General features: G+C 56.7%; 87 protein-coding genes and 1 pseudogene (1 of these 88 running past the window's edge). 34 read left to right on the forward strand and 54 right to left on the reverse strand.

From position 1 onward, the window contains the following. A partial coding sequence (locus ACW9KT_RS19905; protein ID WP_457083674.1) for a hypothetical protein occupies positions 1-485 on the forward strand: 485 nt, incomplete at its 5' end. A 13-nt stretch (positions 486-498) separates the two neighbouring features. On the opposite strand, the gene ACW9KT_RS19910 is transcribed toward ACW9KT_RS19905, so the two are convergent. From ACW9KT_RS19910 to ACW9KT_RS19930, 5 genes and pseudogenes are all read right to left on the reverse strand, one after another. Next, a complete protein-coding gene (locus tag ACW9KT_RS19910) occupies positions 499-1,260 on the reverse strand; it encodes a LytR/AlgR family response regulator transcription factor (RefSeq protein WP_457083676.1) in 762 nt (253 codons plus the stop codon). Continuing rightward, complete coding sequence (locus ACW9KT_RS19915; RefSeq protein WP_457083678.1) at positions 1,257-1,955, reverse strand: sensor histidine kinase; 699 nt, start codon at positions 1,953-1,955, stop codon at positions 1,257-1,259. The genes ACW9KT_RS19910 and ACW9KT_RS19915 overlap by 4 nt, the downstream gene beginning before the upstream one ends. Then, positions 1,934-2,281: a hypothetical protein gene (locus tag ACW9KT_RS19920; RefSeq protein WP_457083679.1), complete on the reverse strand. Its 348-nt coding sequence runs from the start codon at positions 2,279-2,281 to the stop codon at positions 1,934-1,936. Before ACW9KT_RS19920 ends, ACW9KT_RS19915 begins: the two co-directional genes overlap by 22 nt. Positions 2,282-2,346: 65 nt before the next feature. Further along, positions 2,347-4,767: pseudogene (locus ACW9KT_RS19925) on the reverse strand (outer membrane beta-barrel protein). An 888-nt stretch (positions 4,768-5,655) separates the two neighbouring features. After that, a complete protein-coding gene (locus ACW9KT_RS19930; protein WP_457083681.1) occupies positions 5,656-6,153 on the reverse strand; it encodes a hypothetical protein in 498 nt (165 codons plus the stop codon). A 438-nt stretch (positions 6,154-6,591) separates the two neighbouring features. On the opposite strand from ACW9KT_RS19930, the gene ACW9KT_RS19935 reads away from it, so the two are divergent. The 13 genes from ACW9KT_RS19935 (at position 6,592) to ACW9KT_RS19995 (ending at position 20,149) form a co-directional block, all read left to right on the forward strand. Beyond that, positions 6,592-7,233 carry an AAA family ATPase gene (locus tag ACW9KT_RS19935; RefSeq protein ID WP_457083683.1) on the forward strand — a complete coding sequence of 214 codons (642 nt, stop codon included), beginning with the start codon at positions 6,592-6,594 and terminating at the stop codon, positions 7,231-7,233. 4 nt (positions 7,234-7,237) lie between these two features. Beyond that, entirely contained in the window at positions 7,238-7,555 is a 318-nt protein-coding gene (locus ACW9KT_RS19940) for a hypothetical protein (RefSeq protein ID WP_457083685.1), read from the forward strand. Positions 7,556-8,070: 515 nt separating this feature from the next. After that, complete coding sequence (locus ACW9KT_RS19945) at positions 8,071-8,784, forward strand: PKD domain-containing protein (RefSeq protein WP_457083687.1); 714 nt, start codon at positions 8,071-8,073, stop codon at positions 8,782-8,784. A 386-nt stretch (positions 8,785-9,170) separates the two neighbouring features. After that, positions 9,171-9,389, forward strand: a complete 219-nt coding sequence (locus ACW9KT_RS19950; protein ID WP_457083689.1) for a hypothetical protein — start codon at positions 9,171-9,173, stop codon at positions 9,387-9,389. 209 nt (positions 9,390-9,598) lie between these two features. Next, the gene (locus tag ACW9KT_RS19955; protein ID WP_457083691.1) at positions 9,599-10,336 is read left to right on the forward strand and encodes a DUF4184 family protein; all 738 of its coding nucleotides are present in this window, start codon (positions 9,599-9,601) and stop codon (positions 10,334-10,336) included. Positions 10,337-10,676: 340 nt separating this feature from the next. After that, positions 10,677-11,450: a polysaccharide biosynthesis/export family protein gene (locus ACW9KT_RS19960; protein WP_457083692.1), complete on the forward strand. Its 774-nt coding sequence runs from the start codon at positions 10,677-10,679 to the stop codon at positions 11,448-11,450. An 8-nt stretch (positions 11,451-11,458) separates the two neighbouring features. Then, positions 11,459-13,807 carry a GumC family protein gene (locus ACW9KT_RS19965; RefSeq protein WP_457083695.1) on the forward strand — a complete coding sequence of 783 codons (2,349 nt, stop codon included), beginning with the start codon at positions 11,459-11,461 and terminating at the stop codon, positions 13,805-13,807. A 61-nt stretch (positions 13,808-13,868) separates the two neighbouring features. Beyond that, positions 13,869-14,936 carry a glycosyltransferase family 4 protein gene (locus ACW9KT_RS19970; RefSeq protein ID WP_457083697.1) on the forward strand — a complete coding sequence of 356 codons (1,068 nt, stop codon included), beginning with the start codon at positions 13,869-13,871 and terminating at the stop codon, positions 14,934-14,936. 132 nt (positions 14,937-15,068) lie between these two features. Beyond that, entirely contained in the window at positions 15,069-16,421 is a 1,353-nt protein-coding gene (locus ACW9KT_RS19975) for a flippase (protein WP_457083699.1), read from the forward strand. Positions 16,422-16,441: 20 nt separating this feature from the next. Then, the gene (locus ACW9KT_RS19980) at positions 16,442-17,695 is read left to right on the forward strand and encodes a VpsF family polysaccharide biosynthesis protein (RefSeq protein ID WP_457083701.1); all 1,254 of its coding nucleotides are present in this window, start codon (positions 16,442-16,444) and stop codon (positions 17,693-17,695) included. Beyond that, positions 17,661-18,536, forward strand: coding sequence for a glycosyltransferase family 2 protein (locus ACW9KT_RS19985; protein WP_457083703.1), 876 nt, complete (start codon positions 17,661-17,663; stop codon positions 18,534-18,536). Before ACW9KT_RS19980 ends, ACW9KT_RS19985 begins: the two co-directional genes overlap by 35 nt. Positions 18,537-18,556: 20 nt before the next feature. Next, positions 18,557-19,612, forward strand: coding sequence for a glycosyltransferase (locus ACW9KT_RS19990; RefSeq protein WP_457083705.1), 1,056 nt, complete (start codon positions 18,557-18,559; stop codon positions 19,610-19,612). Positions 19,613-19,636: 24 nt separating this feature from the next. After that, a complete protein-coding gene (locus ACW9KT_RS19995) occupies positions 19,637-20,149 on the forward strand; it encodes a serine acetyltransferase (protein WP_457083707.1) in 513 nt (170 codons plus the stop codon). 89 nt (positions 20,150-20,238) lie between these two features. Here ACW9KT_RS19995 and ACW9KT_RS20000 read toward each other — a convergent pair whose 3' ends face one another. The 10 genes from ACW9KT_RS20000 to ACW9KT_RS20045 all read right to left on the reverse strand — a co-directional run bounded on the left by ACW9KT_RS20000 (position 20,239) and on the right by ACW9KT_RS20045 (position 29,820). Next, positions 20,239-20,934, reverse strand: a complete 696-nt coding sequence (locus ACW9KT_RS20000) for a GAF domain-containing protein (protein WP_457083709.1) — start codon at positions 20,932-20,934, stop codon at positions 20,239-20,241. A 26-nt stretch (positions 20,935-20,960) separates the two neighbouring features. After that, positions 20,961-22,355, reverse strand: a complete 1,395-nt coding sequence (locus ACW9KT_RS20005; RefSeq protein WP_457083711.1) for an undecaprenyl-phosphate glucose phosphotransferase — start codon at positions 22,353-22,355, stop codon at positions 20,961-20,963. A 231-nt stretch (positions 22,356-22,586) separates the two neighbouring features. Next, entirely contained in the window at positions 22,587-23,852 is a 1,266-nt protein-coding gene (locus tag ACW9KT_RS20010) for a WecB/TagA/CpsF family glycosyltransferase (protein WP_457083713.1), read from the reverse strand. A gap of 388 nt (positions 23,853-24,240) precedes the next feature. Then, positions 24,241-25,458 carry a glycoside hydrolase family 26 protein gene (locus ACW9KT_RS20015; protein WP_457083715.1) on the reverse strand — a complete coding sequence of 406 codons (1,218 nt, stop codon included), beginning with the start codon at positions 25,456-25,458 and terminating at the stop codon, positions 24,241-24,243. A gap of 465 nt (positions 25,459-25,923) precedes the next feature. Continuing rightward, entirely contained in the window at positions 25,924-26,172 is a 249-nt protein-coding gene (locus ACW9KT_RS20020) for a hypothetical protein (RefSeq protein ID WP_457083717.1), read from the reverse strand. Between the two features lie 117 nt (positions 26,173-26,289). Next, a complete protein-coding gene (locus ACW9KT_RS20025; protein ID WP_457083719.1) occupies positions 26,290-26,589 on the reverse strand; it encodes a hypothetical protein in 300 nt (99 codons plus the stop codon). Between the two features lie 47 nt (positions 26,590-26,636). After that, positions 26,637-26,945, reverse strand: coding sequence for a hypothetical protein (locus tag ACW9KT_RS20030; RefSeq protein ID WP_457083721.1), 309 nt, complete (start codon positions 26,943-26,945; stop codon positions 26,637-26,639). 67 nt (positions 26,946-27,012) lie between these two features. After that, positions 27,013-27,477, reverse strand: coding sequence for a hypothetical protein (locus ACW9KT_RS20035; RefSeq protein WP_457083723.1), 465 nt, complete (start codon positions 27,475-27,477; stop codon positions 27,013-27,015). An 88-nt stretch (positions 27,478-27,565) separates the two neighbouring features. Beyond that, a complete protein-coding gene (locus ACW9KT_RS20040) occupies positions 27,566-28,807 on the reverse strand; it encodes a hypothetical protein (RefSeq protein WP_457083725.1) in 1,242 nt (413 codons plus the stop codon). A gap of 338 nt (positions 28,808-29,145) precedes the next feature. Beyond that, a complete protein-coding gene (locus tag ACW9KT_RS20045; protein WP_457083727.1) occupies positions 29,146-29,820 on the reverse strand; it encodes an MCP four helix bundle domain-containing protein in 675 nt (224 codons plus the stop codon). 1,414 nt (positions 29,821-31,234) lie between these two features. On the opposite strand from ACW9KT_RS20045, the gene mobV reads away from it, so the two are divergent. The 10 genes from mobV (at position 31,235) to ACW9KT_RS20095 (ending at position 44,200) form a co-directional block, all read left to right on the forward strand. Next, positions 31,235-32,527, forward strand: a complete 1,293-nt coding sequence (gene mobV / locus ACW9KT_RS20050; RefSeq protein ID WP_457083729.1) for a MobV family relaxase — start codon at positions 31,235-31,237, stop codon at positions 32,525-32,527. Positions 32,528-33,213: 686 nt separating this feature from the next. Then, the gene (locus tag ACW9KT_RS20055; protein ID WP_457083731.1) at positions 33,214-34,218 is read left to right on the forward strand and encodes a glycosyltransferase family 2 protein; all 1,005 of its coding nucleotides are present in this window, start codon (positions 33,214-33,216) and stop codon (positions 34,216-34,218) included. Positions 34,219-34,350: 132 nt separating this feature from the next. Further along, positions 34,351-35,208, forward strand: coding sequence for an ABC transporter permease (locus tag ACW9KT_RS20060; RefSeq protein ID WP_457083733.1), 858 nt, complete (start codon positions 34,351-34,353; stop codon positions 35,206-35,208). A gap of 4 nt (positions 35,209-35,212) precedes the next feature. Then, on the forward strand, positions 35,213-36,508 hold the full coding sequence (locus tag ACW9KT_RS20065; RefSeq protein WP_457083735.1) for an ABC transporter ATP-binding protein: 1,296 nt from the start codon (positions 35,213-35,215) through the stop codon (positions 36,506-36,508). Continuing rightward, positions 36,505-37,755 carry a glycosyltransferase family 2 protein gene (locus ACW9KT_RS20070; RefSeq protein WP_457083737.1) on the forward strand — a complete coding sequence of 417 codons (1,251 nt, stop codon included), beginning with the start codon at positions 36,505-36,507 and terminating at the stop codon, positions 37,753-37,755. Before ACW9KT_RS20065 ends, ACW9KT_RS20070 begins: the two co-directional genes overlap by 4 nt. A gap of 10 nt (positions 37,756-37,765) precedes the next feature. After that, positions 37,766-39,382, forward strand: coding sequence for a glycosyltransferase (locus ACW9KT_RS20075; protein WP_457083739.1), 1,617 nt, complete (start codon positions 37,766-37,768; stop codon positions 39,380-39,382). Between the two features lie 4 nt (positions 39,383-39,386). After that, entirely contained in the window at positions 39,387-40,406 is a 1,020-nt protein-coding gene (locus ACW9KT_RS20080) for a polysaccharide deacetylase family protein (RefSeq protein ID WP_457083741.1), read from the forward strand. A gap of 6 nt (positions 40,407-40,412) precedes the next feature. Beyond that, positions 40,413-41,336: a glycosyltransferase family 2 protein gene (locus ACW9KT_RS20085; protein ID WP_457083743.1), complete on the forward strand. Its 924-nt coding sequence runs from the start codon at positions 40,413-40,415 to the stop codon at positions 41,334-41,336. A 5-nt stretch (positions 41,337-41,341) separates the two neighbouring features. Continuing rightward, the gene (locus ACW9KT_RS20090) at positions 41,342-42,331 is read left to right on the forward strand and encodes a glycosyltransferase family 2 protein (protein WP_457083745.1); all 990 of its coding nucleotides are present in this window, start codon (positions 41,342-41,344) and stop codon (positions 42,329-42,331) included. A 1,245-nt stretch (positions 42,332-43,576) separates the two neighbouring features. Further along, positions 43,577-44,200 (forward strand): class I SAM-dependent methyltransferase, encoded by a 624-nt coding sequence (locus ACW9KT_RS20095; protein ID WP_457083747.1) that lies wholly within the window; start codon positions 43,577-43,579, stop codon positions 44,198-44,200. Between the two features lie 1,042 nt (positions 44,201-45,242). On the opposite strand, the gene ACW9KT_RS20100 is transcribed toward ACW9KT_RS20095, so the two are convergent. From ACW9KT_RS20100 to ACW9KT_RS20135, 8 genes are all read right to left on the reverse strand, one after another. Then, a complete protein-coding gene (locus tag ACW9KT_RS20100; RefSeq protein WP_457083749.1) occupies positions 45,243-46,310 on the reverse strand; it encodes an acyltransferase family protein in 1,068 nt (355 codons plus the stop codon). 1,493 nt (positions 46,311-47,803) lie between these two features. After that, the gene (locus tag ACW9KT_RS20105) at positions 47,804-49,069 is read right to left on the reverse strand and encodes a WcaI family glycosyltransferase (protein ID WP_457083751.1); all 1,266 of its coding nucleotides are present in this window, start codon (positions 49,067-49,069) and stop codon (positions 47,804-47,806) included. Positions 49,070-49,977: 908 nt separating this feature from the next. After that, positions 49,978-50,949 carry a phytanoyl-CoA dioxygenase family protein gene (locus ACW9KT_RS20110; RefSeq protein WP_457083753.1) on the reverse strand — a complete coding sequence of 324 codons (972 nt, stop codon included), beginning with the start codon at positions 50,947-50,949 and terminating at the stop codon, positions 49,978-49,980. 691 nt (positions 50,950-51,640) lie between these two features. Beyond that, positions 51,641-52,441: a glycosyltransferase family 2 protein gene (locus ACW9KT_RS20115; RefSeq protein WP_457083755.1), complete on the reverse strand. Its 801-nt coding sequence runs from the start codon at positions 52,439-52,441 to the stop codon at positions 51,641-51,643. Positions 52,442-52,686: 245 nt separating this feature from the next. Then, positions 52,687-53,871 (reverse strand): glycosyltransferase, encoded by a 1,185-nt coding sequence (locus ACW9KT_RS20120; protein WP_457083756.1) that lies wholly within the window; start codon positions 53,869-53,871, stop codon positions 52,687-52,689. Between the two features lie 162 nt (positions 53,872-54,033). Continuing rightward, a complete protein-coding gene (asnB, locus tag ACW9KT_RS20125) occupies positions 54,034-55,848 on the reverse strand; it encodes an asparagine synthase (glutamine-hydrolyzing) (protein ID WP_457083758.1) in 1,815 nt (604 codons plus the stop codon). Positions 55,849-55,964: 116 nt separating this feature from the next. Further along, complete coding sequence (locus ACW9KT_RS20130) at positions 55,965-57,113, reverse strand: glycosyltransferase family 4 protein (protein WP_457083760.1); 1,149 nt, start codon at positions 57,111-57,113, stop codon at positions 55,965-55,967. 977 nt (positions 57,114-58,090) lie between these two features. After that, positions 58,091-58,324 (reverse strand): hypothetical protein, encoded by a 234-nt coding sequence (locus tag ACW9KT_RS20135; RefSeq protein WP_457083914.1) that lies wholly within the window; start codon positions 58,322-58,324, stop codon positions 58,091-58,093. On the opposite strand from ACW9KT_RS20135, the gene ACW9KT_RS20140 reads away from it, so the two are divergent. After that, positions 58,262-58,462 (forward strand): hypothetical protein, encoded by a 201-nt coding sequence (locus ACW9KT_RS20140; protein WP_457083916.1) that lies wholly within the window; start codon positions 58,262-58,264, stop codon positions 58,460-58,462. The genes ACW9KT_RS20135 and ACW9KT_RS20140 overlap by 63 nt on opposite strands. A gap of 371 nt (positions 58,463-58,833) precedes the next feature. Here the strand turns inward: ACW9KT_RS20140 and ACW9KT_RS20145 are convergent, their stop codons facing one another. The 12 genes from ACW9KT_RS20145 to ACW9KT_RS20200 form a co-directional block, all read right to left on the reverse strand. Next, positions 58,834-60,192 carry a hypothetical protein gene (locus ACW9KT_RS20145; RefSeq protein ID WP_457083762.1) on the reverse strand — a complete coding sequence of 453 codons (1,359 nt, stop codon included), beginning with the start codon at positions 60,190-60,192 and terminating at the stop codon, positions 58,834-58,836. Positions 60,193-60,235: 43 nt separating this feature from the next. After that, positions 60,236-61,477, reverse strand: a complete 1,242-nt coding sequence (locus ACW9KT_RS20150) for a glycosyltransferase family 4 protein (RefSeq protein ID WP_457083764.1) — start codon at positions 61,475-61,477, stop codon at positions 60,236-60,238. Positions 61,478-61,676: 199 nt separating this feature from the next. Then, complete coding sequence (locus ACW9KT_RS20155) at positions 61,677-62,675, reverse strand: glycosyltransferase family 2 protein (protein ID WP_457083766.1); 999 nt, start codon at positions 62,673-62,675, stop codon at positions 61,677-61,679. Between the two features lies 1 nt (position 62,676). Next, entirely contained in the window at positions 62,677-63,813 is a 1,137-nt protein-coding gene (locus ACW9KT_RS20160; protein ID WP_457083768.1) for a hypothetical protein, read from the reverse strand. A gap of 282 nt (positions 63,814-64,095) precedes the next feature. Continuing rightward, positions 64,096-65,217: a glycosyltransferase family 4 protein gene (locus tag ACW9KT_RS20165; RefSeq protein WP_457083770.1), complete on the reverse strand. Its 1,122-nt coding sequence runs from the start codon at positions 65,215-65,217 to the stop codon at positions 64,096-64,098. 62 nt (positions 65,218-65,279) lie between these two features. Then, a complete protein-coding gene (locus tag ACW9KT_RS20170) occupies positions 65,280-66,425 on the reverse strand; it encodes a glycosyltransferase family 4 protein (protein WP_457083772.1) in 1,146 nt (381 codons plus the stop codon). Next, positions 66,422-67,327, reverse strand: coding sequence for a glycosyltransferase family 2 protein (locus ACW9KT_RS20175; RefSeq protein WP_457083773.1), 906 nt, complete (start codon positions 67,325-67,327; stop codon positions 66,422-66,424). Before ACW9KT_RS20175 ends, ACW9KT_RS20170 begins: the two co-directional genes overlap by 4 nt. A gap of 181 nt (positions 67,328-67,508) precedes the next feature. Next, positions 67,509-68,459, reverse strand: a complete 951-nt coding sequence (locus ACW9KT_RS20180; protein ID WP_457083775.1) for a hypothetical protein — start codon at positions 68,457-68,459, stop codon at positions 67,509-67,511. A gap of 59 nt (positions 68,460-68,518) precedes the next feature. Beyond that, positions 68,519-69,811 carry a polysaccharide biosynthesis protein gene (locus ACW9KT_RS20185; protein ID WP_457083777.1) on the reverse strand — a complete coding sequence of 431 codons (1,293 nt, stop codon included), beginning with the start codon at positions 69,809-69,811 and terminating at the stop codon, positions 68,519-68,521. Between the two features lie 100 nt (positions 69,812-69,911). Further along, positions 69,912-72,257 (reverse strand): GumC family protein, encoded by a 2,346-nt coding sequence (locus ACW9KT_RS20190; RefSeq protein ID WP_457083779.1) that lies wholly within the window; start codon positions 72,255-72,257, stop codon positions 69,912-69,914. Positions 72,258-72,322: 65 nt separating this feature from the next. Beyond that, on the reverse strand, positions 72,323-73,093 hold the full coding sequence (locus ACW9KT_RS20195; protein WP_457083781.1) for a polysaccharide biosynthesis/export family protein: 771 nt from the start codon (positions 73,091-73,093) through the stop codon (positions 72,323-72,325). A 705-nt stretch (positions 73,094-73,798) separates the two neighbouring features. Next, the gene (locus tag ACW9KT_RS20200) at positions 73,799-74,434 is read right to left on the reverse strand and encodes a sugar transferase (RefSeq protein ID WP_457083783.1); all 636 of its coding nucleotides are present in this window, start codon (positions 74,432-74,434) and stop codon (positions 73,799-73,801) included. Between the two features lie 778 nt (positions 74,435-75,212). Between ACW9KT_RS20200 and ACW9KT_RS20205 the strand changes: the two genes are divergently transcribed. Together ACW9KT_RS20205 and ACW9KT_RS20210 are read left to right on the forward strand one after the other, a co-directional pair. Further along, entirely contained in the window at positions 75,213-75,473 is a 261-nt protein-coding gene (locus ACW9KT_RS20205; protein ID WP_457083785.1) for a hypothetical protein, read from the forward strand. Then, positions 75,461-75,784: a hypothetical protein gene (locus ACW9KT_RS20210; RefSeq protein ID WP_457083787.1), complete on the forward strand. Its 324-nt coding sequence runs from the start codon at positions 75,461-75,463 to the stop codon at positions 75,782-75,784. Before ACW9KT_RS20205 ends, ACW9KT_RS20210 begins: the two co-directional genes overlap by 13 nt. Positions 75,785-75,895: 111 nt before the next feature. Here the strand turns inward: ACW9KT_RS20210 and ACW9KT_RS20215 are convergent, their stop codons facing one another. Beyond that, positions 75,896-77,227: a glycoside hydrolase family 28 protein gene (locus ACW9KT_RS20215; RefSeq protein ID WP_457083789.1), complete on the reverse strand. Its 1,332-nt coding sequence runs from the start codon at positions 77,225-77,227 to the stop codon at positions 75,896-75,898. Between the two features lie 484 nt (positions 77,228-77,711). Here ACW9KT_RS20215 and ACW9KT_RS20220 point away from each other — a divergent pair, with 484 nt between their 5' ends. Next, positions 77,712-79,382: a hypothetical protein gene (locus tag ACW9KT_RS20220; protein ID WP_457083791.1), complete on the forward strand. Its 1,671-nt coding sequence runs from the start codon at positions 77,712-77,714 to the stop codon at positions 79,380-79,382. Between the two features lie 430 nt (positions 79,383-79,812). After that, positions 79,813-82,665: a T9SS type A sorting domain-containing protein gene (locus ACW9KT_RS20225; RefSeq protein WP_457083793.1), complete on the forward strand. Its 2,853-nt coding sequence runs from the start codon at positions 79,813-79,815 to the stop codon at positions 82,663-82,665. A 152-nt stretch (positions 82,666-82,817) separates the two neighbouring features. Here ACW9KT_RS20225 and ACW9KT_RS20230 read toward each other — a convergent pair whose 3' ends face one another. The 14 genes from ACW9KT_RS20230 to ACW9KT_RS20295 form a co-directional block, all read right to left on the reverse strand. Next, on the reverse strand, positions 82,818-84,152 hold the full coding sequence (locus ACW9KT_RS20230) for an oligosaccharide flippase family protein (RefSeq protein WP_457083795.1): 1,335 nt from the start codon (positions 84,150-84,152) through the stop codon (positions 82,818-82,820). Next, a complete protein-coding gene (locus tag ACW9KT_RS20235; protein ID WP_457083797.1) occupies positions 84,149-85,411 on the reverse strand; it encodes a glycosyltransferase in 1,263 nt (420 codons plus the stop codon). The genes ACW9KT_RS20230 and ACW9KT_RS20235 overlap by 4 nt, the downstream gene beginning before the upstream one ends. A 32-nt stretch (positions 85,412-85,443) precedes the next feature. Continuing rightward, entirely contained in the window at positions 85,444-86,331 is an 888-nt protein-coding gene (locus ACW9KT_RS20240) for a beta-1,6-N-acetylglucosaminyltransferase (protein ID WP_457083799.1), read from the reverse strand. 19 nt (positions 86,332-86,350) lie between these two features. Then, complete coding sequence (locus ACW9KT_RS20245) at positions 86,351-87,535, reverse strand: glycosyltransferase family 2 protein (RefSeq protein WP_457083801.1); 1,185 nt, start codon at positions 87,533-87,535, stop codon at positions 86,351-86,353. A 184-nt stretch (positions 87,536-87,719) separates the two neighbouring features. Next, positions 87,720-88,937 (reverse strand): glycosyltransferase, encoded by a 1,218-nt coding sequence (locus ACW9KT_RS20250; RefSeq protein WP_457083803.1) that lies wholly within the window; start codon positions 88,935-88,937, stop codon positions 87,720-87,722. Positions 88,938-88,979: 42 nt separating this feature from the next. Beyond that, entirely contained in the window at positions 88,980-89,870 is an 891-nt protein-coding gene (locus tag ACW9KT_RS20255; protein ID WP_457083805.1) for a glycosyltransferase family 2 protein, read from the reverse strand. A 2-nt stretch (positions 89,871-89,872) separates the two neighbouring features. Continuing rightward, positions 89,873-91,312, reverse strand: a complete 1,440-nt coding sequence (locus ACW9KT_RS20260) for an O-antigen ligase family protein (RefSeq protein WP_457083807.1) — start codon at positions 91,310-91,312, stop codon at positions 89,873-89,875. 174 nt (positions 91,313-91,486) lie between these two features. Then, on the reverse strand, positions 91,487-93,745 hold the full coding sequence (locus ACW9KT_RS20265; protein ID WP_457083809.1) for a GumC family protein: 2,259 nt from the start codon (positions 93,743-93,745) through the stop codon (positions 91,487-91,489). Further along, the gene (locus tag ACW9KT_RS20270) at positions 93,742-94,482 is read right to left on the reverse strand and encodes a TolC family protein (RefSeq protein WP_457083811.1); all 741 of its coding nucleotides are present in this window, start codon (positions 94,480-94,482) and stop codon (positions 93,742-93,744) included. The genes ACW9KT_RS20265 and ACW9KT_RS20270 overlap by 4 nt, the downstream gene beginning before the upstream one ends. Continuing rightward, entirely contained in the window at positions 94,482-95,339 is an 858-nt protein-coding gene (locus tag ACW9KT_RS20275) for a sugar transferase (RefSeq protein ID WP_457083813.1), read from the reverse strand. The genes ACW9KT_RS20270 and ACW9KT_RS20275 overlap by 1 nt, the downstream gene beginning before the upstream one ends. A gap of 68 nt (positions 95,340-95,407) precedes the next feature. Then, positions 95,408-95,821, reverse strand: coding sequence for a response regulator transcription factor (locus ACW9KT_RS20280; RefSeq protein ID WP_457083815.1), 414 nt, complete (start codon positions 95,819-95,821; stop codon positions 95,408-95,410). 666 nt (positions 95,822-96,487) lie between these two features. Beyond that, a complete protein-coding gene (locus tag ACW9KT_RS20285) occupies positions 96,488-98,431 on the reverse strand; it encodes an ATP-binding protein (protein WP_457083817.1) in 1,944 nt (647 codons plus the stop codon). A 169-nt stretch (positions 98,432-98,600) separates the two neighbouring features. Further along, positions 98,601-99,935 (reverse strand): hypothetical protein, encoded by a 1,335-nt coding sequence (locus ACW9KT_RS20290; protein ID WP_457083819.1) that lies wholly within the window; start codon positions 99,933-99,935, stop codon positions 98,601-98,603. A gap of 143 nt (positions 99,936-100,078) precedes the next feature. After that, positions 100,079-100,747, reverse strand: a complete 669-nt coding sequence (locus ACW9KT_RS20295) for a response regulator transcription factor (RefSeq protein ID WP_457083821.1) — start codon at positions 100,745-100,747, stop codon at positions 100,079-100,081. Positions 100,748-101,017: 270 nt separating this feature from the next. Here ACW9KT_RS20295 and ACW9KT_RS20300 point away from each other — a divergent pair, with 270 nt between their 5' ends. The 5 genes from ACW9KT_RS20300 to ACW9KT_RS20320 all read left to right on the forward strand — a co-directional run bounded on the left by ACW9KT_RS20300 (position 101,018) and on the right by ACW9KT_RS20320 (position 109,088). After that, the gene (locus ACW9KT_RS20300) at positions 101,018-101,698 is read left to right on the forward strand and encodes a response regulator transcription factor (protein WP_457083823.1); all 681 of its coding nucleotides are present in this window, start codon (positions 101,018-101,020) and stop codon (positions 101,696-101,698) included. Then, the gene (locus tag ACW9KT_RS20305) at positions 101,695-103,068 is read left to right on the forward strand and encodes a sensor histidine kinase (RefSeq protein ID WP_457083825.1); all 1,374 of its coding nucleotides are present in this window, start codon (positions 101,695-101,697) and stop codon (positions 103,066-103,068) included. Before ACW9KT_RS20300 ends, ACW9KT_RS20305 begins: the two co-directional genes overlap by 4 nt. A gap of 111 nt (positions 103,069-103,179) precedes the next feature. Then, on the forward strand, positions 103,180-104,496 hold the full coding sequence (locus tag ACW9KT_RS20310; protein ID WP_457083827.1) for a TolC family protein: 1,317 nt from the start codon (positions 103,180-103,182) through the stop codon (positions 104,494-104,496). 56 nt (positions 104,497-104,552) lie between these two features. Then, on the forward strand, positions 104,553-105,713 hold the full coding sequence (locus ACW9KT_RS20315; protein WP_457083829.1) for an efflux RND transporter periplasmic adaptor subunit: 1,161 nt from the start codon (positions 104,553-104,555) through the stop codon (positions 105,711-105,713). 237 nt (positions 105,714-105,950) lie between these two features. Next, positions 105,951-109,088 (forward strand): efflux RND transporter permease subunit, encoded by a 3,138-nt coding sequence (locus ACW9KT_RS20320; protein ID WP_457083831.1) that lies wholly within the window; start codon positions 105,951-105,953, stop codon positions 109,086-109,088. Here the strand turns inward: ACW9KT_RS20320 and ACW9KT_RS20325 are convergent. From ACW9KT_RS20325 to ACW9KT_RS20340, 4 genes are all read right to left on the reverse strand, one after another. Beyond that, entirely contained in the window at positions 109,076-109,990 is a 915-nt protein-coding gene (locus ACW9KT_RS20325; RefSeq protein ID WP_457083833.1) for a bestrophin family protein, read from the reverse strand. The genes ACW9KT_RS20320 and ACW9KT_RS20325 overlap by 13 nt on opposite strands. A 32-nt stretch (positions 109,991-110,022) precedes the next feature. Continuing rightward, positions 110,023-110,835, reverse strand: a complete 813-nt coding sequence (locus ACW9KT_RS20330) for a universal stress protein (protein ID WP_457083835.1) — start codon at positions 110,833-110,835, stop codon at positions 110,023-110,025. 572 nt (positions 110,836-111,407) lie between these two features. Then, entirely contained in the window at positions 111,408-112,379 is a 972-nt protein-coding gene (locus ACW9KT_RS20335) for a PorP/SprF family type IX secretion system membrane protein (protein ID WP_457083838.1), read from the reverse strand. Between the two features lie 70 nt (positions 112,380-112,449). Next, positions 112,450-115,343, reverse strand: partial view of a T9SS type B sorting domain-containing protein gene (locus tag ACW9KT_RS20340; RefSeq protein ID WP_457083840.1) — the 3' portion only. Its footprint extends 1,744 nt past the window's final position; the window shows 2,894 of its 4,638 coding nt (coding positions 1,745-4,638); its start codon lies beyond the right edge, outside the window; its stop codon occupies positions 112,450-112,452.

Here is a 115,343-nt window from a genome sequence, read left to right on the forward strand (position 1 = left end):
CACCGCAAGAAGAGAAGGCGAGCCAACTGGCTCGCCTTCTCTTCTTGCTAGCGCGGCTCCGCCTGAGCGCCTGTAAAAAAGAGCAAGACCCGCTTGACACCCTGCCCGCGGCCCCGCAAACCGGGGCGGGCCGCGTGGGCGGGCGGCAGGACGGCCAGGCCGATCAACCCATGACGAGCGCCTTTCGTGGCCGGACTAGCAGGGCCACGCCCCTCTCGAAGGGCGCTATTGATAGGGCCTTCACCCACGATACGAGGAAGCGCCACCGCGGCCTTCTCCTCCCGAACCCGAGGGCCGTTACCGAACGGGTCCTAGCCGCCTCAACCTGCGGCCTATATCCGACCCGCACGCTTGGCCATCTACCCGAGCGCCCCCCCGACCAGCTCGGAGTGCGGCCCCAGATAGGGTGGGTTACTCTCCCCGGCCATGGCAAGTGGCCGCCAAGCAATCCAGGTCTTCAACAACCCGGGCTGGGCACTCGCTAGTCCTTCCCTCACCTTACATATCCAGCCATTGCTTGAAGGCGTGGGCGCGGCTGCTAACAATCTGCTCTTGCCCATAAGCGGGTTTTAGCACCAGCGACAGTCGCCCTTTGAAGTAAGGGCGTACTTCCTGCACCGCCGCTATATGCACGATCAGCTGCCGGTTGGCCCGGAAGAATTGCCTGGCGTCCAACTCCTGCTCTAACTGGTCGAGGGTGAGATTGATGAGGAAGCGGGGTCCGGCCTTGGTGACCAGAAAGACCACGCCTTCTTCGGCGTAGAAGTACGCCACCTCTTCCACCGCTACCGCCTTCATTGCTTGCCCGTGTTTGACCATGAAGCGCGTCCGGGCCGCCGGGCTTGGGCTGGCGGCAGACTGCACGAGCTGGCGCAGATTGCCTAAGCCCTGCGCTAGGTGCTGCTGCTGCAGGGCTTCGTGCTTTTTCAGGGCCTGGGCCACGTCCGCCGCCGCAATGGGCTTAAGCAGATAATCGATGCTGTTGACCCGAAAGGCTTCGATGGCGTACTGATTGTAGGCCGTGGTGAAAATAACCGGGCACTTCACCTCTACCTGCCGAAAAATGGCGAAGCTGTTGCCATCGGCGAGGTGAATGTCGCAGAAAATCAGCTCCGGGGACTGGTGCCGCCGCAGCCATTCCACGGCTTCTTCCACCGACCCTACGGTCGCGGCGATGTGCGCCTGCGGCCGCAGACGGAGGATGAGGTCGGCCAGGACTTCGGCGGCCAGCTGTTCGTCTTCGATCAGGAGTATGTTCATGCGGCGGGGACGGCGGCGGGGAGCAGGGGCAGCCGCACGGTAAAGGTGTCGTCCGTGGCTAGTACGGCCACGGGCTGAGGGGTTAGGTGCTGGTAGCGCCGCACGATGTTGGGCAGGCCGTGGCCGGTGCCCGGCTCCGGCTCCAGCCGGGGCTGGTGGTTGTTTTCGACCACCAGCCAGTTGTCTTCCACGAAGAGCCGCACCCGCAAGGGCCGGCTCTTCGTCGCGCGGTTGTGCTTGAAAGCGTTTTCGAGTAGCAGCTGCAGCACCAACGGCGGCACGCGGCGGGCCTGGTCGTGCTCGGGCACGCGCACCTCGATGTCCACGGTGTCGCCGAAGCGGGTTTTCATCAAGAAGATGTACGCCTCGGCCACCCGCAGCTCGGTCTGGAGGGGCACCGTGGGTTGGTCGCTGTGCTCCAGCACCGCCCCGTACACGCCCGAGAGCCGGTGCAGAAATGTCGCTGCCTGGTCCTGGCTTTTGTAAATCAGGGAGCCGAGCACGTTCAGGCTGTTGAACAGAAAGTGCGGGTTGACCTGGCTCTTAAGCGCTGCCAGCTGCGCCTGGTAGCTTTCCTTCTGCAACTGCTCGGCCTGCCAATACGCCTGCTGCAGCTTTTTTTGCGTCCGTTCCCCTTCTACGAAGTAGTAAAAGAACAGCGACGCCACCGCCGTTACCACCAGGGCCAGCCGCATCGCCTGGGGGGGAACTCGGCGGTGGGAATCAGCAGGTACTGGGGCAGGAATACGAAAAGGGCACTCAGCACAATGCCCGTGGCGGCTACGGCCGCCCCCTCCAGCAGCTTGCTGCCCCAGCCGGGCAGGCCCCTGAGCTTTTGGGCGGCCGCGAAGCGGGCAATTTGTTCGTGCACCCAGAAGCAGGTGAGCAGAAAGCAAAAGATGAAGGGCAGCTCCAGCATGCCGCGCAGGTCGAAAAACCACAGCGTGCCCAGCTTAATGAACACGACGGAGTAAAACCAAACTACGGCCGTCAGGCCGGCAATCGTGAAGCGTCTTAGCATGGCAAGTAGCGGGATGCGGGCGGGGCCAGGAAGCCCTGACCCACGCACCCGAGCGGGAGGAGACCTTACTCGCTGGCGCGGCTGAGCTCCTCCAAGTTGTTGGTACGGGTTTTCGCTTTAAACGTAGCGCCACGGCGGAAGGCGTAGCGCACTTGCAGGCCGACGCTCTGCGTGCTGCGGTACACGTCGAAGGCGGTACGGTTGGCTTCGGCCTGGAAGGAGCCGCGCAGGTGGCGCGAGCGGAAGATATCCACCACGTTCAGGCTCACGTCCAGCTGGTCGTGGAGAAAGCTGCGCTTCAGCCCCGCGTCTACCCACCACAGCGGCTGCACCTGGTAGATGCCGTAGGCTTGGGGCCCGAGGTACACGCCGCTGACTTCCAGCTTCAGCCCCGCGGGCAGCTCCACGCGGTGGGTGCTCTGCAGGAAGTAGTGCAGGCGGGTGTTGCGCACGGACTGGCCCTGGAGCGCGGTGCGGAAGTGTTGGTAGGCCACGCTGAGCACGTTGTTGACCTGCCAGCGGTCCGTCGGGCGCAGGGGGGCGACCAGGGTGCCGCTCAACTGGTCGAAGCGGCGCACATTGCGCTGCTGCAACACGGTCAGGGTGTCCAGGGGGCGCTGGGTGGGCACTTCGGCGATATAGTCGGCCGTGCGGTCGTAGCCCAGGGTTAGGTGGTAGGTAGACTTCAGCGTCTGGCTCAGCTGCCAGGCGTTCGTGTATTGGGGCCGCAGCTGCGGGTTGCCCTGCGAGACGGTGTACGGGTCGACAAAAAACACGAAGGGGTTCAGGTACTCGTACTGCGGGCGGTTGATGCGGCGGCTATACTGGTAGCCGATTTGGTAGTCTTTACGGACCTGCTGCTGCACGAACACGCTGGGGAACAAGTCTAGGTTGCGCCGGCTGGTGGTTTGGCCCAGCGTCGGGGACGTGCCCCGGCTGCGGGTCTGCTCGGCGCGCAGGCCGGCCTGCAGCTGCCACCGCTCACCCAGGCGGGTGGCCAGGTTGGCGTAGCCGGCATAGATGGCCTCCTGTTACAAAAAGCGGTTGCTGCGCGTCAAATCCAGTTGGGCCGCTGCCAGGCCAGCATCGTGGTAAAAAGTCAAGTCATTGTCGGAGCGTACCTGGCTGTGCTTGGCACCCAGTTCCAACTTCGTCTGGGCACCCAGGGGGCGCGCGTAATCGGTTTTGACGGCGAAGATGCCGTAACGCACGGGGTTGTGGCTGCTGAAACGCTCCGCCGCCCCCGCCGGTTGACCTACGTACCGGTTCTGGTAGTCGCTACGGGTACGGTCGCGCAGGGTGGCGTAGTCGACCTCGGCCGCCAGGGTGGTGCCCAGCGTATCGAGCTTGCCCAGGTAGTGCAGGTCAAAGGTGCCGCTGCGCAGGCGGTTTTCCTGCGTATTGCGGGCCAGCCCGCGCGGCGGGCCGGCCGAAGCGCCGGTGCCCAGCCGGGTTTCCGAGGCGAAGGCAGTCGCTTCGTCGGCCAGCACCAGGTGGGCGGCGGCGCCGACGCTGTGACGCGCCGTGACGTCGTAATCGGTGCCCAGGCGCAGGGTTGGGGTCGTCCGGAAGCCCATCTGCTCGCCTTGCTGCTCCAAGGCTAAGCCGGCCCTATCCGGGCCGAAGGTGCGCTGCATGCGGGTGGACTGGCGGGTAGGCCGCCGGGCCAGGTCTAGGCTGGCGAACGAGCTCCACGGCCCCTGCTTGAGGTTCACGGTGCCCCCGGCGCTGTACCCGGCAGCGCCGTTGTATTGGGCACCAGCGTAGGTGCTGCCGCTGAGCCCCAGCTCGGTATTTTTCTTCAACGTGAGGTTGATGACGCCCGCTGACCCTTCCGCATCAAAGCGGGCCGAAGGATTGCTCATCAACTCCAGCGTGCGCAGCTGGGCGGCCGGCAGGCTCTGCAGCAAGGTTTGCAGCTCCCGGCGCGCGAGGTACACGCGCTTGCCGTCGAGCAGGATCTGCACGCCGCTTTTGCCGTTGAGCTGGATGTTGCCTTCCTGGTCCACGAATACGCCGGGAGCCTTGCTCAGCACGTCGAAAGCCGTGTTGCCGGCCGTTAGCGCCGCGCCTGCCACGTTCACGACGAGCCGGTCGGGGTGCTGCTCCAGCAGAGGCTTCTGGGCCCGGACGGTGACGCCCGGCAACCGGTGCGAGCTGGTCTGGAGCGTAATGTTGCCCAGGGTCTGAACCGCTCGGGCTTCGTCGGCCGCCAGCACCGGGGAGGTCCAGGCGCGGTAACCCAAGGCGTTAATCTTGATCCGGTACGTGCCCGGAGCCGAAACCGGCAGGCGAAACACGCCGTCTCTATCGGTGGCCATGCCCGTCACGAAAGCGGAGTCGGTGGCTTGCACCACCGATACGTTGGCGAAAGGCAAGGAAGCGCGCTGGGAGTCGAGAACCGTCCCCGTCAGCGTAACAGGTTGTTGCGCCAGGGCGGGGCGGAAGAATGAGGAGCAGCAGCGGCAAGAGGCAAGGACGCAGATTCATGATTCAGGAGCTTGAGCAATGGTTCGGCACCAGCCTACCTGGCAGGTGTGAAACAAAGGTCCTGAGTGCCCTTGGCAACCGAAATCAAATTCTTGTAAAGCGGGATGTGTTACCAGTGAAATGGGATGTACGCCCAGTGAGACCGATGGGCCCGGCTTGGTACCTACCCATTTTTCAGCATGTCTAAAGCGTGGTGGTCAGCCAAATCCACTTGGGCATGAGCATGCCCCATCTAGGGCAGCCGAGCTGCGGTTATAGGGCATCCCGCCAGGAACCGACTGCGTATTTCACACGGCTCGCTGTTGCCCGCTAAGGGAGCTTGAGCTGGAGTGTCTTATCCGGGAAAACGAAACCACCGGGCCTGGACCGCTTTGTCGGGCGGCGCAGCGAATTGTCTTCGCTGGCCGCGCCCTGGGCGAGGCCCTGCAGCTTAGCCCCGTGCCGGCCCACGAAACGGTTCTTAGTTAGGGGGTGCCCCAATAGTCCTTGGTCAGTTTCTGGAACCTGCGGGGCCAACTACTCTACCACCAGCCCGCGCCCAACTCCCCGCTGGTGCTGCCCCTGGGCGCCTGGCCAGCGGGATGTACTAGGTTCGGGCGGGAGCCCAGCGGGCGCGCTTTCTAAAGCAGTAAAGGGCGGTGCCCCGTTTGGGATGGTCGTACGTGGGTCTACTCTACCAGCGTGCGCCTCCCTCCGCACAGGGCAGTAGCGTGCCCGACTGATCGGCGGCGGTGGCGCTTTGGGGGACGGGATACCTTGTCTAGCCAGTTTCCTTCGGACTACGGGAAGACCTGGGCTACGGTGAGCGGCCTGCTCTCGCCCGAAAGGGTCGGCCGTGCTTTTGCCCTTAGCGGGGACCAGCACTGGGAGACAGGTAGCCCTCACTAGGTATAGGAAGCCGTTCCGAAGGGTAAGGGTTTCGGGCCCCTCCCTCCTACCCTACCCCGGGCTAGGAAAACGGCCGTGACCTGGGACCTAAAAGTCGGGTTAAAAAGAAACAGGCGGTTGTCTTTGTGGACCAAACCTGCTAACCGCTGAATCATAACTGCGGCTTCGCCTGCGTCTCCACCCGGGACCAGAACCTGGATACCCAACTCGACATTTTCACTAAGGCCGGATGCGACCGCATCTTCCAGGATAAGCTTACGGGCACGAGCCGGCCGCGCCCGGCGCTTGCTGGTGCTGCGCCGGGCGCGGCCGCACGAGGGAGCACAGCGCACGCGTAACTCGTCTCCTCCACCGGGACCGCCATCGTCGGGCAAGGCGCAGGCGGTACGTATCAACCGCTTGGGTGGGCCGCTGAGGAGCAGTCCGCTGCTGATCGTTTTAGGTCCCACTCCGGGCCAGGAAAGCAGGAGAGTACGGGCTTCGGCGAGCGACAAGGGACGCAGAAATTGTGATGACAGGCTTCCCCGCTCCCCTTGCCGTTGACTGGCCTTGCTCCTGCTGTCGTTTGGCGACTAAGCAAAGAGTAACCAAGCGCTAACTTTATCACCCATAAAAAACCAGCTCTACACCTGATTTTACACCTTATACCAGATGCGCAATCGCACCCACTTTAGGTGACTGGACTAGCCTACTGAATTTAGGCGCCGCCCTTGATAGCTACGCAAAAGCGCCCAGGGTAAACTCGGCAGACTGGCGGCTCACTGATTAACTATACTTACTGAAAAATACACCTTGTTTTGCATAAGGATGCAGGTTAGTTTTGAAACCTGCATGCGCACTCGCATACCCACCCATAAATACACTGCTATCTACACCCAGTTTTACACCCTTATTTACACCAATTATCACACCTTAAACTAAATCGTAACTCCATGGTAATCACCGTAGGCGGCATCAAGGGGGGGACGGGAAAGTCCACCATTTCTACCAATCTGGCCGTGTGGCTATCCCGGCAGGGCCACGACGTGCTGCTCGTGGATGCCGACGAGCAGGAGAGCTCTTCGGACTTCACAGCCTGGCGGGGCGAGACCCGGAGCGGGGAGCTCGGCTACACCCTCGTGCAGCTGACCGGCCCCCTGGTGCGCCGGCAGGTGGAGCTGCTCCGGCCCAAGTACAGCCACATCATCATTGACACGGGCGGGCGCGATACGTCCAGTCAGCGCGCCGCCCTGTTCGTATCCGACTGCTACCTGCTGCCCTTCGCCCCGCGCTCCTACGAGATCTGGACCCTGTCCAAGGTGCTGGCGTTGCTGGCCGAGGTGCAGGAGGTGCGCACCACGCCTTTGCAGACCTACTCCTTTCTTAACAAAGCCGACACCCGGGGGGTAGACAACGCCGAGGCCATGGAGGTGCTGCGCGAGAACGAGGCCCTGCACTTCGTGGATTTTCCCGTCGTCAACCGCAAGGCCTTCGCCACGGCAGCCAGCAAGGGGCTGTCCGTGTTCGAGTCCACGCCCGTGGATGAAAAGGCCGTTGCGGAGTTGGATCAGCTGTTTCGCCACATAACCCAGTAGGACCATGGCCATTTCCAAACCCCCCGTTAAAAAGGCCCCCGGGGTCGTAGCTCCCGCGGCCAGTGCTCCCGACGAGAAAAAGATTGCGGCCGTCATCAGCCGGGGCAGCTCCGCCCTGGAGGCCGAGGCGCCGGCTCCCGCCCTCAAGAACTTCAACGTACGCCTGCCCGCCGAGACCCTGCGGCAGATTGATCAGCTGCGGGCCCGGCGCCCCCGAAAGCCGACCAGCCCTAAGCTGGGCGTCTCCACCCAGGACTGGATCTTGGAAGCCATTGCCGAAAAAATTCAGCGCGAGCAAAAGAAGTACGGAAGCGGGGGCTAAGTGCCCCGCCCCTGGGTAGTTAAGTTAGGGTTGCCTGGTCGAAGCTCACCTGCTTTTACACCTGCTTATTTACCTGTTTATAGGTTGATAAGCGGGTGTAAAAGCAGGTGAGATTTGTTTTGTGTTAGCTTAAATTTAAAACAATAAATAAGGTGTAATTAAGGGTGATTAAATAAGTGTAAAAACAGGTGCAAATATCATCGCTAAATGCATGTAAAATAATCCATTGCCAGTAAACACAGGGCAAAAGCCTGATTGCGGGCAGGTAGGGGAGGAGCAAGCCAAGCGGATGCTGCCCGGCCCGGCCTAGTCCCTCAAGCCGAGCGGTGAGCGGGCGGGAAGAGAAGCTCTAGGGAGAATTGCTAAGGGGGTGAAGAGTAGGGGCAAGTACGCACCCTTAACTCGTCCGAAGCTGCCTCGACGGGCGGCTCCAACTCCGGCACGAAGTTTAAGGGTAGGGGGAAGCCCAGGGTCCCTTCCTGAATCAAGGCTTTAATCCCTTATCTCCCGCCCTTATGCATACTCTGCTACGTTATGGACTAGTGCTGCTGAGCATCAGTGCTTGCCGCCCCAGCTCGGATGACCCCCAACCCGCCGTCCCGGCCACCTTTACCGCCAGCCGCACGGTGGTCGAAGTAAACGAGCCCGTCAGCTTCGCCGATGTTCCGACCACGGCGGCCCGCTACGCCTGGGATTTCGGTAATGGACAAACGGCCACCGGCGCGGCCCCTACCGTGACCTTTGCCGCACCCGGCACTTATAACGTGGTGTTAACGACCTTTACGGCGGACAACCAATCTTCCTCCCGGGCTCAAACCATCAAAGTAGGCAAACGCTACCTGCGGGCCATCACCGTCACGGCCCTGCCCTTTCTGCAGCCCGACGGGACGGGGTGGGATGCGGGGGGCAGCGGGCCGGATGTGTTCGTGCAGTTCAAGCCTGCGGCGGCGGTTGAGGCGCCCTTCACCCGCACCCCGACCACGAGCAACGTGGCGCCGGCGAACCTGCCCCTTAACTTCCCGGTGAATACGGAGCTGACTCCGGGGGAGTGGACCATCGTAGTACGGGACGAAGACTCCGCCTCCGACGATAAAATGGGCCAGTGGACCCTGCCCGTGGCCGGGCCTACCGCCAACCGGGATGCCGAGGGCAACGGGTCCTACACCCTGCCCGGCCCGCCCGACAACCCGGCGGCCTGGAACATCACCCTAAGCTACGAAACCCGCTAGCGAGCCGACGCCAGTCCGGTAGGGGAGGGGGGAGCCGGCGTCCGGGTGAAGCGTAGCTCTGCCCGGGCGCCCGCAAAGCGCCTAGGCTAGGGCCGCGGGCGCGTTAGCCCTGCAAGCTGGCGGCTCCTGGCACTTAATTTCTTGGCCGCCCATGATGGGCAAGGAAAAGATGTAGGGGACGGGCAAGGCGACGGAACAGTAGACAACTGCCTTCCGACTCGTGCTTATGCTTCGGGGGCTACTTAGGATGCCGGCCCGGCGGTGGTAAGGCCGGCATCCTAAGTAGCCCAAGAAGAAAGAATACGTATAAATCCCCGTCTGGTTCAGCTTGCGCGCAAACTACGGATAGGCGAAATTTGTAGTCCGTAATTATACTGAACAGTCCCGTGCGTACCCCCGCTTCCCTCAGCCCGTCTCCGGCCCACCGTCAGGCCGTCGCCCTGGCCATCCAATTCCCGGCCCATCCCTTCCTGACTCCGGGGCCCTACCAGCACGTGCTGCTGGACGCCTTCGTCGGGGGGCAGCTAACCATGGACCAGGTGCTGGTACACCTGGAAGCCGCCGAGTACGCTTCCCTGAGCCCGGGAGCGGGCACTAACGCCTAGGGCATTTTCAGGCCGGCCGGCAGCCGAGGTCCAGCCTAGGCGCCTGCTTGGCCTAGGGTCTTAGTTGAGCCGCTCGGCGCTGGGCGAGCTGACCCACTTAACCTAGGCTCTCGCGCCCCGCGCGGTTTTTACTGTACTTGGGCTTTCTTTGCTAGCGGCCGCCGGCTCAAGAGGCGGGCAAAAAACTCTTTCGGCGGCCTTGCCCTCCCATGCCTTTTACTTTTTCCCACCCCGCCCTGGTCCTACCCTTGCTGCTCAGGAAGCGGCCCGGCCTTTCGGCCACCGGCCTTATCGTGGGAAGTGTCGTGCCGGACTTTGAGTATTTTTTGCGCATGCGCAAAGGCTTTAGCGTGTACAGCCACAGCTGGGCCGGGGTCTTCTGGTTTGACTTGCCCCTGGCTCTCGTGCTGGCCCTGGTTTTTCACCGCGTGGTGCGCCAGCCCCTGCTGGCGCACCTGCCCCGGCCGCTCTACGCGCGGTTGGCGGCCTACGGGAAAACAAACTGGCAGCAGCTACTTAGGGTGAGCTGGCCCATAGTCCTGCTGTCCATTCTGCTGGGCACGCTCTCCCACCTGGCCTGGGATGAGTTCCTGCACCGCAGCGCCGATTACCTGTACGAGCACCAAAGCCGTCTGCTGGCTTTGAGCGAGTGGCAACGGCACACCCCCATTTATCTGGCGGTGCTGGCCAGCCACTCCTTGGTGGGCGTCATTGCCATCCTAGCATTTATCTACCACCTGCCCGTCGCCCCGGTGCCCCCCCGTACTTCAGCTTTATCCATCACCCAGTTCTGGGGGGCAATTCTATTGCTTGCGGGCCTTATTACCCTGCTGCGCGTACAGCTCGGGGGCGCGCTCCAAGCCATGGATGTCGTGGTCTCCATCCTGGCCGCCTTGCTCTGGGCCCTGGTTTTGGTTTGCTGGGGCCTGTCCGCCCGAAAGCCGTGAGTAAGACCCGGGCTACGCCTAAGAGAGATTCAGGAAGGTAATGTGCCGGTTGCAGGCGGCAGCTTACGGCTCAGGACCCAGACGGCGTTAGCCACCCTGTCTACAACATCCCAAGTAGGCCCGCGCCGCCGGCGGCTAAAGGAGCAGCTTAACGAACTTGGCCCGTCTTCGTACCGGTAGCGTTGCGCGGGCCGCCGCCGTAACCTACCTTGTCGTACTTGCTCCCGCCAGCGCCCCGCGCGCGGCGGCCTCCGGGCGCGGCGGGAGCCAGGAAGATTTGGTTGCGCCGTGCTTTTTTCGTTTCTCTAAATCCACCCTATTGCCCTTTTCTGCCCCCTCCATGCCTAAACCGCTTGTTCTGTTGCTCCTGCTGGCGCTGTTGGCGGGCTGCGTCAACACCCGCCAAGCCACTTACTTTAACAGCCTGCAGGATAACAGCGAATTCCAGGAGCTGATCGCCCCCGAGCACCTTATTCAACCCAAGGACCTGCTGGCCATCACGGTTAGCAGCCAAAACCCGGAGGCGGCCCGCATCTTCAATCTGCCGGGCCGCACGGACGTGCGCACCACCACCGCTGCCGGCACCCAGCTGGAGCTGGCCGGCTACCTGGTCAACCCGGCGGGCTTTATTCACTTCCTGATGCTGGGCGACCTGCGGGCCCAGGGCCTGACCACGGGGCAGCTGCAGACGGCTATCCGCCAGACCATCGTGGAGCGCAAGCTGCTGGTGGATCCGGTCGTGGACGTGCGCCTGCTCAACTACAAGATAACGGTGCTGGGCGAAGTGGCCACCCCGACGGTGATCAGCGTGCCCAGCGAGAAGATATCCCTGCTGGAGGCCCTGGGCCTGGCCGGCGACATCACCCTCTACGGCAAGCGTCATAATGTGCTGGTAATTCGGGAAGTCGACGGCAAGCGGGTAACCCACCGGGTCAACCTGAACTCGGCCGACCTGTTCACCTCCCCCTACTACTATCTCCAATCCAATGACGTGGTGTACGTGGAGCCCAACAAGGCGCGCGTGGCCAGTGTCAGCCGCTTAAATCAGTACCTGCCCGCCATTGTCAGCAGCTTCTCGGTGCTGATTCTGGTGATCAACATTTTGGCTAACTAATCAGGACTATGAAACCGGTACGAAAGCAGCCAGCACCCGCCGAGGTTAGCTTACTGGGTTTGTTAGCTTCCCGCTACCTGCCCTACTGGCCCCTGTACGTTTTGCTGTGCGCCTCCTTCCTGACCCTGGCCCTGGTCGCGACCAAATACCTGGTGCCCGTTTACCGCATCAATGCCACCCTGGTTATCAACGACAAGGCCAAGGGCGTCGAGGAGTCCGAAACCCTGCGCTCCCTGAACGTGTACGCAGCCAACAAGACGGTAGAAAACGAAATCCAGGTGCTCAAGTCCCGTACCCTGATGAATGCGGTGGTCCAGGACCTGGGATTGTACGCGCCGGTGTCGGCGGCGGGCCGCATCAAAGCCGCGTCGGCCTACTTAACCTCGCCCGTGACGGTAAGGGTGCAGAACCCCGCCACTATTAAAGCCCAAGAGCGAATCCCGTTTACTTATGATGCCGGCACCCAGCGGGTAAGCCTGCAGGGCCAAGCGTACGCGCTCGGGCCGTGGCACCAGACTCCCTACGGGGTGCTGCAGTTTCGCCAGAACGCGGCCCAGAAAAGCCCGGCCGACCGGCCCCTGTACTTTTCCCTGGTGCCCCCCAAGCAAGTCACCGACGGCATGCTCACGAACCTGGAGGTGAGTGCCAGCAGCAAGCTCTCCAGCGTCGTGACCGTGCAGTACACGGACGCCGTGCCCGAGCGGGGGGAGGCCATCGTGAATGCCCTGCTGGAAGCCTATAATCGGGCCTCCATCGTGAACAACAACCAGCTCGCCGCCAACACCCTCACTTTTATCACGGACCGGGTGCGCCTGGTGGAGCGGGAGCTGGACTCCATTCAGGGCCGCATCCAGCAGTTCAAGGCCACCCAGAATGTCGTGGACTTAAGCCAGCAGGGCCAGCTCTACCTGCAGAACGTGGCCGACAACGACCGTAAGATTGCCGAGATCAACACCCAGCTGGCCGTGCTGGCCAAGGTAGAGGACTACGTGCGCTCCGGGGGCAGCCGGACGGGCATCGTCCCCACCACGCTCGGCATCAGCGACCCGGTCCTGGCCGACCTGCTGCAGAAAGTCAACACCCTGGAGCTGCAGCAAGCCAACCTTCGGACCTCCTCGGGAGCCAACCACCCGCTGACCCGGGCCGTGGAAAGCGAAATCCAGGAGATCAAGCCAAGCATCAGCAATATCGTGCGCTCCCAGCGCAGTCGCCTGCTGGCCAGCCGCGGCAACCTGGCGGGCAGCTCCAGCCAGTACAACTCAGTCTTGCGCACCCTGCCCAGCAAGGAGCGGGAGCTGCTGGAGATCAGCCGGCAGCAGGCCATTAAAAGCGACGTGTACGCCTTTCTGCTCAAGCGCAAGGAAGAAGCTGAGCTGAGCTCGGCTTCCAACCTGGCCGACAGCCGCATAGTGGATCGGGCCGAAGCCAGCGTCACGCCCGTGGCATCCAAGCGCATGCTCATTCTGCTGGGCGCCCTGCTGGCGGGCTTTGCCCTGAGCACGGCCTACGTGTTTGTCAAGGAGGAAACGGGGGGCAAAGTCACGTTTCGCTCCACCCTGGAGAAAGCCACGACCCTGCCCGTGGTGGGGGAAGTCAGCTACGCCCGCCGCTCCGGGCTGCGCCCGGCGCCGTCCCCCGCCGTGGTGGCCGCCCAGCTGGAGCAGCTGCAGGCCGCCCTGGGCTTATACGAGGGCACCGCCGGGCGCCAGAGCATCCTGGTCACTTCCCACCTAGCCGGGGAAGGCAAGACCTTTATTAGTACCCATCTGGCCGAAAGCCTGGCGGCGGCGGGCTACAAAACCATTCTGCTGGACTTGAATCCCCACACGCCCGCCGCGCCGGCGGCGTACGCGCCGGCCAGCCAGCTGGGCCTGGGGGACTACCTGGGGGGCCAAGTGCCCCTGGCCCAGGTTATGCAGCCCACCGCCGTGCCGGGCCTGGACTTGCTCGGGCCGGGCCCGGGCCCGGCCCAAGCCGCCTGGTACGCGGGGGCGGCCATGGAGCAGCTGTTTGCTACTCTGCGGGCGAATTACGCTTACATCATCCTGGACACCCCGCCCGTGGAGCTGGCCATCGATGCCTACCTGCTCCGGCGGTGGGCCGACGTGAGCCTGCTCGTTGTCCGCCAGGGCTTCACCCCCCTGGCTATCGTGCAGCACGTGGATAAAAACCCCAAGCTGCTGGCTCTGCCCAACCTATCCATCGTATTCAATGCCGTCAAGCCCCGGGGCTTCCTCACTCACTACACGGGCTACGGCTACGGCTACGGCTACCAGAAAGTATACCGTCGCGGGGCTGCGGCCCGTACACCGGCTGCCGTGGGCGCGCGGCCAGCGTACAGCGTGCCGGCGCCCTAAGCCCCTCAGCTAGTGGGCCTGGCCCCTGGGAGTTTCTTTTTAACTTTTTGTCTGTTGCCGCATGAAAATAGCCATTGTGGGACCCAGCATCACCCGAACCAAGGGCGGCATGGCCACGGTCATCCGGGACATGCTCGCCAATACCGCGCCCGGGGTGGAGTTTATTCACTTCGTCTCCCACGGGGAAGGGAGCGCGGGCGCAAAGATCGTTGGGGCGGCCAAAGCGTTCGGCCAGCTGCTGCGGGAGTCCAACGTGGATGTGGTGCACCTGCACGTAGCCTCGGATGCCAGCTTTTACCGCAAAAGCCTCTTTGTGCTGCAGTGCCGCCTGCGGGGCCTGCCCATCGTGATGCACGTGCACGGGGCCGACTTTGATAGCTTCTTCCGGCAATCCGGGGCCCCGCAGCAGGCTTACATCCGGAAGATCTTCGCCCAGTGTTCCAAGATTCTGGTGCTGTCGAGCTATTGGCAGGCATTTTTTCGCGAGCATATCACCCCGGATAACGTGGAGGTGCTGCACAACGGGGTGTACCCGGCGGCCTTTGCTTCCTGCTTTACCATGCCCACCAATCTGCACCGTTTCCTGTTTCTGGGCCGCCTGGGCCAACGCAAAGGGGTATACGATCTGCTGGCAGCGGTGGCAGAGCTGAAAACCACCCACCCGCAACTCCACCTCCAGTTTTTCCTGGCCGGCGACGGGGAGATAGAGCAGGTGCAAGCGCTGATCGCCGCGAAAGGGCTGCAGGAGCAAGTGCGGGTGCTGGGCTGGATGGGCGACGAGGAGAAGCTGCACTGGCTGCAGCAGGCCGACACCATGGTCTTACCCTCCTACAATGAGGGGCTGCCCATGTCCATTCTGGAAGCCATGGCGGGGGGCAAAATCATCATCAGCAGCCGGGTGGGGGGCATTCCGGACCTAGTAACGGAAGGGGTAAACGGCTTTCTGATCACCCCGGGCGACGTGCCCAGCTTAAGTCAGCACCTCGCCTACGTGGCCACCCACGCCCCGGAGATGACGGCGATGGCACGCCGCAACCAGCAGAAAATTCAAGCCGACTACAACCTCGAGAAACTAAACTCCTGGCTGGTGGCCATGTACCGCGACATTTCACGGGCGCCTACCCCTTGATGAGCTTACCGGCTTATTGCCACTTTCGCTGAGCAGATTCGTAGGCTCCCACTTAGCACGTTCTCTTCAGCGCCACTTAACAACTCTACAGCAGCTACCTACCTGCTGTATTAACCGGCTTAACCTCTCCCGATGGCAGCAGTGGTAAAAGAGAACAGTAGCCTGTTCAAGAATTTTCTATCGTTGAGCTTGCTGCAGGCGGCCAACAACGTGCTGCCCATTATCTCCATTCCCATCATCGTGCGCATCATTGGCCCCGACAAGTTCGGGGTCATCAATTTTGCCAGCGTGGTCATGTCCTACTTTATTCTGCTGACCAACTACGGCTTTGACCTCACCGCGACCCGGGCCATCGCCCTGGACCGCCACAACGCGCAGACGCGCAGCCACGTGTTCAATGAGGTGCTCTACGCCAAGCTGCTCTTGTTCGGGGTGTCCCTCCTGATTTTCCTGATCCTGCTTAATGCCATGCCCCAGCTGCGGGAGGAAAAGCAGGTGGCCATCTATTCCTTTTTGATTGTGTTCTCCTTCGTGCTCACGCCCAACTGGCTGTACCAGGGCATGCAGGAGCTCTACAACATTGCCATTTTCAACTTCATCACCAAGCTCCTGTTCACGGTCTGCGTGCTGCTGGTCATTCGCGAAAAGCAGGACTACGTCTGGCAGCCCCTGCTGATTGGCGTCGCCCACATCGTGGTCGGCGTGGTCGCCTTTCTGTGGGCCATCCGCAAGTACCAGATCCGCCTGTTCTACGTGCCCCTAGGCCAGGTGCTGCGCCACTTGTGGAACGAGCGGGTCATCTTCTTTTCCTTCGTGTCCATCAACGTCTACACCTACGCCACCACCCTGATTCTGGGCCTGGTGCAGAGCAGCGAGGCCGTGGCGTTCTTTTCCGCTTCCTGGCGGCTGGTCATCATCATGCACACCATCATCACCATTCCCATCGGCATGGCCCTATTTCCCTACATCGGGGAGAGCTTCGGCATCAGCCGGGAGAAAGGCATCGAGCGGATTCAAATGACGGCCCCCTTTATCGTGTACCTGACGGCCCTGATGGGCGCGGCGGTATGGGTGCTGGCCCCGTTTATCATCACTCTTTTCTACGGCCAGGCGTTCACGCCCTCCATTGCCGTGCTCCGCATCCTGTGCTTTATCCCCGTCATTATGGGCCTGAGCAATCTGATGGGCGTGCAGACCATGGTCAACCTGAAAATGGATAAGCCCTACACCAACATCATTGCCCTGGGGGGCATTCTGGGGCTGGCCCTCAATTTCTGGCTGGCCTCCCAGTTCAGCTACATCGGTGGGGCCTGGGCCTGGCTGCTCACCGAGGCCTCCATTGCGGTGATTATGGGCGTGTACCTGCGCCGCAAGGGCATACGGGTGCTCAACGCCCGCTACTTCCGCTACGCCTACGTAGTCGAGGCCCTCGGCCCTATGGTGCAGAGCCTGCAGCGCAAGCTCGGTCGTAAACCCAGCAACTAGCTAACCGCCGCGAGGGACTTATGGACGCCGAAAAGGAAATATCGCTCTTGCCCCTGGTGCTGGTTCTCTTCCTGTTTTTGGGGGCCAACGTGCTCGACGTGCTCCACTATCCCCAGTCCGACCCCACCAGCGGGGCCATCTTCCGCCTGCACCCCTCCACCTACCTGCTCTTTGGTTTGTGGGCCGTGCAAAGCCTCAAGTACCACACCTACTACAACCCCCGCCCCGGGGCCGTGCGCGACTTTGGCCTGGTGGTGCTCCTCGTGTTTGTGTATTCCATCACCCTGGGCAAGTCCAAGGCTAACTTCTTTATCCTCGACACTCTGTTTGCCCCCGTCCTGCTGGTAATCCTGCTCCAGGATGCCACCGACGAGTTCAAGGACCGGGTGCTGTACTGGGTCAAAGCCTTTTTCGTGGTGAACTGCGGGCTGGCCATCGTCGAGCGGGGCCTGAGCACCATTATTTTGCGCCCCACGGAAGAAGCGGTGTTCGAATCCTTTCGCTCCTATGCCCTCCTGGGCCACCCCCTCAACAACGGCCTGGTGGTGGGCTTCCTGACCTTGCTGCTGGTCATTATCTCGGAGCGCACCCTCACCAAGTTCTTCTACCTGGGCCTGGGCATCATGGCTATTTTCTCCTTCGGGGCCCGCACCGCCCTGGGGGGCATTATCCTCGGATTTCCCTTCCTGCTTTACTTCGATTTGCGCAACCACGAGCCCGACGAGGCTGCCAGCCGGTTTTTCACCTACCTGCTGCTGTTCCTGGTCATGCTGGGCCTGATCGGCTTTGTGCTGGTCGCCACGCCCTTTGGGGAGCGCATCTTCGCCAGCGCCAGCTTCGACGACGACAGCGCCGATGTGCGCTCCCGGGTGTTCGATATGTTCCGCCACTTCACGCCCAGCGACCTGAGCTGGGGCATAGGCGAAGACCAGATCCTGACGGCCATGTACCTGGAGAAGGTCGACATCATCGAGAACTTCTGGATTATCTGGATTTTCAAGTACGGGTTTGTGCTGACCGCCCTGCTGGGTTTGTTTATGCTGCGCTTCCTCTTCAGCCTGTTTCACCACCTGGCTCTGCCCGTGCGCTTCATTCTGCTGGGCGTTATCCTGCTCATTGCCTCCGGCAATAACTCCATGGCGACCAACACCACGGCCATCTCCATTATCACCCTGGCCTCCCTGGTGGGCCTGCGGGCCTACGCTCCCCTCCAAGCCGACGAAAACGACGAACCCCACCATGAAAAAGATCTCCATCGTTATTCCGGTGTATAACCGCAAAGCCGACTTGCCGCGCTGCCTGGACAGCACCCGCTCGCGCACGGCCCACTACGAGGTGATTGTGGTGGATGACGCCTCCACCGACGGCTCCTACGAGCTGCTGCAGACCATGGACATTCCCCACATGAAGCTGTTTCGCAACCCCGAAAACAAGGGCGTGAACTACACCCGCAACCGCGGCATCGAGCAGGCCAGCGGCGACTACATCCTCTTCCTGGACAGCGACGACAAGCTCTTCCCCAACGGGCTGGACACCGTGGCTCAGCACGTGGAAGAGAACGCCCCGGTCAAGCACTTCCTGTTTTTTGTTTCGTCCAACGAAAACAAGGCGGCCACGGCCCCCTACACTACCCGCTATGAGGAGTGGCTTACCGAAAGCGTCTACGGGGACTTCACCCACGTCATTGAGCGCCAGACCCTGCTGCAGTTTCCGTTTTTCGAGCAGTTTCGGGCCTACGAAAACCTGAACTGGCTGCGCATTATCAAAGCCACCGAGCCCCAGCTGGTGGTGCCCCAAACCGTCACCTGGGTTGATCTGGACCGCACCGACAACCTGACCAAGACCTTGCGGCTGAAAAGCGTGGCCGCCATCGCCGGCAAGTTCCAGTACCTGCAGGTCTACTTCGGGCTCTACGGGGCGGATCTCTACGCCTTGGCCCCGGCCCAGTACCAAGCCAAGTTTCGCCACGCCCTGCTGCTGGGCATTGCCGCCAACCAGAAAGAGGAGGTGCGGGCCCTGCTAGCTGCCTCGCCCCTGCCGGGAAAAGCCCTCTATAAGGCGGCCGTCGCCCTCACGCCCGCCGCGGCCCTGCGCACGTTGATCACGTTCAAGTAACCCGCCTTTCAGCTGTCCCTATGAAAATTGTGCACTGCTTTTTCACCTTCGAGATGGGGGGCGCCCAAGTCTTAGCCGTTGATCTGCTCAACCAGATGTGTCCTTTCCACGCCATGACATTGGTGGTGGTCAATAACATACACAGTGAGACCCTATTAGCAAAGCTGGACAAGAGAGTCGCCGTCTACAAAATAGACCGCGAGGAAGGCAGCCGTAACCCCTGGCCCCTGCTCAAGTTTAATCTTTTGCTGCGCCAGCTTAAGCCCGATATTATCCATTGTCATGAGCCCAACATTGGGAAGATTATCAAAGCTGGGGTTGGCAAACTGCTCTATACCATTCATGATGTGGCCATCCCCACCACGCATTATCACCATTACGCCACGCTGGTGGCCATTTCCGACGCGGTCCAGCAGGAACTAATCCCACGCTTCGCCCGGCCCATTAAGAAAATATACAACGGCATCGACGTTTCCGCCTTCCAGAAACGAACTGATTACTCCCTAGCTGGCCAGCCCCTCAAACTAATTCAGATTAGCCGCCTCATGCATGAGAAGAAAGGCCAGGATGTCCTGATTCAGGCTTTATATCACCTGAAGAAAGACCAGGGGTATGTTAACTTCTCCCTGGACATTGTGGGCAGTGGGGATTCCTTGGCCTTTTTGCAAAACCTTGTTGCCAGGCTGGAGTTGACTTCTGAGGTAAGCTTCCCAGGGGAGAGAAACAGGGACTGGCTGTATGCTAACCTGGCCCACTACCACTTGCTGGTGCAGCCCTCCCGCTACGAAGGTTTTGGGTTAACTATCCTGGAAGGATTTGCCGCTGGGCTACCCGTTTTGGCCTCGGATATTGAAGGACCGGCCGAGATTGTGAAGCGTACACCCCGGGGCTTTCTGTTTCCGAAAGGCGACAGCCAGGCTTGTGCTCGCGCTCTGCACGCTATTTTTCAAGACTATGAAAATGGCCACTTAAAACAAGTGATGCATAACTCCGTAGCAATAACTGAACAGGAGTACTCTATACAGGCTTGCGTGGCTGGCTATCTACAAGAATATAAGGCGCTGATAGATAAATGAATAACAAACTAAACCGCTTACTCTATGAACTTTATTGCCTATGTAAAGCAGGACACGACGGCCAATACGAATAACACCAAAGGGAAAGTAATCACGTTGCTTTTTCGCCTCGCCAGCTACGGCGCCAGTGGAAAAGCCCCCCAGCTGCTTTTTCTGCCTTACTTAGCCTTCTACCGATTCTTCGTGGAATGGGTACTGGGCGTAGAGCTGCCCTGGGACACCCGCGTAGGCCCGGGCTTACGGATTTTTCACGGACAAACGCTGGTGGTCCACAAGCACACCATTATCGGCCAGAACTGCACCCTGCGGCACTCCACTACGATTGGCAATGCCAAAGCTGGGGGGCGCTGCCCGGTTATCGGGGATAATGTAGAGGTAGGCGCTAACGTCTGCATTATCGGCGATATCACGATTGGCAATAATGTGGTTATCGGCTCCGGCTCCGTAGTCGTGGCTTCTATTCCGGCCAATTCCCTTGCCGTCGGCAACCCCGCCAGGGTCGTTAAATCCACGGCCAGCGCGCAGCCCCACGCCTAAGCTACCGAGCCCACTGGGGGGCAAATGCAAACGTTCGCATTGGCTCCCCAGTGGGCTCGGAACGCTATTCATATTCAACTGGCCTGCCCTCAGGCGGGTGGCTGGTCAAGTACGGTTTGCAAGGACTTGGCGGACGCCAGCAGGGAGGTCACTTGACTGGATTCGTCCTTGCCCGCCGAGCTTTGCATGGCGCCGATAGTCTGAATCATGGTTTGCAGTATAGGCTGAGCAGCATTGACCTGCTGCTGCTTTTTTTCCAGCTCCAGCTTCGTGCGCCGCAGCTGAAAGTGCGTGTTCACCAGCTTGGCCAGGGCCTTGAGGGATTCCAGCTTGTGCTCCGTTAGCTCGCGCGGCCGGCTGTCAATCACGCAGAGCGAGCCGAGGGCGTGCCCTTCGGCGTCCTTGACCGGCACCCCGGCGTAGAAAATCAACTGCGGATTGCCCTGGGTTAAGGGATTATTCGCGAAGCGTTCGTCGTAGCGCGCATCCGGCACGACCAGAGGCTCGTTGGGATTTAGAATCGTGTGGGCACAGAAGGACTGATCCCGGTCCATGGTCAGGTACTCCCGTAGGGGCACGCTCCCCGCTTCTTCCTCGTACGTCGATTTGGGCCACTGGTAGTTATCCGCAATCAGGTTGATGGCGGCGATGGGCGTGCCACATATCTCGGCGGCCAGGCGGGTGATGTCGTCGTAGACATCCTCGGGCAAGGTATTGAGTAAGTTGTGCTCGGCCAGGGATTTCAGGCGGTCGGACTCATGGGGGGGGAGGGGAGCAACGAGCATATAAGGGGTGGGTTAGGGATAGCGGTTTAGAAGGCGTTTTCTTCGCCCTTGAAGACGTTCATCACGGTCATGAACATAATTTTCACATCCAGGTATAAGCTCCAGTTTTCCAGATACCACAAGTCATATTCCACCCGCTTCTGAATGTGCTTGAGCTGGGATATCTCGCCTCGGTAGCCGTTTACCTGGGCCCAGCCCGTAATGCCCGGCTTCAGGAACTGGCGGATCATGTACTGATCTTCCTGGGCCTGAAACTGCTTGGTATGCTTGAGCATGTGGGGCCGGGGTCCCACGATGCTCATTTGGCCCAATAACACGTTTAAAAACTGGGGAAACTCATCCAGACTGGTCTTGCGCATAAAGCGCCCAATCTTCGTGACGCGGGCATCATTACGGGTCGCCTGAATGCTGTTGGCTTCCTTGTTCACGGTCATGCTGCGAAACTTAAAACAGCGAAACGGCTTATTGTTTTTGCCACTGCGCAGCTGCACAAAAAAGATGGGCCCCGGCGACTGCAGGTAGATGATGAGGCCCAGCAACGGCACCAGCCAGCTCAAAATAAACACGGTCACGCCCAGGCTGACGGCGATATCAAACGCGCGCTTCTTGAACTGATTCATCACCTCCTGCAGGGGCTCCTTGCGCACGGAGAGCACCGGTATATCGTAGAGGTAGTCGACGTGCACCGGCCGGTCGATGAAAAAACTGAAGTCGGGCACCAGCCGAAACCGGATCAGGTCCTGGTCGGCCTGCCGCATCATGTTGTAGACGATGCGGTTGTTCTCCGGCATGATGGTGGAGTATATCTCCGTGGCGCGCTGTTTGTTGGCAATCTGCAGGGAGTTGCTCAAACCCGAAAACACCGGGTAGCTGGACAGCTCCGTTATTTTCTTGGCCTCATCCACAAAGCCTACAATGCGCACATTCAGCTCCTCGCTCTCCAGGTAGGCGGCCAGCTTTTTCGCCAGCTTGTTGTGCCCCAGAATAATAACGCGCCGGTTCAACCGGGATTGGTCCCGCACCCAGAACCGCATGGCCAGAAACAGGAGGCGGTTTAAAAGCAGGCCCCCCGCAAACCAAAGCAGGGTGGTATAAATAAACACCCGCGACAAGGTCACCACATCGCGCAGCAGAAACAATGACACCAACACCAGCAGGGCCCACACGGAGAAAATCTGAAAGGTGGTTTTGGTGAAGCTGCGAAACCTCGAGATGACGCGGTAGGCGTAAATTTCCCCCAGCCAGGTGGCGGCAATCCAGAATACGTTCAGCAGCAGCCAGTAAAAGGTATGGTCGGATAAAAACGGAATAGTATCCTGCTCGATGATATAGCGCTGGGTGAAAAGGAAAATAAGATTTAACAGAAATAAGTCGAGGACCAAAAAGAAGATTTGCAGGAACTGTAAAAAACGTCTGTCCATATTGCTGGCGCGCTAGGGGTGTGGGGTAGGGCGGGAAGGGTGAAAAGTAGCAAGTAAAACTGCAGGGTGCAGCAATCTTTTTTGGGAGCGGGGGGCAAATTAGCCGTGGGGATTATCCTGTCCCTAGGCCGCCGCGAAAAAGCAACTCCGCCCATATCTCGGTCCCGGCCGGCATGCTTAATTAGGCCTGGTATCCCCGAAAACTCTGCTCCCTAAGCGGGGTAAGGGCCGCTAGGAGGACTGTTCCAGCTCGCGCAGCACGGCCGGTTTCGCCAGCTTTTCCTCGCCGCGGCGCTTTTCTTCCAGCTGGCGGTAGATGATGGGAATAAACTTATTGCTATCCACGAAATAGCGCTTGAACAAGCGGGTGGGCTCACTAGAAAAGCGCCAGAACCACTCCATGCGCATGTCGCGCACCGGCTTGGGGGCCCGCTTGATAGTGCCGGCCTCAAAATCAAAGGAGGCCCCGATACCCAGCGCCACGTTAATGTTCAAGTACTCGAGGTTGCGGTACATCCATTTTTCCTGCTTGGGTGCCCCCACCCCCACAAAAAGCAAGTGGGGCTTGACCGCGTTGACCATGTCGAGGATGCGCCCATTCTCCACCTCGTCCTTGTCGAAGCCAAAGGGCGGGCTGTAGGTGCCTACCACCTGCAGGCCCGGAAACTTCTGGGTTAAGTTCACCGCCGCTTTTTCCGCCACGCCCTCCAAGCCCCCCAGGAAATACACCCGGTGCCCGCGCTCGGCCGCGTGCTGGCAGAGGGCGGGAAATAAGTCGGAACCGGTCACCAGGGCCTTGAGGGGAGTACCCAAAATCTTGGACGCCCAGATCAGCGGGTTGCCGTCCGCCAGCACGAGGCCCGCGTGGGCGTAGCAGCGCTCAAACTCGGGGTCCTGCTCCAGCTTCACGATATGATCCAGGTTGGGCGTGACCACGTAGGTTTTGGCATTGCTGGCAATCAAGCGCTCAATCTCCAGGATGGCCTCCTGGGGCGTGACGTTATTCACGTAGGCTTTGCCGATCTGTACCTTTTCCCCCTTGACTACTTTGCTTTCCGCCAGCAGGGTGCTGCCCAGGGCCGGCAAGCGCAGCTTGACCAGGCGGCGGCCCGCGGCGCCGGCCGCGGCGCCGCCCCCGAAGGCCAGGGTATCGCTTACGTTGGCTTTCTCCGTCGGGTCAACGGCGATTTTCTCTTCCTGCACCAAGGTGTAGTGCTGCAGGAATTTTTCCAGCAGGGCAACGTCTTCCTCGTGCACCAAGGCGTAGCGGTCGCCGTAGTAAACGATGTTGGCCACGCCCTTGACCCGGGCCACCTCCTGGAGCTGCTCGGGCTTAGCCTGGACAAAAACGAAACCCGGAAAAAGGGGGCGCAGCACCTGGCCTTTCTGCTCGTCCGTTAGCTGGTGCAGGGGCAGGTAAGCTTCGTACTTGCTGGTAAGGCTCTTAACTACCTTTTGCTCGTGCCCAGGCTTTGTTGAAAGAATGTACCAGTTCATAAACCAAGTATAGGAAAACTAGTCCGTGAATTATTACTATTCAAGGGGCAGTTTCGCGGCGGGGAAGAAGTGCTAAACCGGAATGAACGCGCGGGCTTGGGCGCGTACATTCCCAGCAGATTCAGGGGAACTAAGAGCGGGGTTTGAACGAACCACAGCGGAGCTAACTACGCACGGCGGCCAGGATCAGTTGCCCCCCGCAGCGGAGTGGCTAATAGGAAGCCAGGGGCCAGGGGCCGCTTAGCCCTAGCGCAGCGGACTGGCCGGAAACCCCGAAGGTTAGTCGGGGCAGGGACGGGTTCTACGCGGGCCGGCCTAACCAGGCTGCCGCCCTCGCGCCGCCGGGAGCTGGGGCAGCCAGGGGAGGGCGGCGTACGAGCTAGCTGGCTTATTCGCCGCTGAACAGGATGGATGGGCTGTTTTTAAACTGAATAAAGTCGCTCTCGGCGGGGTGACCCAAGTGAGGAGTCCAGTACATATCGGTGGTGTTCGACCACAATAGGACGTAGGCAATTTCGACGGGTTGGCTGCGCAGGGCCGGCAGCAACTGCTGGGTAAACCAGTCGGCTTGGGGCAGCTTATCCAGGCCGGTCTCGGTGAAGGCCGCCACCTTGCCCTTCTTCAGGGCGTAGTCGGATACAATCTTGAGTTTGCGGCTCGCCACGCCGGGGTCATTGCCGGGGGCCAAATCGAAGTAGTTATCCATGCCCACAATGTCGACGTAGGCGTCGCCGGGGTAGTACTCCAGGTACTGGGCTTCCGTGGTGAAGGCCCGGTCCGGGGACCAGGCAAACAAGAGGTTGTGTACTCCCAGGTTGTCGCGCAGGTACTTGACGGTAAACTGATAGAGCTGCTTGTACTCCTGGGCCGTGCAGTGCCCTTTGCCCCACCAAAACCAGTCCCCGTTCATTTCGTGGAAAGGCCGAAAGATGATGGGGATGCGCTTGCCGTCCGCCCCAATCAGGGAGTTGGTATAGTCAGCCAGCTCCCGCAGGGAATTTTTATACACTTCGTGGTGGCTGCCGCCCGGCAGAATGTGCTTCACGGCCTCGACCTGAGCGTCCCGCCACCAGATGCCCTCCTTGGCCACCGGGTTGTGGTAGTGCCAGCTGTAGGTGTTCACCCCGCCCCGGTTATAGGCGTCGATGGTCAGGTCCCGGGTTATCTTCGTTTCCCAGGCTTTGCGCTCACCCGTGTAGAAATCGATGATGCGCATGAAGTCCCAGCCGTAGACCACGGGATGGGCCCCGGTTACTTTCTTCACGTCGGAATCAACTAGGTAGGGCGCCCCCGGGTTGGAGGCATCAAATTCGTTGGCCCAGCCATAGCCGGTTTTCGTGTCATCCTGGTGGCCGAACAGGGTATTTGACTTGCCGGTCTTCTTCAGGTTGGTATACAAGGCCACGGTTTCCGCCGTAGCGTATCGATCGATGGGGGCGAGGGTGGTGGCCCCGGCACCCGGCTTAGCCGCCTGGGTGGCGAGCGTATACAAACTGGCGGACGTTTTGGCCTGAATAGGCAGCTCCCGCTGGCAGGCGCCCAGCAAGCCAAGGATTAGGAGCAGGAAAAAGCGCGGAGCGCGGAAAGCAGAGTAGGAGTAGACCATGGGGGAAGGTTAGCTAAGTGACACATGCTGAGTGAACGGGGCCGGGCGCCGCTTCCTATTACTACTAAGCAGGTATAGGCGCTTTAGCAATTGTAATATCTTTAATGGCTTTCATTTTCACCGAACAACTTCTGCTTTTTCCTTAACCATAAAATTTTATAGTCAAGCAAAGCAAAACATCATTACTGCCCAGCTTATACCACTAAAATCGCTTAAATAAATTTACTAGTTCGTAGTTACAATCCAACCTTTTACACTCAGATTCACGGGGTTTTAATTTGTACTTTTAATATAATATAGTACCCCGCCGACACTCCGCTGTACCCTTCTGCTGCAAAGGGGAGGTAATAAAAAATACCGCAGCGCCCCCTCGGCAAGCGCAGGAGCACGGCGGTATTTAATTAAAAGGAGCTAGTAATCAGGGCTGGTACAGCGCCCCTGGGCAATGGGCTGACCTATCTTAATTTACTTGTTCTGATCGTCGATCAGGTCGCCCAGATCACTCACGCCCAGGGTGAACTGAATGATAAGCAGAGCCAGGATAATTTTTACCCCCCATGGAATCGAAACTCCTAACTTCTGGCGAAGTACAGCCTGAGCAGGGGGCAGGTAAATCAAGGAGAAAAGCAGGTAAACAACTCCCGGGACGGGGTGCACCAGCAGAATATTCAGGACGCCAACGATGAACACGACGAGGGCGAAAACCCAGCTCATAACCCTCGCGACGGCTTTCCTGGCACTGGTAGTAGCTTTCATACAGTCAGGGGTAATGCCTATTCCGCAACCGCCCCCTAGCGGTCGGGTGGGGCGGCCGCCAGCTAAGGCACGGGGTTAAAACGACTGCAGCATCAAGTCAATCTTGTCGAACAATTCCCCGACGCCCAAGGAGGCCCAGAGAATAAAGAAGCCCAGCAGCCACTTCGCTAAGCGCGGAATGCCGAACCCCGTTTTCTCCTTAAGCAGGGCAGTGACCGGCGGGAAAAAGGCTAAAGCCAGCACCAAAATGAAAATTCCAAAGCCCGGGTCGTCCCCCCAAAACGTGTTTACTACGCCGATGAACAGGGCGAGCAAGCCAAACAGCCAGCCAATTAAATTAAAGATGGGAGTTGAAGCATTTGATGTGTTGTCCATAATGAGTGAAATGGTTTAAGGAGAGAAATGAGAAAACGGTTGGTTTCTTACTGCCCGCCGCGGGCGGCCTGTCCGTCCCGCGGCTCGGGCGGGTTGGGGGCGGAATCCGCCCTCGAGGGCGGAGCAGCAGGGGTCGGGGCTTGATCGTAGCGGGTCAGGCAGCTGTCCAGAGATTGGCAAGCGGAGTGAATACAAGCGCAGAACTCCTCGCAGGCCCGGGATTTCGGGGTGCCGGGGCACTGCTGCCGGCAATCCCGCAAGGAATTGCTGGGCATAATTTCGCAGGCCGGGGTGCTGAGCAGCACTCCCAGGAATAATACCCGCCACGGGGGAAGTAAGCTTGCTGGCTTGAGCACGAGAGGAAACTGCTGAACGAGGGCGAGAGCCCGCAGGAAAAGAACGAGGCATCTATTACCCCAGGCCTCACGGCCGGGCTAGGCCGGAGGGCCGGCTAAAGGGGAAAAGGAATTTTAATTTATCGTAGTCCCAGCAGAGCAAATACACGTTAGCCAGCACCATGAGGGGCGCCGTAACCCAGGAGCCGACAAAACGCACGGCCCAGGTCAGCACGCAAATGTTGACAATGATGGGCAGGTAAAGTAAGGCCCCCAGGGTGGCCGTGCGCGGAATGAGCAGTAACAGGGCGGCCGTCATTTGCATGACGCCCACAAAGGTGTAGTAGCAGCCGGTGCGGTGCAGGGCCTCCAGGTAGTGGCCCATGGGGTGGCAGGTAGACAAATCGGTGAAGCGCTCCCCCACCACTTTCACGTAGCCCGCAGGCAGAAAACCCAGGGCCAACACCACACGGTTGAACACCGTGAAGTCCCGCAGCCAGCGATTCTGCTTTACCCGGCAGTGCATGCGGTCCAGGGCAGGAGCAAGGCTCATAATGTAGGTTTGAAAAGAGCTTTGAAACACAAAGTTTACGGACAAAAAAATATGGCTATTAGCGGCGCGGCCAGCCCCGGCCCTAAGGTTATTGAAAGTTAAACAGCGGGGGGAAGGCGAAGGTGACCAGGAGGGCCCAGAGGCCGTAGAGGGGCAAGAAGGCGGCCATGCTCGCTTCCACCCGCGGTAATTCCGAGGCACTCTTAGCCCCACGGACCAGGTGGTAGGTAACCAGCAGCAGGTTGGCCAGAATCAGCAGATTGCCCCCCAGCACGGCCAGGCGGTTGGGGGTCATACCCCCTTCGCTCAGGCGGAAAACGATGGCCGACAAGGCTATGCCGTTCAGGACGATGGTCACCGCCGCCAGGGCGAGCAGGAGCAGGGTTGCCAGGCGGCCGCCGCCACCCTGGGCTTCCGCCACGGAAAACAGAATCAGCGCCATCACGCCCAGCAGCAGCAGGTTGAAGAGCAGCAGAAACTCCCGGTCGTTGTAGGGATCCTGGCCCGTAACCAGCACTGCCCCCAAGTACACGAGCAGCATCAGCAAGACCAGGGGAGTAAATACTTTGGCGATGACGGGCGATACTTTGCTGACCAGGTGGGGATTGGTTTGCACCAGGTAAGTGCCGACCACGGGCGCGGCCGCCAGTCCTCCAATCGCCACGTACTGAAAGTAAAACTCCTCGATGCGTAACCCAATTAGGGAAAACAACCCCAGGGTGATGGCAGTCAGCAGCCCGCCGGCCAGCAGGATAACGGCCGTCATCACGATCAAGTCCCCGTTGTAGCGCAGAAAAGCTAACCGCGCGGGGTAGTCCCTGAGGCGGTCGCCCAGGTAAGTAACGCCCAGCACGGTCCAGAGCACCACGGGCAGGTGAATGCAGGCCAAAACGAGAGTGTCGCTGGCCGGATTGTTGGGCAGGGCGTTTATATAAACGGCGGCCAGGGTAAATACGAGCAGGTAAACCAGCCGCCGGGGCCAGCGGGTCTGGTGCTTCCAGGCGAAGTAGGCTGTGAGCACGGGGAACACCACGAAGCCCAGATTGCGGGGATAAAAGAAATCGGGGCTGAGGCCCGCGAGCGCGGGTAGTTTGGCGATCAGGCCGGCCAGTAACGAGGCCAGGACGACAAAGGTTAATTCCTGACGGCTGCCCCAGCTTATTTCCGGGCTTTCGAAGCTTAGGCGCTCCTGCCAGACCTGTGCCGTCAGGTGGTTTTGGATAGTGGGATACAGGCCCGTGAAGGCGCGCTGGAACGCCGCTTGGTCGCCCCGGTACAACTGCTCCAGCTGGCGGGGATTCTCCAGGTTACGCAGAATTTCCTCTTTCATCGGGTGAGTTGTATGGTTGATCCTCCTGGACGGCGTTTGCGGCGGCGGCCCTCGCCGACAAGCACTGGCGTTGGGGCGTGAACGCTAGGGCCCGCTCAGCCTTAAAACAAAGAAAATAGAAGTACTTTGTATTTCAAAGTATAAACTGAAATTTGTTTACTCCCCCGCGGCGGACTTAGGCGTTTCTTATCTGCAGAGCAGTACTTAAGGGGAGAGCGAGAGAGTGATGGGCCCGCAACCGTCTCCCCAAGAGTAGGACTCAGCGGGCTCCAACCGAATCGGAAAAAAGAGGGCGAAGTCCGTGGGTGCGGCGGCCACGCGCCGGGCCTGAGCTATTTTTAATTTAAATGAAAGTTCTGGCGGTTGCGGGACAACAGCGGGTGTCGATCCACCAGCAGGGCCCACTGCAGGGCCAGGGCCAAGACCACGAGCAAAGCGATCTTGACGTGACTCCACAGGGTCGTCAGGTCATCAGTCACCACCGATCGGCGAGACAGCTGCTGACCAACCTGGAGTTGAATCTGGGTGAGGTGGCTCAGGTCCTCGTGAATCCAAGTAAACTGCCGCGCCAGCTCCTGGGCTTGGTCCGGCCGCGGCGGCGCGGGCTCCCGGAGCAGCTGACTTTCCAGGGCGTTGTAGCGGGCCAGGCGGGCAGTGAGGGCGTGAAATACCTGGTTTTCCTCGGCCACCATGTAAGTGGCCTGGTAGCGGGCGAGCAGGCCCTGCATAGCCCGGTTGTGGCCCATGAGCTGAGTCCGAGTGGCGGAGTATGGAGCCACCGTGGGGTCCGCCAGGCAGCTAGTTAGCAGCTGGCGCTTGGCGTACATGTGATCGTTGAGGGCAAACAAGTCGGTGGCGGGCCGCAGGCGGTCCTGGTAGAGGGTGGCAACTGAGTGGGTCACCTGGTGGAGCTGGCGCGTTTCCCACACGCTACTGCCCAGCACGACCAGCATCACCCCCAGCAGCAGGAGCGCGGGTTTAATTTTGCGGTGAACTCCCGAGAGCAGATTCATGGCACGGGGCTTAGGTGAAAGACCCTATAAGATAAGAAAAAACGGGGTAGGAAGGAAGTCTAGGAGGGGGTAGGAGCGGGGGTAAGCTCGGGGAATCTACTACTACGGCGCGGACCAATTGCATTCCAACTTAGCCCTCCCCAGCCTGCCCGAACCGGGATAAGTAAAGCTGCCTCCGGGCTTGGCTGTCCTGCATCTATGGGGGCATAAGCAGGCATAAACCTTCTTAAACACTAAACTATTCACCTTGCCGCCGGGCAAGGCAAGCGGCGGCCAGCGACGTAATTGGCTTCATGAATCTTGCTCTTTAGAGGCAGATCAAGGGAATAATACGCCAAGCAGGAGCTTTTATCAGGGGGAGTTCAGGAGTGATGGTAGGGGATGGGGGAGCTAATTGTAAAATTCGTTGGGTGTTACCCAAGCTGCCGCCACCCTGTTTATTAAGTCTGAGAAAGTGCAGCAAGCCGTGTCTTGGTGGCCCCAGGCCCTCGGGAGAGCACAGGCCTACCAGCGTTGAAAAACTGGAAAATGTCGTGTCGTACGGCTTCCTATCCTTGCCCTAAGCAAAGAAGGTATACGAAAAGCAGCTGAGCAGAGAAACCGCTAGCAGCCCTGGCTGATAACGGTTTTTCTGACCGTAATAAGGCATGGGCAAATAACCTGCCGGCAGTAAATACGAGTATTTAACTGCTGCAATAATTATGGTAGTGATGTAGTGATGTAGTGATGTAGTGATGTAGTGATGTAGTGATGTAGTGATGTAGTGATGTAGTGATGTAGTGATGTAGTGATGTAGTTAAGGGCGGCAAAGGTACTGGCTTGATTGATCAAGGCGTTAATAATTGCGAGGTAAAAGAGACCCAACAGAAATAAGGCGATCATGATACCTTTTAATGAGTATTAGATTAGGGCTTAGCTGCGTGTTTAGCTTGTCTAGAAGTCACCCATTTACTGATAAGCCTGCAGCCTCACATTCCTTCACAGTTACTCCAGTAGGTTATAAATACTCAGAATAAGTTTACTAATTACTAGATTCGCTGCTTCAAGTAGGGGAACTACTCAACTATATATTCACCGGTAAAAAGTGCTAAGTTGCTCATTATCAAGCAATGACTGCAAAGAGGGGTAAGGTGTCACCTTTTCTACGTAAACAGCATTCTAGGTTATCTAGCACAGCAATTAGTAGTAGCTATTTTACGAGTATACTGCCTAGGCTAGCTTATATAGCATGGAGAAATCACCAAAAGAGCTGATTACAGAATTTTAAAAGCTAATTCATTCGCGTATCTTTTGTGAGCGCAAGATTCTTGGTTCAATTTGTAATGTGTAACTCACTACGCATTGGCCCAGAACCCTACCCACGCCCGGGCGCGGCCCCTACCTGCTATCCCTTCGGCTTTGCTTTCGAACGGTTATGGCCTACGCAATTCTCCGCATTGGCAAGATCAAGTCGCACAGCTCGGCGACCAGCAAGACCCAGCACAACTACCGCCTGCAGCTTACCCCCAATGCCGACCCAGAGCAGCAGCACAGCAATCAGGAGTATCTCAATCACGCTCTGCGCAACTACTGGGACCTGGCGCAGGAGCGCATCCACGAGCTGGGCCTAACGCGCCTGCGTGGCGATGCCGTGCGGGCCGTGGAGGTCCTGCTCACCGCCAGCCCTGAGGCTTTCCGGCGCGATGCCCAAGGCCGGGCAGCAGACATGCGGGCCTCGCCCTGGGTGAAAGATAACCTGTACTTCTTGCAGCAGCGCTTTGGGGCGCGCAACGTGGTCAGCTTTACCCTGCACCAAGATGAGGTGACCCCGCACGTGCACGCGGTAATCATCCCGGTCACCGCGGACGGACGCCTCTCCTCGCGCGATGTCTTCAGCCCCAAGAGCCTGCGCCAACTGCAGACGGACTACGCCCAGGCCATGGCGCCCTACGGTATGGCGCGGGGCGTCCAGTACAGCACCGCTATCCACCAGGATGTGCGCCGCAACTACGGGGCCCAGCAAACCAGCAAGGAACAGTTGGCCCAGGTGGCCACCCCACTAGAGCCCGCACCCTTCGCCGTGGGCGAGATGAAGTGGCACGAGCACCTGCATCCCCAGGACTACGTCGAGCGGGAGCTGGCCCGCTTGAACGCCCATCTCGCCGAGCAAGTAGCCCTCGTCAACGCTAAGCTGGCAGAAGTGGCGCAGGTGGCCACGGCTAACACCATGGCCCAGGAGCGGGCGCGGGTGATGGAGAAGCGGGTGGCTAAGGCCGAGCAAACCCTGCAAGCACGGGAGAAACAGTTACTAGATTTGCAGACAAAGTTGAGCACCGCAGAGGCCACTAACGCGAAGCTCACCAGCGTAACCCAGCAGCTAGCCGTGCGCTGGGTACAGGGGGAGATGCCGGGGGAACCGGTTGTGGCCTTCGCCGAGCAGGTGCGGTCGCAGGCCCACCGACGCATAGAGCAAGCGGCCACAGAGGTATTGCAAGGGCCGCTGCGTAGCCGCGACGAGCTGGAGGCCGCCATGCAGGATAAAGGCTATCGGTTGCGCTTTGCCCCCCAAACAGGGATGGAAATTATCTGTCTAACGACAGGCACCCGGATGCCGCGCGAGCAGGTGCGGCCCAATGGACAGAGCTTCAATGACCAAGTGGAAGCGGCTGTGGCCCGTACCCAAGCGGAGCTCCGCCAGCAAAACCAGGGGAGAAGCATTCGGCGCTGAAACCGACGTTCACTTATTCACCCAAAAATGGAGTATTAAAGCCTATTTATCCTTTTATCCCTAAGCGCAGTTGTAGCCTCCCCACCCCGTTTGCGATCTTCGCTGCATAGTGAGCATTAAAGGCTAGTGCTTTTCAACTAAAGCACGACGGAGGCAGCGTATCAGGTGCAAAGCTGAAGTGGGTAAGGAGAAACTCCTTAGCAATGGGGCAGCTCGAACGAAGAGAGGAGCAAATCAAGTGCTTGCGGAAGAAGGTGAGATAGCACGGGCGCGGAAATGTGCCTTCGTAGGGTATCAAGCTAGAGGAACAGATGGAGTCAATTGACTGTATCGAAATTAGCGCCCTTCCGGGTTCTTATTTTCTTGGGGTGGAAGCGAGAGTTGTTGCACCCTCTATAGGGATGGCAGGAGGGAGGATTCAAACTCGGCTGGTAAGGAGCTTACCACGTTTACAAGCATTATAAGATTGACTAGGCGGCAACCAGCCGCTGTTGGCTTTTAGGTCTTGTTCGCCGCAGTACACCACTCAATTTTTCCGAATCAACCCTTCCAGACTCGAACGGCACCATTTTAGTACAATTGACGCGATAAGTATATGTTGAGCTGAATGCTTACACCTTACCAGGCTTTAATCCCTTATTTTTGCCTAGTTTTATTCTTTATTTTTATCTGCTAGCCATATAAGTATGTCGCTACCCGAGTGCTATTCATTCGCTCGTATCCCTTCCTCGCCCCCAACTATTGCTGCTTTAGCTGAAGATGTTGAGCGCGTGCTCTGGTCAGTGATGATTCCAACTTATAATTGTAGCGCCTATTTGCGAGAAGCAATCCGCAGTGTCTTGGCCCAGGACCCAGGGGCCGATATAATGCAAATTGAAGTGGTGGATGATGCCAGCACGGACGAGGATGTGCAGGCCTTGGTGGCGACGCTGGGCACGGGCCGGGTGCAATATTTCCGCCAGCCAGTCAATGTCGGCAGCCTGCGCAACTTTGAGACCTGCATTCAGCGGGCCCGGGGGCACTGGGTGCATCTGCTGCACGGTGACGATCGCGTCAGCTTGGGCTTCTACGTCCAGCTCGCGCAGCTTTTCCGGTTGCATCCGGAGGCGGGAGCCGTTTTTAGCCACTTTGCGTTTATCAATGAGGCGGGAATCCGTACCCATGGACCGCCGCCCGTCGCCCTCAGGGCCGGCGTCTTGTCAGATTGGCTGCCCCGCATTGCCGAGTACCAACGCATTCAGTACGTATCCATTGCTGTGCGCCGGGAGGTGTACGAAAAGGTGGGCAGCTTCTACGGTACCACCTACGGGGAGGACTGGGAAATGTGGGTGCGGATTGCGCGCTCTTACCCCGTGGCCTATACCCCGGAGGTCCTGGCCGAGTACCGCGGCCACAGCCAAAGCATATCCTCGCAAAAAGCCCGAGCCGGTCATCTAGTCCCGGATTTAATTCAGGTAATTGCCCGTATCCAGCAGCACCTACCCGACCAGGACAAGGAAAGAATAGGGCGCCAGGCCAGCAAACACTACGCCTACATGAGCATAGGCGGAGCCTATAACATCCTGCACGAAACGAAAGATTGGTCCCTGGCCCATACCCACATAAGACAGGCCTTGCAATTGAGTCGCCACCCTTTGGTATACTACCAGCTCCTTAAATTCTATCTTAAGCTTCTGGTTCGTACACCGTAGGCAGGGGTAGGGCAAAGCCCCCGTCAAAAGGACCAAGGATAACATGGTGCGTCCGGGTCACGCGTCATCTGGCAACCTCTTCAGGTATTCTTGGTGCCTGCCCGCTACATTTTTTACTAGCTTTTTCACTATATGGTATCTAACACCGAGCAAAAGTGGGACTGGGAGCTTGGTGCGCAGCCCAGTTGGTGGGGCTCCAGTAACTCCGAGCTGTGGGCCTACCGCCACCTCCTGCTGGGCCTCATCCGGCGGGACTTTTTGCTCAGCTACCAGCAAACGGTTCTCGGCCCACTGTGGGTACTCCTGCAGCCCCTGCTGACGCTAGCCACGTACCTGATTGTATTTGGCAAAGTAGTGGGCATTTCCACCCAGGGCGCGCCCCCCGTGCTGTTCTACCTAGCTGGCATCGTACTGTGGAACTTGTTCAATGACGCCTTCACCGGCACGTCCACCACCTTCCGCGATAACGCCCATCTCTTTTCCAAGGTGTATTTTCCCCGCCTGGTCGTGCCCCTAGCCCAGCTGAGTGGGCAGCTGCTGCGCTTTGGCATTCAATTCCTGTTTTTGCTCCTGCTAGTTGGCTACTACGCCCTTTTCACTTCTTGGCCCCTACCCACGAGCCTGCAGCTCCTGCTAGTGCCCGTCGTGCTGGGGATGGTGGCTACCCTGAGCCTGGCCCTGGGCTTGATTTCCTCGGTCCTCACGGGCAAATACCGAGATATAACGTATGTGGTCGGGCTCGGCATTCGCCTGCTGATGTTTTTGACGCCCGTTATCTACCCCGTAAGCTACGTTCCGGCGCAGTGGCGTTGGCTGGTGCAGCTCAACCCGCTGACCAGCTTCTTCGAGCTTTTCCGGCGTGCGCTACTGGGTCAGGGCCTGGTGACGGCGCCGCAGGTCGTGTACAGCTGCGGCTTTACCCTGCTGCTGCTGCTGGTTGCCCTGCTGACATTCAACCGGCAGGGGGATAAACTAGTGGACGTCGTCTAGGGCCGTGGCGGAAGTAGCAATCAGTATCCGCGACTTGTCGAAGCTGTATCGGCTCGGCACCACGGGCTCGGGCTCCCTGCGTCAGGACCTGCAGCGGTGGTGGACCACGTCCATCCGCCGCAAAGACGACCCCTTCTTTCAGGTGCCGGCCGCGGCGGGCTCCGCTATCGCAACCGGCCAGACCCTCTGGGCCCTGCGTGACATCAACTGGGAAGTAAAGCAGGGCGAGGTGTGGGGCGTTATTGGCAGCAATGGGGCGGGCAAGTCCACGCTGCTCAAGATCATCTCCCGCATTATCCGGCCCACCCGGGGTAGGGTGCGGGGCCGGGGGCGCATCAGCAGCCTGCTGGAGGTGGGCACGGGCTTCCATCCCGAACTGAGTGGGTGGGAAAACATTTTTCTGAGTGGCTATATCCTGGGCATGAGCAAGGCTGAGATTCGCAGCCGCTTTGATGAGATCGTTGATTTTGCCGGATTGGCGCCCTTCCTAGACACCCCGGTCAAGCGCTACTCCTCGGGCATGTACGTGCGCCTGGCTTTTGCCGTGGCCGTGCATCTGGAGCCCGATATTCTGATTCTGGACGAAGTGCTGGCCGTGGGCGACGCCGAGTTTCAGAAAAAGAGCTTAGCGAAGATCCGCGACGTGTCCCGCCACGCCGGGCGGACCGTCCTCTTCGTTAGCCACAGCCTGCACGCGGTCACCCAGCTCTGCCAGCAGGCGCTGTGGCTGGACCACGGCCAGGTCCGGGAAAGCGGGGCGGTAAGCCAAGTCGCCAACCACTACGCGGCGGCTGCCCAGCACAACTCAACCAAGCACAGCTGGGCGACGCCGGCAGAAGCGCCGGGCACGGCCGAGGTGCGGTTTAAAGAAGTGGAACTCTTGCCCCAGCTGCTCACGCCGGGAGCCCCCCTGGATATTCGCTCCGCCTTAACCGTGCGGTTTGAGTTCTGGAATCTAGCGGATACGGCCGTGTTGAGTGCGGGCCTGCACCTGTACTCTTATACCGGCGAGTGCATCTGCGATATTCCTTCCCCGGCCGTGACCTGCGCCCCAGGCGTCGTAGCCGGGGAGTGCATCATCCCCGGCAACTTCCTCAACGATGGGTCTTATTACATCTCCCTGGTCATCGTGCGGGATACCGCCGTCGAGCTGTTCTGCTACGAGGAGTGCCTGTCCTTTACCCTGGAGGACTTCCGGGGGGAGATTCAGTGGTACGGCAAGTGGATGGGAGCCGTGCGCCCGCTGTTTCCTTTTCAGCTGCGGCCCCAGGAGCTGGTTTGTGCACCTAACACCCTATGAGTTCAGATCTGCCCTACCGCATCACGCACGTTTATTTGCACCAGGAAGTACTGGGGCCACCGGAGCCCCGCCAGCACGGACACTACTTGGTGTTCTGGTGGCAGGAACTGGCGCTCGGGCACCTGTTTGTTTCCCCCGAACAACCCCTGCTGCCGGCAGCCTACTACCCGGCCCTGGCCACAGCGATTGCGCCCGCCGTGCAGCACTACGCGGCCCGCCAACATAGCAGCAGTGCGCCCGACCAAGCGTTACTGGCGCGGGGCGACGTAGCGGGCTGGCGTGCCGGGATGCAGGCCGTGTTGGCGCCTTTACTGCCATCGGCCTTGCCGCCCCAAGTGCCGGTGTCGGTGATCATTTGCACGCGGGACCGGGCGACGCTGCTCCAGCGCTGCCTGACGATGCTGCGCGCGCTGCCCTGCGCGCCCACCCAAATTATCGTGGTGGACAACGCGCCGGCGGATCCGAGCACGCGGGAAGTCGTGGCCGCCTTCGACCAGGTGCTTTACGTGGCCGAGCCCCGACCAGGCCTGGATATTGCCCGGAATACGGGTATCCGGGCCGCGCAGGAAGCCATCATCACTTTTATCGACGATGATGTAGTGGTTCATCCCTGGCTCATGTACCGCGTCTGGGAAGCCTTTGAGGAGCCGGCGGTGGTGGCCCTCACCGGGTTAATACTCGCCTTGAGCCTGCAGACGGCAGCGCAGCTAACCTTTGAACGCGCCTGGAGCTTCAACCGGGGCTACGTGGACAAGATTTACGGGCCGGAGTACGTGCAGCAAGCGGGCGCGGCGCCCCGGGTGTGGGAGATCGGCGCCGGCGCCAACATGGCCTTCCGCAGAGCCATCTTCGACCAGGTAGGCTACTTTGATGAGCTGCTGGACGTGGGCGCCGCCGGTTGCAGCGGCGACTCGGAGCTGTGGTTTCGCATCCTGCGCCACGGCTTCCCCGTGCACTATACGCCGCGCGCTATTGTCTATCATGAGCATCGCCGGGACATGCGCGGCCTAAAGCGGCAGCTTTTCTACTATATGCGGGGGCACGTGGCGGCGGCCCTCACCCAGCACGCGCAGTTGCCGCTGGCCGGCTACCAGCGCTATCTGTTTTGGGAGGTTCCCCGCTACTATGCGCACCGATTCAAGGTTGGGTTTCCCTTCTTTTGCAGCCCCACCTTGTGGGCGGAGTTAACCGGGGTGGTCTCCGGCCTCTTTTACTATTACCGTACCCGCCGCCCTTCCAGTGAGTAGCCCCCCGAGTATGACTTCCACCCCGGTCGCCGCCTGGCCGCTCGTAACGATTATTATCCCTTGCTACAACCACGGAACCTACTTGCCGGACGCTTTGGCCAGTATCTGGCAGCAGCACTATCCGGCCCTGGAGGTCATCGTCGTGGATGACGGCTCCACGGATACTACCCGGCAGGTCGTGGCGGCCTACCCGTCAGTCACTTACCTTCACCAACCCAATCAAGGCTTGTCCGCGGCCCGTAATACGGGTGTTGCGCGCAGCACCGGCCAGTGCCTAGTCTTTTTAGATGCGGACGACTGGCTGTTACCGGATGCCCTGCGCACGAACGTGGTCTACCTCCAACGCAACCCCGCCCTGGCCTTCGTCTCGGGGGGGCACGACAAGGTTTTCGTAGCCACCGGCGTCACCCAGGCGGAAACCCACGCCGTAACGAGCGACCACTACCGCCACCTGCTGCAGGGTAACTATATTGGCATGCACGCCACGGTCATGTACCAGCGCTGGGTCTTTGACGAGTTTGCGTATGATACTACCCTGCGCGCCGTCGAGGATTACGACCTTTATCTGCGCGTGGCCCGCGAATACCCCGTTGCGCACCATACCCGGCGCGTGGCCGCCTACCGCCGGCACGCCAGCAACATGTCCGGCAATATTCCCCTGATGCTCTCGACGGTGCTGCTGGTACTGCGCCGCCAGCGTCAGCAGCTGCGCAGCCCGGCCGAGCGGCAAGCCTACGCGCGCGGTCAGCGCGTGTGGCAGGACTACTACAGTCGGGAGTTATACCACACGCTGCGCCAGCCTTCCGCCCGAACCGCGGCTTGGGCGGAAGGCTGGCTCCTGCTCATTCACCAACCTCCTTTGGCCCTCCGTTACGCCGTACTAGCAACTGCAACCATGGTTAAGAAGCTACTTAAGCAGTGCGCGCCCGCCTCCGGGCTGCGGTTCTTGCTCAAAGCCGGCCTTTACCCAGGCTACTGCCCGGCCGTTGGGCAAGTCGTCTTGGGTGATTTGGCCCGCACGAGTCCCCTCAGCACCGAGTTTGGCTACGACCGGGGGGGGCCGGTGGACCGCTACTACATTGAGGGCTTCCTGCAGGCCCATGCTCCCACCATTCGGGGGCGGGTGCTGGAGATTGGCGATAACGCTTATACCCTCCGGTTCGGGCAAGGTGTCACTCAGAGCGACATTCTGCACGTCGATGAGAGCAACCCCCACGCGACCTTTATTGGGGACTTAAGCCATGCCCCCCACTTGCCTGACAACGCGTTTGACTGCATTGTGCTGACCCAGACTCTGCATCTGATCTACGACTACAAGCTGGCGCTGGCTACCTGTCATCGGGTGTTAAAGCCCGGCGGAGTCTTGCTGCTGACCGTGCCCGGCATTACCCCCATTGACCGGGGCGAGTGGCAGCGGACCTGGTACTGGTCTTTCACGGACCGTGCCCTAGTTCGTTTATTCGCGGAGGTCTTCCCCGGGGAAGCTACCATCACTTCTTATGGCAATGTGCTGATTGCTACGGCCTTCCTATACGGCCTGGGCCGGGGCGAGGTAACGACAGAGCAGCTGGATTACTACGACCCCCAGTTTCAGGTTATCAACTCGGTAAAAGCCGTGAAGGCTTAATTCAGTGATTCGAAAGCTACTTTCGGCCCTTCACGTACTGCCCCCGGCGCAGGCGTGCGTACTCCTGTACCACCGGATTGCCACGCCCGAATCCGATGTCTGGAAAATTGCCGTGGAACCCGCTCATTTCGAGCAGCACGTCCGGGTGCTCAAGGCCTCGTACCGTGTGGTTTCAGTCTCGGAACTAGTAGACTCGGTCGCCCGCGGCACCGTGAAACCGAACAGCGTAGCCCTGACGTTCGACGATGGCTACGCGGACAACTTTCTCGTTGCCAAACCCATCCTGGATCACTACGGGTTGCCCGCTACTTTTTTCATTGCCTCCCACTACACGGATCAGGCAGAAGAGTTTTGGTGGGATGAGCTCGAGCACCTGATCCTATTTTCGGCTCACCTGCCCGCTCGGTTTTCGCAGGTTATCGGCGGACAGCTTATCGACGTAGCCTTGGGGAACGAAGCTTGCCTGAGCAGCCACGGGCGGCAGCAACAGCAGCACTGGGATGCGTGTGCGGCGCTGCCGCCTACGATCCGGAGCCGGCTATTTTATCAACTCTGGGAGCTGCTGCGCCCCTTGCCTATCCGCGAGCAGCAGCAGCACTTGGACCGCATCCGGCAGTGGGTGGGAGCGCCACCTAGCCAGCGGCCGGCTTATCGCAGCATGTCGCGCCAGCAACTGCAAACCTTAAGCGCTAGTCCTTTGCATGAGCTCGGCCTGCATACAATGTCCCATCCCGCCCTAGCTGCCCATCCCCTGGGGTTTCAGCGGCAGGAACTGCTCGGCAACCAAGCTTTTCTGGAGCGCGCCACCGGCCAGAAAGTCGATTTAGTGGCTTACCCCTACGGCAACTATAATCAGCAGACGCTGACCTTGGTCGAGCAAGCCGGCCTGCGAGCTGCTTTTACCACGGAGGAAAAAGTGGTAACTAGTACTTCCAATCGCTATCACCTCGGGCGCTTTCAAGTTCCTAATTATTCCGCTGCCTCTTTTACGCGTGCCCTGCACCAGTGGCTTCACCCCTCCTAACGTCTCATGTCCCTGCCAGCGTTTCCCCTGGTTACCGTCGTCATTGCATTCCTCAACGAAGAGCGCTTTCTGGCCGAAGCGGTAGAGAGCGTGCTGCAGCAGACGTACGCGCACTGGGAGTTGATTCTGGTCGATGACGGCTCCACGGATCAGAGCACCGGCCTGGCGCAACGGTATGCGCAGCGGCGGCGCGACCAGATTAGGTACTGTGAGCACGAGGGTCACGTCAACCGGGGCCTGAGTGCCAGCCGCAACGAGGGCATCCGCCGTGGCCGGGGCCAGCTGATCGCCCTGCTGGACGCGGATGATGCCTGGCTAGCGGACAAACTAACCCAACAGGTGGCCCTTTTTCACCAACACCCCGGCATCGCCATGGTTGCGGAAGCCTCTCGTTACTGGTATAGCTGGCAGCCGGGCGCGCCCGCGGATGTTATGATTCCAGTGGGCGCCCCCGCTGGCCGCGTATACCCGCCCCGGGAACTGCTCTTTCTCCTTTACCCCCTGGGAGCCGGGGCGGCGCCCTGCCCCTCGGGCCTAATGCTGGAGCGGCAGGCCCTGCTGGCCGCGGGCGGGTTTGAAGAGTCCTTCACCCAGCACTATCAACTCTACGAGGACCAAGCGTTTTTGCACAAGATCTATGTCCGGGAGAAGGTCTACGTCTCGGCGAGCTGTGGCAACTATTACCGCCAGCGGCCGGGGTCTATCGTGCAAACGGTAACGCAAAACGGGCAGTACCACGTCGTGCGGCGTTACTTCCTGGAGTGGTTTGCGGCCTACCTGCGGCGGGAAGGCCTCGGCGTCGCCCACGTAGAGGCCCTGCTGGCCCGCGCTTTGGTGCCCTACCACTTTCCCCTTACCCACCGCTTCCTCTCGGCGCCCTACCAGCGGCTCCGCCAGCGGGTGAATACTTTTTTTCGGTTCTCCGCTTAACCTTTATGCCTCGCCTCTCCGTTCTGCTGCCGGTGTATAATGCGCAGGCCTTTTTGGCTGAAGCCATTGATAGCATCCTGGGGCAAACTTTTACCGACTTTGAGTTCATTATTCTCGATGACGGCTCCAGTGATAGCAGCCCGGAGATAATTCAAGCTTATGGCGACCCACGCATCCGCTTTTACCGCAACGACCAGAACCTGGGCATCAGCCAGACCCTGAACCGGGGCATCGCACTGGCGACCACGGAGGTCATTGCCCGGATGGATGCGGATGACCGCAGCCATCCCTCCCGCCTTCAGCAGCAGTATGACTACTTGGTGGCTCACCCCGAGTGTGCCATGATTGCCTGCTGGGTGCGGATTATCGACGCGGAGGGCCGTTTCCTGCGTCAGGATGCCTTCGACTGCGCCTACTACTACTACAACCTGACCTTCATATGCTGGATTTATCATCCCACGGTCATGTACCGCAAAGCCGCCGTAACGCAGGTCGGTGGGTACAAGGAGGCCTACTCCGAGGACTTTGAGCTGTTCTGGCAGCTCGCGCGCCAGTTTAGTATCGCTACGCTGCCGCAGGTGCTGCTGGACTATAGGGAAACAAACCAGAGTCTGCACCAGGTAGTTAAAAAGCAGGAGTACTACTACGCCCAGCAGACGCAGGTCCAGCGCAACATTCGCTATTATACCGGACCTGAGCTGGTCCTTAGTACGGCTGAGCTGCGGTGTCTGCAGCACGACTTCGCTCCGATGCTGGCGTCGGGCAGCGTCGGCAGCATTTTAATCTTATTGCAGAAGCTAGAGGTGATTACGGCCGGTGTTATGAGCAAGCCGAACCTTAACCTCGATCAGCACGCCGTGCGCGCCGCGGCCGCCTATAAGAAGTCATTCATCACTTCCTTTTTCGCTCGGCACTTACCCCAACCCAAGGGTGTTTGGCTGCTGTTGCGGTTAGGCCAGTTCCGCTTAATTCTGTGGGAGTTTCTGCGACTCTGAGCCGAGAAGCATTTTAACTCTTGGTAGCCTCTACGATAGCGGTTCGTAGGATGGTATTGACTGGAACTAAGGTTAGAGCTACCCAGACTTTATCCCAAAAAGCTACCATGGCCGCCTAGTTTTTATGAATTTGCAGAGCGCCCCAGCTAATGAGCACAACACTTAATGCTGTTTTTCTTAGGTGATCTGTGTCTAAGAAATTCTGCTCCAGCAGTTGCCCATTCCTCTTTAGGACGAGGCCGAGGAAGAAAAGTAACGGTGCGTCTGCCTTAACCTGGAGGAGCTCGAGATTCGGAACCCCAAGCTGATTGCCGTAATCCTGGGGGATGCGAAGATGCTTAATACCCTCTTTTCGTTTTACTACAAGCACAAGACCGTCAAGGTTAAGGCCAACAAGATTCCGGGGGGCTCTTTCTCAAAGTGGTGGGCCTGCCCTAACCCGCCGCCACTGCCAGCAACCAAGGCCTTTGTAGAGGGCTAGTAAAAAACGAACCACCCCGCCTAAGGGGTATGTAGCGGAAGTATGCAAGGCCCGAAGTGGCTAGTGGGATCAATCGCCATCATTGATAAGTAAGCCTTCCAGAGGAATCCTAATGAGGCGCTTTGTTAGCACTTGCATATCCTGGCGGTGAATGGCTTTAAAGGGAAAGTGAGCACATCGAAATCGACCCTGATAGATTACTGTTCCTAAGATATGCTGGTCGCCCTGATAATTGAAAATAAATGTTTGAACAACAGTAGCATCTGGTAAACGCGTAGCTCGTCGATGCAGAAAACAAAAGTTTTAAAGTTAACTCAGATACTAATTCAACATTTAATACAATTGTGCATTGTTCTTCCTGTCACTGATGCCAGTACAATATACTAAGCGCAAATGTCTATGCAGCTAGTGTAACGTGTCCCTTAACAGTCGATGCTCATCTTAACATTGTCATGAACTCTTACTATTGTCTAGCTTGAAAAGTGGCAGCCTTCCCACCGGGCCTCAACCAAACCGGCTCTGGATACTCGATAAGTTGTGGACGTTTGTAGGTCGCAAAAAGCCTCCACTTAGCTTTAGCTGCCCATTTAGCTCCGTAATCCGCGTGGCTAGGGTATTTAGCTGTTTTTCTATGCTAACCAAGCTAGTTGGCTTTGGGCTTCGGTAATAACAGATACTTATCTTTGCTAGAGTTAAACCCTTTCATTATACTTGAAACATTATAAGCAAACAGTATAGTGTTTCAAGTATTATGACAGAATAAAATGCTTACTCCTATTGCTAATACCTACGGATGGAAGTCGGCTCAAGCGGAACATAGCCATTCTTATCTACTTCCTGCTACTACTTCATATTTGAAAAAGTATAAGGTTCAATCACTACTTGATATCGGCACAGGAAATGGCTCAACACTTCCTCACTGGCTATCGCAAGGCATAAAGGTAGCAGCAATAGAGCCGGATAATGAAGGTTTTAGTTTGGCAAGCCAGCATAATCGTGCAGATGTTCGCAAGCTCGGTGTTGGCGATGCAATACCAGCTGAATGGAGGGGGGCTTTTGATGGTATAGTTTGCCTGGAGGTTATTGAGCATTTGTTTGATCCAGTGCAACTTGTGAATACTGTTAATATTGCCTTGAGTAAAGGGGGGGTGTTAATTATATCGACTCCTTATCACGGTTATATAAAAAATGTTGTGCTTGCTATTGCTGGTAAATGGGACTTCCATCATCATCCAAAAAGAGTAGGGGGACATATAAAATTTTGGTCAAGAAATTCTTTAACCTCTCTACTGAACGAGGCGGGATACGAGGAATGTTCTTTTAAAGGTGTTGGGCGTTTTCCTTACTTATGGAAATCTATGATTATGGTTTTCAAAAAACGCGCATAAATTTATATTTAATTACTATTCAGTTCTATTTAATTTAACGCACATTTTCGGAGAAAATTGCAGATGCGAATCACTAGCAAACCTTCTATAACTTTATAAACTAAACTTATTCATATTAAAAAATTATATTATTTATAAAATCTAACTTATATAGTGACTAAGCGCGAAAAGTTTTTGCTTTGCTTTAGCGATGCAGCTAAAACAACCGTGTCGGGCAGTTGACTAGTGCCAGATTTAGTCTTGGTAATTGGATAGGGGCAAAAAAGAGTCGGTAAGTTGCGCGGGTAGTTCCTTAGCTTCCATCAGCATTTTAGGTAGTGCTAACCTCTCCTTACTGATTCGTATTAGTATGTTGTCTAATTCCTGCTCAAGCAACGGCAGTGGACATTGTATTTGCACCATATGGTCGACGCCTAGCTTTACAAGGTGGTATCTACTGCTAGTCGCGTGTACATCAGCACAGATTCCGTCCTAAATAGCTTTTAACTTGTATTCCAAAGGTTGGCAGTAACTAGGCTTGGTCCTGTCTAAACGCGGCTATGAATTAACTTAAGCCAATAATAGATAGCTACGGTTTGTGAGGTGAGATGAAGCAAACTCCGCACATCTATGAACACTGTGGGCCTATACGCATATAGACTTATCAATAGACTCAAAGGCTAAGTTCTGATCGACTCCAGCATACGCCTCAAAGCCAGCCACGTGCACGTAACTTACCACAGCGCCCACCAATGACGAAAGCCTAGCCTTAGGTGAGCTCGGCGCCTGCATCTTGTTCTTACCGATGACATCTGCCCCTGGCGTTTGCCCAGCATCTGCGCTACTTATGCATAAACCAGCAAATCAGTGGTCGTACGCCTACGGCACACAACTTTATGCGAATGGTCTGCGCTGGCTAGTAAAGCACATCCTGGGCTAACCTATTTTGCGCACGTGGCTGTCGATTTCAAATTTATCCCCGCTCAATTCAGTCGGCATTTGTAAGTTAATATAGCCATTTACCTCAATCGTACCAGGATTCCACACGTGCTCGAGTCATGCCCTATGATTTAGAAGATAAGAAACGGCTAAAGCGGATACTTGGTTTTTCCACAATATAATAAGAAAGAGCAGCACAAATAAAGATAGCTATTATGGCAAACGAAGGCTGTGCTATTGACCATCCGTTGTAGAAGTGAGACCGCCCAGTAAAGAGTTGCTGCCACAGGTAAATGCTATAAGAGCAAGCGCCAATCCACTGCACCCAGCCCCAACGCAGGGCCGGACACCGATCAGGGTTTTCCACGAACCACAGTACTAAAAAGCCATAAGAGATAGCTTCTAGTCCGTCTAAAATAAGCCAAATGAACGAGGATTGTGGATTAATAAAGGGCAAAATGAGAATAGCGGCAATTATACCTGTGGGAAGCAATGCAGATGTATTTTGTACTATTTTTTGAACTTTTGTTATATGCAAGGCAACAAGAACTCCCACGATGATGTAGCGAAATGGGTAAAGCACCGCTATATTAATGAGCGTCAAATGTATATGCTGAGATGCTTCTGTTGCTAGTTTGTAGGCCAGCAGGCAAATAAAGAAAAGGATTAGAAGCAGTAAGGTCGTAAGCTTAGGGCGGAAGCGAAGGACGGTCACCATAATGGGTGGAAAAAAAAGGTAGTATTGTTCTTCAACTGAGAGCGACCATGTATGTCCAAGAAACCATCCATCCGAAGTAGTAGCCTCACCGAGCAGCCCTAGATTACCTAAGAACAAGCTGCTCCATAAAAAACTAAGGGGCTTTATTGAAATATAATCTGCTTGGCAAAGTAAAGCTAGCCCTAGAAGGTAAAAGGCAAAAGGCGGGATGATGCGAAAAAACCGGCGTCGGTAAAAACCTCTCAAGGACACTCGACCAAATGCTAGCGCTTCTCGAATTAGTAAAGAAGTTATAATAAAACCACTAATCACAAAAAAGATATGAACTCCTCCTTCTCCTAAAGTGAGAAAAATTGTTTCAGTAGTAGGGTTAACATTATAATTTCCTGACCAGTTTATAATGTGGTGCATTACTACCAATAAGACTGCGAAGGCTCGAAGGCCATCTAATTCGAGGATGCGATGTGTTTTCAAGATATTTTAAAAGGTAAGAAACAAATATATAGTATAATTTTACATATACTTAAAGCTGATCAAACAAGGTTCTTACAAGTAATTAAATGTTGCTTGTGCTAGAACAGTACCATAATCGTGCGTAAAGCCTATTCCTTTCGATCATTAGTTATAAACTAGCTGCAGATTTCACTCATTATTTAGGAAGAAAATCATAGGTTTACTTCAACTGTCATATCATTTCTTATTTTACTTGAGTCAGCACTATTGTACTAGCTGGGCATAAGATTATTGCAAAAGAGATTAGTAGATACCTTGCCTGCTATCTTTTTTGCCACGAGTGAAGCACACTCAGAATAGTTATGTGCTAACTTTATACATAGATTCATTGTACCAAGCAGTTTTAAGGCCGTTTGGGATAATGAGTACTCTTGCTTAGCCTCAGCCGTCCCTTTGAGCATTCGGCTACACGCATTAGGCTAGCTTATGTTAGCCCGACATTTAAGGGCATTACCTTATTCAATGATGACAGCCAAAATGACCTCAGAGTCGCTCGATAAAAGAGACCTGAAGGATATGCCCTGCAAGGCTTAAATGCTATACCTAACCAGCAAGAGTCGGAGCACTCAGACGTTGATCCAGCAGTAAACATCTCAAGCTTGATGACGTCTGGCAGCAGGCTCTTCTCGTGACCAAAGTAAGGAAAGTGTAGGTTGCCCGTAACGAAGAGAGGCTAGCACTTTGCGAGCCTAACTAAACCTCACGTCAGGAGTCGGTTGTTTTTATAAAAAAGCTTTGGTCAGCGCGCTGTATGGGCCAGCCGTGCACGCAGGCACCTACAAGCACAACATCGTCTAGGTCCCTCGAACTCTAGTTCTGCAGAGCGCTATGCGTGGTCCCAGCGCGTATTTTATCTAGCCACCGGCAGCATAATAACTGCCCTAGAAGCTACTTAAAATAGCCATGCTTGCAGACTTTGGACACTACATCAAACGCTAGGACTCGCTAAATATGGTCCCAGGTGCAGCTGAAGGCTATGCCATAGGCTGTCAAAACATCCGCCGCATCCTGGCCGTCTGCACATGCAGCTTGGTAAAAGCCGCGCAAGCTGGTGAGTTAAATAGTAATAAAAATATACAGCAGGTCGTTTTTGCCCAAGGCTTTGGCGAAGGCGATATAAAGGTGGCCCAAATGATAGTCCTGATTGTCTTATACTGTACATGGTCAAACCCGAAGGAAATAGGTGTGAAATCGTTGCTTATAAGACGTAGACACTACTGGCTAGTGTTAAGGCAGAAAGCCCCAGCAGGGGCTCCTTCAAGAATGAGCACGGTCAAGGCTGGCCTGGGCCTCAGCGGAGCAGCCTCAACAGTAACGCTAAGGCCTATGAAGCACAGTTGTGTATTTGAAGCCAGGGTGGGTCGGTAGAGTGCGACTGCGGTTGTAGACTACTTGTTAGACAGATTTAAGCGTAATTCCTGCACGGAAAACACGCTACCCCTGGCACTATAAAGCTAATGAGTACTATGCTTAGGCATATAGCTCACTAAGACTTCCTCAAAAGAAGTCATGATATGTTCAATCGACAAATACTGCTCAGCATACTGTCGAGCCTTAGCGGATATTACTAGAATGTCCTGAGCCAGCGCACGCTGCACCCCAAAATTCAATGCCGCCTGACTTTCCGCGTCGACCAGTATGCCTATTTCGTGTTTTCGAACTAGGGTGTACAAACCAGACCCCTCATTTGCCGTAATTAAGGCCAGACCACCTACAGCAAGGATAGTTGTTAACTTAGAGGGCATTACTAAGTCGCTGGCGGTTGCTTTCTGAATAACGAGATGCACATCGGCCATGTTTAGAAAGCGATTAAACTTCTCAGGAACTTGCAGGGGAAGAAAGACCACATTAGGAAGCGCTAAGTTATGAGCTAAGGTTTCCAGGGTAGCTTTGTAGGGTCCGGAACCACAAATGACAAATTTTAGGTGGGGATGGCGTCGGTACTCTTGCGCAGCATATAATATAGCGTCTAGCCCTTGTTTTTCGCCAACAGCTCCAGAGTACAGAATAATTCTGTCCGTCGGCGCAAACCCAAATTCAAGTTTGAGGGGGGCCTTGTCTACAATAGGATAAAATAGCGTTAAATCAGTCCAGTTAGGCAGTAACATTACTGGCTTATGCGCTTTGGCCTCTATTCGGCGAACCATGCCTTCCGAGATACTACTAATACTGTCCGCGCGCTTAAATATGTAGCGCTCAAATTTGAGAAGGAGGGCAATAACTGTCTCGGACTTTATCAGCTGCAGGTCTCGAGCAGCCTCGATCTGCATATCTTGGATATGATAAAAGAACTTGGCGTTGCTTAATTTCTGGTATAAAACGCCCAGTAAGCCAAAAAGGAACGACGGAGCCACCACGACAACGGCGTCATAGTTGCGACTTGGCAACAGGTGAAGTAGTTTGCCCGCCGCGGAAGCAAGAAACGAAAAGTCCAGCAGGATGCGCTTCAGCCCGGAAGGTTGAGGAGGCACGTACATTGGACAGCGACAAATTTTTAGTTGGCCTCCCGAGGTAAACTGTTCATCCTCGGTTGTATATCGCAACCTATTTTGGGTGTAAGGTTCCTGTACCTGCCAGTAAGGGTAGTAGGGATACGTTGTAATTATAGTACAATCATAGCCTTTGCGCGCTAACCAATACATCATTTCTCCGCTGTACTTACCAATTCCCGTCGGTTCAGGATAAAAATTATATCCAATCAGTAGTATCCTTTTTTTCATAAGAGCTTATTGCCCGCGGGTAAACATACAGGCATAGTTAAAAGTAGAGGCTATTTTCTTGTTACTGAAATGGCTGAGCACTTTCCTGCCCTTATCAAGTAAATGATAGCGATTATAGCTCCGTTGATGTTAAGAATGACGGCTACTCCTAGGTTGCCAACGTATTGAATAGCTCCAATAAGGACGCTCAATCCCAGACAACAGTAAATAAAAGCAGCTCTTTTTTTGAAATAGCTAGCATAATATAAAGGGTGCCGGGATAAATAAAATTACGTTACCGATTAAACCAGGATAAAAGTGATAAGACGCCTCGGTAAAGTTGATTTTAAGGTTAGTTTATTCTTCATACAAGCCACTAAGAGGCGTAAAAATCACTATTCTATCCGCATATAACTTCCTACAACGGGCAAAGAACACAATGCAACCAACTAGAAACGAGTGGCTTATAAAGAGAAGGATTTGTGCCAACCTCATTGGTAAGAAAGGTCAACGTGCTTCCGGCCAACATCTATACGCCTTTGGCTATGGTTGGCGCGAGACAAGAAAGACAGGGCATCTACCCATTTAATTGCCTAGCCGTAGGCTGTGTATAAGGCTTACTTAAATCAAGATGCATTACCCTGAGATGTAGGATGTCCTTTCTTCGTATCGGGTAAGTCAAGGACTGCTCATAGGAAGGCAGTATGCCACCAAACGGAATGCCTTACTGCGGGACAACTTTAGAAACCACTTATAAAGGTTGTGTATGGGATTGGATCGCACCCTTGTACTTATTATCGAAAATTCTTAATGTAGATAATCCCTAGTGCGTGAATGAAGCAGTTTGAGATTGGCTCACTTGGATGGAAACATTTTATCCCAATCGCTATCTGAGACAATTACATAATGCATAAACTAGCCTTATTACTTTAGGGTGGGCTTGGAATAATCGCTGGGCGTTGGGTTATTTCATGGTATTGGAGTACTCCTTCCGCAAAATAATGAGCGACCAAGCTTTTGCGGGTCAGATGGGGTTCAGTGATTGGGGAGCCAGCATGCAACAGGTTCGCGTGCCAGATAAGCACATCTCCCTTCTTAGCAGTAAAGGAGCGTGGCTTTAAGGCGTGCTGCAAGATTATTTCCTCAATCTTTTCTTCATAACGTCGACGCGTGTCTAATCCTAACTGTAGGGTGGTGTGCTGTGGATTAAAATCTTCACTCATTACGTAATTTAATCTATGGCTGCCGGGATAGTAAAGCAGTTCACCGCTACCCTTTTGAATATCTTCTAATGCCAGCCACATTGCGGTAAGGTACCCAAGTGGCTCTGTTGTAAAATGTATGCTATCACTGTGAGGCTTCTCGCCACTCCCGAAAATAAAATTGACAGTTTGGAAAGGAATGATATCTTTTTGAAAAATAAATTTTACCAAGGCGGTGACAATTGGGTGGTAAAAGACTTCCTTGACTGTTTTACTATAATGCCATGCATTAAATATTTTCTTTTTAGTAAAATTAAAGTCAATTTTTCCTGTCTCTTTTAAAAATTCAATTTCTTTGTTAATTGATTCGGCTTCGTCAATAAACAGACCAGGTATAATGAGGAATCCTTGCTCTGGCCAATGAATGAGTTGTTGTTGAACTTGGAGAGGGAACAAGGCAAAATCAGGGTGTTGCCTAATTGCATCAGTAGTAATATCCTCCCTGTCCATCCATGGAATTGCAGCAGATCTGTGCTTAATATCCGCATGCGAAAGCTCTTTCCAGATGGCCTTCTTAATGCCATGCCGCTGATACAAGTTACGGTTTTTGCGAAGCCTTGATAACTTAAATAAGTTGAACAACCAATATGCAGGACGCATTCTTCGCAATATGCCAGTATATTTCTCAATCCACTTCACAGTAAAAGTTAGATTATGAGTTTAGAAGGCACGGGTAGCGTGAACAAAACATGAAAATTGCCTAAAGAAAACCCGTTTAAGTTTTCTACTGACTCTGGAAGTTAAAACTCTAGTGAAATATTTTTTTTGCTGAGAAGGTAATTATGGATTGCAAATGAAGTGTTATTCTGTATAACACATAGGCATAGTAGTATGTTAACAGCTATATAAATTCATAAACTCACAATTAGCTTCATCCACTTATTTAGCTTAGGGCCGCACAATTGTAGTGTATGCTAAGTTGGGGCTGCTTAGCCAGAGGGAACAGTTGCTGGACCAAGCTTTACTTCAGACGTAAAAGCTGCCGTCGACATGCCAATGACGAAAGTAGTTCTAAAGAAACGGACACATCGTTAACTTACGGGGCATAAAGTCAGGCCCTACGAGCAATCACCTTTGGTAAGGGAGAGCAGTTCTTTCTGGATGACACGCAACGGCCATTGATCGGTGAGCATTTCTGACTACCCTCGCATTAGACGTCGACCAAGCCTGTTTCATCCATATTTGGTTGGATTAGGTAAAACCCTTTGACATAGCTAACTAGTCCTTCGACAATCTTTCAGTAGGGCCAACTTCGGTGTTTACGATTTGAACCAGAAGATTGCGAACTGTTCAGAGCATAGACAAACAATTAATTATTCGTTAGTAATTTTTACTTGAGTTCTCTCATTTTAATTTGAATCAGAAACTCATGATACGCCATATTTACACAGTAAACAAATCCTTGTGAGCCTTCGAGAAACCCCAGATTAAAAACATAGGCCTGCACAAAGCGAAGCAAGGGCCAGCCAGGAACCTTGCTTAGCCAAGATTTTAAGGCTGGGTTACGGATACTAGCATGAGGCGCAAACACATCCTTAAAGGCAGGGCAATAGTGCAACCGAGCGACTGCTTCTTGACTGGAGTATTTGTTATGACGCTCTAACCAATGAGTCCAGCCCTTAGAAAAGCCGTAATGAAGGTAAGGTTCACGAACATACCCAATGTCACCGATGACATTAGCCTCTTTTTGACCATGACCAAAATCGGTAAAGCGGGCTCTGTTTTTTCTTAGCAACCTAAACTGCCATTTCGGAAAGTTATCGCAGTGTTTGAGCCATCTACCTTCCAAAATCATCTTCCAGCAGCAGTAGAAGCCGGCTACACTTTCTGTAGCACTACTAATTGCTAACAGGACTGCTTGGCGAAACTGTTCAGTTGCGACCTCATCGGCGTCTAGAAATAATACCCACTCATGCTTTATGCTTATATGGTCTAAAGCGTAATTACGCTGTTTTCCAAAGCTTTCAAATGGGTTGTTCCATGTCTTAATGCCGAAAGTACTAGCGATTTCAACCGTCTTATCCGTGCTCCCTGAATCCAATATATGAATATCATCCGACCACAATAGGGAGTTTAAACAATTTGGCAGGTCGAGTTCTTCATTCTTAGTTAAGATTATTACTGAAATCATAAAAAATTACTTAGAGAACATACTTTTAAACAGTTAAGATATTACTTATAAATGCATAATCAATTTAGTACTATAATCTGTTTCTAATTTTTGAGTAGCCAAGTGTAACAGAATAATATCTGAGTCACACTCAACAAATTTAGTCAAAGCGATAAGGTTATACCTATAAACAGCGATACATTATATAAGTGTTAAACACTGATTTGACGCCTTCACGTCTCCTTTGAACTTCAAATAATATGACGTCATTTTTGATTAAACTCATCATTCAGAGTGCCGATTTTTAACTGCAGCGCCTCCCGCATTTTTACTGCTGCTGGTCTTACAGCGAAATTGTTGCGATAAGTTAGCAGGCTTCGTTTTCCCATTACGCTTTTCTCTGATTCGGTTAGTTTACACCAGTTCTCCAGAAGCGATAGTGTTCCATCCAAAGTATCATCTGCTACTTGGCCACCACCTGCTGCCTCGATCTCGCGCCAGATATTTACTCGGTTGGAAATCAATACAGGCTTGCTGCAGGCTAGGGCTTCCACGACGGCTATACCAAAGTTTTCTTGATGACTTGGTAGGATAAAGGCCTCGCACCCGTAAAAAGCTCCCCACTTAGCGTCGCCGGTTAGCATTCCAGGAAAGAAAATAGTAGGTACTGGTACCGTGGCAGCTAGTTGACGAATAGCATGACCATAAGTGCTTTCTAAGCCCGGTCCCGCTATAACTAAAACCGGCAATTGAGAAGGTAATGATGGCTGCTGTTCGTGGCTAATATCAGCTTCATTATCCAACCCTAAGCTCGGTTCCAGTTTTCGAATTATTGCTTCTCGATAAGCAGTTATTAATAAATCAACCCCTTTTTTTTCATTTATGCGGCTCAGAAAAAGCAGGTAAGGACGACCTTTAACTTCTGGGCAGCGCTCCAAAAAGGCATTAGTAAGAGCCGGAACAAAAGGGGGTGGTTGAGCTATACCATAGCCGATATTTATTTCTCTTTTGGGCTTATAAGGCCAAAAGGCTAGGCGAGCCAATTGCAATTCTTCTTCGCAGGTAAATAAAACTCCATCCGACTCATTTATGGTCTTACTTTCTATTAATTTCCAATAAATCCAATTTCGTATAGCTTTAAATCGTCGGCTGGATGCCTTCTGAAAGTAGGGGTCCAGCATACCGTGAGGCATGACAAAGAGCTTAGGAGCCTTTTCCTCAGATTTAAACCGAATTCGGGTTTTATAAATATTTAAGGCTTTAGGAGTTGCATAACTGGGATATAACCATATTCCATGTACAATCACTACATCAAAGCGCCCCAAATTGTCTAAAAGCCAAGGGACAAGTTTAGGACTATAGTGCCACGGACCTTTTCCAGGGCCGAGAGCATGAACTATAAAATTATCTTTCCCGACAAATGGAGCGGAAGGGTCGTCCAGGCAGGCCACTTCAGTGTTAACTAGTAACTTGCTCAACTCAGGAACAGAGTTCCGGATTCCTTGACTAGGACCTCCATGCGCCGGATCCATACTGGCTATAACTCGTAGTACGTTCAAACTAGGCTGTTATAAAAGGTTTGCATAAAGCCACTTCCACTTAACATCGGCTGACTAAAGGGAGTTAGCAGCATTTTTTTTTCTGCCTAACCAGTGCCCTAATACGCTCCAATTCCAGACCCTAGCCCAGTGTAACTGGCCTTTATGAAAGCTTGCAAGTTGTTGTAAGGGCTCCTCGAGCGAGAGCAAATCCGCCGCCGCTGTTGTGCCCTCACTCAGGAAATCAGCTAATGGACCCCGCAGCCATTCATCCATGGGCAAGGCAAACCCCTGTTTAGGTCGATTGTATACCTCTGGCGGCAATTCTGAGCGAAATGCATCGACAAGTAACGGCTTGATGCCGGGTCCCGCTTTGTACTTTTTGGGACATGTTAAAATGGCTTCCACCAAACAATGATCCAGGAAAGGAACCCGAATTTCAAGACCCACAGCCATACTCATTTGGTCGCTATCCCGGAGAAGCATGGGAATCATGTAGCCGTAGATCTCTGCCCAGGAAATCAGCCCCATAGTGTCTAAATAGGAGGGAGGGGGGGGGATAATGGGAATGCCGCTAGTAAGCCCCATTCGCTGGAGACTGTTTACCGAAGTAAAACGCCGCCGGGCGCTAGTTAAATTAAGCGTAGAAAAGTCAAGTATCCCCCCCAACTTTTGGTTTATGCTACTCGGTAAAGCACTAACTAGTTGACGGCTGATGGATAAGGGAACAACATCGAGCAAACGGAGCCACGGGACGCTACGAAAGCTAGGGTAGCCGCCGAACAGTTCGTCTCCTCCCAGCCCCGATAAGGCAACCTTTAATCCGCAATCCCTTACTGCTTTGGAAACAATATACGTATTGATGGCGTCAACGGAGGGCAAATCAAGGCTAAGTACTGCTTCCTTTACCCAGTTTAAACACGCATCCGGCTGAATTTCCAACTCAGTATGCTCAGAGCCAGCTTTCTTAGCCACCACCCGGGCGATGGAGCGCTCATCAAAAGTTTTCTGCGGAAAGCCAATAGTAAATGTTTGCAGCCTGCGGCCTAAGTGCTTGCCTGCAATGAGGGTTACAATACTGGAGTCAATTCCCCCGCTCAAAAAAGCTCCAACCCCCACATCGGAAATAAGGTGTTCTTCCACTGCAGTAGTCACGAGCTTGTTAACCGAGGCTACCCACTCCTGTCGATTTTTGAGTTTAGTTTTGAATTCAACTTCTTCGGGCCACCAGGTGCCTTTGGTTATACGGTCCTTTGAGCTAATACCTTCGCCTCCTCTTATTTTAATCCAACTACCAGGAGGAACAGATTGAATACCGGCTACGATCTCCCCTGACTCAGGCAGCCGGCCAAAGCTTATGTATTCACTTAATGCAGCATCCGTAAGCTGAGTTTTCTCCGACCCTAGCAGCGCTCGTATCTCAGAAGAAAACTGTATGGAAGTATCCTGGTACCGGTACCATAAAGGCTTAATGCCTAGCCGGTCACGCACTAATAGAACCGAGTCATCTTCGCTGTCATGGAGGGCAAATGCAAACATACCTTTCAGTGCGCTTAATTTAGTCAGTCCTTGTGCGGACATTAACTCAATTAATGTTTCGGTATCTGAATTACCACGCCAACTAATTCCAGGCAGGAACTGGCGTAACTGCAGATGATTATATATTTCGCCATTGAACGTAATAGTGTAGCGTTTTGAAGCATTCACCATTGGCTGTTTTCCTGCCGGGGTGGGCTCTAAAATTGCCAACCTAGTGTGGCCTAAATAGATGCTGTCATTGTTGTTGGTCCATTCACCGCTGCCGTCAGGCCCGCGGTGGTGAAGCAAATCAAGTTGGGGGCGAGCGACTCTATGCTTGCCAAAACACACCTGTCCAATTATTCCACACATTTGTTTATACAGGATAAGAAAAAACTCAAAAAATAATTGGCCAAATCTATATTCAAAGTTACAGGGTTTAAGTAGGGAGCTACAATAATTTATTGCCTGAATATAAATACCCAGTATCAGCGTTCATCTACCTCAAGTAGTTTAAGATACTCGTGAATTATATTATTTAGTTGGAAACGACTACAATTCAAGAAGCCCTGGCGTACTACTTCTGCTCGTTTAGCGGGCTGCTGGAGCAAAAGCAGAGCCTCGGCAAAGGCCTGCGGATTAGTTGGAGCCGCGTGAACAGCCGCTCCCCCACTTACTTCGGGCATGGGTTCAATATCGCTCGCAATTACAGGGGCTCCGCAGGCCTGGGCTTCAATAACCGGCCAGCCAAAGCCTTCCGCGAATGAAGGGAAAATGAATGCTTCACAAGTACTGTAGAGAGCCACTAGCACAGCATGTTCCGGCTTTACGACACAGATAACTCGTTCGTGTAAGCCAAGTGAAGCGATACGAGCCAACAACTCATTGTCGGGCGCCTCGCCAGCAAAGCAAATATTGCCTGCCCAGCGATGATCTAGAGTATGAATCATCTCGAGGAGTAGCGATCGGTTTTTGCGGGGTTCATTCGAGCCGACGTGGAGAATAAAGGGGGTGGAGGTTGTAACGCCGGCTTGGTTTAAAAGAGGGATACATTCTTTTAAGGGCTGTGGCGAAAAATCAGCATTGAAGGCATTGGGTATAACCTGCCAATTAGTTGATTGGTCGTGCTCACGGGGAGCGCCTAAAGCTGCTAATTGGTGAAGCGTAAACTTAGAAACGGCTGCTAGACGCTGGGCCCGGCTCAAATGGTAGAATATCCATTTCTGCAGAAAACTACCAAAAAAAGACGTTGAGACGTGTGTACCTGCATATCCTAAACTGCTACGGATAGCCAAGACATCATGACACGTGATGGTGGTGCGCGCATAGCCTAAATACGGAAGGTATGGCGCGTTGGCGTGGTCACAGATATGAAAGTATACGTCCGCCTTGGCCATTGCCGAGCCCCGTAACCGCCAAGATAAAATCACAGGAAACACAACCCACTTATCAAAGTAGCCTAGCCACTTTCGATACCCGGTAGTCGTAGAAGCTTTTCCGGGTGCAAAAAATGAAATTGGGCGCCATATTTCCGTTGTAATTCCAGCATTGCGAAAACCGACATCGAGCATTTGCGCAAATCGATCCATGCTTTCTAGACCGTCCAGCGGATAATTGCCAACTAGTATTATTTTCATTAAGTTTTATTACTTAGTAGGGGTCGCGCTGGTGTCTGCGGCGATATCCACCTGGGGCTCACTGCGTGCAGAAAATGTGGAAAACTTTAGATCTGTGGGCTGAGCCCCTTGCACCTGTGATATAGTTTGTCGGATATATCTAAGGAAAGCTCCAGATAATAGATCAGTCGTTGAAGCTTCTATATAGACAAGTACGTTCCTTACAGCAAGGTTAGGCTAGATGTAAGGAACGCACAGTTGCCTAACAAGAACTACTTGATTTAGCGAGGCTTGCTTTCCCGTATTTTATTCTATTCCCGCGTAAAAGAAGCCTTTTTAAGAATAGGAACAGCTAAAATACAACTACAATTACGAAAGCCCCTGACAGTAAGTAATTGTCAAAAAAGGAGCTGGCTCACTGACTATCGTACTCATCAACCGATATTTTAGGTGCTATTTCTAAGTTTAATAGCGCTTAGCATTTCCCCCTTTGAAGAACTTGTGAAGCGCCATCAAAATTAGAAATAGCACCAATTTTCGTAAGGGGCAACCTCCTTTTAATTACTTACCTATGAAATAATTCAACCAGTATCCATTTTTGTTGTCCTATTCAAGATGGCCCGCAACTTTCCTTCAAAGACGTATGTCAATTACTGCTCCGCGTTAAGAATTAAGATTTACTTGGTCCTCAACGCGTAACTACAAAGAAACCTGTTACGCTTTCGGGGAAACTTGCCATCATTGGCAAAGTCTATTACTCCGACGTCAAACTGCTGGGTTATATGGAGCGTGGCGTCCCTACTTCCCGGGTCAATTAACAGTACGTGGCGCGCAAAATCAGTCCCGATAGCGGCAAGACCCGGCAAGGATTTTTTATCCTTGCCGGATGGGTATAGCTGTAGTCAAATAAAGCGCAGCCGCCGTGAACAGTGCATTCCTTTTGGTTGATGAATTAAAATGGAGAATTCTAGTGGCCCTAGGTCGCTGGGGAGTTAACCCTATGACTCCTTAGACTGAGCAGATGCCCCAGTTGTTTTGAAGGCTGAATTTACGCTTCTAGTTTTAATTGGTACACAGGGATGACCCCCGCAAACCATCCACGCGGGCATATCTTTGGTTACTACGGCGCGAGCCCCAATGACGCAACCGGCACCAATAGTAACTCCCGGATGAATAAACGCTTCCGCCGCTACCCAGGCGTGGTCGCCAATGTAAATGGGCTTAGTAATCAGCGGAAAGCCGGGATCAGAGTAGTCATGCGTACCAGCTACGAGGTGAGCCCCCTGCGAAATTACGGCTCGATGCCCTACCGTGATTCTTCCCTGGCAGTAAAGAATGGCGCCACTAGCAATGCCGCATTCATCCCCTAAGCTAAGCTGCCAAGGTGCCCAGATCTTTACCCCTGGATACACATGCACACGCCGGCCTACCTCTGCCCCGAAGCACCGGAGTAGGAAGGCGCGCCACCCATGCATTGGCTTTGGAGAAAGCCGAAAGAAGAGCGCATAAACTAGACCCCACAAAACTCGCCCCAAACGATTCCAAAGCGAAAAAGAGGGCCCACTAATCGTATCCGTATTGAATGCCATGACTCTAAGTAAAGTACAATCATTTCAACCTGCATATAAACCCTTAATTATGGCGAGCGTGTAGACAAAGTAGGGCATAGTGACCAAGAGGTGCGGGGGGTTGAATTATTTTCATAATTCAGCTCATAGATTCCAGCTTTTTATAGTATGCACTAAACCGCCGTTAGCCTGTTAGGTATGCGCAGGGAGGCAACCAACAGTCCACCTATTAAGGTGCTAAAACCTAAAGAAGTAGGCTGTGACCATTGACCCTGGGCAATATTTAATAGGCCGAAGCTCAACAACATCCAAGGAAGTAGGTTTCCATGACTCAAGTTCCGATAGCTCGCAAAGGCAATTTTAGTAACTAATCCTAGTCGGAGCAGTACGACTAAGACACCCAATAGGGGGCCTAATTCTCCGACTATTCTTCCCCACTCGTCCTCAGCGATGAGGAAGCTAGTTTTCCCAGTGAGTAGCATGCTCCCCACGTTCGTTCCCATTCCCGATCCGTAACCAAAAAAAGGTAAGTCAGCAGAACCAGTAAGCGATCTGAGCAATCCCCCTAAAAAGCGATCAAGAAATACTCCTTCCAAGCCCCCTTCCGATTCGTTGGCGCTTTCAAAGCGGGACGTAAAGGCTTCTGATGCTGTCCCGAATAAATCCGTTTGACTTAATATAAGCAGTGCGATAAATCCGCCAATAAACGCCATAACTACTTGCCCTATATACTCAGGCTTGCGTGAAGCTGCGACTGCCAGAAAAACAATGGATAAGCCAACCTGGAAAAGCAAGGTCCGGCTAATGGACAAGGGAATGGCAAGCAATAAGGCCACTGTGGCGCCTAATAAGAGTAAGTTGTTTATTGCTTTCCTATCCAGCCAGAAATAAAGAATAAAGGGAGCTAGGTAACTAAAGAAAGCCGCATTGCCATTCGTGAAAGAAAAGGTTCCAGGCGGACGAAAGAAGCCCAAAGCCCCGGAGAAGCCAGCCCCTGCACTGTCGCCTCCCACGCCCCGATTAACCCAAGCGGACTGAGGACTATAAAACTGAATCGCAATCAATACTGCCATCGGAATGGCAATCCACATAGTTGCTCTTCCGATGCGAAGAACATCTTCACGATTGAAGATGCGCCCAATAACAAAAATTAGGGGGAAGTGCACAAGAAGAATACGAGCCCCAAACAAGGCTACCGGTAGGCTGCCATGGCCAACAAACGTAGCAGTAAATACACTAATGAGGGCAATTACTGTCATGCCCGTTAGATACAAATTGGAAGGGAGTAAACCGCGTTTCCACGTAGCTATGATTAACCACAGCGCAATAGGATCTCTAATTATCAGTAACGGTGTCGCTAAGCCAGGGAAAACCCACTTTCGCAGGGCTCCCTCAAAAATCAGCAATAGAAAGTAAATCCAGATTCCTCCTTTAAGTGATTGATAAGATTCTACGTTTTGCTGAGCATAGGTAATATTTTGGTCTTGCGCTAAAGATCCCCGACCAAGCATAGTTACGCCATCTGAAACCATTTCCGAATATTATAAGGGGATGAGTTACCAGGAGGGATAAAAGCTAATTTAAATGCGCTTTGAGACACTTAACTATATGTTGACTATACTTTTCCCAGGTATAGGTTGTAGCGTGATCTTTGGCTAACTGCCCCATTTTATACGCTTCGGAAGGGTTTTCTAGCAGCCAAGCTAGCTTCTCAGCAATGACTTCAGGTGACCTAATCGGAACCAGAAAACCAGTTTGCTTTTCTTTAATTAAATCACTTCCTCCAGTATTGGGTGTAATAATAAGGGGCAACCCCTGACTCATAGCCTCCTGCATGACCAGTGCTCTGCCTTCAATAATGGAGGGCAGACAAAATACATCGCAGGATTTCATGAGCGCTAATACTTGATCATGAGGTCTGCCTTGCTCATAGGCAAAGGTAGGTAGTTCGCTTTTGTAAAAAGCCATAGGGGCTAAGACCGTACCCATAATGACGAGTTCAACATCTGACCGGTTGAGTAACCGAATCGCTGCAAACAAATCACCAAGTCCTTTACGCTGACCCAAAGATCCGACGAATAAAACACGTAATGGATTCGCCGTGCTGTATTCTTTCCGCTGATCTTTCCTAGACCCCGCTTCCGGCGTACCAAAGGGGGCAACAATAATGTGTTTGCTAGCCGTCCAGGAAGGAAGGGAATCCTTTACAAATTGACTAGGAACGATTACAATATCAGCTAACTCTAATTCGCGAGTCTTTCGCTCAAGCTTATCACGGGAATCGGTTATTCCCCCCCCCAAAGTGATGGCCCATTTAGGAAGGCGTATCGCCTCCTCGTTCAGCAGCTTCCGTCCGTATTCCCAATAAGCGATGGGTAAATCATAAATGCACTTTATTCCGAGCTTTTTGGCTTGGGTGAAAGTGGCCAAGGCGCCATCTTCGTAGGCATACACTGCAGTGGTACTCTTTGCCAACGCCGTAAGGCGGTTGGCTACTGCGTTATCTAGGTTTTGATAAACGGCATCTATGCTAGCAAATCCGCTTTCGGGCGTGGTGAAGGCAGGAAGCCCTATCCGGGGTAAGAATAAGCGGGCAATTTCGGGGAAGGGATGAGTACGCAACTGTGACGAAGGAATTGCAAAAGAACGTCGTAACCACTCATGCTGAATGCCTTGTGGGAGAAGTGGAAGTAGGAATGAGGCGCCCTTTGTAGCCACCGTAGTATGAAACTCAGCCAATGCCTCAGCATCCCCAAGCCCCTTTAAGACGGCTCTAACGTTAGCATTACCAGTTGGATGAGATAAAACTACTTTCATAAGTAATGTATGAATTCAAATAAATCAGGGAGACAAGCAGCAGAAAGCTTGGATTCTAATTTCCAGCATTAATGTAATACACTCTAACCCTGTCATTTAATGAGCGTTAAGGTCTTACAAATCATCACGTTTTTTGCAATAGAAGCGAAAAATATCACTGATGTATTAGATTAATCTTTAAAGAAAATGAGACAATTAACTAACGTGTAGTTTTATTACCGGAATAATAAATTGCTTTTGCTTTTGCTTTTGCAGCTGATTTTAAATTATTAAAAAAACCTAAGACGCTTCCCAAACCATGTAAATGAAGCCAAATAAAACATGCCGATAAATCGGATGAGGACAGCCTTCTCAATTCATCAGCTAATTGCAATTTTTCGTCTTTAGTGTAAGAGCTCCATCCCAGACAATCAGCATGTCTACAAGCAAAATTTGTTCTACTCCTTTCTAATTCACGCAAATCCCACCCCCTTTTAGCGTAAGCTGGCCCAAGAACATCATCAAACACCGTATAAAGGCCAACTATCTCGGCAAGCTTACGTCGTTGCCTTGTTTTTCCAGTATCTAACCACACTCTATAGAACGACAGCGTTTCATTCAAATATACGTTCCCATACCCAGCTGCTGCCAAAGAAACCGACAAATGATAATCTTCCGCAAAGTTTGCTTGCGTAGTGATAAAATTAACGTTGGTCAAAGCCTCTCGAGTAAACATAATGATGTTAGCTGCAACTCGATATCCCTTAATGGCTGCTCTAATGGCTTCATCACCTGTCTGGAATCCAGTCGATCTATGCAGATTTCTTATTTGTAGAGGTCTGTCCTTTTGGTCTATCTCTTGTACGTTAGCATGAGCGTAACCTGCCGCTGGGTATTGAACTAGTAAGCCAACTAGTTTTTCTGTATAGTCTGGAGAAAGAAAATCATCTGAATCAAGTCTCACAACAAAATCACCCAATGCTTGACGAAGACACGTATTTGTATTAAAGGTAATTCCCGTATTACTGGGCTGAGAAATTATCTTCAAAATAGGTATCTCAAGAGATAGACGCTGTAAAATTTGAGGAGTATCATCAGTACTACAGTCATCAGCCACTATTATTTCAATAGGGGTAAGAGTTTGTTGAAATGCACTTCTTATTGCTTTTTCAACATACAAAGCTTGGTTATAGGTTGGAATACAAATGGATACCTTCATCTTATTGGTTGCTAGTTTCTATCATGCGCAGGAAGAGTTGGGCTACCGCTGCTGCATCATTGAAGGAATCATCTCTATCTAAGTGAAAGGCGTTGCATTTATCAAATACTCCTCGCTGCAACTCAAAGATTCCTAAGGGTGGTAGTTGTACCGTAAGGTTACGAGGTTGCCAGGGCCCCGAGATACAGATTACAGGAAGTCCATGTTCGCGCATTGCAGCTACTGAACCGCTTTTTTGAACCATAGGTAGGGCAGTAGTGGTAATCCCTACTGAGCAATGCCTTAGTATAACAGATATCTGTTCAGGTGACTGCGTCCCATGCCTTTTAAAAAGTAACCCCGCTGCAACCCATGTACTTTCCCATCTGTCGAGTTCCGGACCGCAATGCCCAACTGCATGCAGCCGTATCTCCTTATTTGAGCTTTTATTAAAAAGAATAACCTCTTTAATAAAATCCTCAACTAGAGAATAGGGATGTATCGTGCCGAAGACAACCAAGTTATAAAATCGATTATCACCTAGATCATCATCGGAAACAACAGGTAATATATGTGATCTATTATACGGAATATTAGAAAACAACGGCAAAAAATACGCCTGAATATTAAGTTTAGCTAATTGCTTTTGATATAGCCATGTCTGGGTGCTTATTATCCTGGGCTTTAATCTAGATACTAGGGCCCTAATAATAAATTGCTGAGCCCATCCCCAAACTATATGCTTTTTGCTAGAATGGGTAGGCATCCCAACCCATAACTCATGAAACATAATATGCCAAGGAATGACTTCACCAAGTTTTCCAAGGCCTTTTGCAATAAAGTAAGGCAGCCCTTTGGGATGAAACGAAAAAAGCACAAACTGAAGGCTAAGGAGATCAGGTCTAAAATCCTTAATAAATATGTGTGCATGCGTATAACGGTCCTTATCGGATAGGGTATCTGGAATGCGTAGTACTGGTACACTTGTAGAGCCCACGTACTGCAAGCTAGTGGCAACAGTGCTTACAGTTTTATCATTAAGCGCAATAATTGTGATCTGATGGGCTCGAAGAATTAATTCGACTGCCAACCTACGAGTATAGTCACCAACTCCATCAAGCCCAGGATCAAGTGAGCCACAAAGAAAAGTTATTCTCATTCTTATTGAAAAAATTGGCAGGCAAGCGATGTGATCACTTACTCAAAGTATCGGAGCTTTAAATTCTTTTAAAACATCTGCTAGGATCAATATTAGCTAGCTTATTTAAAAACCATAAATATTTAAAACAATTTATTTATCATAAATGTGAATGAGGTACTTCTTTTCAAGTTATAATTGTACACACTAAAGTAAAGAGATGATAGTAATACCCTAGCGATTAATTAAATTTTGATAGAGATTATATAGGATATAGTGGTTGACAAGATTTCATTTGCAGACTCATTTTGCCCTAAAATTGTTTATGACTTCATCTACTACGCTATTAATTTGTATTTGATAATTGCTCCATTTCAACTGTTCTATTCTTTTATGCCCATTCAAAGCAATTTTTTCACGCAAGGTATTATCCGTAATAAATAGTTCGACTGCGCTTGAAAGAGACTTTGCATTTAATTCTTTAAGGATAAATGCTTCATCGTTGTGCTTTATACCAGCACCAAAACCAGTATTGCTACAGATTACTGCACATTTGCAACTCATAGCTTCCGCAACTACCAACCCAAAACTTTCATAGATTGACGGAAATATGAATATACTACTACTGCTGTATAGTTCGATTAACTGCTCCTTACTCTCTACAAAAGGGTACAGTTCAATTTGCTGAATTACATCAACCGGAAAATGATCAGAAGCTTTAAAATTGGTACCAGCTCCAATAATTCGCAAAGAGTAGGCAGGATACTTCCTTAAAATAGGTGGAAGACTTTCTTTAATCCATTCGATTCCTTTACGAGCTATCCAAGAGCCACAGTATGTGATTATGGAATTGGTAGAAGGGCTAGTGGGTGTAGAATCAAAAAACACGGTTGGTAAGGCTGGTTCAATCGCGTATACTTTAGCAGGATTAAGCTGCAAGTAGTTAACAGCAAAATCCTTGTCAAACTTAGAAACATTAATAATTGCATCTACGCTACTATAACAATACTTAAAAATTGCAGACTGATCAAAGTGGTACCACTTAGAATTAGTATTTTCCACAATATCCTTCATGTGATAATTCACATGCACCTCCAGCCCGTTCGAGTGAAGGATTATAGGCACCTCAATTTTTAATATTTTTTTTATGTAAAAAACAGCTAGAGCGCTTTCCGCTCCATATACTATGATCAACTCATAATCTTTGATTTTTCTTTTATTGTTTAAAAGCCATTTGGCCATGCCTATACATACTCTATAAATTTTAGCCCTAGATCCCATTATTGTTAGAAAGGCAACCTCCTCAGGTGGAACAATATCTACACGATGACCTAGGTTGGTTAAGCAATTTGCAGTATTTATAATAACATATCCCGAGCCTTGTGACTCGACTACTGGACTATTGCTTAAGACGAGTATGTTCATGTGATTATTGGTTTATAATATGAAGCAACGATTGCTCTCCTACCTGATAGCATATATAGCTCTTATGATAAATCTTCAAGTATAGATAGAAACTTTTGCTTGACTTGTTCCCAAGACATGTCGCTTTCATAATAAGCAAATGACGAATAGCACAACTTTGTATAGTGTTCAGTGTTTGGATGATTATTTATTATAAAGTTAGTAGCGTTTTCTATGAAGCTAGCAACAGGAAAATAATGTCCATTTACGTACTGCTTTATAACAGAAGGTATTCCCCCAATATCCGTTGTTATAGATGGTAAAGCAAATGAACTAGCTTCACTAAATGCGACTGGAGTTAAGTCAATCCGAGATGGCAATAATAGAAACGCGCACTTTTTAAATAAAGTTATTAACTGAGCTTCTCCATATGATGAACTTTTGTCAACAAATCCGAAGGCAATAACGTCCTTATTATTTTTGTGTTGCGCTGGTATATTCGTTCCTACTACGTACAACTGAGCCTTCACTCCTTTTATATTTAGTGAGTTCACAACTGCAACTGCATCATCACCACCTTTCCTACTCCAATCAGCAGCTAAAAACAGTAACTTTATTGTATCGATGTCCCTATCTTTTATAAAGCTTTCAACATCACTTTTTGCAATAAAATACTTAAAGTTAGATGCAAATAATATTTTTCTCAACTTACTCCTATCTGTTTTATAAAATGTAACAGCACTTTCGAGGGCCCAGTCGGAGGAATATATTACTATGTCACTTAAATCAAGGGCCTTTTTCTGAATAGAGTGCGCTGATTTAAGAGAATAATTGGAGAAATTAGAATAGCCAGGATAAAAGTTATGTATGATTGAGAAGTTTGCATCGTTCCAATGAATTACTTTATTTTTGTTAGTTTTCAGTAACGGGACCAAGTAAAAATCAAACGTTATTATTAATTCATAATCGTTTTTTAAAAACAAACTAATAACTTCCTTATTCTCAGCAATAACTTTTTCATCTGCCCATGTGTAATATTTTTTACGTATGACACGATTATAATAAAACCCTCTAAGATAACTTACAGGGCTTCTCTTGAACTTTGGCAGCTTAATATAATCTATCTGTCCATTAAAAATATTATCTAAAAGCAAAGATATGTGATATGGGATTCCTGACCAATTTGCTATATCCTTAGCATGAAATGTGTTTACAACCGCTACTTTCATTTTTCTTCGCTTTTGCTCGCTAGTACCCCTTTTGATTCAATTAAAAAATTTTTATATGCTTTTCTGAGTAACTTAATTGAATAATCTCCCTTCAAAAAACCCTTGCAAATTTCAAAGAGCGTTAATACCTTATTACTAAAACTCTGATTATAATGGAATGAAAACATTAATATTGAGAAAATTTTAGCGCCATCACTTATTTCTTTACTTGTAACAGAAGGGTCATTACTAACACAATGATGAACTATATATGTTGTATTTAAGTGTTTTATTTTAAAACCATTTTTGAATAATTTAATCCCGTATTCCAAATATAATATCCCGAATCTATAGGCTTCACTATAGAAAAATCCTTTATCAAAAACAGCCTTGGGGTATATAGTTGCGCCGCATGAAATACCATAATAGTTATCCATTACCATAGGTGTATATGCATAACCCTTAGGGTGAAGTTGACCTGGTATTGAATGTGGTAACCCTAATATGTTTCCATCCTTATTAACCCTCCATTTCTCGTTGCCTGGAATATCATTATCAATTGGGTAGTATTCACCAATAACCCATATCACATCAGGATCAGAATTTATTGCCAGCAAACACTCTTCAATATGAGATTGCGGAAAAGTATGATCATCGTCCATCGTACGAATATGACTACCCAAACATCTTTTTGCGGCATAATTCCTATTAGAATATAGTCCCTTTTGCGGGCCTGGGTAATATTTGCAATTATACTGTTCAGCTAAGAGTTTGTTAGCTGAAATGGTAGCCTCGGTATTGGAATCATCAGAGATAATAATTTCAAAAGGTTTAGCCGTTTGGCTTGAGAGACTACTCAATGTATTTCGCAGATTCACTGGCCTGTTACAGGTTACAATTGCAATTGAGAGTAAAACATCCATTATAATCAGAATTAATGAAAATTATGATTTCTAAACTTTTGAACTAATAAGTTCGTAAAAAACAGCAGCTCCGAATACACTATTCTATGATTATTTACACACACAATTAATTATGATTTTCCTTTTGTGGTGGTAGCTAGTACTTCTATTACGCCAAATCTTCTTTTCAACGCTTAACTTTTTATCTTCGATGATAAAAGCGACCGATAAATGCTGCAAGTGACATCGAAAAATTAGCATAACGAGTTTTATTTCGACTAAAGACATTTATAGGACTATTCACATATCTCCAGTAACTACGGTCAGCAGCAGAAGGGCCAAATCCTTTTAATGAATTCAGAATAAACCGTTTTCTCCAAGGCTTCATTGATCCAGTAGCATGAGACATTATCCAGCCTCCTGGAGTAAAATCCATGCCATCAGGACCTACCTCACTTATAGGAGCAAAAGTACACATAGCTGCGATGTTAAGCGCATCTTGATCATTTGCTTCGAAATGATACGTTCTATTATGAGTATTATCAAATTGTCTAGGATTAAACTCGAAATGCTCTACCGCTGCATTAATAATCTCACACCATATGTTTATGAAATCTCGGTCTCTTTTTGCAACCCCACAAAATCCAGCATTAAAATAATGTTCAAGGTTTTTGGTAGCCTTCCGATTAACCTTTTCTAATACTTCTACCCATCCTAACCTTATTGGATGTGATGCGGGCATGGGGTCATTAGCTACTTCGTGAACTAAGGCAACACCACAATTCATCCAATTTTCAAAAAAAGACCATTGGCATTTGATAACTATATCCGGATCGAAATAGGCTATTGAGCCAACACCTTGCACAAAAGTTTTTAAAAGCTCATTCATAAAGAATGGCTTATAATTTGTCAAATGAAAATCAGTGTTTACGGGGAGATAATGTAACAAAAGGCCTTCAGCAACTTGCAAAAAACTAGCGCCATCCCAGGAACTAAATGAGTTCTTTTTAAGACCACTCAACCAATCGGGAAGGTCACCACGGTAACCGACGTAAATCGAACCACGGAACCCATTATTATAAAGCGAGTTTACTAATCCAGCGACTCCGTAATGATAATGGCCCTCTACAAGTGTACAAATTATTGATTCCATTCTTTTGCCTATTACAAATTAATATTTTTGCACTACTACCTTAGACCTAATCAACTTCATTAATTGTACAAATGTCTAATTTTTAATAAATTATAAGAAGAATACATGATAGTTTCCACCACCATTATAAATATATTCATAAGTAATATACCACTCAATGAACTAATATCAAAGAGCATAATCCCGCAAATTATTGTGCCTATAGTTATCGGTATAGAAATTAACGGGTTTATGGCCCACCCTCTGCTTGTACATATCGAAAAAGATGCCCCTAAAATCACTCCCAAGCAACCATTAATAACATTGAGTACAACTTCTGTCTCCAAGTTAGCATAGTCTTTTCCCAAAATCCAAAGCACTTCAGCAGGAAAAGCCCAAACAATTAAAACTATGATGGCACCTATAGTAATAAGACCTATTTGTATTTGCAGATAGCGTGTTAACAATAAATGTCCGCTTTTAGGTAGCCTAGCAAATCTCGGCAAAATGAGTGTATTAAATAAAACGCTAATAAGGGTTAAAACCATCGCCAGTCGGCCTAATGCTCCTATTTGTGCTACCGCATTCGATGAGCCAAAAATGGAAATTAGCCAGAGTGTAATTTGGCCGGAAAGACAATAGTAAATGGCTCCTGGCATTATACGTTTTACAAAAACCATGATTTCTTTACCTACGGTAGGATCGGCATGCTGACGCCAGTCGGCATAAGTACTAGAGAACTTGCGCAATTTAGTATTTGCCCAAATTTGGGGTATACTAGAAGCTAGAATTGCCAAATAGGCCCAAGGGAAAGAAAAAATCGTGACTGCTAATAATGTTAAACGTCCAACATTAGCAACAATCTGCGTTTTTTGAAGTGTAGATATATCTTGATGTAACTTAGGGGCCACTTCAAACAATGTTCCTGAAAGCGCCGTAATAAATGCTGGCACAAGCGCGGCAATAATGAGCCCTGACATTAGCCAACTTGAACCATGATGCCGCAGTAGCATTACTAATATTGGTGTTGCAATCAATAAACTGCCAATTGCAAACCTTTTTCTCAAATGAAACCCAGTAGCAAGTACTATCCCTAATTTCTCACGATCTTGCCATACTTTCCCACCTTGAGACATTACACCAGCCGTTATTCCCCCATCAGCCAGCACACACATTGTGCCCAACATGGTATTAGCTAACGTATACAAGGCATATTCTTTTGTAGGCAGTAATCTGATTACCAAAATTCCGCCAATTAAGCCTAACGCTTGAACTAAGGCTTGCGCACTACCCGTAATGGCTACTAGTTTACCCCATTCAAGAACTTTTATATACCTAGGGCTAGTTAATGTACGTTGAACAAATACTTTCATGAAGTATACTACGCTTATTAGAACTGTATTTATGTAGTGCTTTTGCTTGCGCACTGTATCATATCAAACAGAGCAATAAGATACATTTTACTAATTTTTTTTAGCCTATAACTTTTTTGTTCGTCTTTTTATGATCATACCCATACCCATATCCGTACCCATAATTTCCTCCATTTACTTCTTTAGCATCATTCATTATAATTAAAGGATGATTTAACATTCTGTTTTTACTAACATTTTTTAGTATTGCAAGTTGTGCTTTATATGTGTAGTTGTATCGTACCGCGTAAAGTGTAAAGTCTACAAAAGAATTGAGAGTAAAGGCATCGGCCACTTGGCCGACGGGGGGAGTATCCATGATTATATAGTCAAAGCTTTCTTTTAACTCCTGAATTAGATGCGCAAATTTAGGGCTCATCATTAATTCAGCAGGGTTTGGTGGGACTGGTCCAGAAGTTATAACGGACAGAAAAGGGATCTTGTCCGAGGGCCTGATTATATCATTCAGGGCCACCGTATTACTAACCAAGTAATCAGTAATTCCTTGTCCCTCAGCCAAGCCTATGCCGGCCGCTACCCGGGGCTTGCGCAAATCTAGATCGAGTAAAACCACCCGCTTGCCCGCAATGGCCAAACTCGCCCCTAGGTTTATGCTCAAGAATGTTTTTCCTTCCCCACTCATACTGGAGGTCACCAACAGCACTACCGGCTGCTTACCTAGCGCGGCAAAATTCAAATTGGCTCGTACCAGCCGAAACATCTCGGCGATGGGGCTGCGGTTGCCAAGCGTCACCACAACTGTTTCATTCTTATTGTTGCTGTTATGCGCAATCTCGCCGAGGATGGGTGCGGTTACCATGCTGGTTACGTCCTGCTGGGACTGCACCCGGTTATTAAGCAGGCCTAGCACGTAGATGGTCGCCATGGGGACTCCCAATCCTAGCAGCAAAGCCATTAGATAGATAATCTTCCCGTTCGGACTGATAGGGTAATCTCCCCCGACAGCTGGATCAATTACTCGGGCAACGGACTCCGTCGCGGCGAGTGACAAGGCCGTTTCCTCCCGCTTTTGTAGCAGATAAACATAAATGCTCTGCTTGATGGCCTGCTGCCGGTTGATCTCCAGCAAGGCTCGTTCCATAGCGGGCACTTTTCTGATCCGGGACTGGAATTGACCCGAGCTGGCTTTCAGATTGTTGCTAGTGATTTGTAGCCCTCGCTTGATGTTGCGCAGATTTTCCAGAATATTTAACCGGAGATTAGCTAATTGCTCATTCAGGTTCTGTACTAACGGGTTATTGGGTTGAGTCGTGCGCAACATCCGTTCCCGCTCCATTTGCAACTCATTAAACTTACCAATCAGTCCTAATAAAGTCGCGTCCTGGATGCTCAAGGTGCTGGGTACCATGGAGTACTGGCCCGTCGTCTTGCGTAAATATGCCTCGATAGATTCCAGTACATCAATCTGAATAGCCCATTCGGAGAGCTGTCGATTGTAATCACTAGCTAAGGAAGAGTACTCCGTCGCTTGGGTGCTGATATCGGTGAGACCGTTAAGGCTTTTATATTTCTCCACATCCTTCTCTACCCCCGATAGCTCTGTAGTAATATAGCCCAAACGCTCATCTAGGAATTTGAGCGTATTGGTGGCCATGATGTTTTTGTCCTCAATCGCTTCCTTGTTATATACCTCCATTAACTTATTGATGATATTCTGGGCTTTCTCCGGAATCGGATCAACCAAGTTCAGCAGGAGCACGCTCGCTTCCTTCGTGATAGGCTGGATAGAAATAGCTTGATTGTAATGGCTGGCGACCTGCTGAATATCCTGGAAGCGAACGTTAATCTTGGAAAACGAGGGGGAATTTGGGGACGTGGCGACGATGGTAAACGTCCCGTAGGGCTTTTGAATCTGCTGGCCGAAACTGTGGGTCGTAGGAGAGCCAGAGTTATCATCCAATGTAAAGGAGTTGCCCGATTTCAAATGAATGGCAAATGATTTACCGGCGGCCGTTGAATCCAGCGTATTGATTAAAAGCCTGATGGGCAAAGCTTGGCCGTAAATCTCCCGATCTACCACACGACCTTCCACCGTATAGCTGGTAAACAAGCCGAGCTCACGTACCACTCGCTCCATTAAACTCAGGGAACGGAGAACCTCCATTTCATTGTTAATATTGCGAGAGGACTTAAGCGTGCCTAGGTCGCTCAGGGCATCGGCGCTGGATAGCCCTTGTCCGCTTTTGTCATCCTTCACTAGCAAGGTGCTGTACACCCGGTACTGGGGTACGGCGTAGTAGCGTAAATACAAGAAAGCGGTGGCTAGACTTAGCACGGCCCCGAGCAAAAACCAGTACCAGTAGCGTGTATATTGGAAAAGCAGACGTTTAATATCTTTGGCCTCTGGTTGTTCCGCCGCTAAGGGGAAGAGCTCTCGATTATTCATTATTCGGCGTATGATATGAGTTACCGTGCGACAATGCGTTGCATGTCAGGCGCATGATAGAAGGCTTAGCGGAAGAAAACTACCAGCAAGCTTATAATGGAAACACCCGCAGTGATAAGGGGAATGTAAAATGTACTGGAACTTCCCTGCAGTGCTTTCAGCTTAATTGGCTCCACGTAGATCACATCATTCTGTTGCAAATAAAAGTAAGGCGAGTTCAGGATGTCTTTCGACGCCAGGTTCACTCGGGTAGCGGTTCGGACCCCTTCTTTCTCGCGGATAAGCAGAATGTTTTCCCGCTTGCCAAAAGCTGTTAAATCTCCAGCTAGGCCTAAGGCCTCTAAAATATTAATCCGCTCAGTCGGAATAGTAAAAGTTGAGGGACGACTAACTTCACCGACTACCGTTATTTTGAAATTTAGAAACCGGATGGTAACCAGCGGGTTTTTGACGTGATTCTTGATTTCCGCCGTCATTTTGCGGACCGCTTCTTCTTTCGTTAGTCCTGCTAGCTTCACGGTGCCTAACACGGGAAAGTTAATAGTTCCGTCTGCCCCAACTAAATAGCCTTCTGCTCCCCGGTTCACACTGCTAGTACTACCTCCAGCCGACGAAAGCACCCCATTATTGAATAATAGATTAGATTCAGGGTTTAAACTGCTTACCGCAATATTAAGTAGGTCGTCTGGCTGGATAAGCGGGTTAACCTTATTAGTAATGTCCTCGGTGTAAATTCCCTTCTCTTTCAGATCATTGAAATATACTAAATTTCGTGAAGGGGAACAGGAAGTAAGTAAGATAAACCACCCCCATAGACAAATGTGTTTTATATTCATGTTAAAGTAAAAGGACTTGATCAAAAAGCAAATGTAATAGACACCCAGCAGCAGGGTTGGTAAACGTAGTGCAAAAGGTACCCGATAATGAGAGGTGAATTTTATTCACTAACAAATATCCGGCAAAACATGAGATTTTACCTAAGTGAACTGCTCGGGCCCCTACTAATTCTATACCTGATTTTATCCTTGGTCAAGGATGACACCACTTATTAACTAAAATAGTGTTCAATGCGGTTGGCAAGTAAGAAATTTTGTACTTATTTAATAGTGAGGTAGATCACGCATAGCCTAAAACTTAGCAAGGAAACATTAAGTATAGGTGAACTTGTGACAACCTCTATTCCAAGCACCTTTCATTCCCATCAAGACTGCATAGGTTAGATTATGCAGTCGGGCTCTAGCCACCACGTGATGCTAATTAAGTAAGACCTCGAGGTAAAAGCTGTTAGTTTCAAAGGATTGGCTATAAGGGAAATTATTGGCCTTTGCTTAGCATTCACCTTGTTACTAGCGTAGTCTAAACTTCACTATCATCTGACTTAACCTTACTGAAAACGGTACGCTTTAACTTAACTTTTTCAGTTGTAGCTGCCACCAAGCTTTGTCTTAAATCGCTTTTCTTTTTTTCCATCATAAGGCAGACTCAGCACCAACTGAATTAAGCACATCCTTTTGGCTGTCCGCAATTCACTATACCTATCTTCAAAAGGCGTTTTTATGGCCACGCAGAGTTTGCAGGATGGTCAGGCCCACGATGCGCACGTCCAATAAGAGGGAAGAGTTGCGCATGTACCAGATGTCGGCCTGCACGCGCTGCTCCATAGCCTGCAACTCGCGGGTCTCACCACGGTAGCCCTTGATCTGGGCCCAGCCCGTGATGCCGGGCGTGACGGTATGACGCTCCATAAAGTTACTGATGCGCTGGGCGTAGTCGGCCGTGTGCTGGAGCATATGGGGCCTAGGGCCTACTACTGACATATCCCCGCGCAAGACGTTAATGAACTGGGGCAGCTCATCAATGCTGGTTTTGCGGATAAACGCCCCGATGCGGGTGATGCGATTGTCCCCCCGGCTGGCTTGGCGGGCATCAGCGTCCCTGTTCAGGCGCATGCTACGGAACTTGAGGCAGTAGAAGGGCTTGCCATCCTTGCCCGTACGCAGCTGCTTGAAGAAGACCGGCCCGCGGCTCTCGAGCTTAAGTAACAAGCCCAGCACCGGCACCAGCCAACTCAGTAGCAGGACCACCACCAAAAAGGAAAAAACCAAATCAAAGGTGCGCTTAAGTAGGATGTACTGCTGCGCGGTGCTCAACGGACGGGGGGTAAAGAGTCGAATCATACAAACACTTGTTGCAAGAAGAATTGGCAGGAACTTGGGGCGGATAAGCAGAACTAGTAGGAGTATCGAGGTTGTGCAATAAAATTCAATTTGAAAATTAAGGCATACTTCGAAACCTAATCCGAAATTACCCGTAATGGGTCCACCTTGCAACTAAAAGTTCAATTATTTTAACTTAAAGTTATAAAATGCAACTTCCATTAGAATAGTTATATAGTTTAGTTATATAGTGAGCATGCTATCCAAAGCCAAGTGAACTAGAGCGAAGATAAGGATAAGGTCCGATAATGTTTACTTATCGGACCTTATCGTTATCTCCGTTTTGAAGCTGCTCCAGGCAGGTTTTCTTCCTTTAAGGATGGCTCCATGCAAAACAGCTCATCGCGGCCCCTTGTCATTAATTCCACCAGTGTCCCCGCGCAGCTAGCTCCGCCCCCGAGCCCTTACGTCGCGGCGGGGTTCAGGGGCACAGCAAGTATGGCCAAAGCGTACGCCGGGGGTCAGCAACGCTTCGGGGCCGGGGGTGCGGAGCACAAGCTGGAACCCCGGCTGGCCTCGGTCGATGTGTTCCCTGGCATTGGCACCCACTTGGCTGAAACGGGCAAGAAGGTGGCTACCATTCAGCGCCACTGCGCGGCCGTGGCCAAGGCCCACGCCCCGCGCGGGCCTTGGCCACGGCCGCGCAGCGGTTCAGGGTGCTGCTGGAAAGTATTGCCCGCCTCAAAGGCGGTGGTAGAAGCAAGCCCCAGCCTGTACCCTAGTCGCCTGCAAGCGCACGGTGAAAAGCATGGATGCCCAAACCCTTGCGGGTCGGCGGGATCGGGTGATTCGGCTGCGGGGCTTCACCAGCGCCTTTCGCCGCTCGGAGCTGACGGCCTTGAATCTGCCAGGCTTATTTTTCTCCGCGGAAGGCTTGATCGTTAACCTGGCCCGGAGCCAGACTAACCAACACGGCGCGGCCGAGAAGCAGGCTATTTTTACTCTCCCAATTTCCCGCTTTGCCTTATTTGCGCCCTGCAGCCCTGGGTGCAGCGCCTAGCCCGAACCACGGGCCCGTTATTTGTCTCGCTGCGCATAAACAGCCGGCTGACGGCGCGCCGGCTCACGGCCAAGCACCTGAACTTGTTAGTGAAGCGCTATTTGGGCGGGAAGTACTCGGCTCACTCCCTGCGCGCCTCGTTTGTCACGGTGGCCAAGCGGGCGGGCGCGGATAAGGCGGAGGTCATGAATCAGACCAAGCACAAGACCACGGACATGATTCGCTCCTACCCCCGCCTCGATAACGTGCGCCAGCACAATGCCGCCCAAAAACTAGGCCTGCTAATGAGCCCGCCGGGTCAGCCCAGTTGACGCTCCCCGCGAGCGCCCTTGCTGGGTAGTACTTTTCTTTTCGGCCCTAGGCGCTGGGGAAATTTTTGTAGGAGCCCACCGGCCTAGTCCAGCCTCGCTACCGCATCCTTCTTAGTCCGGCTTCAGGGGTTTGACCACCGGGCCGTCCTGCCCCCCCGGTATCGACTTCAGGGGCGCCCCGTTGAGGGTGACCCGCTGGAATTTTACGTCCGCGTACTTGTTGGGGAAGGCGGCCGTCTCCGCCCGGGCATCCACATTTTTGAAGGTGATGTTGGACACCTGATCGGTCGGATTGCCATTCAGCACGGCAAACTGCTTGCAGTCGACCTTGACGTTGGAGATAGTGATGTTGCGGATAATGCCAAAGGGTTTTTCCGCGCTGCCCGCCATGTTGAAAAACTGCGTCCAGGGCGAGAGCGTGACAATGGTGCCGCAGCGGCCGGTCACATTGTCGATGGTGATATTCTCGTACACCTGGTAGGTGTCGGGGCGCATTTTGAAAAGGAGCAGGGGACGGTCGTTATTTACCTTGCAGTTGCGTACCGTGATGCGGTTGGCGTGAATGCATTCGCTGCCCATGGTTACGGCCGCGTGCACTTCCCCAAAGGTTACGTTCTCCACCAGCACGTCTTCGATGGGTCCGTTTTCCGGGAGCTTATGGGCATTGGGCCCCTTGCCCCCCTTCATGACGATGCCGTCGTCGTTGACGGAGATGTAGCAGTTGCGCACGGTTACTTTCTTGCACACGTCAATGTCCACGGCATCGGTGCTCGGGGCCTTCACCGGGCGGAAAGGGGAGCGAATATCGCAGCCCTCAATTAGCACGTCGTTGCACTGGTAGAGGTGGGTGGTCCAGAAGCCGGCATTGTGGAGCTTCACGTTCTGAATGATCACGTTGTTGCAGCCCCAGATAAAGAGCAGGCGGGGCCGGTGCACTTCCAGGTTGGTGGATGACTTGCCCAGTTTCTGCATAGAGTCCCGGTGGGCCCAAAAAGCTTTCCAAAACTTCAGTCCATTGCCGTCGATGGTGCCCGGGCCGGATATGCGGAAGTTATTGACCTGGTAGGCGTTAACCAGGGCAGCGTAGTAGTCCAGGCTCTGGCCTTCCATGCGGGAGGGAATCAGGGGGTAGTGAGCGATGTTATCGGAGCCTTTAAGCTTGGCGCCGGCCAGCAGGCGCAGCTGGGTTTGGGGCTTGAAGAACAGGGCTCCGCTCAGAAATACTCCCCGGGGAATGACCACCGTGCCGCCGCCCTCGGCGTGGGCTTTATCAATAGTGCGCTGAATGGCGGCGGTGCTAAGCTGGGTGCTGTCCGTGCCCGCCCCGAATTGGGTGATAAGGTATTCTTTGGGGGGGGCGCCTTTCCGAAGAGCGAAGTCCGCCGGGAAAGGCAAAGAGAAAGCGGTGAGCGCCAGAAGCAGCAGAGCCAGAAGAACTTTCATAGGATGAAGAAAAGGGTGCAGGAGCAAAGAAGCGGGTTTTAAGGAAGAGCACCGTTCTGTAGTTACCTGCTAGCTACCTTTTAATAGGCCTAGCCTAGCTGGCAGGCATATTCACTGGCCCCTTAGGATCAGTTAGGTAGCCTAGCGTGGGGGCCCCAGAGGCAAGCCAAGGCCCTTCCTGGCCTTTGAACAGCAACTCGCCCGGGGGTACGGGCAGAACCATTTGCCTCAGGAAGAAGAAGCGGGCCGTTTTGCGGCAGCAAGGTGAATCGCCAGTTAAAGGTAGACCAGACGTAGCTGCCGAGGCCACCCTAATGAGGGTACGGAAATTGCCAAGCAAACTTCGTAGCTTAGTTGACTCTCTCCTTAAACGCCGGAGGCGGGCGGGAAATGCGCCCCCCAGGGAGCTGTCTTCCTGCGGGCTGACGCAACTAACTGAATCTTTCCGGTCCGTGACTCCGCTCGCTTCAACTCTTCTGCTCCGATGCACTTCCACTTTGCTTTATGCCCGGAACTTCACCGCCGAGCGAGGCTTTTGCTCGCGGGGCTGAGCCTCGCCGGACTGGGAACCTGCACCCAGGACGAGGCCCGGCTGCCAGCGCCACCCCTGCCCGGCTCGGCCCAAAGCGCCGTGGCCCCCTACCCAGCTACTTTCGGCTACGGCTGCAACCTAGGCTACTACGGCCCGGCCTGGACCGATGAGCAGCTGGCCGCCGCCGCCCGCGCCGCCGGCAGCACCACCCTGCGCGTCACCTTACCCGAGCAGTTTCTGGCCCAGTGGGGCGACTCCGTGCGCCGCCCCACCTTCGCTTACTACGCCGACTCCCTGGACCTGCGCGAGTTGGTGTGCTTTGTGGGCGAGCCCGCCCCGGCCCACCGCGACCCCGTGGTTTACCCCGGCTGCCAGGAGCCCTCCAAGCTGTTTGCCAACCTCTATGAGCCTATCTGGAACCCGGACAGCACCATCAATCCCAACAACTACTACGCCCAGTACATCTATAAGCTGGTGCAGCTCTACGGCCGGCACGTGCGGGTGTGGGAGGTAGTTAATGAGCCCGACTTTATCACCGGCACCAGCAACGAGGAGTGGACCAGGCGCGCGCCCCACCCGGCCGAAACCGTCAACTTGCAGGCGCCCATTTACCGCTACATCCGTACGTTGCGCATCACCTGGGAAGTGGTGAAAAAGTATGCGCCCGAGGACTTTGTCACGCCCGGGGGCCTGGGCTACGCGGAGTTTCTGGACGCCCTGCTGCGCTACTCCGACAACCCCCGCGACGGGACCCTGACGGCCAAGTACCCCGCCCTCGGGGGGGCATTTTTTGATGTCCTGGACTACCACGTGTATCCCTCCTACTACCTGCGGCGTCGCGCTTGGCTTCGGGGGGGGCAATTTGAGTATGCCCGCCACTCCGATGGGGCCGCTGCCCAGGTGCTTAGGCATAAAGCGGCCATGGAAGCTGTGCTAAGCAAGTACGGCTACGACGGCAAGACCTACCCCCGCAAACACTTCCTGGTCTCGGAAACCAACATCAGCCGGCGGCCGGCGGAGTGGCGCCACGGCTCGGACGAGATGCAGCGCAACTTTGGCATCAAAGCCCTGGTGCTGGCCCAGAAAAACGACATCCGCCAGCTCCACTTCTACAGCTTGGCCGAAACCGCCGCCGCTCCGCCGGCCGGCACGCCGGTTTCGGGCACCGCAGAGTTTCAGCTCATGGGCCTCTACGAAAACTTTACCCGCGACTTGCCGGGCCAGCAAAAGCTGACCCCGCTGGGGCAAGGCGTGCAGGGCACTGCCCACCTGCTGCGCGGCCTGGCTTACAACGCAGCCCGCACGGCCGCCCTGAGCCTACCCCCGGCGGTGGAAGGCGCCGCCTTCGGAGATGATGCCCGCGCGGTGTACGTGCTCTGGGCCCGCACGGCCACCGACCAGAGTGAGGCGGCCCAGGCTACCTTTTCCTTTCCGGCGGCCTGGGGCCTGGACCGGGTGCGGCAGTACGCTTGGAACCATGCCGCCCCCCCGGGCCCGCGCCCCACGGTACGCGCCGCCCGGCAGATTCCGCTTACGGGCACGCCCACCTTTTTCACTGCCTACCCCGCCGACTCCGCCCAGCCCAAGCCGATGGCCCGGCACCGCGGAGACAAGAGTTTTTGACCTTCAGGGCTTTGGGTTAAGTCAGCAAATCCCTGGGCAGGATACTGACCAAACTTACCTGCTCCAGGTAAGACGGACCGGCAAGCCAAAAACCTATACTTATAATTGCGGAGCAACCGCTTAGCTTCGCCCCTGCAAAAGGCTGGTACACCTACTGGTTTTCTTCCCTATACTTTTAACCGACGGGCATGCGTAGCGGTGCCATGGATTTAACGTGCTATCCCACCGCCTGCCAACCGAAAAGGCAGCGGTAAAAAAGGGTCCCACCCCCGCCAACGCTGGTTCTTGTCCCGGCCAACCTCTGCCCTTCCGTCGGGGATCAATGCCCCCTGGCCCCCTGGGTTGCGCCTCCTGCTCAGCATGATAAACTTCCTAAGCCCGGCCCCGGCCCCGCGCGAGGCTGCTGGCATCAAATCAACCTTTAGACTTTATGAAGAAAAATCTACGCCTGGGGCGCGGCTGGCTGGCCGCTGCGCTAAGCTATCTGCTGCTCAGCCCTAGCTACGGGCAAACCACCGGCGAGCAGCCGGTGCCTATTATCTCGGCCACCCCTAGCGTCGCCACTGGCCAGGACTACTCGCCTTGGCTCGACGACAACCCCGACAATAAGGTGCAGGACAGCTGGCAGCCGGCAAACTTTCAGTACGTGGACGTCACCCTGCGGCTAAGCCAACCCACGACGCTCAGCCACCTGTCCTTGTTCGATTTCCAGGGCGTGTTTACGGATAAACCCGCTACCATTTATGCCCAACAAGGCACCCAGCGCACCCTACTGGGCACTTTCGATGGATCCCAGTATAATCAGTGGGTTGACTTGCCCGGGGCGGGAGGCGTACTGGCCGAGGCCATTGTCATTCATAAGTACTGCAACAATATTCCAGCTAAAATCCGGGTGTTTGGTCAGGCGGGGGGCGAAACTCCGACTCCTACCCCTTCGCCGGCCCCACCTCCCACGCCGGCGCCCGCTCCTACCCCAACGCCTACCCCCGCGCCGGGGGGCAATTTGCCGGCCGGCAGCAAAATTCCGGTCGACGCCGCCCGTTGGTACCAGCTAAACAACGTGGGCAACGGCCTGGCGCCTCTCTTCGACGGCTCCACGGCCACGACGGCCACTACGGGCTGGGGCAAAATACTGCCCACCTTCGAGGCGTATTATCCTTTGCATCCGGGCGAGGCAATGACCCTAGAAAGCATCCGGTTTTTTGACGGGGGCGGCAGCAACCCCCACGACCCCATGACTTTATCGGTCATCACTGATACTTGGCAGCGTATTCCGGTGGCCACGTTTATGGGGGAGCAATACAACCAGTGGGTAGGGCCTAATCCGGCGCGGCCCCAGGAGTTTCACCTGCCCTCGCCCCGGTCCAATATCCGTTACTTGGTGCTCACGGCCTCCTGGGCTTACCCCACTGAACTAGAGCTATACGGCTCCTACGCCCCCGGCTCCCCTCCGTCGGCACCCGACCCCGCCGCCCTGGCCCAGCAGAAGCAAATCAAGCTGCGCCAGCAGCTGGGAGTTAATGCCTTTGAGTGGGACTTCGCGGACCCGAACGCACCCAGCCAGATTGACGAGGCCCGGCTGGCGGCGGTGAAAAACTTCACCGGCATCCGCCACTACCTCGATTGGGAAAAGCTGGAGCTGACCGAAGGCAACTACACCTTCAACCCCACGCACCGCGGGGGCTGGAACTACGACGCCATTTATGAGCGCTGCAAGGCGGAGGGCCTGGAGGTGCTGGCCTGCCTGAAAACTTTGCCCCCCTGGCTGCTGGCCACCTACCCCGAGGGGGAGCGGGACCTGGAAAATGTGCCTGTGCGCTACGGGCAGGATTTTGCTGACCCCCGATCCTACCTAGAGCAGGCCCGGGTGGGCTTCCAGTTCATGGCCCGCTACGGCTATAACACCAGCCTAAATCCGGCCCAGGTGCGGGTGAATGCCGGCACGCGCTGGGGCGGCGACGGCGTCAACCAGGTGCGCATTGGCCTGGGGCTGATCAAGTACATTGAGTGCGAGAATGAGCGGGATAAGTGGTGGAAGGGCCGCAAAGCCTACCAAACGGGTCGGGAGTACGCCGCCAACCTCTCGGCCTTCTACGACGGCCACCGCAATACCATGGGGCCAGGTGTGGGCGTCAAAAACGCCGACCCCGCGGTGCAGGTGGTCATGGGGGGGCTGGCGTCGCCCAACCCCGACTACGTGCGGGGCATGATCGACTGGTGCCGGGAGTTTCGGGGCCTGCGCCCTGACGGCTCGGTGAACTTGTGCTGGGACATCATCAACTACCATTTGTACGCCAACGACGCCCGCTCCTCCCAAAGCGGCAACTCCACCCGCGGGGCCGCGCCCGAAGTGTCGGAGGCCGCCCAGGTGGCTCGCGACTTCGTGCGCCTGGCTCACCAGCAGGCCGGCGGCATGCCCGTCTGGATTACGGAAACCGGCTACGACACCCACCCCGGCAGCCCGCTCAAGGCCGTGGCCGTCGGCAGCCGCTCGGTGCTGGAAACTCAGGCCGACTGGCTCCTGCGCACGGCTTTGCTGTACGCCCGCTGGGGCGTGGAGCGGGTATTTTTCTACCAGCTCTACGATGACAAGCCGGGCGATGCGGTCCAGTTCAGCACCTCGGGCCTGGTGAACCAGGACAAAACGCCCAAGCCCGCCGCCGACTTTCTGCGCCAGGCCGCCCAGCTGCTGGGCGACTACACCTACAAGGCCACCATCAGCCAGGACCCGCTGGTCGACCGCTACGAGCACGGCAATAGTACCGCCTACGCCCTGGTGGTGCCCGACGAGCGGGGGCGCACAGCCTCCTACACCCTGGAGGTGGGCGCCGACTCGGCCCGCATCTACCGGCCCCGCGCGGGCCAGGCCACCATGAGCCTGACCCGGGTGCGCACCTCGGGCGGGCGCCTGCAGCTGACGGTGACCGAGACGCCCACGTTCGTGGTGGTCGCGGGCGCGCCCACGGCCGCCCCGGCGCGGGCCGCCCGCCAGCGGGCGGGCCAGAGCGCCGACGCCGCGGCGCCGCCCGAGCTGACGGTGTACCCTAATCCTTTTGCCAGCCAAGCCACGCTCGCCATCACCTCGCCCAAGGCGGGGCCGGTTACCCTGGCCGTGTACGACGCCCAGAGCCGACTCGTGCGCCGCGTTTTCGCGGGCACCCTGGCCGCCGGGGAGCAGCGGCGCTTCACCTTGGCCGGCCAGCAGCTGGGCGCGGGCATTTACCTCGTGCGCCTGGAGACGCCCGGCCAGGTTGTAAGCCAGCGCCTCACCTTTATGCCCTAGGCGGCGGGAGCTGCATTGGCCGGCTTTCAAGCATTAAGAAGCGGAAAACCCGGCTGCCTACGATAATGCATGGCTAGCCGGGTTTTTTGCGCTTAAGCCCTGGGGGCTTTTTACCACGAAAAAGCCCCCAGGGCTTAAGCGCAGGTAACAGTCTAAGACTTGCTGGGTCGCAGCTTATGAAACAGTCCCGCGCCGCGCCGTACTACCTCCTCGAAGGCGCGGGGCAGGATACTCTGCAACCGCAAAGGCAGGTAGCGACCTAGCACCAGGTAGCCGTATATCGTGCTGACCAGCAGGGTGAATACCGAGGCCAGGGCTGCCCCGTACACATTGCCGGTGAGCTTGATGCAGATAATGTCGGCGGCCACGTTTACGCTCAGAGCCAGCAGCACTTTCACCAGGTTCAGGTGGGGCTTGTTGATGATGTCGAGGGTGACGCCCAAAAACCGCTCGAGGGGATACAGCAGGGCCGAGCCCAGCATGAGGCGGTAAATCAGGGCGGCCTCGGTCGTGACGTACTTTTCGCCCCCCACCACGCTCACCAGCACGTCGGCCAGCAGGCCCGCGCCCACGGCGATGGGCAAGAACAGCAAACTCAAAAAGCCGATGTAGCGCCCCATGATGGCGGCGACTTCGGGCTCGCGCTGCCGGTTCATGGCGGCCGACATGCTGGGCATGGCCGTGGCCAGGCCGCTGCGCAAAGGAATTTCGAGCATCTCCAGCAAGCGCATGGGCAGGTTGTACACGGCCAGGGCCGCCGGGCCCAGCATGAACTTGATGATGAAGGTATCGGAGCTGCGCAGCAGGTTGGCGCACAGGTAAGTGCCGAAGCTGTACTTGCCGAAGTGGAACACCTCGCGCACGGTGGCGGCGGTGCGGTGCGGCAGCGCGCCCAGGCGGGCCCACCCCGCCACCACGGACACCACGCTGGTAAGCAGGGCGCTCAGCACGAAGGCCCCCATAACGGTCGGCAGGCTGATGCGCTCGAGCAGGTAAGCCCCGAACACCAGGACAATAAAGGAGCCCTGGTTGAGCAGGCGAATGTAAAGAATGGAGTCGAAGCGCTGCTCGGCCTGCAGCATCCAGGTCGCCACGTTGAAGGGCAAGGTCACGGCCAGGGCCACCCCAAACCACTGCACCAGCACCAGCACGCCGGCGTCAGAAAGCCCCCCAAGCAGCGGAAGGGCTAGCAGGTTAAGAACTAAAAAGCCCCCCGTAACCAGCAAGCCCAGGTACCAGGCCGCGCCGGCCACGGCCTGCTGCCGGGCCGCGTCAGCGCCGGCGAAAAACTTGATCAGGGCCGTTTGCAGCAGGCCCGTGCGGAAGGAGTCGAGCAGCAGAAAGGAGAACTGAAAAAAGACCCAGTTGCCCATGTCGGCGGCGGCCAGAAAGCGGTAGAGCAGGCTATAGGTGAGCACGCTAAATACCGCCATGACCCCGTTGCCGGTCAAGGACAGAAAATGCCGGTTGGTGAAAAACGCCCTCATGCCCGGGCGGGACTAAGGTGAGCTTCCCGGGGGGGGCGCGCCGCCGCGGGCGGGGCGTGGCGGGCGTAGTAGGCCTGCACGGCCGCGTAGATCTTGGCCACGCTGTTTTCCCAGGTGTGGGTGGCGGCCAGGGCCCGGCGCTGGGCTTGGCGCACGGGGCTGTCTTCCAGCAGAGCCCGCTCAATCAGCTCCACGTACTGCTGGCCGGAGTCGGCTAGGTAGGTGCAGGCGGCAAACTCGCCCATGGCCTGGGTGCGAGTAGCTACGACGGGCTTGCCCTGGGCCAGGTACTCGTCTACTTTGCGCGGGTAGTTGCCGATGGTCAGCTGGTTGAGCACTTGCGGATTCAGGCACACGTCAAAGTGCTGGATGTAGGCCGGCAGCTCGGCGGGCGCTTTGGCGCCCAAAAAGTGGACGTTGGGCTGTTGGTGCAGCTCGCTGGCGCGGAAGGCCTCGTCCTCGGGGCCCACGAGCACCAGGCTCCAGGCCGGGCGCTGCCGGCTGATGTGCAGCAGGGTGTCAATGTCCAGGCGGGCGCTGACCAAAGCGCCCACGTAGCCGATCAGGGGGCGGGGCAGGGCCTGGAGGTCGGCGGGCCGCGCCGCCATGGCAAGGGCGGCGGGCGCCACGTCGCAGCCCTGGCCCACGTCGAAGGAGAAGTGGTTGTACTGCCGGCAGTAGTCGGCCAGGTAGCTGGAGTTGGCCACGCACACGTCGCTTTTGATGATGAGCTCGGGCTCCAGGCGTTGGCCGTGCTTGCGCCAGTAGTCGGTGGCCAGCATGTAGTCGCGGGAGTAGTACACGCTCACCTCGGGGGCAAGCAGCTCCTTTAAGTGAAAGCTGCGGAAAATGTCGTTGTCGTTAAACAACATAAAGTCCCGGAAGCCCAGCTCCCCGAGGCCCCGCCGGATGGCGGCCGCGAAGCGGCGGTTGTTGACCTGGTTGCAGAAGCGGTAGAAAGCCGACTCGGGCAGCCAGTTAATGGACTCCAGGATGCAGTCGGGGTTGAGCACCCACAGATTATCGCTCACCGCCTGCAGGCCCTGCTCCTCCCCTCGCACCACTCGCTGCCGGGTTTGTACTTCCGCCAACTGGCGCCCCCGCCACAGGGTGTTACGGTCCAGGGGGGCATTGACGTAGAGCACGCGGTTGTGGCGGCTGAACTCCCGGGCAATGTCCTTGCAGTTGCTGCCAATGGGGGTGTCCCAGGGCTGCTGACCTACAATAACAATGTCACGGCCGTGAATTAGAGGTACCATGGGGCGGGAAGCTTGAGGGAGTGTGGAAGATATTAGGCAAGGTTGAGGGCGGGCTGGCGTCTGGGCAGCAGTTCGCGGTCAATGCGGTCGAGAATTTTCGCGTCCTGGTCCAGGTCAAACTTGCGGGCGTAAAGCTTGGGCGAATCCGCCAGCCGGGAGAAATCCGCCTCGGTCAGCGTTTTGGGGCTGGCCCCACCCGCCGACCAGTCGGTGTAGCGGTAGTTCTCGTTGACTATGCGGTCGCGAAGGGGTGAATTCAGCAAAATGGTAGGCAGCAAAAATTCATCCGACCCCCAGGTAAACTGGCTGAAGCGGCGCACCTGCGGATGGTCGTCCAGAAACTGCACTAGGTAAGCGGCGCACTCCCGGCTCATCGTCCACCAGCCCCCGTCGGGTTTGCCGTAGAGGGTGTAGGGCAGAGGAAAGCGGCGTTTGGGCAGCACGGCATTCAGCACCGCCTGCAGCCGGTACTGCCCCCGAAACTTGAAGTAGGTGGTGTGGTAGCGCTCCACGCGGACGATGGCGTGTTGCCACCAGGCCGAGCCCGGCTCCTGGGGCTCGAACGCCATAAAGGATTTCCCCCGGTGCGAGGCGAGCAGACGGTGAATAGCAGCGGCGGGCAGTAAAGGGTAATCCTGCCCACTAATCAGATTGATAAAGTCATAGGGCATGCCCGTGGCCAGGATATCGCGGGTGCACTCCACGATGGCCCGGGTGAGGCGGTAGGAGCCCCAATCCACCTGGAAGCGGCGGGGGGCAAAATAAACGTGGGGCTGCTGGGTTAAGTGGGCAAAGGCGCGCTGGTCTGACTTCTGATCCAGGTGCAGGTAGCAGTCTGCCTCCTCGTGGGCTAGGGCCGCGAGCAGGCGCTGAACCTGCGCGGGGTTTTTGTGCGCTAAAATCAGGTGGGCGATACGCATAACTTCTTGTTTTTATAGCTTATAAAGCAGTTTTGGGCAGGGCCGGCACGCCCACCGGCTGCCGGGTCGCTTTTTCCCAGGCCGCGGGCTGGGCCTTGCGCAGAAAGCGCCAGAAGCCGGCAAACGCCGCCGCGTTCATCATGCAGAAATACAAGGCCACCACTAGCCCTTTCGGGCTGCGGCCCGCCCGCGCGGCCTGCCAGCCCAGCCCCGCTGCCGCGTAGAACAGCCCCTGCCCCGCCAGCAGCAGGGCATAGATTCCGCCCTGCTGGGCGGCCAGCACCGCGCACAGCGGCAGCAGCAGCGCCAGGGCCAGCGGGGCCAAGCTCCAGCGCAGCACCCGGTGGGAGACGTAGAGAAACGTTACCAGCGGCCGGCGCGGCACGAGCAAAGCCCGCAGGCGCACCATAGATTGCCAGCCCCCCGCGCAGATGCGGACCTTGCGCTTCCACTCCTCCGCCAGGGAGGTCGAGGGGTCCTCGGTGGCGTAGGCCCGGGGCTCGTACTCCACCCGGTAGCCCCGCTGCACAATGCGCAAAGACTGCACAAAGTCGTCGAGCACGGTGTCGGCCTCGAGGGGCTGCACGAGGTCGGTGCGGAAGGAGACCAGCTCCCCGGCCGCGCCCATCAGGCTGTAGATGCGCGAGTCGCAGCGCTTAAGAAAGGATTCGTAGCGCCAGTACAGGCCCTCGCCGGCCCCGGACGCGGAGGCAAGTGGGTTGATTTTTTTCTCTCCCGAAACGCCCCCCACCATTGGGTCCTGGTAGTGCTTGACCAGCTCACGGATGGCGCTGGGGTTCAAGTTGGTGTTGCAGTCCGTAAACACGACGTAGGGCGTGGTGACGTGCTCCATGGCCCGGTTTTCGGCCACCGATTTGCCGGCCCTTACGGGGGAGTGCAGGTGCCAGATGCCGGGGTAGCGGGCCAGAATTTGGGCGGAGTGGTCGGTGGAGCCGTCGGTGATGAAGAGCAGGCGGAGCTTGTCGGCGGGGTAATCCAGGGCCTGGCAGTTGGCAATCTTGGCGGCCAGAATAATCGCCTCGTTATAGGCGGGCACGACCAAGGTAACGTCGGGCTCGAAGCCCGGTAAGGCGGCGCGCGGCCCCAGCGCGCGGGCCCACAGGCCGGCTAGCACAGCGTAGCCCAGGTAAGTATACGCCAGTACCGCTAAGGCCGCCCAGCACAGAAATTCTAGCACAGTCATGATAAGCTTGTTTCGATGAGCACTCCATCCGCCAGGGCGTAGCCTGACTGATTAGGTTGGTTAGAATAAATCGGATTCGTCTTCTGGTTCAGGCGCGGGGTGGGCTTGCAGGCCCCGGATAACGCCCCAGAGCAGGCAAGCCAGGGCCGGCAGGGCAATGATTTCAAACGGCATCGCGCGGGGGCTATTTGGGCAGGTGAATGGGGGCCTCGTGCATTTTGTGCGGAGTCGCCAGAAAGGCCGTCTTGGTGCGGTTGATGCGGAATAAAGCCAGCACCATGCAGACTATGGCGTAGGGCAGGCGCAGGACGGCGTGCAGAAGCTGCTGGTTATACAAACGGGCCGGCAAGGACACCAGCAGCGTAAAGGCCAGCAGGGCCAGCAAAGCGGCCCAAAACAGGACGGGCGGGCCCACCGGCAGCACCAGGGAAAAAAGGAAAAACACTCCCAGCACGCCAATAAGCAAGGTGCGCGGCACCAGAAAAGTCTGGACGACCTTATTGAAAAACTCCCCGTTGCCTTCCCGGAGTAGAAGGCGCACCCCTTCCCCACTGTACTTTTTGAGAAACTCCAGCTGGGAGGCCAGCCAGCGCGTGCGCTGCTGGGTGAAGACCTGGGCATTCTCAATCTTCTCGTCGTAGACGTAGACCGAGTCCAGGTAGCAGATTTTCTGCTGGTCGCGGGCAATGCGGAAGTCCAGCTCCTTGTCCTCACCCACGGTCTCGCCGATGCCGCTGAGCAGGCGCCCCAGGTAAGCAAAGTCGAAGGCCATGCCCGAGCCGATAAGGGCCGAGGACAAACCTACCGCGAAGGGCCCTTTACGGTAGATGTGGTTGTTGATTTCCTCGTTGCAGGCGTCGAGCAGGGCAAAGGCCGTGTTCTGGTTTTTGGCCGTCCGGTGGGCTTGCACGACTTGGTAGCCGGCCCCCAAGGCCGCGTTGAGGCTGGTCAGGCAGCCCGGCCCCATGAGATTGTCAGCATCCAGGACCACGGCAACGTCGTACTGGTCGGCAGGCAGCTGGGTTAGGGCGTGCAGCAGAGCCTTGCCCTTGGTGCTGCGCTCAAACTGCACCGGAATAACGGTGGCGCCTAGGCGCTTCAGCGCCCGGAGAGTAGCTGCCTGGAGGCCGTCGGCCACTACTACCACCTCGCGCGTGCCGGCGTAGGCGTGGGCCAGGGCCGCCTGGGCGGTTTCCACAATCACGGCGTCGGCACGGTAGGCCGGAATGAGCACGCACATGCGCCGCAATTGCCCCCCAGCCTGAGCGGCAGGCGCCAAGAATGGCAGACGTACCCGGCGGTGGCCCGCCAGGGCGAAGAACAGCAAGTACAAACAGTTGAGCAGCAGAAAGGCGCCGACGGCGTAGAGCAGGCCGTTGGCAATAGTATAGATGACGGTCATAGATTTTTGCTTATCAATGTGTTATTCACTCTCACCAACCGGCTAGCTGTAAGGGGAGTACTGCATATGCCAGCGCAGCCCCCGGCCCAGGGCGCGCAGGTGGTCCCACTCGCGGTGGCGGGAGAACTGCACGGCTTTTTTGGGCAGGGCCGCGGCCAGAAACACGACCATGCTGGTCAGGCGGGCCCAGCCGTTGCAGTTGCGCCGGATAAAGAGCAGGCGGTTGCGGTTCATGTAGTAGGTCTTGAGCACCGAGGCCTTGCCCACCGACATGGACTCCTTGTGGTAGACCCGGGACTCGGCCACGTAATGGCAGGTGTAGCCCGCGCGCTTGATCATCTCGCACCAGTCCAGCTCCTCGTAGTAGAGAAAGTACATTTCCGGCATTTGCCCCACGGCGTCCACCACCCGGCGCGGCACCATCATGGCGGCGCCGTCGGCGAGTTGGGTGGGGCCGGAGTGGTTGTGCTGGCCCTGGTCGGGCTCGTACTGGCCTACCGTCACGCTACGCCCGGTCCAGGTGTTGACGCCCCGCGAGCCGGCGTACTGAATGACGTCGTCGGTGCCGTAAAACAGAATCTTAGGCGAGGCAATGCCCACCCGGCTATCTTCCTCAAATAAGCGCACCAGGGGCTCTAAAAAGCCCGGGTCCACTTCCGTGTCGTTGTTGAGAAATAGCAGGTAGTCGCCTTTCGCCTGGGCGATGCCCAAATTATTGCCCCCCGCAAACCCCAGATTCTGGGCTGAGCGAATCAGCAGTACTTCCGGGTACTGCTCGGCAATGAGGCCCGGATCTTCGGTGGGCGAGGCGTTGTCCACCACGATAATCTCCACGCGCGGGTAAGTGAGCGCTCGCAGGGAAGAGAGCAGCGCACAGGTCACGGCGGCCTGGTTGTAGTTGATGGAAATGATAGAAACCAAGGGAGTAGCCATAGCTAGAGTTGGGGGGAATTTGCCGGGCGGGGCGTGTCGAGCCGGGGGCCGGCCAACACGAAAGCCCAAGTGAGGTAGACGATCAGGGCGGAGGGCATGAAGTTGATGACCTCGTTGCCGTAGCTGGAAAACAGGCTGCCGGCGAAGCCCGCCGTGAGCGCCAGCAGCTTTACTTTCAGGTGCTTATCCCGGATTTTCCACACGATACCGCAGCACTTGCCCAGCAGGTAGAGCTGAATGCCCAGCCACAGGATAAAGCCGATGATGCCGTACATGGCCCACACCTTCACCCAGTAGCTGTCGGGCGGAATGGCGGCCAGGGTGCTGCCGGCGTTGTACTTGGTGCCGGTGTTGCCGATGGAGCCCACGCCCCCCCCGAAGGGCCGGCTACTGAGGTAGTCGCGCAGCACGAGCTGGTTTTGCAGGCGCACGTTCAGGGAAGCATCCTGGGGGTCGAGGGCCGTGCGCATGCGGTAGATGCTGTAGTTGGTGTTACCGATGGTGGTGTATTTGAGCACCCCAAAGCCGCCTAGCACCAGCAGCCCGCCCAGCACGAGCGCCTTGATATTCTTACTCACCAGCAAAGCCACCCCCAGGCCCACGCCCAGGGAAAATAAAGCCCCCCGGGTACCCGAAATCAGCATGCCGATAATCAGGAACCCGGCCGCTATGCCCAGCAGCAGGCGCTTCCACTTCGCGTAAGGACCGAGCGCCAACACCAAGGCTACCACGGCCAGATGGGCCTGGGCCGCCCCAAACTGGCCCGCGTCGCTGTAAAAGGAAAACACGCGCAGGCGGCCCCAGAGCAGGTGAGTTTTGGCGTTTTCGTAGAGAAAAGCCTGCTCCCCCGCCGATAAGCCAATCACCTCCTGCTTGATACCGTTGAGCGTGCCCAGCACCGACAGGCCAATAATCAGGTAGAGAAACAGGTTCAGGTCCTGGCGCTGGTTGAACAACAGCAAAGCCAGGGGCACGCTCAGGGCCCAGTAGAGGGCCGTGCTGCGCATTTCCTGAAACCAGCCCGCTATGCTGGCCCCGGCCGGGTTGCCCAGCTCCAAGAAGTTGAACCCCAGCCAGAGCAGAGTCACCAGCATTAGATCAGTGCGCAGCCGCAGCCAGTTGAATCGCTCTTTGTTGAAGGCCACGGCCACCCAGGTTAGCACCAGCAGGCCATCCACGGCCATGCCGTAGGGCACGCCGCCCACTTCCCGCACCGGAATAAAGAGCAGAAAGCAGTAGCATATCAGGGCAATGACGCCCAGGCGGGGTTGCCGGAACAAAGCCAGCCCAAAGGGCCCGGCCAAAGCCAGGGTTACCAGCAGGCCGGGCACCACCAGCCCCGCCCGCGCCGTCAGCCACCCCACCACGATGGCCAGCCCCAGGCCGAGGGGCCAGAGCAGCTTTTTCAGGGGCGGGCTGGAGAAGGTAAGAAGCTGATTCACGGGAAGATGGCAGGCATAAAAGAATTGGGGTGGCTTCTGACTTAGCGAAGAATCTAGGCAAGGAGGAGCCGGACCGGCCAGCGAAGGCTGGGGTAAGCGAAGGGTGAAGGGGGTTGAGTGGTAGGCTAGGTAGCGCCCCTTAGTTGAAGAGCACTGGGGGGCTTTTTAGGAAGTTTAGGAAGAAGCATGCAGCAGGGCCTGCTCGGGGTGAGCGGGCAGGGCGGGGTGCGGGTAAGCCCCCAGGGGCCGGGCCTGCTTGCCGATGAAGTCGGTCACGTAGTCGGGCAGCACCCCGTTGAGCACCAGCTCAATGGGCGAGCGGGCGATGCGCTTGATGTTGTCGAAGATGGTGCGGTCGGCCTGGTGCCAGGCCCGGTCGGCGCGCACGGCCACCAGAATCAAATCCAGGTCCTGGAGCAGGGAAGCCGGATAAGCCGACTCCAGCAAAGCCGGAAACTCGATGATGACCACCGTGTCCGGAGTGGTGGCCTTGCCGGTGAAGTCGGCTACCGTGGCGCCGGGGGCCAACCCCAGCAGGGGCGAGTAAAACCGACTTCCGTTCTGGTCGGCCGGGAGCTGGTAGTGGGTGTCGGGAAACAAAGTCAGGGTCTTGAGGCGCATGGCCCGCAGGCTGGCGGCCAGGCTGGCGCACACGGCCGTCTTACCCTCCCCGCTCTGGCTGCTGAGCACCCCAATCACGTAGGGCTTGTCGGGTCGGGCCTGCTGCTGAAACTTGAGCAGGAGCTGGCGGCCCAAGTGGTCGGCGGCGCGCTGGGCGTTCAGGCGCTGCGGCTCCGTCAAGTTGTCGGTTTTGGCCAGGATGCCCGCCACGGGAAACTTCGTGGTCCGGGAAGCCACGGTGGGCTGCTGGAGGGAATTGTCGAGCAGGCCGGCCGTGGCCAGCCCCCCGCTCAGCAGCAGGAAGGCGCCCAAAAAGCCCCCCACCATGAGCAGTAGGGTTTTAGAGCTGTTGGCGTCCAGGGGAAAGTAGGGCGGATCAATGACCCGCAGCTGGGAGGCCAGCACGCCGTTTTGCTGGGAGAGCTTGCTTTGCTTGGTGCCCTCCATCTGGGAGAGGTACTCCTTCTCGGCTACCTCTACCTCGCGGCGGAGCTTGCGGATTTCGGCCCCCAGGGGCACGAGCTGGTTGTAGTGGCTGGCCGAGGCTTCCTTCTGCTGGCGCATCAGCCCAAGCTGGCTGCGCAGGTCGGCCACGAGCAATGTGTTTTTGCTGTAGTCGGCCACCAAGTCCTTGGCCGTCACGCCCTGGGTGGCCTGGGTGCTGCTGTAGTAGCTGTTAACCGTCTCCCCTATTTTGTCGGAGAGCTGGGCGGCCTCCTGCTTTAAGCTGGCCAGGCGGGCGCTGGCGGCCGGGCTGGGCTGAGCCTGGTGGAGCAGCTCCACCTCCGCAATTTGTCCGTTCAGGTCCGAAAGGCGGTTGCGCAGGCGAATGATCTCCTGGCTTTTCAGGTTGGACACCCCCCGCTTGCTCAAGCTGTTTTCCACCGACTTCAGCGAAGAAACGGCCCCCGCGTACTGCATTTGCAGGTCGTTGTACTTGTCCAATGACAGCTGCCGGTCTTCCGTGGAAGCTACGATCTGCTTGTCGTAGTCCACGATGTTGTGCTGCTGGTGGAAGGCCAGCAGGCGCTGCTCGGCCGCCTGCAGGCGCTGGTAGGCTTTCTGCGTGGCCTGGTCGAAGTAGCCGACCACCGACTCATTCTGGCCCGTAAACAATTCCCGGTGCTTGCGGATAAACACCTGGGTGAGCAGCTCCAGGGTTTTCTGGCATACCGTGGGGTCGGCGGCGCTGTACTCAATGCGCACCAGGTCGCTGTCCTTTACCCGGGTGGCATCGATGCGCCACAAGGCCTCCTCCGAAAACTCGGGGTCCTTGGAGTGAATCAGCCGGTAGAGGGGGTTGGCGGGCGTAGTCTGGTAAAAGGCCAGCACCCGCCGCGTGGTTTCGGCCTGGGTGGGGCCCGTCAAACGCTGCTTGAGCTGGGGGGAGAGCAGGCGCTGGTAAGGCGACTCCTTATCGGCCGGCTTCTTCCCCTGCAGGCGGCTTATTAGCTTATGCAATACTCCGGCTTGCGGCTCCGAAGCGAGTGCTTTTCCACCCGCGCCGGCGTCGGTCATCAGGCGCCAGGCCAGCAGGCGCAGGCACACCTCCTGGCGAGTGTCGCGGGAGTTGATGAGGGTGAGCAGGTTGTCGAAGGCCGTGGCCGTGGCGTTCCACCCGCCCCCGCTGTCGTTGTTGCCGCCCTCGATCTTGTAGCCCGAGGCAATGCCGGTGTAGATCACCGTGTCGGAGGTGTACTTCTTGGCTTGGAAGCGGGTAAAGACGTAGATGGACCCGGCCGTGGTGAGCGGGATGAGCAGCAGCAGCAGCCAGTGCCGCCGCAGGCGCCGGAGAAAGTCGCGGGCACTCATCGCTGGGCCATTAAGGTGGTGATGGGCATGCCGATCAGATCTTCCAGCAGCAGCTGGGCCGTCTGGTACTTATTCTTGGCTTCCTCCTGGGCCAGCAGGGCCTTGCCGTAGAAGTCCATGGCCGCCATCTGCTCGTCGACTTGAATCTCGCCCTCCTTGAAGCGCCGATCCGCGATTTTGCGGCTCACGCTGGCCGACTGCAGCGCGTCCTGGTAGTGCTGCAGGGTGGTGCGGGCCAGCATGAGCTGCTGGTAGTGGAGGATAACCTGCGCCCGCACCTCGCTTTCCACCTGGCGGCGCTCGGCCGCGGCCTGGTCCACCACCAGCTCCTGGCGGTGGACCTGACCGCGGCGGTTGACCAGCACATCCAGGGGGGCCACCAGGTTTACGCCCAGGGAGTACTGGGCCCGGGCGCCCTGGGCGAAGGGGTTGAACTGGGAGCGCTGGGGCGTGCCGTCCACGGTGGCAAAGAAGGGCAGGGTGCCGTAGTTGTAGGAGGAGGTGAAGGCCAGCATGCTCAAGGGCTTTTTGCGGGTCATCTTCAGGTCCTGGCTGGCAATGGCCCGCACGGCCTCGCGCTGGGCCACCTCGGCCGAGTGGGTGATGGCCGCCTCGTAGAGCCGGGGCAGCACCAGCTCGGGCGCCCCGAAGAAGTCCAGGGGGGCCGGGGCGCTTTGCCCCCGCACCGTGGAAAGGCCCCCCAGGGTTAGGCCGAGCACTAGCAGGTATTTTTTCATCAGACGTTTTCCTGTTGGATGAGGGCCGGCACCGTCCGCAGCAGTATGCTCAGGTCCTGGCGCAAAGAGTAGGTGCGGGCGTACTCCACGTCGAGGGCGATGCGCTCCTCCTCCGACATCTTACCCTTGCCGCGCTTGCTGACCTGCCAGAGGCCGGTGATGCCGGCCGGGGCGCTGAAGCGGGCCGCAAACTGGTCGGTGGTGAGCTTTTCCGCCTCGTAGAGGGGCAGGGGGCGGTTGCCCACGATGGACATGTCCCCGCGCAGCACGTTGAAGAGCTGGGGCAGCTCGTCGAGGCTGGTGTTGCGCAGCAGGGCCCCCAGGCGGGTTACGCGCGGGTCGTTGGCGATTTTCACGAAGGTGGACTCACTGCCCGCCCGGCGGCGCAGGCGGTAGTGCTGCTCGCACACCCGCTGCCCGTGCTTATCGATGAGCTGGGCGCGGCACTCCCCCCCGCAAGCACAGGCGCCAGCTTCCACCGCCGCAGGCGCGGGCGCGGCGCGCTGATACTGATTTAAGTTTTTGATGGCGGCCAGCTGCTTATCGGCATCGGGGCGCATGGACCGAAACTTCCAGAACCGGAAGATGCGGTAGCCCGTGCCCACCCGGTAGGAGTAGTAAAACACCGGCCCCCGGCTCTCGAGCTTGATGAGCAAAGCCACCAGGGCGAACAGGGGCAGCAGGCAGAGCAGGCCGGCGGCGGCCACCAGCACGTCGAACACGCGCTTGTTCAGGGGCAGGATGCCGGGCGTGGGGGCCGGCCGGGCCGGGGGCCGGGCCTGCAGAAAGCGCCAGCGGGGTAAGAGCTTAAATCTAGCGGGGGCGGCGGGGTAAGCTTGGTTGAGGTAGGCTTCCATGCGGGGTGTTCATAGATGATTTACCGTTGCACCCAGGTGGGTGGAGCGGAATACATTAAGCCGGGGCTTTAGGCAGCACTGACCCGGTAGAGAATCTTCTGAATGCGGATCTCGAGCTCTTCGGGGTTGAAGGGCTTGACCAGGTAGTCGTCCGCGCCCTGGCGCAGGCACAGAATCTTGGTGCTGGTCTCGTCCGTGCCCGAGAGCACCAGAATGGGCGTGTTCTCGTGGGCCCCGTGCAGGCGCACCCGCTTGATGAAGTCCAGGCCGTTCATCAGGGGCATCTCGTAGTCGAGCACGATGGCGGCGGCCTGGTTACCCCGCTCCAGCCAGTCGAGGGCTTCCTGCCCGTTGGCGGTGAGCACCACCCGGTAGGCGTGGGCAAAATAATGCTCCAGAATCAGCCGGATTGCCGGCTCGTCATCAATCACCAGCAAGTACTTCGCCGGCGCGAAGGAGGAGTTAAGGGTAGCGTGCGGCATAAAAATTCAAGGTTAGAGTTAGGGCATAGGCAGCCTGGTCCACCCAGTTTAGCCTGGGCAGAAGTGAAAAAAGTAATATTGGGTGGGGTGGGGAGGTCGGCGCGACGGGGCGCTAAGCGAGCTAGTTAGCCGAGCTGGGTGGGTAGCTCAGGGTAAATGTAGCGGGTAGAATAAACAAGGGTAGCACAGCGAAAAATATTACCAGTAGAACAATAAGCACGAGTCGGCCCCGCATCAAGTGAGGCAATTAATAATCTAAATCTATCCGTTAAAATTTATAATGTCAAGACGCAGGATTACTTAAGTTAAATAATTTATATGTTAAGCCATATTAACTCAGGAGCTTCGTTTAGCCCCTCCACTAGGTACCCGCAAAGCCTTAGGCGATGGAATTAAGCAAATTAAAATATTTTAATGTAACTTTTCAAAGAAGCAAACGATTAAGTCTTTTCTTCCTTGATCCTCCTAGTGGCCCAGAGTTTCACAACGGCTGAGCTTAGGCCTCGGGGCCCCGCGACTGCGGCCGCTCATCCTAAGTCCAAAAAATGCAATATTAAGAAATAGCTTTTCCCCGTGGCCAAGCGCTTAACCTGAACCGTAGCGGGGCCGCCTCCCCCACCCCGCCGCCCGAAACGAGGCCCGGCGGCGGGGCAGTTGGCGGGCCGCTTACTGCAGCTGGGCGACGAAGGCGGCCACCAGGTCGCGGGCGATCTGCTGGACGGCGCGGTGGTGCTGGCGCAGCAAGCCCGGCTCCGGGCCCTGCCGCAGGTTTTCTTCCATGAGCTTGAGGCGGCGCAGGCCCTCCTCCACCTGCAGGTTGCCGAAGGAGGACTTGAGGTTGTGCGTCAGGCGGGTGGCGGCGGCCCAGTCGGGCTGGGTGAGGGCGGCGCCCAGCTCCGCGAGCTGGGAAGGCACGGTGTCGATGAAGAGCTGCTGCATTTTGCGGATAAAGGCCGGGTCGTTGGCCAGCTTGCCCAGGCCCTGGAAGTTGTAGGCGGGCTGCTCGGCGGCCGCCGAGGCCCCGGCGGGGAAGCCCCGGCCCGCATTGCGCACCAGCACCAGGTAGAGGTTATTTTCGTGGTAGGGCTTGACCAGCCAGTCCGTAAAGCCGGCGTGGGGGTAGGAGTCCACGTCCGTTTTCAGGGCGTTGGCCGTCAACGCCACGATGGGCGTGTGCTGGTTGGGGCCGGGGGCGCGGCGCAGGGCGGCGGTGGCTTCCAGGCCGTTGAGGTGGGGCATCTGGATGTCCATCAGAATCAGGTCGTAGGGCGCGGCGCGGGCCAGGCGCAGGGCCTGCTCCCCGTCGGTGGCCACGGCCAGCTCCACCTGCCACTCCTGGAGCAGGGAGCAGGCCAGCAGCAGGTTTACGTCGTTGTCTTCCACCAGCAGCACCCGCAGCCCCCGCAGCAGGCCGGGGGGCAAATGTCCGGGGGCGTCGGCGGCGAGGGCGGGCGCCTGGCTGCTGGGCGCGTAGGGCAGGGTGAAGTGAAAGCAGCTGCCCTGCCCCGGCGCGCTGTCCACCCCGATTTGCCCCCCCTGCAGCTCCACCAGGTGCTTGCTGATGGTGAGGCCCAGGCCCGTGCCCCCGTAGAGGCGGGTGGTGGTGGAGCTGGCCTGGGTGAAGCTCTGAAACACCTGCTCGAGCTGGTCGGGGGCGATACCTATGCCCGTGTCGGTTACGCTGAAGCGCAAAGCCACCGGGCTGCCCGCCGCGGGGGGAGCCGCCCAGTCCACGGCCACGGCCACGTGGCCCGCGTGGGTGAACTTGATGGCGTTGTTGATCAGGTTGACCAGGATTTGGCTGAGCCGCACCGGGTCGCCGGCTACCACGGGCAGGGGCGCCGCGGGCAGGGTGGAGCGCAGCTCCAGGCCCTTGGCTTCGGCCACCAGGGCCAGGGAGCGGGTCACCCCCCGCACGGTGGCGGCCACGTCGAAGGGAATGGTTTCCAAATCGAGGCGGCCGGCCTCAATCTTGGCGAAGTCGAGGATGTCGTTGATGACCACCAGCAGGTTGTCGGCGTTGGCCAAAATCAAGTCGAGGTAGTCGGCCTGCTCGGCCGTGACGGCCGTTTTCTTGAGCAGGCGGGCCAGGCCCACAATGCCATTCATGGGGGTGCGGATCTCGTGGCTCATGTTGGCCAGAAACACCTCCTTGGCCCGGGTGGACTCCTCGGCCGCCTCCCGGGCCCGCTTCAGGTCGGTCACGTCGGCGGAGATGCTGAGCAGGTAGGGGCGGCCGTCGGCCTGCACCAGGGCCTTCTGAATGGTGTGGTACCAGGTGGGGGGGCCGGCCGGGGCGGCGTGGCAGTCCTCGCGGCTGAGGGTGGCCCCGCCCGCCAGGCGCTCCCAAGTCTGCGCGTCGGCTTCCTCGCGCGCCGGGGGGGCCTGGCTTAGCAGCTCGGCCGGGCGGGCCTGGCGCAGGCGGGCATAAGCCTCGTTGACCAGCAGAAAGCGCCCGGCCTCGTCCTGTACGTAGATGGGGTTGGGGCTGGCGTCAATTACCTGGCGGGCCAGGTCGGGGGGCAAAGTGGGCGGGCGGGCCGCGCCCAGGCGCGCCTCCAGCTCGCTTACCCGGCGGCGCAGGGCGCGGATCTCTTCGGAAGTAGTCATGGGGGGCAATAGTGCTAATCGATAGCCGGTATCACTTCACAGCGCGGGCCGGAAGGAGGCCCGCCAATAACCTAATCGCAGTGAAGATAAAGCATAGCGCCCGGCGAACCATGGCCCGCGCCCCGTTGGCCGCAGCTTTTTGCCCACGCCCCCGAACCCGTCCTTGGGGCTAGCGCTTCAGCACCCGCGCGAGCAGGGGGTCGCGGCCGGCGAAATAATCCGCGGCCCGCAGGGGCACCACTAGGGTGGGCGCGACGTCCGGGGCGGCCAGATCCACCCACACCAGGGCGGGCGCAACCTCGGGGTGGGGCGCGGGCGAGTAGCTGTGAAACCGGTCGGCGTAGTGCAGGGACAAGCCCGAGTGGGGCAGGATACAGTTGCCGCCCTCGGCCCAGTAGTCCAGGCCTTCCCCGGCGGGCTCGCCGACCAAGGTGGCCCCGGCCAGGCGAAGCTGGGCCAGGTGGTAGAGGCCGGCCGAGAAGGTGGCCCGCCCCACTAGGGCGTAGAGCTTGAGGCCCCGCTCCTGGACGGCCCGGCCCAGGTCCTCAAAAAAGGCCCGGCCCGCGTCGTTGTTGCCCCCCGTATTAAAGCGCAGGTCCACGACTACGGTGCGGACGGCCAGGCTGGGCAGGCGGCGGAGCAGGGCCCGGCCCAAGGAATCCATGGGCGGCCGGCCGGGCTGGTTGCCGGCCCGGTTGTACTGCACGTAGAGGGCTTGCTGGGCAGGCAGGTGCTGAAACCAGAAGAACTGCTGGGGGCGGCGCAGATAAAGCGGCAGCTGGGTCGAGTCGGCGGGCAGGGCGCTCACCCAGGTCGCGCCCCGGCCGGGGTGGGTGGGCGCCAGGTCCCACCAGGCCTCGGTGGGCTGGGTGGTCCGCTGCAGGGGCAGGGGCGCCAGCTGGTAGGTGCGCCGGGCGCCGCGGGCGTCGCGCACCCGCACCGCGAGCTGGCCCTCCTCCCCGATCAAGTTCAGGCCCTGCAGGACCTCGGGGCTGGTAAGCGAGTAGGTGCTCAGGTAGCGGGCCCAGGTGGGGCTGCCGGCGAACAGGGGCGCCACCCAGGCGTGCAGCCGCTCCGGCGCGTGCCCGGCCAGCTGCTCGACGCGGGCCCCGAGCAGGGCGGCGTACTCCGGCGTGGTCTTGACCACGTAGAGCCCCTCGGCAAACCACCACACCCGAATGGGGTAGCGCCGCACCTCCGTGCGGTTGCGCAACATATAGAGGCGGGTGTGGCCGTTGCCGCTCAAGGCCATGGCCTTGGCCAGGCCCACGAGCAGCTGAGGGGTGGTTTTGAGCGCCGCCGAGTCGCGCAGCTGGGCGACTCGGCGGCGGAAGGCCGCCGCCGCGGCGGGGCCAAAGGAGCGGTCCTTCAGCAGCAGGGAGTCCAGGGTTAGCTGCAGGTCCGCGCGCCACTGGGCGGGCGTCAGGGTGGGCTGGGCCCGGAGGGGGCGGGGCAGCAGGCTAGCCAAGCTCAGCAGCACCAGTAAGCGAAAGGCGAACAGCATGGGCATAAAGGGTTTAGGGAGCAACAGCAGGGGGAGCGTGACCCCACTACCCGGTTTGGGCCTATGCGTTACAGGTCCTCCTTACTTTATTTTATCCTCTACCCTACTTGGCATTTAACCCGGCCAGAAAAGCCCCCAAGCTGCTAGAGCAGGTCGAAGGCCCGGGCGTACTGACTTAGCTCGAAGGTGGAGCTGGTTTCCAGCTTCCGGCGTAGGTTGCGCCGGTGCGTGTCCACCGTGTGGGGGGAGAGAAACAAGGTTTGGGCCAGCTCCCCCGAGCTCAGGCCCTGGCTGATGCCGGCCAGCACCTGGCGTTCGCGCTTGGTCAGGCGGGCGAAACGGGCGGCGTGGGCGCGCAGAAAGGCGTTATCGTCGAGTAGGCGCTGCACCTTGGTGGTGATGTGGCTATCGGGGTCGATCAGGCAGGACAAGCAAATGGTCAGCAGGGGCTGGCCCTGGGCGCCCTGCAGCAGGATGCGGGCCGTGCTCAGGTGGAGCTGAAAGCTGCCCTGGGGGCCGGTGCGCACCTGCTGAAAGAGGTTTACCACGTAGCTGGGGTCGTTGCGCCGGAGCATTTCCACGACCTGGGGTACGTACTCGTGGGCCTCGTCGGGATTGAAGTAGCGGGCGTAGTATTCTTCTCCTAAGGCCGTAACCTCGGGCAGGGTGGTGCCCAGCTGGGTTAAGCCCCGGGCCGACATGTACAGCACCTGGCGGCAGTCGTGGTTGAGAACAATCACGACCCCGGGCAGGGCGTCGGCCCCGGCGGCCACCTGCGCCAGGGTGTGCTGAATGCGGTGTTCGTCGGTCATAGCGGACGGGGAACGGGGACAACTAGCCCGGCCGCCGCGGCGGGCCGGATGGCGGGCAAGATACACGGCGGCCGCGTAACCCCACCGGGGGGCCTTTTTACGTACGCCTTTTTCCGGGCCGGCCCCGCCCGCGGCGGCTGGGGGCGCGGGGCCGGGGGCGTCATTTCTAATTGACTTCTAATACGATCCCCCGCCGCCCGGCCCTACCTTTGCGGGGCGAAGCAGCGCCCGGAGCCCCGGGCGCCAACCCCGTTTACCCGCGACCGGCCTATGAAACTGCTACTGGTGGAAGATGAGTTGAATATAATTTCCATCCTGAAAATGGGGTTTGAGGAGGAAGGCTACGAGGTGGAGGTGGCCTACGACGGCAAGGTGGGCCAGCACCTGGCCCTGCAGAACAGCTACGACGTGATTCTGCTGGACATCGGCCTGCCCTACCTCAACGGCTACGAGCTGTGCGAGCAGATCCGGCGGCGCGACGCGACCGTGCCCATCCTCATGCTCACGGCCCTGGGCACCACCGACAACAAGGTCGACGCCTTCCAGCTGGGCGCCGACGACTACGTGGTCAAGCCCTTCGCCTTCCGGGAGCTGCTGGCCCGGGTGCAGGCCCTGGCCCGGCGCGCGGCCCCGGGCAGCGCCGTGGAGCTGAGCGCGGCGGACCTGACCCTGAACACCCGCACCAAGGTCGTGAGCCGGGCCGGGCAGGCGCTCACGCTCACGGCCCGGGAGTTCGCCCTCCTGCAGCTCTTGCTCCAGCACAAAAACGAAGTGCTGGCCCGCCCCTACATTGCCGAGAAGGTGTGGAGCCTGACCTTTGACACCGGCACCAACGTGGTGGACGTGTACATCAACTACCTGCGCAACAAAGTCGACAAGCCCTTCCCCACCCCTCTTATTCAGACGGTGGTGGGCATGGGCTACGTGCTGCGCGACGAGGCCGGAGCATGAACATCCGCACCCGCCTGGCTTTGCAGTTCACGTTGCTGGTCGCCCTGCTGCTGGTTGGCGGCCTGGGCACCATCTACTACCTGGAAAAGCAGAGCGTCAACGACTTGTTTGCCCAGCGCCTGACCGACCGCGCCCACCTGGCCGCGGCCCTGTTTCTGGAGGCCGACGAGCAAAGCCGGGGCGCCACGGAAAAGGTGCGCCAGCGCTTTCTGCAGGAGCTGCCCAACGAGGTGCTGGGCATCTTCGACGCCCAGGGCCGCCCCCGCTTTCTGCCCGCCTCCCCCCAGCGCTTCCCCCCCGGCCTGCTCGAGCAGCTGAGTTCAGCCCAGCCCCAGGTCGCCACCAAGGTCGGCAACCAGCAGACGGTGGGCATCTACTACCGCGACAACCAGGGCGACTTCCGCATCCTCGTGTCGGCCGAGTACGTGACGGGCCTGGAGCGCCTGGCTTACCTGCGCCTGGTCATGGCCGGGGTGCTGGGCCTGAGCGTGGTCCTGAGCTTCGGCCTGGGCTGGCTGTTTGCCCGCAGCGCCCTGGAGCCCGTGCGCCACATCGCCCAGCACGCCCACCGCATTGGCATCTCCGATTTGCACCTGCGCGTGCCCGTGGGCGCGAACCGTGATGAGCTGACGGAGCTGGCCGAGACCTTCAACCTTATGATTGAGCGCCTGGGGGCCGCCTTCGAGCAGCAGCAGAGCTTTATCGCCAACGCCAGCCACGAGCTGCGCACCCCCCTGACGGCCATGATCGGGCAGCTTGACATCACCCTGCACCGCCCCCGCCCCCTGGAAACCTACGAGGAGGCGCTGCGCTCCACCCTGGCCGAGGCCCAGAAGCTCAAGGACATCGTCAACCGCCTCCTGCAGCTGGCCCAGCTCGAGGGCCCCGACGCGGCCCTGCCCCCGGGGGGCACCCTGCGCCTCGACGAGGTGCTTTACGCCGCCTGCGAAGAAGCCCAGGTGCTGGAGCCCGCCTGCCCCGTCTCCATTCAAATCGGGGAGCTGCCCGCCGACGCGGCCCAGCTCACCCTGCCCGGGGACCCCAACCTGTTTCGGCTGGCTTTGACCAACCTGATCAGCAACGCCTGCAAGTTCTCCGACCGCCAGCCCGTGCAGTGCACCCTCACCTACGAAGGGTCCCGCCTGGAGCTGTGCGTCATCGACCAGGGCATCGGCATCGCCCCCCCCGACCTGGACCACGTGCGGCAGGCGTTCTTCCGGGCCGAGAATGCCCGCCCCTTTAGCGGCTTCGGGGTGGGTTTGTCCCTGGCCGTCAAGATTATCGAGCTGCACGGGGGCCGGCTGGAAATCGACTCCCAGCTGGGCCGGGGCACGACCATGCGGGTGGTGCTGCCCCTGCGGGCCGAGTAAGGCCCTAGGGCCGTTCTAATGAGATTCTAATCTACTTCTAATGCCCCTGTAATTTCGGGCCTGGCGGGGCCCGGTACCTTTGCATGAAACCTACGGACTACTCCGCGCATCATGCCTAAGTATTTGTTTTTCAGCTTATTATTAACCCTGCTCCTGGGCGCGGGCCCGGCTAGCCGGGCCCAGGCGCTGCTGCCCACGAGCCCGCCCGCGGCCGCCCCCGCCGACACCCTGCGCCTGACTTTAACCGAGGCCGAGCAGCGCTTTCTGGGCACCAACTTCGCCCTGCTCAGCCAGCAGTTCAACATCAGCGCGGCCCAGGCCCTGGAGGTGCAGGCGCGCCTGTTCGACAACCCGGAAATCTCCCTTGAGCGCAACGCCTACAACCCCCGCAACCGCCGCGTGTTCGAATCCAACGAGGACCGCAAGCAGTGGGTCGTGACTTACCAGCAGCTTGTGCTGCTGGGCGGCAAGCGGCGCAAGGCCGTGGAGCTGCAGCGCCTGGGCACGGAGATCGAGCGCCACACCTTCCAGGACTTGGTGCGCACCCTGCAGTTTGAGCTGCGCACCACCTTCGGGCGTCTCTACTACGACCAGCAGACCCTGGGCGTATACCGGGGCCAGCGCCAGGCCCTGGCGCGCACCCTCACCCTCTACCAGGCCCAGCTCGAGCGCGGCAACGTGGCCTTGAAGGAAGTCGTGCGCCTGAAGGCGGCCCTGTTCGCCTTGGAAAGCGAGCAGACCGCCCTGCAAAACGAGATCAGCGAGCACCAGGCCACCCTGAATTTGCTGCTGGGCTGCCGCCCCCCGCGCACCGTGGTGCCGGTGCTGCCGGGCGACCCCGGCACCGGCCTGCGCCTGACTTCCCTGCCCCTGGCCCAGGCCCTGGAGATTGCCCGCGCCAGCCGCCCCGACCTGCGGGCGGCCGAGGCGGCCAACCGCCAGGACCAGCAGAACCTGCGCCTGCAGCAGGCCCTGGCCGTGCCCGACCTGACCGTGGGGGGCCTCTACGACTACAACGGGGCCGTGGGCAAGCACTACACGGGCCTGGCCATGGGCGTGCCCCTGCCTTTATTCAACCGCAACCAGGGCAACATCAAGTCGGCCCGGGCCCAGATTCAAGCCAGCGAGCAGGCCCTGAATCAGCAGGCCACGGCGGTGGAAAGCGAAGTGGCCGAGGCCTACGCCAAGGCCGCCGCCGCCGAGCGCCTGGCTGCCAGCTTTCCCGCCGACTACTTCGCCGACTTCGACAAGCTGCTGGCCGGGGTGCTGACCAGCTACCAGCGCAAGGCCATCGGCACCCTGGAGTTTCTGGACTTTCTGGAGTCCTACAAAGACAACCGGCGCCAGCTCAACGACGCCCGCGCCGACCAGCTCACGGCCTTCGAAAACCTCAACCAGCAGCTCGGCCAGCGGGTGTTCACCTGGTAAAAAATGCCCCCGCGGCTTGCCTCCCTCTCTGCTTTTCCTCCCAACGATCCCTTCTTATGCGGTGCTTTGCTTTTAGTCGTCTTATAGTTTCCTCCCCCGGCAGCCCCGCCCGGCCCTGGCTCAGCCGGCGCCTGCTGGCCGGCTTAGTGGTCAGCGCCGGGCTGGCCGGCTGCGCCGAGCATAGCCCCCAGCCGGCGGCTGCCCCGGAGCCCTCCTTCGTGCTGACCGACTCCCTGCTCAGCCGCCTCCAGCTCGATACCGTGCGCCAGGGACCCATGCGCGCCGAGCTCAAGCTCACGGGCAAGGTAGCCTACGACGAGGAGCACGTGACCAAGGTGTTTCCCCTGGTGAGCGGCATCGTGACCAAGGTCAACGCCGGCCTGGGCGAGTACGTGCAAGCCGGCCAGGTGCTGGCCGAGCTGGAAAGCGCTGACATCGCCGGCTTTCGTAACGAGGCCACCGCGGCCCAGGCCACCCTGGCCACGGCCCAGCGGGCCCTGACCAGCACCCGGGAACTATACGAGGGCGGCCTGGCCTCGGAGCGCGAGTACGAGGAAGCCCGCCAGGAGGTGCTCAAGGCCCGTGCCGAGGTGCAGCGCAACCAGGCCGTGGGCCACATCTACGGCACGAAAAGCACCAGCGGCCCGGCCCGCTACCAGATAAAAGCCCCCCAGGCGGGCTTCGTGGTGGAGAAGGCCGTGAACCCGCGCACCCTTATCCGCCCCGACAACGACCAGACCCTGTTCACCATCTCCGATTTGCAGTCGGTGTGGATCACGGCCAGCGTGTTTGAGGACGACATTGCCCGCGTGCAGCCCGGCCAGGCGGCCACGATCACCACCCTAGCCTTTCCCGGCCAGGAGCACCGCGGCACCGTGGACGGAGCCTACAGCGCCCTCGACCCGGAAAGCAAGGTAATGAAGATTCGCATTCGCCTGCCCAACCCCGGCCAGCGCCTCAAGCCCGAGATGTTCGCCAACGTGACCCTGACTGCGCTCACCGACTCGGTCATGCTGAGCGTGCCCTCCTCGGCCCTGGTGTTTGAGCGCAGCCGCCACTTCGTGCTGGTCTACCACGGCCGCGACCGCATCGAAACCCGCCCCGTAACCCCGGGCCCCAGCGCGGGGGGCCTGACCTACCTGCGCGCGGGCCTCAAGCCCGGCGAGCGGGTGGTCAGCCAGGATCCGCTCCTGCTGTATCACGCCCTGAACCAGTAATCTGAAATCAGCCGCCCCCAGGGGGCGGCCCACCCTAAAGTCCAGGACCAGAAGCTAGCGGAGCTGCTTTTTCTTGAGGGGGTCAAAGCAGCCCGGCGTTGTTGATCAGCTTCTGGTTCCTGGCACTACTTACTTCTGCCCCGCGGAAGCCCTTTATTCTATCCCCCGCTTTCTGCCGGCCGGCGGCCCGGGCCAGGCCCGGGCCGGCTCGCGCCCGCGGCTCGTTACTACCCGTTTATGCACAAGTTCATTCAAGCTATCCTGAGCTTTTCGCTCAGCAACCGCTACTTCGTGTTTTTCTGCACGGGGCTGGTGATCATTGCCGGCCTCTACAGCTACAAGCACACGGCCATTGACGCGTTTCCGGACGTGACCAACACCCAGGTCACCATCATCACCCAGTGGCCGGGCCGCTCGGCCGAGGAGATTGAGAAGTTTATCACCCTGCCCCTGGAGGTGGCTTTGAACCCGGCCCAGAAAAAGAACAACATCCGCTCCACCACCCTGTTCGGGTTGTCAGTAGTCAAGGTGATTTTCGACGACGACGTGGACGACGCCTACGCCCGGGTGCAGGTCAACAACCTGCTGCCGGGCGCGGCCCTGCCCGAGGGCGTGGAGCCCGAGGTGCAGCCCCCCTACGGCCCCACGGGCGAGATTTTCCGCTACACTCTGGAAAGCCAGACCCGCGACGTGCGGGAGCTCAAAACCCTGCAGGACTGGGTGATTGAGCGCCGCCTCAAGGCCGTGCCCGGGGTGGCCGACGTGAACAGCTTCGGGGGCGAAGTCAAGAGCTTCGAGCTGAGCATCAACCCGCGCCGCCTCCAGGCCTACGACATCACGCCCCTGGACGTGTACGAGGCCGTGTCGCGCTCCAACATCAACGTGGGCGGGGACGTGATTGAGAAAAACGGGGCTGCCTACGTGGTGCGCGGCATCAGTTTGCTCACCAAGCTCGACGACATCAACGACATCATCATCAAGAACGTGAACGGCACGCCCCTGCTGGTGCGCAACGTGGCCGAGGTGCACGAGTCGGCCCTGCCCCGCCTGGGTCAGGTGGGCCTGGACCGCGCCGACGACGTGGTGGAGGGCATCGTGGTCATGCGCAAGGGCGAGAACCCCGCCGAAGTCATTGCCCGCCTCAAAGAGAAAATCAAGGACCTGAACGAGAAGATCCTGCCCGGCGACGTCAAGATCAAGCTTTTCTACGACCGCGAGGTGCTCATCAACTTCGCCACCACCACCGTGCTGCATAATCTGCTCGAAGGCATCTTGCTGGTGACCGTGGTCGTGTTTCTGTTCATGGCCGACTGGCGCACCACCCTCATCGTGTCGGTGGTGATTCCCCTCGCCTTGCTGTTTGCCTTTATCTGCCTGCGCCTGAAGGGCATGACGGCCAACCTGCTCAGCATGGGGGCCATCGACTTCGGCATCATCGTGGACGGGGCCGTGGTCATGGTCGAGGGCCTCTTCGTGACCCTGGACCACAAGGCCCACAAGGTGGGCATGAAGAAGTTCAACGGCCTGGCCAAGCTGGGTCTCATCCGCAAGACGGGCACGGAGATGGGCAAGACCATCTTCACGGCCAAGCTTATCATCATCACGGCTCTGCTGCCCATCTTCTCCTTCGAGAAGGTGGAGGGCAAGATGTTCTCGCCCCTGGCCTGGACCCTGGGCTTCGCCCTGCTAGGCGCCCTGATCTTCACCCTCACCCTCGTGCCGGTGCTGGCCAGCATGATGCTCAAAAAGAACGTGCGCGAAAAGCACAACTACTTCGTGGACTACGTCACCCGGGGGGCTTTATTTATCTTCCGGGGCGTGTACCGCCGCAAGGCCCTGAGTTTGGTGGTAGCGGCCGTGTGGTTGGTGGTAGGCATCGGGGCCTTCAAGCTGCTGGGCTCCGAGTTTCTGCCCCAGCTTGACGAGGGCTCCCTCTACGTGCGGGCCTCCCTGCCCATGAGCATTTCCCTGGATAAGTCGGTGGCCATGAGCAACCAGATGCGCGCGTCCTTGCTCTCCTTCAAGCAAGTAAAGCAGGTGATGAGCCAGACGGGCCGCCCCAACGACGGCACCGACCCCACGGGCTTCTACAACGTGGAGTTTCACGTAGACACCAAGCACACGCCCGAGATGAAAGACCCAGTCTACCGCCAGGCCCTGATCGACAGCATGCAGCGCAAGCTAAGCGTGTTTCCCAGCGTGGTGTTTAACTTCTCCCAGCCCATTCAGGACAACGTGGAGGAGGCCGTGTCGGGCGTGAAGGGCTCCATCGCGGTGAAAGTGTACGGCGAAGACCTAGCCTTTCTGGAGCAGAAAGCCGAGGCCGTCTACCAGCAGCTGAGCTCCGTGGCGGGCATTGCCGACCTGGGCATCGTGCACGCCATGGGCCAGCCCGAGCTGCGCATCGACCTGAGCGAGCGGCGCATGGCCCGCTACGGGGTGAGCCCCGCCGACGCCAACGCCGTGGTGGAGATGGCCATCGGCGGCAAGGAAGCCAGCCAGTTCTACGACGGGGAGCGGCGCTTCAGCATCCGGGTGCGCTACCTGCCCGAGTTCCGCCAGGGCGAGGAGGAGATTGCCCGCCTCATGGTGCCCACCCTGAATGGGGCCAAGATTCCCCTGCGCGAGATTGCCACCATCAGCACCCTGACCGGCCCCTCCCTGATCTTCCGCGACAACACCGAGCGCTTTATTGCCATCAAGTTTTCCGTCCGGGGCCGCGACATGGGCTCCACCATCGAGGAGGCCCAGCGCAAGGTAAACGAGGCCGTACCCCTGCCCCGGGGCTACTCCCTGGCCTGGGCCGGCGACTTCGAGAACCAGCAGCGGGCCACGGACCGCCTGGCCCAGGTGGTGCCCATCTCTTTGCTGCTGATCTTCTTTATTTTGTTTGTGCTCTTCGGCACCATGAAGGACGCGGGCCTGGTGCTGCTGAACGTGCCCTTCGCCATCACCGGCGGCATCGCGGCCCTGCTGCTCACGGGCACCAACTTCAGCATCTCGGCCGGCATTGGCTTCATTGCCTTGTTTGGTATCTGCATTCAGGACGGGGTGATTCTGATTACCGTCTTCAAGCAGAACCTGCGCCGGAAGATGCCCCTGGACCAGGCCATCTACGACGGGGTTACCAGCCGCATCCGTCCCGTGCTGATGACGGCCATGATGGCGGCCATTGGCTTGCTGCCGGCGGCCCTGAGCACGGGCATCGGCTCCCAGACCCAGAAGCCCCTGGCCATCGTCGTCATTGGGGGGCTGATCACCTCCACCGTGCTCACCCTGTTTATCTTCCCCCTGATTTTTGAGCGCACCCACCGCGGGGGGGCCACCCCCGCACCGGTCCAGCCCGAGGAAGAAGCCCTGGTTTACAGCACGTAGTAGGTGCTGGGGTGGGCGGCGGGCTGCTTGGGGGCGGGCACGGCGCCCAGCATCTGCTGGAGGTTGACTTCAATGGTGCGGGCAATGGCCGTCATGGGCGTGTCCGTGGGCTTGCTCTCGAAGGGGTCCTGCAGGTGAATGGCCATTTTCTCAATTAAGAAGAAGGAGGAGGAGATGGCCACGACCATGAGCACTTCCAGCACCCCGAAGATTTCCAGCAAGGCGAAGGGCAGCAGGAGCACAAAGAAGAACAACGAGAAGTGGGTGTACAGGGTGTAGGTGACGGGAAACACCGTGTTTTTGATGCGCTCGCACTTGCCCATGGAGTCGGTGAGGCGGGTGAGGGTGGCGTCGAGCTCCACCTGCTGGTAGCTGTTCACCCAGCCCTCCTGCAGGGCGTAGCGCAGGTCGCGGGCGTGGAGCTCGAGCAGGGCGTTGGGCCAGTTGTCGTGGCGGGAGAGGAAGGTCACTTCGTCGGGGTCGAGGTAGCGGCGGATCTTCTCCACGTCCAGCTCTCCCCGCAGGGACATGCCCAGGCAGTAGCACCAGGCAATCTGCCGGTTGGTGAAGCGCTCGACCCAGGCGCGGGCCTCCCCGGAGGCGTAGGGCGCCTCGGTGAAGCAGAGCAGCTGGCGGATCAGGGAGCGGGAGTCGTTCACAATGGCCCCCCAGACGATGCGCGCCTCCCACCAGCGGTCGTAGGCCTGGTTGGACTTGAAGGCCAAGAGCAGGGACAGCACCGTGCCCAGCACCATGGGCACGCTCAGGGGCAGGGAGATATTGATGACGTGGAAAAAGCGGTCCTCGATGGCAATCAAGGAGGCATAGATAAAGACAAAGAGGAGCTCCTGCCTTATTTTGCCAAAGACGTAGGAGAGCGGAATTTTCGTTTTCAGTAGCATAACCGGGTTGGATCTGGGCGTGGGCCGGCGCCTTAGGCGACCGAAAGGCAGGGCACTTTGGTGTGAAGGGCTTTGGCGCGCACGCGGCGGCCGACGCGCAGGTAGTCGAGCAGGCTGCGCCGCTGGCAGGTCACGACCAGGTCCATGGCAAACTCCTCAATAAAGGCGACCACCCCGCTGGTCAGGTCGCGCCGCTGCTGCAGGTGCACGGCGAACTCCACGCCCTGCAGCACGGGGGCGGCGTAGAGCTCATCCAGGGCCTGCTTGAGGGTGGCCGTGCTGGTGCCGGGGGCAAAAACCAGCAGGAAAGTCACGTAGTAATCCTGGCGGCAGAGCAGATCGACCAGGGCCTGGTCGGGCAGGGTGGTGCGGCGGGCCTGGGCGTCCAGCACGAAGGCAATCTTGCGAAAGCGGGTGGGCTCGAAAAACTCGGGGATGTAGAGGACGGGGAAGGGCAGGTCCGCCGCCAGCTGGTTGAAGTGCTGCATGGCCTCCGAGGGGGGGGTGAGCGCCACGGGGCTGATCACCAGGTCAATCTGGTGCTTGCGCAGAAAGTTTTTGAGCGTCAGGGCCGAGTCGCAGCACAGGTGGGCCACGCGGAGGCGGCTGATCTCCAGGGCGTAGGACTTGCGCAGGCGCTCCAGGGCCTGGGTGAAGTCGGCCGAGGGCTCCCCGGCTTTTTCCGTTTCCCGGGGCAGCAGCAGCAGTTCGGTGATGGAGGTGGGCACGGGCGTCACGTGCAGCAGGGTAATCTCGCAGGTTTCCCCCTTGAGCAGGGTCAGGGCGTGCCGTACCAGGTGCAGGGAGTGGAGGGTGAGCTCCGTGGGGATGACTATCTTTTTCATGGCTAAGGTCAGGACTGGCGGCAACGGGACGTCGCCGTCCCGGTACAAAGCAAGCCCGGCCTTATTAAAGTCATATTAACCCCAAATTATAGTTCAGTTAAAAAGGGTAATTGCCAAAATAATGTACCTACACGGAATGGGAATTTTTATTCCCTAGGAGCCCTAAGCGCCAGAAGCACGGGGTTGCAGCCGGCTTGTCGCGGCGGGGTAAGGGTTGCCTTTCCCCCCGATAGGTACAAAATGCCCCCCGACCGGAAAAGGGTAACCGGCGGGACTGAACTGAGGGGAGCGGCTAGGGACAAAGAACAACGGCCAGGGCCCGTACCCAGGAAGCAGGCCATACAGAGCAAGCGGGGGACAAGCGCCCGAGTAATGCCCGGCCAGCGAGAAGGTCGCAACCTTAACCGCCCCGCCCCGAGGCCACGGCGCGCCACCCCCGTTAGCTGCCGGCGGGGGGAGAAGCCCGGGGGCAGTCGGCGCTTACCCAGCTTCCGCAGCCGGGTAAGCGCCGACCCGCGGTTGTAGCGCTGCCTCCTGGCGACCTTGCCTTATCAGCGGGGCGGGGGCGAATTTTACCAGAAGCGGTTGGTGCACACGGTCTGGGCTTTTTTCTTCAGGCGCAGGCCCAGCAAGACCTCGTGGCTGCCGCCGTGGTAGCCGTTCAGGGCGGACAGGCCCGCATCGTAGGAGTAGCCCAGGGTGAACTGCTCGTAGCTGATGCCCACCAGGCCCACAACCGAGTCGAAGGCCCGCCAGGAGGCGCCCACCCAGAGCAGATCCTGGTACTTAAGCTTGGCGTTGATATCCACCGAGAGGGGGGCCGGGTTCACGGCCTTGACCAGCACGGACGGCACTAGGGACCAGTCGTCGCTTAGGGGCAGACGCACCCCGGCCGTGGCGAAGTAGTGGCGCCGCAGGGTGTTGCCGGGCGCGCCCTCCCCGAACTGCCCGGGCCCGTAGGAGAAGTTGAGCCGGTTGGCCAGAAGCTGAGCCCCGGACAAGCCCACGTAGAAGCGGGAGCTGTACACCCACAGCCCGACGGATCCATCCAGCACCCGGGAGGCGGCGCTGGCCGCCTGGGTCGTGGGGTCGAAGAACTGCAGCTTCTGCCCGTCGACGGCGAACTGCTGCATGCCGACCGAGGCGCCCAGGGCCGCCCGCAGGTCGGGGGCCAGCACCAGGTTGTAGGCGTAGGACAGGTAGGCCCCCGTCCGGCTCGTGGGGCCGGTCTCGTCCCGGTACACCAGCCCGCCCAGGGCGTGAAAGGGCCGGCGCCGGTCGCGCAGGGTGCGCTTCTGGGTCGTGCGCCACTTGCCCAGGGAGGAGCTGGCGCTGGCGTAGTAAGTCTTGGGCGCTCCCTCCAGGCCCGTCCACTGGGTGCGGTAGCTGAGCTTGACGTCGATGTAGTCCTCCACGCCCGTGGCGCCCGGGTTGAGGATGTAGTTGTTGTTCATGTACTGGCTGTACTGGGCCTGCTGCTGGGCCCGGGCCGGCGCCAGGGCCAGCAGCAGGGGCAGCAGTAGCAAGAATAGAGCTCTTTTCATATCAGTAGTACCTTATATAGCCGGCGAAGAGAAAGGGGGCGGGTGGCGCTCAGGGCCACCCGCCCGGGAGTTAATACAGAATCGTAATGGAGCCGCTGTAGGACTTGCCCAGGGGACCCCGGGTGGTGACCACGTAGTAGTAGGTGCCCACCGGGGCGGGCTGGCCGTTGATGTCGCCCTTCCATTCGTTGGCCCGGCTGTAGTTTTCGGCCGAGAAGATGCGGTTGCCCCAGCGGTTGAACACGGTGACCGTGTTGTCGGGGAACTGCTCGATAAACTCAATCTGCCAGGTGTCGTCGCGCCCGTCCCCGTTGGGTGTGAAGGCGTTGGGAATGCGGATGGGGGGCCGCACGGTCACTGTCACCTGGTCGGAGTCGGCGCAGCCCCCCTCCCCGGCCGAGAGGGTGTAGGTCGTGGTCACCGTGGGCGAAGCCCGGGGCCGCAGTGGGTCGTCGGGTGAGATGGTCAGGCCCGCCGCCGGGGTCCAGGTTACGGGGTAGGTGCCGTCGGCGCGGCCCTCCAGTATCACCGTCGTGCCCGCCAAGATTTCCTTGTCGGGGCCGGCATCCACGTCCACCGGGGGCTGAATGCGCACGGGCACGCCGTTGGAGACGGCCGTCACGGGCTGGGCGCAGGCGTTCACGGTGCGCAGGCGCAACGTCACGGTCTGGCCCGCGCGCAGGGTGGAGCTGGTAAATACCGGGCCCGTGGCCCCGGGCACGTCGGCCCCGTTCACCTGCCACTGGTACTCGGGGGCGGGGCCAGCCTCGGTCACGCTGGCCAGGGTAAAGGTCAGAGGCGCGCCCAGGCAAACCGGGGCGTCGGGCTGCACGGCAATGGCGAGGGTGGGCGCGGGCGTGGGCGTGCGCGTCACCGTGACCGTCGCCGCGGCCGGGCCGGTGGGGCTGCACAGCCCCGGGGTGGGGGTCACCTCCACCCGCACCTGGTCGCCCGAAACCAGGGTGGTGCTGGTGAAGGTGGGGCCGCTGGCCACGGCCACGTTGTTGACCAGCCAGCTAAAGGTGGGCGCCGGGCCCGCGTTGGTCGCCACGGCCGCAAAAGTCAGGGCCGTGCCGGGGCACTGCACGGGCGGGGGCGCCAAGCTCACGGTGGGCGTCACCACGGGCTGCACCTGGATGGTCACCACGTTGGAAAAGCTGGTAGCGCAGGTGCCCGTGCCCGAGGTCACCCGCCGCCGGTAGTAGGTCGTGGTCGTCAGGGCGCCGGGCGCGAACGTGGGGCTGGTGGCCCCGGGAATTGCCGCCCAGGTGGTGGTGTCCGCCGACGACTCCCACTGGTAAGTAAAGGTGCCAGTGCCCCCGCTGGCCTCGCCGGTGCTGGTCAGGGGCGTGGGCGTGACGCCCGCGCAGATCGTCTGATCGGCGGCAATGCTGCCGGCATTCAAAGCCGGCAGCACGGTCACGACGACGGAGGGTGTAAACGTGGATCCACAAGCGCCCGAAGTCACTGAGCGCCGGAAGTAGGTGGTCGAAGTAAGTGGGCCGGGCGCGAACGTGGGGCCAATCGCGCCGGGAATAAGGGTCCAGCCCGCGTTATTCCCGGATGACTCCCACTGGTAACTATAGCTGCCCGTGCCGCCCGTGGCCGGGGCCGCACTGGTTAGGGCAGCGGGGGTGGCGCCCGGGCAGATGGTCTGGTCCGCGCCGATGGTGCCGGCTGTCAACGCTGGCAGTACGGTGATGGTAATGACATTAGACAAGACGGGCGCGCAGGCCCCGGGCGCACTCGCCCGCCGGCGGAAATAAGTCGTGGCTGGCAGCGCGCCCGGCGCGTAGGTCGGGCTCGTTGCCCCGCCCAAGGGCGTCCAGGTACTATTGTCCGGGGAGGACTCCCACTGGTAGACAATGTTGCCCGCGCCCCCGGCCTCGCCCGTGCTAGTCAGGAGGGCGGGGGTTGCGCCCGCGCAGAGCGCTTGGTCGGCCCCAATGCTGCCGGCCGTCAGGTTGGGCAGCACGGTCACGGCAACGGAGGGCGTAAACGCGGACCCGCAGCTGCCTGACGTTACCTGCCGCCGGAAGTAAGTGGTCGAAGCCAGCGGGCCCGGCGCGTAGGTTTCGCCCGTAGCCCCCACGATGGGGGTCCAGCCGGCATTATTTCCGGATGACTCCCACTGGTAAGCGAAAGTGCCGGTGCCACCCGTGGCCGGCGTGGTGCTGATCAAGGGCGCGACGGGAGCCCCAGCACAGACGGTCTGTTCCGCGCCGATGGTGCCGGCCGCTAAGGCCGGTAACACGGTGACAGTAATTATATTGGATAAGACGGGCGCGCAGGCGCTGGCCGAGCTCGCCCGCCGGCGAAAGAAAGTGGTAGTCGTGAGCGAGCCCGGCGCGTAGGTTTCGGCCGTGGCGCCAGCAATGGCTGCCCAGGTCGTGTTATCTAGGGATGCCTCCCACTGGTAGGCGATGTTGCCCGCGCCCCCGGCCTCGCCCGTGCTAGTCAGGAGGGCGGGGGTTGCGCCCGCGCAGACCGTCTGGTCTGTGCCGATACTCCCTGCGCTCAGGGCTGGCAGCACGGTCACGGTGACCGCGGGCGTAACCACCGGCGCGCAAGGGCCCGAAGTCACCCGGCGGCGAAAGGAAGTCGTCGCGGTAAGCGCTCCCGGAGCGTAGGCCTCAGCCGTGGCCCCGGAAATTGCCCCCCAGGTGGTGCCATTATCCACCGACGCCTCCCACTGGTAGAGGAAGGTGCCCGTGCCACCGGTGGCCGGGGCCGTGCTGGTCAGGGGCGCCACGGGGGCGCCGACGCACACGGTCTGATCGGCGGCAATGGTGCCGGCCGTCACGGCCGGGCTGACGGTGATGGCGACCGAGGAAGTAAAGGTGGGCGTGCAGTAAGGACCGGAGCCGTCAGGCAGCAGCAGCTGAGCGCGTCGCCGGAAGTAGGTCGTGCCCACGGGCAGGGTATTGGGGGGCAGGTAGCTGGCCCCGGTCGCCCCGCCGATGG

Source organism: Hymenobacter sp. HD11105, assembly GCF_054051685.1.

Bases quoted from the DNA above. Each gene is read 5' to 3' on its own strand.
- ACW9KT_RS20005 (WP_457083711.1), bottom strand. From the start codon at position 22,355: ATGGACAGACGTTTTTTACAGTTCCTGCAAATCTTCTTTTTGGTCCTC.
- ACW9KT_RS20190 (WP_457083779.1), bottom strand. From the start codon at position 72,257: ATGAATAATCGAGAGCTCTTCCCCTTAGCGGCGGAACAACCAGAGGCC.
- ACW9KT_RS19980 (WP_457083701.1), top strand. From the start codon at position 16,442: ATGGACGCCGAAAAGGAAATATCGCTCTTGCCCCTGGTGCTGGTTCTC.
- ACW9KT_RS20250 (WP_457083803.1), bottom strand. From the start codon at position 88,937: ATGACCGTCATCTATACTATTGCCAACGGCCTGCTCTACGCCGTCGGC.
- ACW9KT_RS20290 (WP_457083819.1), bottom strand. From the start codon at position 99,935: ATGCTGTTCGCCTTTCGCTTACTGGTGCTGCTGAGCTTGGCTAGCCTG.
- ACW9KT_RS20130 (WP_457083760.1), bottom strand. From the start codon at position 57,113: ATGAAAATAATACTAGTTGGCAATTATCCGCTGGACGGTCTAGAAAGC.
- ACW9KT_RS20225 (WP_457083793.1), top strand. From the start codon at position 79,813: ATGAAGAAAAATCTACGCCTGGGGCGCGGCTGGCTGGCCGCTGCGCTA.
- ACW9KT_RS20180 (WP_457083775.1), bottom strand. From the start codon at position 68,459: ATGGAATCAATAATTTGTACACTTGTAGAGGGCCATTATCATTACGGA.
- ACW9KT_RS20035 (WP_457083723.1), bottom strand. From the start codon at position 27,477: ATGAGCCTTGCTCCTGCCCTGGACCGCATGCACTGCCGGGTAAAGCAG.
- ACW9KT_RS20155 (WP_457083766.1), bottom strand. From the start codon at position 62,675: ATGAAGGTATCCATTTGTATTCCAACCTATAACCAAGCTTTGTATGTT.
- ACW9KT_RS20235 (WP_457083797.1), bottom strand. From the start codon at position 85,411: ATGGTACCTCTAATTCACGGCCGTGACATTGTTATTGTAGGTCAGCAG.
- ACW9KT_RS20240 (WP_457083799.1), bottom strand. From the start codon at position 86,331: ATGCGTATCGCCCACCTGATTTTAGCGCACAAAAACCCCGCGCAGGTT.
- ACW9KT_RS20285 (WP_457083817.1), bottom strand. From the start codon at position 98,431: ATGACTACTTCCGAAGAGATCCGCGCCCTGCGCCGCCGGGTAAGCGAG.
- ACW9KT_RS20040 (WP_457083725.1), bottom strand. From the start codon at position 28,807: ATGAAAGAGGAAATTCTGCGTAACCTGGAGAATCCCCGCCAGCTGGAG.
- ACW9KT_RS20115 (WP_457083755.1), bottom strand. From the start codon at position 52,441: ATGATTTCAGTAATAATCTTAACTAAGAATGAAGAACTCGACCTGCCA.
- ACW9KT_RS19915 (WP_457083678.1), bottom strand. From the start codon at position 1,955: ATGCGGCTGGCCCTGGTGGTAACGGCGGTGGCGTCGCTGTTCTTTTAC.
- ACW9KT_RS20305 (WP_457083825.1), top strand. From the start codon at position 101,695: ATGAACATCCGCACCCGCCTGGCTTTGCAGTTCACGTTGCTGGTCGCC.
- ACW9KT_RS20060 (WP_457083733.1), top strand. From the start codon at position 34,351: ATGGTATCTAACACCGAGCAAAAGTGGGACTGGGAGCTTGGTGCGCAG.
- ACW9KT_RS20170 (WP_457083772.1), bottom strand. From the start codon at position 66,425: ATGAAAGTAGCGGTTGTAAACACATTTCATGCTAAGGATATAGCAAAT.
- ACW9KT_RS20090 (WP_457083745.1), top strand. From the start codon at position 41,342: ATGCCTCGCCTCTCCGTTCTGCTGCCGGTGTATAATGCGCAGGCCTTT.
- ACW9KT_RS19910 (WP_457083676.1), bottom strand. From the start codon at position 1,260: ATGAACATACTCCTGATCGAAGACGAACAGCTGGCCGCCGAAGTCCTG.
- ACW9KT_RS20255 (WP_457083805.1), bottom strand. From the start codon at position 89,870: ATGGCTACTCCCTTGGTTTCTATCATTTCCATCAACTACAACCAGGCC.
- ACW9KT_RS20265 (WP_457083809.1), bottom strand. From the start codon at position 93,745: ATGAGTGCCCGCGACTTTCTCCGGCGCCTGCGGCGGCACTGGCTGCTG.
- ACW9KT_RS19955 (WP_457083691.1), top strand. From the start codon at position 9,599: ATGCCTTTTACTTTTTCCCACCCCGCCCTGGTCCTACCCTTGCTGCTC.
- ACW9KT_RS19920 (WP_457083679.1), bottom strand. From the start codon at position 2,281: ATGCTAAGACGCTTCACGATTGCCGGCCTGACGGCCGTAGTTTGGTTT.
- ACW9KT_RS20310 (WP_457083827.1), top strand. From the start codon at position 103,180: ATGCCTAAGTATTTGTTTTTCAGCTTATTATTAACCCTGCTCCTGGGC.
- ACW9KT_RS20095 (WP_457083747.1), top strand. From the start codon at position 43,577: ATGCTTACTCCTATTGCTAATACCTACGGATGGAAGTCGGCTCAAGCG.
- ACW9KT_RS20150 (WP_457083764.1), bottom strand. From the start codon at position 61,477: ATGAAAGTAGTTTTATCTCATCCAACTGGTAATGCTAACGTTAGAGCC.
- ACW9KT_RS20145 (WP_457083762.1), bottom strand. From the start codon at position 60,192: ATGGTTTCAGATGGCGTAACTATGCTTGGTCGGGGATCTTTAGCGCAA.
- ACW9KT_RS20055 (WP_457083731.1), top strand. From the start codon at position 33,214: ATGTCGCTACCCGAGTGCTATTCATTCGCTCGTATCCCTTCCTCGCCC.
- ACW9KT_RS20020 (WP_457083717.1), bottom strand. From the start codon at position 26,172: ATGAGCTGGGTTTTCGCCCTCGTCGTGTTCATCGTTGGCGTCCTGAAT.
- ACW9KT_RS19965 (WP_457083695.1), top strand. From the start codon at position 11,459: ATGAAACCGGTACGAAAGCAGCCAGCACCCGCCGAGGTTAGCTTACTG.
- ACW9KT_RS20280 (WP_457083815.1), bottom strand. From the start codon at position 95,821: ATGCCGCACGCTACCCTTAACTCCTCCTTCGCGCCGGCGAAGTACTTG.
- ACW9KT_RS20325 (WP_457083833.1), bottom strand. From the start codon at position 109,990: ATGCTACTGAAAACGAAAATTCCGCTCTCCTACGTCTTTGGCAAAATA.
- ACW9KT_RS20175 (WP_457083773.1), bottom strand. From the start codon at position 67,327: ATGGATGTTTTACTCTCAATTGCAATTGTAACCTGTAACAGGCCAGTG.
- ACW9KT_RS19990 (WP_457083705.1), top strand. From the start codon at position 18,557: ATGAAAATTGTGCACTGCTTTTTCACCTTCGAGATGGGGGGCGCCCAA.
- ACW9KT_RS20025 (WP_457083719.1), bottom strand. From the start codon at position 26,589: ATGGACAACACATCAAATGCTTCAACTCCCATCTTTAATTTAATTGGC.
- ACW9KT_RS20140 (WP_457083916.1), top strand. From the start codon at position 58,262: ATGAATAAACGCTTCCGCCGCTACCCAGGCGTGGTCGCCAATGTAAAT.
- ACW9KT_RS19985 (WP_457083703.1), top strand. From the start codon at position 17,661: ATGAAAAAGATCTCCATCGTTATTCCGGTGTATAACCGCAAAGCCGAC.
- ACW9KT_RS20245 (WP_457083801.1), bottom strand. From the start codon at position 87,535: ATGACTGTGCTAGAATTTCTGTGCTGGGCGGCCTTAGCGGTACTGGCG.
- ACW9KT_RS19975 (WP_457083699.1), top strand. From the start codon at position 15,069: ATGGCAGCAGTGGTAAAAGAGAACAGTAGCCTGTTCAAGAATTTTCTA.
- ACW9KT_RS20230 (WP_457083795.1), bottom strand. From the start codon at position 84,152: ATGAGGGCGTTTTTCACCAACCGGCATTTTCTGTCCTTGACCGGCAAC.
- ACW9KT_RS20045 (WP_457083727.1), bottom strand. From the start codon at position 29,820: ATGAATCTGCTCTCGGGAGTTCACCGCAAAATTAAACCCGCGCTCCTG.
- ACW9KT_RS20330 (WP_457083835.1), bottom strand. From the start codon at position 110,835: ATGAAAAAGATAGTCATCCCCACGGAGCTCACCCTCCACTCCCTGCAC.
- ACW9KT_RS20085 (WP_457083743.1), top strand. From the start codon at position 40,413: ATGTCCCTGCCAGCGTTTCCCCTGGTTACCGTCGTCATTGCATTCCTC.
- asnB (WP_457083758.1), bottom strand. From the start codon at position 55,848: ATGTGTGGAATAATTGGACAGGTGTGTTTTGGCAAGCATAGAGTCGCT.
- ACW9KT_RS19970 (WP_457083697.1), top strand. From the start codon at position 13,869: ATGAAAATAGCCATTGTGGGACCCAGCATCACCCGAACCAAGGGCGGC.
- ACW9KT_RS20215 (WP_457083789.1), bottom strand. From the start codon at position 77,227: ATGAAAGTTCTTCTGGCTCTGCTGCTTCTGGCGCTCACCGCTTTCTCT.
- ACW9KT_RS19940 (WP_457083685.1), top strand. From the start codon at position 7,238: ATGGCCATTTCCAAACCCCCCGTTAAAAAGGCCCCCGGGGTCGTAGCT.
- ACW9KT_RS19945 (WP_457083687.1), top strand. From the start codon at position 8,071: ATGCATACTCTGCTACGTTATGGACTAGTGCTGCTGAGCATCAGTGCT.
- ACW9KT_RS20105 (WP_457083751.1), bottom strand. From the start codon at position 49,069: ATGAAAAAAAGGATACTACTGATTGGATATAATTTTTATCCTGAACCG.
- ACW9KT_RS20315 (WP_457083829.1), top strand. From the start codon at position 104,553: ATGCGGTGCTTTGCTTTTAGTCGTCTTATAGTTTCCTCCCCCGGCAGC.
- ACW9KT_RS20300 (WP_457083823.1), top strand. From the start codon at position 101,018: ATGAAACTGCTACTGGTGGAAGATGAGTTGAATATAATTTCCATCCTG.
- ACW9KT_RS20275 (WP_457083813.1), bottom strand. From the start codon at position 95,339: ATGGAAGCCTACCTCAACCAAGCTTACCCCGCCGCCCCCGCTAGATTT.
- ACW9KT_RS20070 (WP_457083737.1), top strand. From the start codon at position 36,505: ATGAGTTCAGATCTGCCCTACCGCATCACGCACGTTTATTTGCACCAG.
- ACW9KT_RS20295 (WP_457083821.1), bottom strand. From the start codon at position 100,747: ATGACCGACGAACACCGCATTCAGCACACCCTGGCGCAGGTGGCCGCC.
- ACW9KT_RS20220 (WP_457083791.1), top strand. From the start codon at position 77,712: ATGCACTTCCACTTTGCTTTATGCCCGGAACTTCACCGCCGAGCGAGG.
- ACW9KT_RS20165 (WP_457083770.1), bottom strand. From the start codon at position 65,217: ATGAACATACTCGTCTTAAGCAATAGTCCAGTAGTCGAGTCACAAGGC.
- ACW9KT_RS19995 (WP_457083707.1), top strand. From the start codon at position 19,637: ATGAACTTTATTGCCTATGTAAAGCAGGACACGACGGCCAATACGAAT.
- ACW9KT_RS20320 (WP_457083831.1), top strand. From the start codon at position 105,951: ATGCACAAGTTCATTCAAGCTATCCTGAGCTTTTCGCTCAGCAACCGC.
- ACW9KT_RS20015 (WP_457083715.1), bottom strand. From the start codon at position 25,458: ATGGTCTACTCCTACTCTGCTTTCCGCGCTCCGCGCTTTTTCCTGCTC.
- ACW9KT_RS19935 (WP_457083683.1), top strand. From the start codon at position 6,592: ATGGTAATCACCGTAGGCGGCATCAAGGGGGGGACGGGAAAGTCCACC.
- ACW9KT_RS20335 (WP_457083838.1), bottom strand. From the start codon at position 112,379: ATGAAAAGAGCTCTATTCTTGCTACTGCTGCCCCTGCTGCTGGCCCTG.
- ACW9KT_RS20185 (WP_457083777.1), bottom strand. From the start codon at position 69,811: ATGAAAGTATTTGTTCAACGTACATTAACTAGCCCTAGGTATATAAAA.
- ACW9KT_RS20010 (WP_457083713.1), bottom strand. From the start codon at position 23,852: ATGAACTGGTACATTCTTTCAACAAAGCCTGGGCACGAGCAAAAGGTA.
- ACW9KT_RS19960 (WP_457083692.1), top strand. From the start codon at position 10,677: ATGCCTAAACCGCTTGTTCTGTTGCTCCTGCTGGCGCTGTTGGCGGGC.
- ACW9KT_RS20200 (WP_457083783.1), bottom strand. From the start codon at position 74,434: ATGATTCGACTCTTTACCCCCCGTCCGTTGAGCACCGCGCAGCAGTAC.
- mobV (WP_457083729.1), top strand. From the start codon at position 31,235: ATGGCCTACGCAATTCTCCGCATTGGCAAGATCAAGTCGCACAGCTCG.
- ACW9KT_RS20270 (WP_457083811.1), bottom strand. From the start codon at position 94,482: ATGAAAAAATACCTGCTAGTGCTCGGCCTAACCCTGGGGGGCCTTTCC.
- ACW9KT_RS20075 (WP_457083739.1), top strand. From the start codon at position 37,766: ATGACTTCCACCCCGGTCGCCGCCTGGCCGCTCGTAACGATTATTATC.
- ACW9KT_RS20160 (WP_457083768.1), bottom strand. From the start codon at position 63,813: ATGAGAATAACTTTTCTTTGTGGCTCACTTGATCCTGGGCTTGATGGA.
- ACW9KT_RS20000 (WP_457083709.1), bottom strand. From the start codon at position 20,934: ATGCTCGTTGCTCCCCTCCCCCCCCATGAGTCCGACCGCCTGAAATCC.
- ACW9KT_RS20195 (WP_457083781.1), bottom strand. From the start codon at position 73,093: ATGAATATAAAACACATTTGTCTATGGGGGTGGTTTATCTTACTTACT.